The following is a 115,343-nucleotide window of genomic DNA, read 5'->3' as shown; positions in this document are numbered from 1 at the left end:
AGCATTTTGATCCGTAATTTCATGGCTCGAAGCCGAAATATTGCGATCGTCAAGCATCGGGTACAAAGGCATTTGGAAGATTAGACTCGGTCCACCTTTATCACGGACCATTTGTGCAAGCGCTGCAGTCAGTCCTCCCCCTCCACTTGCTCCAGCAATTGCGACCCTGGTGAGATCAATGCCGAGTGACTCAGTTTCGTCCGTCATCCATACAAGACCTGCATAGCAGTCATCAAGACCAGCGGGATAAGGATGCTCAGGGGCCAGGCGGTAATCAACCGATACGACTACGCAATGTGCCGCTTGTACAAAGCGCTCACATAACGCATCATCCATATCCGGATGTCCCAGCACATATCCTCCTCCATGAATCCACAACATCGCTGGCAACTTATCTCCAGTACGCTCAGCCGGTTCATATATTTTGACCTGCATGTCTCCTGCTGCCCCTGCAATAATTCTCTTTGTGGTGCGTACGTCTTCCGACTTCTCAATCGGTGAATTCATGAGCATCGCCCGGCTAACCTTCAGTCCCCCCTTCAAATTAAAGCCCGGAAATTGGGCTAATGTATCTCTTAATTCAGGTACCACCCGATCTACAAAACTCATATACAATTCCTCCTTCAGTGTATGTTCTCTATGCATTTTGTTCATGCTCAGCTTCCCACTTAGCCAACTCTGCCCGTACTCGAGGTGCCACCTCTGTTCCGAGCAACTCGATGGCTCTCATCACCTGATCATGTGGCATGGTTGCGATGGGAACGTACATCATGAAACGTGTAATGCCCACATTCTTTCGTAGATAAACAATCTTCCGGGCAACCGTCTCCGGATCACCTACATACAGAGCACCATCGTGACTACGTGCAGCATCAAAGCTGGCACGACTGTAATGTCCCCATCCCCGTTCCTTGCCGATTTTGTTCATGCCCGCCTGAGTAGAAGGAAAGAACAGATCAGCCGCCAGCTCTGTATCTTCAGCCACGAATCCGAGCGAATGCGACCCTACAGTAAGCTTTGAAGCGTCATGTCCGGCATGTGCCGCTGCCTGCTTGTACAACTGTACAAGGGGGCCAAAATTACGTTCCGGGCTGCCGCCAATAATAGCCAACGTCAACGGAAGTCCCAGCAATCCTGCACGAACCACCGATTCCTGATTACCCCCGCTGCCAATCCATATGGGCAAAGGGCTCTGCACAGGCCGTGGATATACGCCCAGATTATGTATTGCAGGTCTGTGCCCGCCTCGCCAGTTAACTATCTCGGACTTTTGCAGGTTGAGCAGCAGTTCCAGATGTTCGTCGAACAGCTCATCATACTCACCTAGCTCATATCCAAACAAAGGGAATGATTCGGTAAAGGAGCCCCGCCCTGCCATAATCTCCGCACGTCCATTCGAAATGCCATCCAGCGTGGCAAAATCCTGAAACACACGTACAGGATCAGCAGACGAAAGTACTGTTACTGCACTAGTGAGCCGAATACGCTTAGTCAGGGATGCAGCTGCGGACAACACCATCGCAGGGGAAGAAGCAGCATAATCTTTACGATGATGTTCTCCTACACCAAATACATCCAGCCCCACCTGATCGGCTAATACGATTTCTTCCACCACTTCACGCAATCGCTGCGCGTGACTTATGACCTCACCTGTCTGAAGATCGGGTGTCGTCTCCACAAACGATGTAATTCCTATTTCCATAACTCATTTCTCCTTTATTCAAAATTGGACTATTACTGACAAAATAAATTACCGATCGGTATGTTATTTAGGTAGTTAATATATCTTACTGTTTCGCTTAATGTCAATCATTTTATTTGCATCAAATCTATATCATATTTCTTAAATACATCATCAAAAAGACGTTCGTTTGACAAATAATTGAGATTTATATAGTATATATCATACTGATGAGTAAGAAATATAATTAGTAAAACAAGATCTACATGATCTAATACAAAATATCTATACTTTAGAAAATATAAGTAACAAGGAGCATTTATTATGGCGAGAACTCGCGAATTTGACGAAGAGAAAGTACTGGATGCAGCGATGCAGCTCTTTTGGGAAAAAGGATATGAGGCCACTTCACTAAGCGATCTGACTTCGAGGATGGGCATTCAAAGGCCCAGTATATACTCCACTTTTGGAGATAAAAGAGAACTGTTTGAGACGTCGCTACGGAAATACACGATGGCACGTGCCGCAGAGATGCGAACCAGACTGGCAGGTATTGCATCGGTAAAAGAGGCCTTTCGTACTTTTTTTGCAGAAATCGTGGATGAAGAATACAACGCAGAGCGACTCAGTCGTGGATGCTTTTGCATCAATACGATGGTTGAGCTTGCACCCCATGATGAGAAATTTGAAATTCTCACCCGGGAACATCAGATGTACCTGTCGGTCATCTTTCAGGAAAATATTGAGCGGGGAATGCGATCAGGTGAACTTAACCCTTCCCTGGACGCCAAGGCTGTCGCCCAAGCACTTATCGTATCGCTAATTGGACTGACCGTTTTCATGAAATCCCGTCCCAATCGTTCATTTATAGATAACTCGATTCGAGTCACACTTTCCTTGCTGGATTAAATCCAAGCGATGATCAGAAAAAAACAACACTGCTGGCTAAAACGCCGACAGTGCTTTTTGAGATGACGAGCGAAATAACGATGCATTATGAGGTGAGAATTTGCAGTATCTGTTTACAATACTATTCATCCTAGGCTTTATGGCTTTCTTCGTATTTATTGTTTTGATGGTCTTATCCATGAGGAAACAAAACCGGATACCGATAAGGTATGTTTTGCTAACGGCTGCATGTTTTGCAATTGCTTCGATCGGAATGCATGGCATGTTGGCTTTACCTTCAAATCCTCCGCAATCATCTGGGGCAGATCAGACGGAGAAACACGAATCTGGCGCTGCTGCAACAGAGGAATTCAAAAACAAGTTTAATGGCGCAGTGGGCAAATACCGACTGAATGGTTTGAGTATTACCCGCTTGAATATGAAAGACTCTTCAGAGCAGGAAACTGGCGCTTTCGAGTATGTATTTAATGATAAATTAAGATTGGTTGGTAAATTAAATTCAGATCAAAAAGTACAAGAAGTCAGGTTGTACGGGACTGGTGATATCAGCGAACCAACGGGTGGAATCTTTTTGACTGCTATCGCTACACTTATTCTGACAACCAATAATGAGTACACATATAATGATGCGCAAAACGTGATTCAGGATATCGGTATATTGGATCGCAATGTAAGCCAGAATGAATTTGATGGAGCGACTGTTCGAAATGGATTTGAATATCGCTTCAGCATTCAAGACGATGTTTCTATTTTTGGAATAACAACTGTTGAGTAAGTTGCAAATGTGCAAACCAGTCGTTCGGATAGGAACGACCCAACATCCCTTCTCCCTTCTGCAAACTTCGTTAGCCTTTCCTTCATATCCACTCCTGCATCTGAATAAAGAAAGGCTCCCAAGTGGGAGCCTTTAAACTATTGATGGACAAAAGTTGTTAACATGTCCGTTAACAACAAAGCTATGTATGGCAGGTTCATTGATTACTACCTCGTGTATCGATCGATGTCATCGATCGCAGACTGGTGCTCTCTTCTATGATGATCTTCATGCTGACGAACGTCGTTTTTTAACTTGGCTAAGAATCCCCACCCCATAAATACAAGTAAAAGTACGGTAATCAGTGCATAAGCGAAGCTATATAGATTCATATAGAAGTTGATGAAAATTACAGCGAGCATCAAGCCCAGAATCCATAATGTCCACTTTGTACTCTTTCTCAAATGATTTCCTCCCTCATTTAAAACATAAATTCAAAGCACCCTATCTAATTAATGAAAAAAGGCTCCCTTTCGGGAGCCTTTCATCTATCGGCATTAAAAGGTTTTTAAACCTTTTATTACATCATGCCGCCCATTCCACCCATACCGCCCATGTCAGGAACGCCAGCAGCGCCTGCAGGTTCTGGTTTGTCAGCGATAACCGCTTCAGTAGTCAGGAACATTGCCGCTACGGAAGCAGCGTTTTGCAATGCATAACGTGTTACTTTCGCAGGGTCAACGATACCCGCTTCGATCATGTTAACCCACTCGCCAGTCGCAGCGTTGAAGCCTACGCCAGTTTGTTCTTTTTTCAGACGTTCCACGATTACGGAACCTTCTTCGCCAGCGTTAGCTGCGATTGTACGAATTGGAGCTTCCAGAGCGCGCAGGACGATGTTTACGCCCGTTTGCTCGTCACCGGACAGGGCTACGCCTGCAACCGCATTGTATACGTTCATGAGCGCTGTACCACCACCGGATACGATACCTTCTTCAACCGCAGCGCGAGTTGCGTTCAGGGCATCTTCGATGCGCAGTTTGCGTTCTTTCAATTCTGTTTCAGTAGCCGCACCGACTTTGATTACTGCTACGCCGCCGGACAATTTAGCCAGACGCTCTTGCAGTTTCTCTTTGTCGAACTCGGAAGTTGTTTCTTCCAGTTGTGTACGGATTTGGCTTACACGTGCATCGATATCGGATTTGTTACCAGCACCGTCAACGATGATTGTGTTTTCTTTAGTTACTCGGATTTGACGAGCTGTACCCAGTTGTTCCACAACAGCGGATTTCAGGTCCAGACCCAGTTCTTCCGTGATCAATTGGCCACCAGTGAGGGCAGCGATATCTTGCAGCATTGCTTTACGACGGTCACCAAAGCCAGGAGCTTTAACAGCTACAGCGTTGAAAGTACCACGCAATTTGTTCACAACCAACATCGCCAGTGCTTCGCCTTCGATATCTTCAGCGATCAATACAAGCGGTTTGCCTTGTTGAACGATTTTTTCAAGCAATGGCAGGATTTCTTGCGTGTTGGAGATTTTTTTGTCTGTGATCAGGATGTACGGGTTGTCCAAAACAGCTTCCATTTTGTCCGTATCCGTGATCATGTATGGAGAGATGTAACCGCGGTCGAATTGCATACCTTCAACCACTTCCAACTCTGTAGCGAATCCACGGGATTCTTCAACCGTGATAACGCCGTCTTTACCCACTTTTTCCATAGCTTCAGCGATCAGTTCGCCTACTTCTTCGTCAGCTGCAGAGATCGCTGCAACTTGTGCGATGGATTGTTTGGTTTCAACTGGTTTGGAGATGGATTGCAGTTCAGCTACAGCAGCTTTAACCGCTTTGTCGATCCCTTTACGGATACCGATTGGGCTAGCACCTGCAGTTACGTTTTTCAAACCTTCTGTGATCAGCGCTTGAGCCAATACAGTTGCAGTTGTTGTACCGTCACCGGCAACATCATTTGTTTTGGTTGCTACTTCTTTAACCAGTTGTGCACCCATGTTCTCGAATGCATCTTCCAGTTCGATTTCTTTAGCAATCGTTACACCGTCATTCGTGATGAGCGGGCTTCCGAATTTTTTCTCCAGAACCACGTTACGGCCTTTAGGACCGAGTGTTACTTTAACTGCATTAGCCAATGCGTCCACACCACGAAGCATGGAACGACGAGCGTCTTCACTGAATTTAATGTCTTTAGCCATGGTAAGAAAACCTCCCTAGTATATTGTGTAAAATGGTGTTGCTATATGGTTCGGTTAACCGATTAAATTTGAATTAGTCGAGAATCGCGTGAATATCGCTTTCTTTCATAATCAAATATTCTTTACCTTCGAACTTGATTTCTGTACCGGCATATTTGGAGAAAATAACGCGATCTCCTTCTTTCACTTCCAGAGCTACACGTACTCCGTCTTTCAATACTCCAGCGCCAACAGCAATAATTTTACCCTCTTGCGGTTTTTCTTTAGCGGAGTCCGGCAGTACGATCCCGAAAGAAGTTGTTTGCTCTTGCTCCAGTGGTTCTACCAATACGCGTTCACCTAAAGGTCTGATCATGAAAAATAGCCTCCTTTTGAAATTATATAACGTTACATTGTAGGTTGTAGCCATATGTATTAGCACTCGACAGTGTTCAGTGCTAACAACCAACTTTATGATACTTCAACTTGAAGCATGATTTCAAGTCCTTTTCATGAATTCCTGCGAGATTTTACGTTGTATTTACATCAACCCAGCCAAAAAACTCCCGATTGGCCTGCGTAAATGCCATAATACCTTATTAACTTATTCCACAGAATCCATAAGTCCTCCTGCATCGTTCTCAGGCAGCCCTTTTCCATTGTATCCATTGTTGAACATAATATGCCTGCTTGTCCCGTCCATCAGAATATATAACCGTAAAAGTTCGTCGCCCTTCATATCCCGGGTAAGAACTGACCCCCTTACCCCGGGACGGGCACCATACAAGATTATCACAGGTACAAAAATCCTATGGAATCTCTCTTGTTATACTGCGCTCTGCTTATCCTCGGCACGGATGTAACGGGATTCAGCCTCTGCATCAGCTGCAAGCTGTTTGCGATACACAAAGCCAGACAGAAACACACTGATCTCATATAACAGTAACAAGGGAATCATCACAAGAAAATCGGAAATGAAATCAGGTGGTGTGACCACAACCGCAATGAAAATCAGGACAAAATAAGCGACTTTGCGCATTTTGCGAAGCCGGATCGGATTCAATATCCGCAGTCCTGTCAGGAACATAATGATTAACGGAAGTTCGAACAACAGGGATACCGGCAGTACAATGCCAAACAAAAAACTGAAATACTGCTTCATTCCGTAGGTCTCGACAAGCCCCATTTTTTCCGTAATCGATGAAGTAAAAGAAAGTGCCATCGGGAAAACAACGTAGTACGAGAAAGCTAACCCGATTAGAAATAACAGAAATACATAAGGTACATACTTCAACGTGGCTTTTCGCTCACGCGGGCGCAGACCTGGACTGACAAACTTCCAGAGCTGAAACACCGTAAACGGTAGCGTAATGACCAGCGAGAACAGTCCGGCAATCTTCATGTAAATGCCAATCCCGTCCCAGAACGAGAATGCATGCAGCACAAACCCCTGAGCAGTCTCTGCCTTCGTCAGATATTGATACACCGGGTCCGCCACCAGAAAGCCTGCAACCAGCCCCAAAATAAAAATGCTCAACACATAAATCAACCGCTTGCGCAGCTCACTCAAATGTTCTGTAAGCGTCATATCTTCCTTCTGCTGCGTCATGCCTGCCCCCCATTGTTGCCAGCTTAAAATACAAAACCCTTCCGGCAGGAAGGGATTTCTCTTTCATTGCCGTCAAAGTTATTCCGGCAGGCGTTTATCCTCAGGCTTGTCTGCAGATGCAGTCTCAGATGCCAGCGGCTTCGCCTTTTCCTGTTCCTTGCGACTGGATGAATCATCATCCGAAATAATCTCACGTGCGCCTTCTTTGAATTCACGGAAAGTGCGTCCGACTGCCCGCCCTAATTCCGGAAGCTTGTTAGGTCCAAACAAAAGCAACGCGATAACGGCCAGCAAAATAAAACCTGTTGGTCCAATGGAACTTAACATTGATATTATTCCTCCTCGTTTCAAGCTTCAAAGATGCACACGCTTGGCCATAGGCTCATAGATGTCTTTGCTTCATTTTGAATTATGTCAATCATACCATAGATGTAACCACTTACATAACCCACATTATTCACAATAGAGACCCCGACATCCAATCATTTTTCCCTGCTTGATTTCACACCCGCTACTATATGTTTCACTCTTATTGCTTGAACTGACCCGTAACCATCAGCAGCGCTTCCGGAAGTTGATCCATAATCGCCGCCAAATGCTCATGCACACCCTTCGGTGTACCTGGCAGGTTGACAATCAATGTACGTCCGCGAATGCCGCATACGCCCCGGAACAGCATGGCAGAACGATTCTTGCCCATGACACTATATCGCATGGCTTCAGCCATGCCTGGAACTTCCCGTTCAATAACCCGCCTTGTCGCTTCTGGAGTAATATCACGAATCGCAAGCTCCGTTCCCCCAGTGGTCAATACCAAATCAGCGTGAAAATAATCTGTCATTTCAATCAAAGCCGCAATAATCTCATCGGGTTCATCCGGAACGATGCGGTACTCCACGATTTCCCCACCCAGTTCTTCTTCCACAAGTTCCCGGATCACTTGGGCACTCGTATCCTCACGTTCCCCGCGGGCCCCTTTGTCGCTGGCTGTCAGGATTGCTGTTCTCCACACCATAAAGATCACCCTTCTCCTCTATGAAAATAAATGTCCCTTATCGGCTGAAATCGCCGTTTTTGCCACCACTCTTGGAATTAAGCATGGTTGGACCGATAATCATATCTTTTTGCAAGGCTTTACACATGTCATAGATCGTCAGTGCCGCAGCCGACGCCGCCGTGAGCGCCTCCATCTCGACACCTGTCTTTCCTTCGGTTTTGACCGTAACTTCAATCTGCAATTCATCGACACCGTTATCATGAAAACGAATATCCACACCCGTCAATGCCAATGGATGGCACATCGGAATCCAGTCCGACGTCTTCTTCGCGCCCTGAATACCCGCAATTTGGGCCACAGCCAGAACGTCACCTTTACCGATGCGGCCCTCCCAAATCGCCTCAAGCGTAGCCGGATTCATCGTCACTTTGGATACCGCAACAGCTGTACGCACGGTACTTTCCTTACCCGAAATATCAACCATCCGAGCTCGTCCCTGTTCATTAAAATGAGTCAGTTTACTGCCGGAAGCCTGGTCGTTATTCGTTTCTGAATTCAATCACATCACAACCCTTTATACGATATGTAATATACCTTCGGTTGTTATCAACAGATCAAGTCGCAGATCCAGCGGGTCCATCGGAATTTCATCTTGAAGCTGGCCTGGCAATACCAATGCAGCCATCCGTGGTCTTTTGTCCGTCATCCCACATTTCGCTGCAAGTGTCTCGGCAAAACGATCATAATAACCGCCGCCATAACCAATGCGCCCTCCTTGAAGGTCATATCCCAGCCCCGGTACGATGACAAGATCGATATCCGGCCAGCGATGAGGTTGCAGCACTTCACAGGAATCCTTGGGTTCAGGTATCCCCCATATTCCCGGCTGAATATCCTGTTCACCCATGACACGCCGCAACTCCATGCGAGCCGGATTGGCCAGCACTTTCGGTGCGATCATCCGATCTCCATGCTTCCAGCCTTCTTCAAATAAAAAGGCCGTAGATGCTTCGCTTCCATAAGACAAATAGCTGAAAATCATAAGCCGCTTGTTCCCCAGCTTCCTTTTGTCCCGTCTAAGGCGCGCCAGCTCCCGCTTCGTCACATCATTAATCTCAGTCATCGCCTGCTGACGCATGCTTTCATCCATCAGATCCCGGCTCTGTCTCAGCTTGGAACGAAGGCGGATTTTCTGTTCCGTATGATCCTGCATGTCCTTGAATAACCTCCTGTTGATCGGGAAGGTAAACTAGCTCTCCATTAAAACCATTTATATGTTATGCACCAGTTGTCATCGTGTTGGAATCGTTAAAATGATTCATTTTCTGCAAAATCCTCATGTATTAACATGCCTTCTTTCAGTTTATCATTGATTGACCAAAAAGACTACACGCCTCAGGCACTCCTAATCGGTGCATTTGCTCTGTATTTCATGTAAACTGGGATATAGTTGTCATATCAAGAACTGGACCTATGGAGGAACTTAATTTTATGCTGCTGCAAGTATCCGGAATTATCAAACGTTTTGGTGTCGATCCAATCCTGGACGGCGTGAACTTACAAATATTGGAACGCGAGCGCATTGGCCTCGTTGGTGTTAACGGCGCAGGAAAATCCACTTTGCTCAAAATCGTAGCTGGGGAAATGTCCTATGATGGCGGACAGATTTTCAAATCCAAGGAAACAACGCTTGGTTACCTCGCCCAGAACAGCGGACTGCAATCCGATCGCTCCATATGGGAAGAAATGATGAACGTATTCGCTCATCTGACCCAGGCTGAAGCGGATTTGCGCCAGATGGAACAGGATATTGCCGACCCCGCGCAGATGGAAGATGAAAAAAAGTATGCCGATCTGCTTGAACGTTATGCCAAACGCTCGGATTGGTTCAAGGATCATGGCGGTTATGAGATGGAAACCCGTATTCGCAGTGTACTTCACGGGATGGGCTTCGGTGAATTTTCACCAGATACCCAGATTGCCACACTGAGTGGCGGGCAAAAGACACGTCTTGCGCTTGCTCGCATTTTGCTTCAGGCCCCTGACTTGCTCATGCTGGACGAGCCTACCAACTATCTCGACATCGCGACCCTCACGTGGCTGGAAGATTACCTCAGAGGTTATTCCGGCGCCCTTCTGGTTGTATCCCATGACCGGTATTTCCTTGACCGGCTTGTAACAACCATCGTGGAGATCGAACGACACCGCTCCAAAAAATATACGGGCAATTACAGTCGGTACATGGAACTGAAAGCTGCCGAGTACGAAAGCCAGATGAAGCAATACGAGAAACAACAGGATGAAATCTCCAAAATGGAGGACTTTGTTCAGAAGAATATCGTGCGTGCTTCAACGACCAAACGGGCACAGAGCCGCCGCAAAGCACTTGATAAGATGGAACGGCTCGACAAACCGATGGGAGATCTGAAGAAAGCTCATTTCTCTTTTGAAACGGCTGTCATGTCCGGTAAAGAAGTGCTCCGTGTGGATCAGCTTTCCGTTGCCTACGATGAGGCTTCGCCGTTGTTCCGCAATGTATCTTTTGATCTAAGACGCGGGGAAACGGTTGCTTTGATCGGTCCAAACGGTATAGGTAAATCCACCTTGCTGAAATGCCTCACCGGAAGTTTGCGTCCTGTAAGCGGTGAGATCCAATGGGGTACCAAGGTGCAGATTGGCTATTACGATCAGGAGCAGACGGGGCTTAATCCTTCCAATACGGTACTGGAAGAGCTGTGGAGTGCCTATCCAGGCATGGAGGAAGCACGGATTCGTACGGTGCTAGGCAACTTCCTGTTCAGTGGAGATGATGTACTCAAAAAAATCTCATCGCTCAGCGGTGGTGAAAAAGCACGTGTCTCCCTCTCCAAGCTCATGCTCAAGGAAGCCAATATGCTCATTCTGGATGAGCCTACGAACCATCTCGACCTGTTCGCCAAAGAAGTACTTGAAGCAGCACTGATGGACTATGAAGGCACGTTGCTGTTCATCTCGCATGACCGGTATTTCCTCAATAAAATGGCTGAGCGCATTGTTGAACTGCATCCAGGTGGAACAGAACATTACCTGGGCAATTATGATGACTATGTGGAGAAGAAACAGGAGCTTGAAGATATCGCTCGCGAAGCGGCTGAAGCACGCCTTGCCTCTTCCAAAAACTCGGCTAAATCTGATCCAGCCTTATCCGCAATCGAAAAATCCGGAGCCGCCTCATTCGAAGCGGACAAGCAGGCCAAACGCGAAGAACGTAACCGCCAGCGCAAGCAGGAAGCTCTGGAACAACAGATTGCGAAGCTGGAAACGGAGATTACGGAGCTTGAGGCTCAGATGGCCCTGCCTGAAATTTATCAGGACTACATGAAGCTGCAAGAACTCCAGGGGAAAGCAGAGGATCAGAAGCTTCAACTGGCCAAGGCTTATGAAGAGTGGGAAGAATTAGCTTTGGAATAAAACTGGACCATTCCAGTCCATTTCCTGCTGTCCTGCGGCGTGAAACATTTAACAATACTTAAAAGCTGATTCCTTGACGGAATCAGCTTTTTTTGTTAATGATAAACCGTAGAGTTTTGACAAGGGTGTTTGCATAATTGTCAAATTCACTCGAATCATGGAAATTATTTTTCTGTTGATTACCCTCCACTTTATCCACAAGAAAGCAATATAGCAAGCAACTTAATCAACTTAATTATACGGCGGTAGAATAGCTTTTTTTGCACAAAAACCATATTTATCCACCAAGTTATCCACTTTATCCACAACTTTGTGGATATAAGAGGGAACTTCTATCCCCTAAAGACATTTATTTTCGAAAACATTACTGGTTTGGGTTTGCTAGAGTTACCCACAAATTATCCTGAATATGTGGATAACTATAATCACATCTTGACAAACCTATCCTAGTCCTCATATTTTATCTCCTATAAAAGGACAAAAGCAGACCTCTGTATTTAAGGTCTGCCTCTGGTTTGCTTTTGAATACAAATCACAAAGTTATGTGGTGTGATATGCGGAAGTAATATTACGCGTGCACTGATTCATCACTTTCAGTAGACTCCGCCTTCAGTCCGGCCGCATTGCATGCTGCTACATAAGCCAGTCCGGCTGCCATGACAATATCATTGTGCGTGGCAGTTCCTCTGAATTCACGTCCTGCACGTTCCACGGTAACCGCAGCTTCTGCACTCGCAGCCTCTCCTCCGCTCAGTGCGTGCATCTCCATATCGACAAACGTAATGTCGTCCGAGATACTTTGACCAATCGCTCGAATCGTTGCATCTACCGGACCACCGCCAACCGCAGAATAGGATTGCTCCCCTGCGCTCGTGCGAATGCGAACTGCTGCCATTCGATCCGTCATGCTGCCTGCCGTAACCTGCAATTCAACCAGTTCATAATCCTGCGCAGGAATATTCATGGTCTGACTCACCATCTGCAATAACTGGTCATCACTGACCACTTTCTGTTGATCGGCAGTTTCTTTAAATATCTCATACAGTTGTTCCATTTGCTGCTCATCCGGTTCAAAGCCATATTTGCGAACCCGATCTTTCAAAGCGTGACGCCCGGAATGTTTGCCCAGAATAATCATACTGCGTGGAATACCCAGCGCTTCCGGGTCCATAATCTCATACGTACTCCGATTCTTGAGCAGACCATCCTGGTGAATACCGGACTCATGCTGGAAGGCATTGCGCCCTACTACAGGTTTGTTATAGGCAATTGGGAAATGCATCGCACGACTAATCTGACGGGATGTCTCATACATCTGGTTCAGTTTGATATTTGTCGTTGCGCCAATAACATCTCCCCGCGTCTCCAGAGCCATAATCAGCTCCTCCAATGCACAGTTACCCGTCCGTTCTCCCACACCATTGATGGTTACTTCGATCTGGGAAGCACCGTTGGCAATCGCAGCCAGACTGTTGGCAACCGCAAGGCCCAAATCATTATGACAGTGTGCGCTGTATCGAACCTTATCTCCGCCTCTTGCGCCCTCACGTACCTGACGGAACATCTCTCCATATTCATGTGGCAGTGCGTACCCAACCGTATCTGGCAAATTGATAATACTTGCTCCCGCTTCAATGGCTACTTCAACCATTTCGATCAGATCGTCCATCTTCGTACGAGCCGCATCCATGGCGGTGAATTCCACAATATCCGTGAACTGACGAGCATAGGAGACCATCTCCCGGGCGGTAGCTACGACTTCACTGCGCGGACGGCGCAGTTGATGCTCAATATGAATGTCCGAAGAGGAAATAAACAAGTGAATACGGCGGCGCGCTGCGTCAGCCGTTGCTCGAACGGCTGCATCAATATCCCCTTTGACCGCACGCGCGAATCCGCAAATCTCCACGTTTTGCAGTTGTCTGGAAATCGCCTGAACCGCCGCGAACTCACCTGGACTTGAGATCGGGAATCCAGGCTCGATGACGTCAATGCCCAGAGAAGCCAACTGATGTGCCAGTTCAATTTTTTGTTCAGGCTGCAGACTCGCTCCAGGTGCTTGTTCTCCATCGCGCAGTGTTGTATCAAAAATCTCAATCATGCGTTTGTTATTGTTCGTTGTCATATTCATCAACCTCCATCAAATTTGAATGTATATTGGTTATTTTGGGGATGTGAACGAGTTGTTCATTTCCCGTTTTCTATGTTTATTCTTTTTGCATTCCATGCCGATGTGCACGTCGACTTGCACGCCGGACTTATCTCTTAATCCAAACCATGATTATGGATCTCCATCGCCCACCCTGCTGCCGGCAGCAAAACACAAATAACCCGCCATCTCATCTAAGAGACGGCGGGTTATTATCCCTCCGCGGTACCACTCTTGCTTGATGGTCCAGGCTTGCGCCGGGCACCATCCACCTCGTCGTCTCCGGCCTAGATTCATTGCAGTTGCACACACGCAACAATAACAACCGATCCAGCCGGAGAAACACCCTATAACGGAGGTTAGCCGTTGCTGTGTACCACAATGCCCTGTTGGTTATAGGACAAGGGATGAGACATAGTCTCATCTGTTTCCACAGCTCCGTTCCCGGGCGAGATTCGAACGATTCCAGCCACTGCGTCGCACCACCCCGCAGCTCTCTGTGCGCTTTATCGTTTTACTGCTCCCGTTCATTACATTTATGATATGTGACCATGAATTTCATCACCCTTTTGAAAATCAAAAAAGCCTGCCATCTCCTGCAATAATGCAAGAGACGACAGGCTGTTCACCTTCGCGGTACCACTCTTGTTGACTTTCATTTCCTTCGAGCTGATCCTGTATGCGTCCATACCGTTATCATTGCCCAAAGTGACGAAAGCCCCCTCAGTTATTGTTGATCTTCTACCGATATGTCATCCGGATTCCATCAACAACGGCCCATTCACGGAGGCAACCCGTAACCATGTACTTTGGGCCATCATCGGCCTTCGGCTTCTCCCAGGGAGTTACCGTGTTCCATCGTTCCGCTTCCAGGTGAGTTTCAGGTTTCCTTCGACTGCGTTGCACCACCCCGCAGCTCTCTATGACCGGGAAATACCCTACTGTTCCTGTTCATTGCGTTTCAGTTCAGGAATCTGGATTCCTGTTTTAATTTGTAATTAATATACAGTCTTCACTTGAGACTGTCAAGTCTTCATATACATGAATCATTCTAGAGCGATTGAACAGACCATCCCTCAAGTGAAAGTCCAGGATCAGCTTTGGCATCGAATTCCGAGATTTCTCCCCGCTGCCACTTCAAATACGCCGCAGCTCCAATCATCGCTGCATTGTCGGTGCAATACTCCATCGGCGGGATCAGCAATTCGAGCCCTTCTTTCGCACAACGCTCCTGCAAAGCTGAACGCAATCCCCGGTTTGCCGCAACGCCACCGCATAACAGCAATTGACGTGATCCGTACTCACGGACAGCCCTTACTGCTTTTTCTACCAGCACTTCGACGACAGCTTCCTGGAATCCCCGTGCCACAGCAGATGGTTCAAGCGTTTCTCCGCGCATTTTGGCTTGATTCAAAACATTCAGTACAGCAGACTTCAGACCGCTAAGGCTGAAATCATAGGAATCGGCTTCCAGCCAGACACGTGGCAAAGGTACTGCCTGCTCTGCTTCAGCAGCCATCCGGTCCACATGCGGTCCTCCCGGATAGGGACAACCCAGTGCACGCGCCACTTTGTCATAAGCCTCGCCTACAGCATCGTCACGCGTACGTCCGATCAGTTTGAACTTTCCTTCGGATTCCATATGCACAAGCTCGGTATGACCACCTGAAACCACCAGTGCCATTGCTGGATATTGCAGCTCATGGGTAAGTCTGTTGGCATAGATATGTCCCGCGATATGATGTGTGCCAATGAGCGGTTTGCCAAGTGCCATGGCCATGGTTTTCGCTGCCACGATACCGACCAGTAATGCACCAACCAGTCCAGGCCCTTGTGTCACGGCGATCGCACTCAGATCACGCGGACGGATACCGGATTGCTCAATAGCCTGCTCCAACATCAGTGTTATGACTTCCACGTGTTTACGCGAAGCTACTTCAGGCACAACCCCGCCAAATGCCTTATGTGTCTCAATCTGACTGGAGATCAGGTTGGACAACACTTCCCGTCCATCCTTGACTACCGCTACAGATGTTTCATCACAGCTTGTCTCCACGGCCAATATATAAGATGGTGCTGAATTTACCTTTTCATTGAAATCCTTCATGAATCCGTTACGCTTCCTTCCTCTTCGCCGCTCCGGCTCGCAGGCGGCAAATTCGCCCACATAATCATCGCATCTTCCCCATTGTCGGAGTAATACCCTTTACGAAGACCAGCCGATTCAAACCCTTTTTTCTGATACAAGCTCTGGGCAATTCGATTCGAAACCCTGACTTCCAGCGTCATTCGTTCCATCCCGAGATAAGCCGCCGTTTTCATCAATTCGTCCAAAAGCTTCTCACCGAGCTTGCGCCCACGATAGGCTTCCCGGACTGCAATATTGGTAATGTGGGCTTCATCCATAATTGTCCACATACCGGCATAGCCGATCGCTGTACCTTCCAATTCCATGACCATATATTTAGCAAAATGATTGTGTGTCAATTCATTTTGAAATGCTTCTTCCGTCCAGGGCAGGGTGAAGGCTTCATGTTCAATAATCATTACATCGGGAATATCACCCAAAGTCATGAACCTGAACTGAAGCGCTGCTTCCTGCTCGTCATTCTCCACGTTGTCCATCTGCTTCCCCTCCCTTTTAGCCTTTGCGCAGCAGATTGGCTTCCGCTTCAGCCAGCTGGGTGTAGTTGGGCACGAGCGCATGCACGTCATCTCGCTGACCTGCAAGCAGCGCCTCGGCGCCTAAGCGCCCAACCCAGCGGCCCTCCAGCTCATAGGGTACGAGCTGGAGCGCCGTTCCTGCGGGGCAGCGAAGCTCAGCCGCTGCTGCCGCATGCGGGCCCGTCTCGCCGACAATCCAGACGGCAGCGGGCCGCTCTTCCGGCGCCGCTTCCGCCATGCGGGCGGCGAGGGCTTCCAGCCATCCGTCCACCATACGGATGGCATCTGGCGCCAGCCGCCGGGGCGCAGCGCTCCCGGCGGAGGCAAACAGCGCGGTATAGGCTTGGCCGCGCCGTGCATCCACAAGCGGAACGATCCAGTGGACTGGGGCGGCACCGGTGCCGCCCTGGTCCGCGGATAGCGTTCCGCCAGCCCCTACTGCGGCATCCTCTGCCGCAGCTTCGGCCTTGGCGGCGAGGCCGCTGTGCCAGCCGCCCCAGGCCAGAGCCTGAAGGCTGGACACCCCGACAACGGGGATGTCCCACGCCCAGGCTAGCGTCTTCGCCGCGGTCACCGCAATGCGGATGCCCGTGTACGAGCCCGGCCCAATGCCGACGGCAATGCCGTCCAGCTGTCCCGGTTGCGTGCTGCTGGCTTCCAGCAGTTGCTCCATTACAGGCACGACGTGTACCGAATGGTTGCGTTCTGCCCGTTCATTGCGTTCTTCCAGAAGGGCGTGGCCTTCCATCACTGAGGCTGCCATCACCGCAGTCGAGGTATCCAACGCCAAAAACCGCTGGCGCGGCTGTTTTTGTAAATCTTCCATCATCATTTGACTCCATTCTGTCTGAACTGTCGGCACATGGCAGCATAAGTCTCGCCATACCCATCCAGCGTAATCGTTCGATCCTCCGGGCCCGTCGTCTCGATCTGCACATGCAGGTGTTCCTGTGGCAGTAATTCGGGAATGATGCTGGACCATTCCACCAGACTAACTCCGGTTCCATAGAAATACTCATCCAGTCCAAGCTCGTCCGCTTCTTCCAGTGATATGCGATACACATCCATGTGATACAAGGGCAGACGCCCTTCGTATTCCTTAATCAGTGTAAACGTGGGGCTGTTAACCACATCACGTACACCCAAATGCCAGGCAAACTTTTGTGAAAATGCCGTTTTGCCCGCGCCCAGATCACCGTCTAGTGCAATCACCATGCCGGCGGTTGCCTGTTCAGCGAGTGCGGACGCGAGTACTTCTGTATCTGCAATGCCATGGGAGTGATACACCCACTGCTCATGCGTCTGATTCAATATACGCCCCACCTTTGGCGGTCAAGCCGCCTGAGTTCACTTTGAACTTTATTATATCGGTCCCATTCTCACCCCGCAACATCGAAGGATCAGAAGCAGAACGGAAGATAGGCCACCATTCACACGAATGACAAATAAACCGGCACCTGACGGCACCGGCCTTCCCTAGACTTCCTTTACCAGACGTTCTCTTTTACTCTTCCAAACGGTCTACACGTACCGTCTGGGTATTCCCGGGTCTGCTGCCTACCTGCACCGTCGCCATGCCATTGGCTTCATCCACATTTTCGATCCAGACCGGATCTCCTTCCAATGTAACTGCAATCGTATCTTTGGAATCATAAATGGCTTTTGCGCGTTTCACATCCATCATTGTTATTCATACTCCCCTTCCGGATCATCATGCGATTCCCGCACCATGCTATCTGTTGTACTCTCACCGATATAACCGTTATCTTCCGTGACTTGTCCACCGCCCAGACCCTCATTCACCATCCGGTCAATGTCCAGCATGAACGACTCCCGGTCAAGCGGCAGCTCTTCTGAGGTAATAGCCTCCCAGTTAACCGCTGTTGCAGGTGTATGAAAACCTTCAGACCCTTCCGACTCGGCACGAGGATACGGAGAGAACGTATGGGCGTGAGCTTCAGCTTCGTCTCGTTTGTTCTTCATAGGGGTACCTCCTGACGTAATAGTTAATAACTAACATCATCCTCTTTCAAAACTACGCTATAAGCGAAGATCTTCAAGGATGTTTCTGTTATCATCCCCCACTCTTTCTGAAGCATACCGATCCGGGAAAATAGGGTTATCCCGCCCGTGAAATGCCCATACTATACCTAAAATGTTCTCGGAAAGGAGCCGTTCATGCATACGGTCTGGAAAGGTGCCATTAGCTTTGGTCTCGTTCATGTTCCTGTCAAAATGTTCTCGGCTACCGAAGACAAAGACATCTCCATGCGTTACATTCACAAAGTCTGCGGCAGTCCACTTGCTTATGTACGTAAATGTCCTTCCTGTGAAGTTGAGGTTCAATGGGAAGAGATCACCAAAGGATATGAATATGAGAAAGGCAAATTCGTCTTGTTCGAAAAGGACGAGCTTGAAGCGTTAAATGATTCCAGCAGCAAAACCATTACCATTCTGGATTTCGTGGATTTAACGGAGATCGATCCGATTTATTTTCAAAAAACGTATTACCTCTCTCCCGATCAAGCGGGAGGAAACGCCTACCAGCTTTTAATGACTGCCATGCGGGATACAGGAAAGATTGGCATAGCCAAGATATCCATTCGCTCCAAAAGTAGTTTGGCCGCGATCCGTGTGCTGGACGATTGCCTCTCCATGGAAACTATTTTCTATCCAGACGAGATCCGTCCCGTCTCTCAGGTTCCCAACCTGCCCGAGGTTCTCAACGTAAACGAGAAGGAATTGACGATGGCCAAACTGCTGATCGATCAGTTATCTACTCCTTTTGAACCTGGTAAATATACGGACGACTACCGCGCCAAACTTCTGGATCTGATCAATCACAAAGTAGCCGGTGAAGAAATCAAAATTGCCCCTGCCAAACCGGAAGCGAATGTCATGGATCTCATGGCAGCACTGCAAGCAAGTATTGAAGCTGTGAAGCCCATTCCAACCGATCCCGGAACCACCACAGCCAAACCTAAGAAACGTGCTCCAAAGAAAACTTCAGTCCAAGCAGCAGCTGGAGGAGAAACAGAGACTCCTGCTCCTGCCAAAAGAAAGAAGGCTGCGCCTAAGTCCAAGGCGTAAACAGCAAACAGCACAGGATTCGCTTGTCACTAAAATCAACATTAGAGATCCGGCCATGAAGCCGGATTTTTGTTTTGTATTCCATAATTGAAGTAATACTCAACCAAGAATGAATATACCAAAAACCGAAAATACAATTGACGAAAGTTGATTTATATTTTATATTAACTTATGAAAAGTAACTTATTTATAAATGTACAGTTAAGCTTCATAACTACATGACCTATGACATTACAATAACCCTATTCCATTGCCAATGAGTGAACCGCAACAATTCAACTAATTCAACTAAATTTTATACAGGAGGAATTCCTTATGACTTCTACTTATCAAATCCCTGCTACCACCCATCTGGGTGAAGTAAGTCTGCGAATCAGCAATTTGGATCGATCCATTCAATTTTATACCGAAGTGGTCGGACTGAAACTTCTTGAACGTAGCGACAAAGTCGCTACCCTGACAGCCGATGGAAAGCAGTCTCTTCTGCGCCTTGAACAGTTGACCGATGCAGTAACGATGCCTGTTCGCTCCACTTCAGGTCTGTATCACTTCGCCATCCTGCTGCCTGACCGCAAATCGCTGGGCCTTGCTCTTCGTAATCTGGCTGAATCCGGCATCGAAATTGGTCAAGGTGATCATCTGGTTAGTGAAGCATTCTACATTTCCGATCCTGATCAGAATGGTATCGAAATCTATGCAGACCGTGCCCGCGACACCTGGAAGCGAGATGCAGATAATAACTACATTATGTCAAGTGATCCTGTTGATGTAGAGAGCCTGTTCGCTCTGGCCACGAACGAACCTTGGCAGGGTTTGCCTGCCGGAACGGTCATTGGTCATGTTCACTTCCATGTACGCAGTCTGGAAGAGTCGCGCCGTTTCTACACAGGAGTACTTGGTTTCGATATCGTTGGTAACTTCGCCAACATGTCCGCCCTGTTTGTATCCGCTGGCGGTTATCACCATCACATCGGACTGAACATTTGGGCTGGTACAGGCGCACCTGTGAATCCAGCCAACGCGACAGGCATTGACTACTTCACCATCATTTATGACGGAAAAGAACAATTGGAACAAGCTGTAGAACAACTGCGTCAATCGAACACATCTATCGAACAGCAAGGTAAGGATTGGTTTACTATAGACCCACAGAATATTCGTATTCGCTTAACTTCAACGAATTAAGACAGGGAATCTGTGACGTAAACGTTGTGCCTTAAGTTAATTACAATCTAATTAGCCCGGACATCAATTTCCTCGCTCTAACATTGGGGAAATCCGTTGTCCGGGCTTTTTTGCCTTCCTTTTTTCATATTGATATGCCTTTACCCATTTCCTAATAAAAATGGTGCAATTGGCGCAACCTAACCAATATCTAGATTGATATGCGAAGGAGAACCCACATGATTGAAAAGGGGCGTTTAACTGTAAGGCAACTGGGCTCACTGATGTTCTTATGCACGATTGGTGAACAGATTATCGTCTTCCCCTCAATGGTCACCTCATATGCACATCAAGATGCATGGTTGTCTGCATTATTGGGCGTTGCTGGTGGAGCAGGCGTACTGGCCATTATGCTCATTGTATACAAACTGCAGCCCCGGATGAATCTGATTCAACATGCACTTCATACCCTTGGACCTTGGATCGGGGCCTTCATCAGCTGTTTTTATCTATTCTATTTTCTAATGGGTACGTCTGCATTCATAAGAGAAATTGGGGATTTCATGACGACCCAGATCCTGCCTGAATCTCCCCTCTTCATTGTGAGTTTGCTCTTTGTTTGTACTCTTGCCTGGGGACTCTTCTCCGGTCTGGAACCCATAGGCAGAAGTGCCGAGGTACTTCTGCCCCTGATCGTGCTGTTTCTGCTCATTCTGACCGTCTGTCTATTCCCGCATTCACATCTGGACAACATCAAGCCCGTTCTTGCAGAAGGCTTTCTGAATCCCTTTAAAGGCTTTGTCGCTGTGCTTACCTATCCTTATTGTGAATTGTGCATCTTTCTTATGCTCTTTCCTTATGCCAAAAAGGAAGCACATTGGGAAAAGGATATCCTTCTAGCAGCCATCATAGGGGGATTGATGCTTACCCTCACGCTAACCATCTGTCTGCTGGTCATGGGTCCATTTATGACGCAACACCATTGGTTCGCAGCATTTAATCTGTCGCTGAAGATCAATATAGGCAACTTTTTGCAGCGGATTGAGGCCTTTATGGCTTCCGTCTGGATTATTGCCGTCTTTTTCAAGAGCATTCTGTTCTTCTATAGCTTTGTACTCGGAATCACTCATCTCTTCAAATTGTCCAGCTATCGTCCACTCATTTTGCCTAGCGCCATGTTGATTCTGTCCATGTCCATTGTGCTAGCACCCAACGAAAATTTCTATCTCAAAGTCGTTATTCCGTATTGGATTGATTGGGATTTGACTTGTGGTATCGCGATTCCTTTACTGCTTATTATGGTACATAAACTGAAAGCACGGCTGCGGAAGAGATAAACCTACCCTACTCAACTTAGAGGTTCAATCTCCAGGCAGATTTGAAAGAGGAAAGGAGTTTTTGGCACATGTTCAATCCCCTGGTTCCTTTTGAACCTATATCCCGAGATGTGATCCCTACCGGGCAAAATTGGATTGCCCAAATCAAATGGGATGGGGTCCGCATGCTTGCTTACGAGGACGGACAGGGAATTCAGTTAATTAATCGCAGATTGCACAACCGAACTGCACAATATCCTGAGCTGGTTCAGCCACGCAATCTGTGCTCCGTCCCTTCTTATATTTTGGATGGAGAGATTATTGCCCTTGACCCGGATACCGGAAAACCGTCCTTCTATCACGTGCTGCGGCGTGATCGCATGAGCAGACCGGATGGCATTGCCCAAGCTATAAACCAGATTCCGGTGACTTATATGGTATTTGATATTCTTTACTGCGATGGGGTATGGGTCACGGATCAACCCCTGGCAGATCGTCAGCGTCTGCTGCATCAAGTTCTGAATTCTGCTCCCCATGTTCAAGAGGTGACCAACACGTCCGATCCCGACGCCCTGCTCTCTGTGATGAGACAGCACCAGATGGAGGGAATTGTATGTAAAGATCTTTCCAGTACCTATGGGATCAACGGCAAGGATCAACGTTGGCAGAAGGTTAAGATTTTCCACGACCTATATGCAATGATTGGAGGGGTCACCTACCGCAGCGGCATCGTCAATGCAATTGCAGTCGGTGTATATGATGGGCCTAACTTTGTCTATATTGGTCATGTCGGCACAGGTAAGCTGAACTCGGACTCCTGGCGTAAACTAACCGAAGAAGTACAACCTCTTATTCGTAAGGATAGACCTTTTCATAACATACCCGAGAGAAGCGCGGAGACGACATGGATAGAACCACAGATCGGCGTCAAAGTGCAATTCATGGAACTCACCCACCATCTTACCCTACGTCACCCAAGCATCCAGGCTTTTGCTTCGGTAAAGCGAGATGAGTGTGAGATCAGCCAGATTAGTCATCTTATCCCTGAACGATAAACTACTTTCCATCTGCCTGAAACATTCAAAAGGATTTCCATTTAAAATTATACTTGTTGACCACAGGAGGTGTTGCTCATGGCCCATACAATAAAGGGCACCATAACGATTAATGGAATGGAGCTTACCGTGACCAATCCGGACAAGTTGTTATGGCCCGAAGCAGGTGTAACCAAGGCTATCTATTTGCAAAAGTTGGCGGCACTGGCTCCCTATCTACTTACGTACACCCGAAATCGGCTGCTCACCACGATACGTTATCCACATGGTGCAGGCGGCGAGTTTTTCTATCAAAAAAATGCCCCGGAGCCCGTTCCGGAGTTTGTACGAACTGAGATTCATGATGGGATACGATATGTAGTGATGAATGACCTTCCTGATCTGTTATGGCTTGGCAATCTGGCCGCTCTTGAGTTTCACCCTTCCTTACATGCTGTAGGCAGCCATCTGCCTTGCGAGTGGATGATTGATCTCGATCCTTCGCAGGAAGAAGAACCTCGCATTATGCAGGCGGCCTTAATCGTGGGGGAAACGCTAACTTCGCTTGGCCTTAGATCGGTACCGAAAACCTCCGGTGCCACAGGTGTACAGATTATTGTTCCGATCCGTCAAGGTGTAACCTTCGATGAATTAAGAGACATCGGTTATTTTGTAGGCAAATACGTCACTCAAAAACATCCGGATCTATTTACACTGGAACGACTTAAAAAAGACCGGGGGGATCGCATTTATTTTGATTACCTCCAGCATTACGGTGGCAAAACGCTCGCAGCTCCCTACACTCCCCGCGCCAAACCAGGCGGTACAGTGTCTACTCCTCTCACATGGGATGAAGTTCGGAACAACGTTTCGGTTAAGGATTACCACTTGATGAACATCGTGGAACGCCTGACGAAGACCGGGGATCTGATCGCAGCTGTCGATCCCCAGCCTGTTGAACTGATCATCCAGCATTTAAAACAAAAATAGCCGGTCACCCTCAAACCAAGGGTACCGGCTATTTTTTCGTTTACTCGCGATGAGATTCGCTAATGTATACCTTTTTTCTTGAAACGTCCGCCCTTCACATCGTGAATGTTACCTATTGCCACAAAGGCATGTGGGTCCCAATCTTCAACAATGGACTTCAGCTTAGCTTCTTCCAAACGGGTAATAACCACAAAGATAATTTTCTTCTCGTCTCCGCTGAAGCCGCCCTCTCCATCCAGAAAAGTGACGCCACGACCCAGACGGTCGGTTAAGGCTGAACCAATATCACGGTACTTCTCACTGATAATCCATACCGATTTGGATTGATCCAATCCTTCATTCACAATATCAATCATCTTCATTGCAATATAATAAGCAATCATGGAATACAGGGCGTTTGGCCAGCCAAACACAAAACCTGCACCTGCAAAAATAAATACGTTAATGAACAATACGATCTGACCTACAGACAATGGTGACTTCTCACTCAACAGTATGGCTACAATCTCCGTACCATCCAGTGAACCGCCAGAACGAATGACTAGACCAACTCCAACCCCCAAGATCAATCCACCAAATACAGCTCCAAGCAGTGGTTCACCTGGCGTCAGTGCAGGAACGTGGTGTAACAATGACGTTCCAATGGACATTACAACGATCCCAAGCAGTGTGGACAACGCAAACGTTTTACCAATTTGTTTATACCCCAGAATCAGGAAAGGCAAGTTAAGCAAGGTCAGGAAAATTCCGAGTGGCAGATGTGTAAGCTCTGACACCATAATCGAGATCCCTGTTATTCCCCCATCAATAACGCCATTCGGCACGAGAAATACTTCGAGTGACACAGCCATCAGTGCAGCACCGACCAGAATCATCACAATACGTTGCAGCAGCTTCAGTGTAAACACAGAGCTCTTTACGTTGCGGTCCGGCTTGGATGTCAGTTCTTTAACCGTTACATTGGACATGGTATCCCCCCCCATTTTGATCAGTATGTGAATCCATTTCATAAATCATTTAAGTACCGAGAGGAACTTCAGCATATAGAAGAACAACAGCGTTCCGATTCTATACGCCCCCTGCATTAAAAGCACCTAAAGGCTCTATGAAATGTATTCAAGTATGTCTTAATTCCGGTTGACACTTCCAAAAGAGAGCAAAAGGGAGCCTGTTTTCCCGCAGACTCCCCTCCTTCGCCAAGACATAATTTATATAAACATTATATCATAAAAGATCAAATTTGAGCAAAATAGTTAGCAAAAAGAAGATAAATTCACAAAAAGTGAACTTATCTTGAGAAATCCGCCTTATAACGGCTAAAGCAGCGGAGAAAGCATGCGAGAAAGCATTTCTGCCCCTTTTTCCCACCGTGAGCGCTGCTGAAACACCTTCACGTCAATCTGGCTGCATTCATTCAGATCACGTTCAAAATCCTCAGTCAGCCGGTCCATGGATGATGTCTCGAACAACACTGCGGTTAACTCAAAATTGCAGAAAAAGCTGCGCATATCCATATTGGCTGTACCTACCGTCGCAAGCAAATCATCCACAATTAAGACCTTGGCATGCACAAAACCTTTGCGATATTGATAGAACTTCACTCCCGCACGCAACAATTCTTCGACATAGGACATAGAAGCCAAATGCACCAGCCGCGAATCCGATTGATACGGAATGATGATTTTCACATCCACCCCACTGACGGCAGCCGTCTTGATTGCTTCGTACAAAGCGGGATCCGGAATGAAATAGGGTGTTGTGATGTATATGCGTTCACATGCCACGGAAATCGCCCCAAAGCACATTTCCTGAATGGCATCCCAGTCCTGATCCGGCCCGCTGGACAGAATCTGAATCCGCTCTTCCCCACTGCAAATATGTGGCGGGAACAGCTCTGTCAGCTGAGGCTCTGTAATCTGCTCGCCGGAAGCGAGCTTCCAATCGTTCAAGAACGTATTTTGCAGGAAATATACGGCATCTCCCTCAATCTGTACATGGGTATCGCGCCAGAAGCCAACCTCCGGATATTGCCCGAGATAATCATCACCTATATTAATTCCACCCACAAATCCAATCCTCCCATCCACCACAACAATTTTACGGTGATTCCGGTAATTCACCCTTCGGTCAATCGTTGCAATGAGCGGTGGCAGAAAATAATGAAACTCCACGCCTGCGTCCTGAAACTTGCGAATAAAGCTCCAGCTCATCTTGTGACTGCCAAGTCCATCGCAGATCAAACGCACTTTGACGCCTTCTTTCGCCTTGCGAATCATCACATCTTGAAACTTTGTACTGATGACATCATCTCGAAATATATAAAATTCAACATGCAGATGGTGCTCTGCCTGTTCCATTGCCCTCAAAATGGCTTCAAATGTCTCTTCACCATTCGTCAGTACTTGACTCCGATTGCAGCCTGTAATCGGGCTCTCAGACAGGTGTGTCAGCAGATTGAACAAACGATGCTGATGATTGTATCGGCTGCCCGACATCTGATCCGCATGCTCGACAATATGAGCCTGCTCCCAGATCGTCTCCCGTATTTCACGAAAGATTCGCGAACCGCCTTTACGGACCTTCTTGCGTTTGCTGTAGTCCTGGGCGACAAAATAATACACAACAAAGCCGATCAAGGGTACACAGAATAAAATAAAAAGCCATGCCACAGCTTTCGCCGGATTACGGAATTCCAGCAACAGAATGGTGGCTGCCTGAAAAGTAAATACGAGCAATATAATGACCAGCCAAAACATTCGGCTTCCTCCTCATGGCAAGGTGTATCCTTGCCGTTCTCTCTCACTGTACAAGCTTTGACGATAAAGCCTTTAGCTAATCATTAGATACCCAATGTATGCACTGTTCGTAACGTTTGCTTAGATAAAATGTTACATACACAGCGCATCAGCAGCAGCACTCAGCCAGTTCATTCCATACTTCGACGTTGTATATTCTGACTGTGTTCCCCTCTACATATGATTCATACCAGTCTGCGGATCAGCATTCCATCGCCATTTCGATCATATGGCCTTCCAGACTCTTCCTCTTTTCTTGATCGGAAGGTGGTCTTCTTACGTAAAATTAGATATAATATTCGTTAAAAACTTATTACCTAAAGGAGAAGACTAGTTAATGGACAGTGAGAGGTATGCGTTAAATTTAGTATTGGTTGCTTTTTTGATAGGACTTTCGGCATTTTTTGTAGCGGTGGAATTTGCGCTCGTAAGGATTCGCCCGAGCCGGATTGACCAAATGATTGCAGAAGGAAACAAGCGTGCCTTGGCTGTTAAACAAGCCGTTGCCAACCTGGATGGATATTTGTCCGCCTGTCAGTTGGGTATCACGATTACATCTCTGGGACTGGGCTGGCTGGGAGAACCCACGGTTGAAAAAATTCTTCATCCTGTGTTCGAAAGCATGAGCATGCCGGAGGCAGTTTCTTCATTCTTATCGTTTGTTATTGCGTTTGTCGCCATCACGTATTTGCATGTGGTAGTTGGTGAACTTGCACCTAAAACGATTGCAATCCGTAAAGCCGAAGCCGTTGCTCTACTGACGTCTACACCTATCATCTGGTTTAACCGAATTATGTATCCTTTTATCTGGCTGTTAAACAGCTCAGCGAATCAACTGGTCAAATTGTTCGGAATCAAACCTGCATCGGAGCATGAAGATGCACACTCCGAAGAAGAATTACAGATTATCATCAATGAAAGCTTTGAGAGCGGCAAAATCAACCAAGCCGAGTTCGGATATGTAAGCCGGATTTTTGCTTTTGATGAAATGCTTGCCAAAGAAATCATGGTACCCCGGACTGATATGGTCTGCCTTTATGTCAATAGATCGAACGAGGAAAACCTGGATATTATCCGGCAGGAACAATACACCCGTTTTCCAGTGGTAAATGAGAGCAAAGACGATATTATCGGTATCATTAATACCAAACAATTTTTCCTGGAGTTGTACGGAAACGACGAACCTGTCGATCTTTCTTCCCTCATTCAGCCGGTATCCGCTGTTCACGAAACGACACCAGTCAAGGATCTGCTTAAAAAAATGCAGAAGGATGGCGTGCATATTGCCGTGCTGGTCGATGAGTATGGAGGTACTTCCGGGATTGTAACGATTGAGGATGTGCTTGAACAGATTGTCGGTGAAATCCGGGATGAGTTCGACGCAGACGAAGTCGAGGATATTCAGGTCATCAATGAAAACTATGTCATTATGGATGGCAAGGTGTCCTTGTCCAAGGTTAACGACATGTTCACGTCAAACCTGGATGCTGACGAATGGGATACCATTGGGGGATGGCTTTATAGCCATCGTCCAGAGATGAATGAACAGGAAGAATATGAGTTCGAGAATCTGACCTTCGTTTTGCTGGAAAAAGACAAAAATCGCTTCTACAAAGTCGCCGTTGTTCCTAAAGAACCACTGACCATGTCCGACTACACTGATGAAGACGAGAAGAGAGCCTAATTGGGCTAAATAAAGCAACAACTTCATATATAATAAGAAGAGCACTTGCCTACTTTGGTAAGTGCTCTTCTTATTATTTCTGGCTGAATGTGTTACTTCCCCATGTTATCACTCAACCAAGAATGGAACTTACCGTCCCGTTTTTTAATTTGATTTTAATACCCACTTTGCAATATCATCGATAATGGCTTTGGAGACATTAGATGGCTCAGCGTACTCTTGACCAATCGAAAGTCCATCATAGCTGGATAAAAGATGATTTACCTTTGGATAGCTATTGTACGTTACATTGGAATGATCTTGAAGAGCCGATTTCCAGTTTTGGAATTGATTCATAGACACTTGCACATCATTTTCACCTTGGATAATAAGCATAGGGGTATTTTGTGTTTTAGCCAGTTCTGCAGGTACATAATCTCTCTGCTCAAACCACCAATAAGCAGGTTGAAGTGGAAACGCCTCAGGAAGATGATCTACAGAATATTTTGGATCTTTAACGGTCTTAGCCACATTTTTATAAAAATCAGCTTGTCCTTGAATGATCTCTGTGTCTAAACCAAGCTGCTTCATCCGATCTACCAATTCGTCCTGCTGCTCGGTAAGCACATCCACAAAGCTACTACTTGGTGCAGCAAGCAGAATACTTCCTGCAATATCATGTTGATTATCCTGAGCAATGATTAACGGTAATGCAAACCCGCCTTGACTATGTCCAGCCACAAAAATCGCTGTAGAATCAATATGTGTATTCTTTTTAAGGATTTCCACTGCATCGGTTACCTGATCTACGCTCTCTTGTTTTAATGTGAATTTAGGCTGTGAAGCCACTTTATAGGTATGCTCATACGTGACCTTATCGTATCTTAATACAGCAACTCCTTGTGAAGCTAAACCTACCGCAATATCGCGAAACGGCTTTGCACCACCAATGGCAGCATCTTGATTGATAGGCCCAGATCCGTGTACCAGAATTACAACCGGGAAAGGTCCCTCTCCCTTTGGTAAAGTTAATGTCCCTGGCAAAGCTAAATCACCCTGACCAACCGTAATGTCTTGTTCTGTGTAGGCAGATGGGTTGTCGTAGCTTGGTTTTTGATGCACATTTGGAGTAGCGGCCGCAATGTACAAGTCATCCACAAGTCCGTTATGATTCATTCTGACCGTAATATTTAAACTTGTTAGCTCTGTTTTGAACGTATACGTAACATTGCGATGCACTGTATTATTTTCTACATGCTTAGCTATGGCTTCACTTGTAATTTTGCCATTTTGTCCTTCTAATGCTGCCCATAGCTGACTCAACAACGTGGGTGACAACACTCCGCTAACAGAGGTATGAACATACTTCGCAGCTTCCTTGCCATTGCCCTCACTAATAAGTGAAATGAATATATCCTCAGGTGCTGCATTCAGTGTCTCGGTAAGAAATCCACCATCCATAAAGGTAACTCCTTTCGTTAACTGAACAGGATTGTCTAAGGATACGACTTGCCCATTCACCATCGCCTGTTTCTCTCCTACCTTGACTACAATAGCAAGCTCATTTTTTCGTATAGTGATTTGTCCTGTCTTTTGTTGCCAAGATACCTCTGCCCCATTCTTTTCTGCAATCTCACGAATAGGAACTAAAGCTTTGCCATCAGCGGTTTCTTCAGTAGCTGCTGAGATAGATGTTACTGGCAGGATGAGACATGCAGAAATAAGAGAAAGTAATAGCTTTTTCCAATTGTTCATCGTAATAACTCCCCCTAATCAATTTTTATTATATGCATAGACATATGAGCATTTATTGGCTCAGGACTATACTTATAACAACAATAGCAATGATGAATAACAACAGGACCCAAGATAATGGACGAGCGAAGTTAATCGTCCAGCCTATTCCATAACGTTTTTCTACGGTAAAAGAAGGATCATTGCTATTGAAGTAAATAAAACCAAGCTTCCAATTATCATCGTCATTCACAGGCTGCTCCTTGGATCTTTCACGATCCTCTTGATGATTCCGAATTTCCCCACCGCCTTGTCTGCCTGTGAGAGACAGCAATACAGCGCCTAACACGATCACCACAGGGGTGATGAAGCTAACAGCTGTCAACAAGACCAGATTAGGGACGAACATATTGATCTGAATGAAGGCAAATAAAATGGTAAGAAGTAACCCCGTTATTATCGTAAATAGGGACCATTTACGGCGGAATTGAATATTTTTAGCAGCAAATTGGGCAGGATCAGACGGGGTAAGCTGTTGTTTACTTGTTTTAATACTCCAGTTCACCAACATCATAAGTGCAATGATTCCTAGCTGTACAAGATTAATAGCCAGTACCGAAAGGTAGGTTTTAGGCACACTGGAAGTGACATTGCCCTGAAGATCATATTTTATTGGAAGGATGTTAGGTAGTGCCTTATAATTCACGATCGAAATGATCGCAATGGCTACAATAATAGCAAAGTGAATGAGAAACCAATAGTTGGAATAGGTGAGCTTGTTTTGGCGGAAGGTGGTATCAATTTTAACCCGTTGAGGTGCTTCTACAGTTGTAAGTGTTCCCTTTAGCTTTTTCATCTTGAAATGAAATAACATATTTAGTGCTGCCCAGTACACAATGAATATCATTGTGCAAACACCGGTGATCATTGCGGTAGACTCTTCATTAGCAGATCGTAGTAAATACAGACAGACAAGTATAACAATCCCGTTCCCGATCAGGCTTACTGTAGCAAACATACTCCGGAGCTTACGTAAGATGGGTGTGTAGTAATTATATTCACTTACCGTAACCCCAAAGCTGATTGTTTCCCTTGTCAAATATGGTGCAAAGGATAGAAGTAAGGCTAATGGAGCAAAGATTAAGATGATAGGTAATATACTAAACAGTTGCATATATAACACACTCCCTTGATTCTTTTATTCTTTGTTGTGACCCATCTTTATATCATCGTAAATTTGGTCTAATACCGCAGATAGTTCCTCTTTGGTCATGCCGCGACATATCGCTTCAGCAATAATCGGTCTTAATTCTCTCTGCTGCTTTTTCAAAAAATCATCCGTTAAATCAGGCATTCCATCAGGGTTCACTACGACTCCCTTTTGTCTATGAATTAGAATGTATCCATCTTGCTTGAGTAGTGTATAAGCCTTGTTGACCGTATGAAGGTTAACGCCAATATCTGCGGCCAAATTCCGAACCGAAGGTAACGCCTCACCTAGCTGTAACTCACCACTAGCAATACCTTCGATAATTTGATAAACCAGTTGCGAATAGATGGGAAGTTCGGATTGCATATCCAGTTGAATAATCAAGGGTCCACCTTCTTTTTCGTTATCTGTTATATATCAAGTATAACAGATATAACATGGTTGAGCAATAAGAATGAAAAAAAGCCGCATATCAATCACGAGGGCAAGTTACTTGACCCTTCACCATTGATATGCGGCTTATCCATGTGTTTCAAGAGCAAACATTAGTGGTGACACATGACAGAGTTGTATTTCAAATTACATTCAAAGTTCAGTCTTATCTTCGACAATCCGATAATGGATTTTGCGAACTATAATTTTCAGAATCATATACAGCGGAATAACGATAATCATCCCAAGAATATTCCCCAGATCTGCACCTACAAGCAGTAAGATGACGGTAGTCAACGGATGAATGTCCAACTGTTTGCCATAGACATAAGGAGAGATCAGATTGTCCTGAATTTGCTGGGCGATGACAATGATGACAAGCGACCAGATCGCCATTGAAGGTGATTCTATGAACCCCACAATAACGACAGGAATGGCTGCCAGTAAGGCCCCTACATAAGGAATGAAATTCAGAATAATGGATACGGCCGTCAGGAGTAACGCATATGGCAAACCGAGAAAGAGAAAACCAATATACATCAGGATGCCCAAGGCTACATTGACAATGACACGACCTACAATGTAGCTGCTTAAGGCTTCGTCAATTTCATGGACCGTCTCTTCTCCATCTTTACGGTAACGTCTCGGGAGCAACAGTGTAAGATTGGTTCCAAATTTGCTGCCCTCCTTGAGCATGTAATACAGCATAATCGGGAACGTCGCCAGAATGATAACCAGGTTGGATACGACCGAGAACAATCCGGATACGTAATCCGTTACCTGGGCAATTCCTTGACTTAGAAAATCAGAGAAACGTGAGAACAGATCGGAATCCTCAGGTATATATTTTGAAAGGAATCCGCTCTTTTCGAATTCAGCCAACTGATCACTGAGCGAAGTAACCAGTACCGGGGCATTCTCCACAAAATTCAACAGTTGTTCACGCAGTGAAGGCCATACAAGCACACTGAATCCTGCCATAATCAGCGCAATCACCACGTAAATAATAAGAACTGACAGTGCACGCTTCATTTTGTGCCGTTCCATATAGTCGACAAGCGGACGCAGCAGATAATAGAAGAAACCAGCAATCAGCAGCGGAATGATGATGATGTGAATCATCGAGGTCAGGGGGCTGAAAATAAAGTTGACTTTATCCCCCAAATACACGATGAGCAGCAGCAAAATAATTGCTGTGCATATACGGTAAAACTTGTTGTTTATCAAGAAACGTGATCCCTCCATACGCTGCTCTGCCAAATACGACTGCGGCGATAATATGTATGTATTGCAACTTAATACAGCTTGATCAGCGTGTTCCATTCCAAGCCGTACTCTCATGTATTATTATATGTACCCTTAAATGCTAGTCATGCCACAGCGGATGCTGATTATACTCTCTTTTCCATCCTGAAGGAGAAAATGGGCAAAAAAAAGAAGCAGGCGATTAGCCTGCCACATCTCTTTTATTGAATACAACCCATGAGATCAACATGAAAATGACATAATATACAGCTAGCACAGCAATAGAAAAGCCAAGTGTCATGCCTCCATTGGCTTCTGTAATTAGTCCCGATCCTGTTGCAGAGTCCATGTATTTTCCAAGATCCATATTAGTAAACAGGACATACTTCGTCCATTCATAACGGTTCGGATTGAAAATCAAAGACAACGGATTCCTTGTAATTATAATAAATAGAGATATCCCGATGGACAATCCTCCTGATCGAAACACAATGGCGAGCATAAAGGCAATTGCAATAGTAATAAAAAGATCAACGTAGGAAAATCCCCATGATGCAATAACGTGCCCAGCAGTATTAACACTATCACCCTGGTCGTACGGCACTGATTGTGAAAACAGGATGTACGACATTCCCGTCGCCAGAATGATAATGAGCAGTGTGCTTAAGAGACTGAAACCAATCACTGCCACATATTTGGAGGCCAGAATTTTGCTTCGTGACCACGGCCGGATGAGCAGCAGCTTAATCGTTCCCCAAGTGAACTCTCCTGCTACCACTTCAGTTGTAATGACAACACAGAAAATACTATTAAGAAATACAAAAACAATACCCACTGTTGTTGAGGCTGACTCCCAGATTGAAATCCCAGTCGATCCCATACCCTGTCTAAACAAAACTGGTAATAATAACGAGAAAATCGCAAGAATGGAGAGAAATGTCCAAGTGAGCGATCTACGGTAAATTTTCATATTCTCATTCAGAACCAAGTTCCAAAAGCTACTCAATGCTTCCGCCCCCAGTCACCTGCAAAAATTGATCTTCCAGCGTATGGGTTACGTTACGGATACCATATACCTGGAACCCTTCACTGACCAGCCTCGCATTCAAGTCCGGAATCTGCTCACGAGATAAACGAACCACAATGGCATTGCCCTGAACTGTAGCTTCGCTAATTCGTTCGGCTGCACGTGATGCATCATTTACTTCAAAAGCAACTTCAGTAAGTACGTCCACTCCTGCCTCAGCTTTTAGATTTCTTACATCAATCAATTTGCCATTTTGGATAATCGCAACGGTATCACACATCAATTCCATCTCGGACAGCAAGTGGCTGGATACAAAGACTGTGATCCCTTCCTCCTGACAGAGCTGGCGCAAATAATCCCTAAGTTCCCGTATTCCCTGCGGATCAAGTCCGTTGGTGGGTTCATCCAATACCAATAACTTTGGTTTATGTAATATGGCTTGGGCCACGCCCAAACGCTGGCGCATACCCAGAGAATAGGTCTTTACCTTGTCATGAATTCGGGCTGTAAGCCCAACACGTTCAATCGTCTCGGCAATGCGTTCTTTCGTAATACCAGGTGACATCCGGGCAAAGTGAACGAGATTCTGATATCCAGTCAGAAACTTGTACATTTCTGGATTTTCAACAATGGCCCCAACCTGGGCTATGGCTTGCTCGAATTCATTTTTCACACTGTGTCCCGAAATGATAATATCTCCTTGACTGATGGACATCAGTCCTACCATCATTCGAATCGTTGTTGTTTTCCCCGCCCCATTGGGTCCTAAAAAACCAAAAACCTGCCCCGGAGAAATATCCAGAGTCAGGTCACTGACCAATGATCGGGAGGAGATGATTTTACTGACGCCCTGAAGACGGACGACCGGCTCCTGCTGCATTCCATTTCCTCCTTCATCAACGGACACTCACATCATGCCCGCTTCTCATATGAAGATAGTGTATCATAATCTTTAGTATATTGTCCCGCAAACTGGGATTTCCCCTGACGTTTCGTATGAACTACACACGCTTCACAGCATCCAAGCGGCATCTCACTCCGATAAAATCCGGTGCGAAATACGTGATTGCCTCCACAGTCCTCTTCCTTTAGTTCGACAGAGCCCCTAGCGACCGACACAATCATCCCACAACTGACACAGTAAAAGCGGTCCGTTTCGATCAATGATATTCCTTCCCCTCACAAGGAGCATTGAAGTCCCTGTTATTTGTCGTTAGACGCTGAAATTTGATACAATTTGTATCTAACTCGTAATTTACTTGACACCGGGACTAATGTCAACCCCTTACAGGATTAAAAAGAAATGAAATACAAAAAAAGCTCTATAAATGCGACTAAAGTCTCGCATTCATAGAGCCTTTTCAAGTACAAATGATACAATTCGGTACATAGTATGGGTTAATACTATCATTCGCTTTTGTCATGATCAGTCTCGGTATCTCCATTCTTCGGATAATACCAAAGCAATGTCCAATCGTCCCCATCCTTTACGATATAACAATTCTGCACAATTTTAAATTGACCAAAGGTTCCCGTAAACTTCTGGGTAACACCAATGCGATACGCCTCTGCAAATGGCTTAACGCCATCAATTACCGCAACGTCAAACTCCCGCTCCGGTTTTCCCATCTCCAGATCAAAGGTTTCGACTCCAAAATGCTGCATGAAAATATGCGCTCTGGACTGTAAATAGGCGCTTTTGGGAAAGCGCTCTTTCATCAATGGATGAAACAACTCCCATGAACTGCCGAAATCACCCGTCTGCTCATATTTGTAAAACTCTTGGGCAATCGCAGCAGCTTCATCTGGTGCATCTGCACGAAACAGATATGGGATGGTTCTGACTATGAGCCACAACAGCAGCACCACAAGTGCTATGAATCCGATCTTTTTAAGTAACGCATTCCGGTTCCTTCTTCGCAGCATGCCCCGTCCTCCTTGTCCTACTTCCATACTTATGATGGATGGCAAGCAAGTAGAAGCGGGAACTAGCGAGCAGCATTTCCTGGGAAATCACTTTCTTTTGACTGACGATCGCCTTGGAGACCTAAATCTTCTGAAAACGGCATTAACCCCTATATATAAGGCAATTCCGCCACATCCGCCAAGCAGATCCACGCCGACATCACGGATTGAACTTGTCCGGTTAGGGCTGAACTGTTGAATATATTCATCAATGGAGGCGATAACCGCTACTACGGCCAGGGCAGCAGCGATACAAGTGAACATCCGCATATTCCTATATCTCAGCCCGCCATAGATAAGCACCGCCAGCACAGCATATACAAATAAATGTGCACTCTTCCGAAATATGAACTCAACAAAATCATACGGTCGTTGTCTTAAGGAATAATCAAGCTCACCGTATGTGAATTGCACATCGGGTAGTGTAAATCCGATCTTTACCTTTTCAGACCATTTATGCAGCCAAGGCTGAATGGTCTGCTGCTGATATGATTGGGTCGAAAAGTGCCAAATCACCAGAACCCAGGCCACAATCAGCAGCAGGGACAATATATAAACATAAGGTCGTTGTTTACGTCTATGCTTATGTCTTCTTTTCCCGTAATCCTCCTCCATAAGCAAGGTTCTCACCACTTTCATAAGCCTTTCATTATTTCTGTTTATTTCTCCAAATGTTCTTCAATTATTCCGTGAATGCGATCCCTTTCCTGCTGATCCACGATGTAATAATAAATCCCATTGATTTTCTCGCCTTTACCCTTAATCTCCACCGTATCTACATTCTCCAGATCATTACGATAATCGAGGAGGAGTTCCTTCATTTCATCAAAAGTAACATCTGTTCTGACATGAGTACCTAGTTCATCCAGCATATTTTGGATATGAAGTACACTGGAGAATTGCATCGTATTCTTAAGCATCTGCTTCAGAACTTCACGCTGTCGATCATTACGCCCCAAATCCCCTTTCGGGTCATCATAGCGCATTCTTGAAAAACCGAGCGCAGCAACACCATCTAAATGAATATTCCCTTGATCGTAACGCTGGCCCTCATAATCAAATGCAAAAGGATTGTTTACGTCCACGCCACCGACCAGGTCAATGATTTTGGCAAAGCCCTCCATATCCACTTTCATATAATAATGAATGGGGACTCCCAAAAATTGCTCGACGGTACTTACCGACATGTCCACGCCTCCGAAGGCATAAGCATGATTGATCTTATCTACAGTATTGTGTCCCACAATGTCTGTCCGTGTATCCCTCGGAATATTAAACATGAGCACTTGTTTTTTCCCGGGGTTCACACTCAATACGATTATCGTATCCGAGCGCCCTCGATCATTCGGGCGTTCATCCACGCCCAAAATCAGTGCGTTAAAAGGCTCTTTGCTGTTGATGTCCACCGGTAGCCCACCTCTGCTATCTGTGACCGAGACGGGCTTTACAGGAATTCGAGGCTGATAAATTTGGTCAGCAGTTGATTTAACGGATTGGTAGAGATATATGGCATAACCAAACACAACAACTACAAAAAAGGAAACAATCCAGATGGTAACTTTCATCCACTTTTTCATGGGTTCTTCCTCACTCACATTCAAGATGATGAATAGCGGTTAAATGATTGCTGCCGTTTTCCCTTCTAGCTTCGTCAAACCCGGACGACCAACAGAATAATATTGAAGATTAGATGCCTGAACCTGTTCAGCACTATACAAATTACGACCATCAATCATAATTGGATCCTTCATGATTTCGGCCAGTTCTTTCAAATCGATATGAGCGAATTCCTTCCATTCAGTCAACACGCACAAGGCGTCGGCTCCTTCAGCAGCATGAAGTGGATTCTCTTCCCACGTGATGGAGGCGACATCTACCTCTTTACGGAAATTTGCAGTTGCGATGGGATCATAAGCCTTGATTACTGCTCCAGCATCACTTAGATGCTGAATGATATCGATTGCTGGGGCATCCCGCACGTCATCTGTCTCCGGTTTAAACGCTAATCCCCAGACAGCAATTGTTTTTCCTTTTAAAGATCCCAACGCCTCTTCCAGTTTGTGAATGATATGAAAACGCTGATCCTGGTTTACTTGGACAACGGATTTTAACAGTCTGAAATCATAATCGACCATGCCTGCGATCTGAATTAACGCCTGTGTATCTTTCGGAAAGCATGAACCTCCATAACCAATACCTGCCTTCAAAAAGGAAGCCCCAATACGCTTATCGTAACCCATGCCTTCGGCTACTCGTGTAACGTCGGCTCCTACTTTTTCGCATATATTCGAGATTTCATTAATGAATGAGATTTTGGTTGCGAGAAATGCATTGGAAGCATATTTAATCATTTCGGCTGATCGAATATCTGTAATGATCAAGTTCTCGGTCAATGGCCGATGAAGCTTTTTTAGTGATTTAATCGCGCGATCACTGTTTGTTCCAATGACAATCCGGTCAGGATTCAGCGTATCATTAACCGCAGATCCTTCGCGGAGGAACTCGGGAACAGAAGCCACATCGAAAGGCTGAGATGAAATACTGCTAATCAGCTCGCGAATACGATCATTGGTGCCAACAGGAACGGTGCTTTTGGTCACGATAATTTTGTAGCTTTCAATGTGACTTCCAATCTCTATAGCTACCTGCTCCACATAGCTCAGGTTGGCTTCGCCGCTCGGAAGAGAAGGCGTGCCTACAGCGATAAAGATAATATCCGACTGGCTAATCGCTTCAGCAATATTGGAGGTGAACGATAGTTTGCCTGCTTTCATGTTGGAAGCCATCAACTCTTTGAGGCCTGGCTCATAGATAGGAACGTTGCCCTCGTTGAGCATCTCCACTTTGGCCTCATTGTTGTCCACACAGATGACTTGGTTGCCGATCTCCGAAAAGCATACTCCTGATACAAGACCTACATACCCTGTTCCAATCACCGCGATATTCATCTTGTTTTCCCCCAATTCACGCAATTTTGGATAATATCTGCCCATTCCATCTCTATTCGCACGATATCCTCTTCCACCAGCTCACTGCCCATCTGAACTTCAATGATTTCAAGTTCGGTAACGGCTTTTACACTGTGTTTACTACCTGCCAGAATCGAAATAACATCCCCTTGATTAAGCAATCTCAGTTCACCATCTAGAATCAATTCGCCTTGACCCGAAACAACTGTCCATACTTCATTTCGTTTGAGATGGTATTGATAAGAAAAATTCTTATCTGCCCCAACGATAATCCGTTTGGTTAATACCTCTTCTCCTCTGGCATTACGCGTGTAATCAAGCACTTTATAACAACCCCAGCGGCGTTCCTCATACATAGGGCGTTGGGTATCATCCTTAAGAATCTCTTTAATCTGTGGACTTGCCTCTTTCTCACTGACCAGAATTCCATCTGGACTGGTCGCAACGATAAGATTGGAAACCCCCAACACACACACCGGAATATTCAACTCATTGATCAGATGTGTGTTCACCGAGCTGTTCGTCATTACACCTTTGCCCACAATATGGGTACTCATCTCGTCCGTCAGCGTATTCCATGTGCCGAGATCTTTCCAATATCCATCATAAGGTGTAACCACAATATGACTGGCTTTCTCTACGACCTGGTAATCAAAGCTGATTTTCTGTAATCTTCCGTATTGTTTGAGCATCTCTTCATACTGAATTGGCAGTTCAAGTGAGATCAGCAGATTAATCAGATAGTTCAGCTTGAATGCAAAAACCCCGCAATTCCAAAGGGCAGATTGTTCTATCATCTCTGCCGCTTCAGTCTCACAGGGTTTTTCTTGAAAACGTGATACTTTGGCGTAATGGTTATGTTTTTCGGTTTCATGGGGATCAGGAATAATATAACCGTATTTCTCTGAAGGATACGTGGGTTTTACCCCGATTAATGCGAGCTCTGCACCAGACTCAGCTAACACTCCTTCAAGCTCCGTAACTTTATAGAAAAAGGATTCCTCCACATATGGATCAACGGGAAGTACAGCAACCGTTTCGTTCAGACTGACACCCTGTACCGAGTACAGATACACAGCTGCCAAGGCAATTGCGGGAAAGGTATCTCTGCGTTCCGGCTCTACGACAAGATCAACCTCATCGCCCAGTTGACTCCGTAAAATCTCCACCTGTGGCTTACTCGTTGCAATCGTGGCTTGTTCGCTTAATCCCGTGTGCTGCAGTTGCCTCCATACCCGTTGAACCATGGATTCAGTCTGCCCTTCAGGGCCCTCCAGTACTTTCAGGAACTGCTTCGATCTCGTATCGTTGGATAAGGGCCATAATCTCTTGCCTGATCCACCGGAGAGAAGTACGATTCTCATGGTTATCACTCCACTCTCTATATTTTACACACATTGAGCCCGGTTTTTTTATACTGTTGCGGTTGTTTCCATATACTTAGGTGTAGGTGGAGAGATCGTTTTTGAGGAGGTATCCATGTTTGCCGTGTTAACTTCATGAGTCCATATCCGATAATATCCAGAGTTTTTCCCATAGGAATTATCAATTAGCACATTGGGTTTTGCCATAAGGCAGGACAAGATGTGTCCGTGTAATCTGGAAGAATGAATCATGCGATAGTCCGCGAAACAACGAATAGCTTTGTTCACCAGGTAATCACTATATTTCATCCACAAGAACTGTGAAATGGCACGTGAAGTCCGCTTTTTCAGTCCTTTACTGATGTAGTAAATAAGTTTCTTTTCATATCTGTTATATAATGTTGGCCAATCTAAGTAGTCACCTTGCTGCTCTGTTGAAATCGAAGATTGTTGAGATATTTGTTCAATATCTGTTCTTAAGAAATTCAACTTTTCCTTACGCGGGGAATGTTTCACTTCAATTGGCCATAATTGATGTGCCATATCAGGAATTAAGGCTACCTCACAGTTGGTGAAATTATGGGAAGCAACTTGAAACGAAGTCTCATCCCGCACATATATATGGAGATCTGGATGTTGATTAAAAATAGCAGCGGTTCTTTGAAGAGCAGATTGATCCTTATAAAATATCGTCTGAGGAAGAATCACAATCTTATGATTCGGATATTGCTGAACAATATTTTCTCTCAGTTTTTGATGTGCTTCGTATAAATCGCCAAAATTCCCGCCACCATGGAGTACAATGATTTGATCTCGTGGTATTTCAACCTGATAATCAAAATCATAAACACTATATCTATGGGTGACGTGAATACGGTGGTCTTTAAAAAAAGTCTCTGTTCCTTTCATAATAAGAAGATCACCACAATTGCTATGGACAGGGTAATCAATATAATAAATTTTGGAATTAGAAGGTATGACCTCCAGTATGGATTCAAGCTGCTTTTTCAACTCATCCATGGGATGAATCCTTTGCACGTTTGACATCTTTTCCGGCTCCTTTGAGTATATTTTTCTCTCTCAATCTTTCCTTTAGAAAAGTAATATCTTCCTTGTTGTACAGCATCTTATGCATAGGCATTTTAAAAATAATGGATACTGATGCCAATGACATTAACATGCGAACAAAGGAACCGAGCAATAGTGCTAACCCTATTCCGTATAAGCCCAGTAGTGGAGTGAGCACAAAGAATAAAGTAATGGTCACTGCCAATGCTACAATCTGCCGGAGTACGATTACACCAGGTCTTCCCAACGCATTGAATGCCGAAGCCAGAATCCAGGATCCTCCGCCAACAATGCATTCCAGAGATAACAAATAAAACACACCGCTAGCTTCAAGAAATTCTGGTCCGAATAGTATTCCAATAAAAAAACGACCAATCAGCATACTAGGTATGATGATGATCGTCATAAGAACCATACTAATACGGAAGGCTCTGCCTACAAGAGTCAGTACCTTCTGCTGCTCCATGCCTGCGACCTTCGGAAAGATCACATTCGTTATCGCAGTCTGAACTACGTTAAACATTCGGGAGAGGGCAAAAACAACCGAATATAACCCAAAATCTTTGGGTGTAAGTAAAGCCAAAATAATTATTTTATCAAACTGGTTATACAAAGTACCAAGCAGCTCCACACCGTATACTCGAATACCATAACTGAATAGGTGAATACAGGTTCTAAATTGACCCGCCAGCTTGCTTACTGAACTGAATATTTGCTGCCTCATGGCATACATGTAACAGATTAATACAAGTATATTAGCTGCAAAACTAACAATAATTGCTCTTTCCACCGTCAATATGCCTGTTATCCACAGCAACACCAGACCAACAAGATTAAATAAGGGGGCAAACAGCCTCGATAGATTATAAATATGGAATTTATCCGTTCCTTGGGCGGCGGCTGCAAGCACTCCCATAAACAGCATTACAGGAACCATGGATACGGTATACCAGCGCGCAATGGAAACGACCGATTCCGAATATCCGGAGAGCCAGAAAGAGATGCCAAACCAACTTACAATCCCAGCTATCAAGCTGATAGGAATTTGAATCGCAAAACTCATGCTGATGTATGTTGGCAATTGATTTATGTTCTTTTTCACATTGTAGATTAACGAGGTTGGTAGACCAAATGCAGCTAGACCAGATATAAAGGCGGGCCAGAACAGTACAGCAGCAAGTTCACCTTTACCGGTTGCCCCAAACATTCGGGCTGTAATAATAGAAGTGAGAGTTGTCACAGCCATAATAAGAATATTGGCAACACTGGTCATAAAAATGGTCTGCACCATGCTAAGCTGTCTTGGCTTTTTGGCAATTGCCATATTCATCAGGTGTTCAGTCCTCTGCTGTTCCGGAAAGACCCTACGATCGTTCCGTTACGATAAGATATCTTTGCCATTTCACTCATTACCTTTTGGACATTATTAAATGAGATTAATATTAATAACGCCGCTTGAACAATCCTTACAGTATGCTTGAATATTCCCCACCCACTCTTCTTATAACGTGTTGCATCACTAATGCCTTGCCAATAAACTCTTCGCAGTAACCAACGTTTAGTTAGCCTACTTTTTGCTATTTTGTGCTCTACAATAGCGTATGGACTGTAAAAAACTTTATACTCTAGACGAACTCGGCCAATTAGCTCGCTTTCTTCACTTGACATTAAATTGCTACCTACACGTCCCAAATCTTCTCTAAATGGTTTAATCTGCTGAAAAATACTCATCCTGAAAGCTACATTAGCTCCAAAAGGAATTGAGGGCGCCTGCATTTCCACAATTTCGTTAGAAAAATCCATCAGAGTGTACAGACTAACGATATCTTGTGGTATCCAATCAGGCTTTCCTCCCTCCCAGATAGGTACTATTTTCCCACCAACACAACCAATTTGGGAATCCATATCAAAAATTCTAACGACTTCTTTAATCCAGGTAGAACACGCTAGTGCGTCATCATCCAGGAATAAAATAAACTCCCCTTTCGCTTCCTGTATCGCTCTATTTCTTGCATAGGATAATCCTAATTGAGGCTCGAAAATATAGCGAACATGCGCTGGCATGTTAAGAGAGTCGAATAATTCTTTTGTGTTATCAGTTGAATTATTATCAATAACCAGAATCTCGTAATCAGCGTTACCCGTGTCCCCATTCAAAACACTTTCAACAGCCTGCATCGTGTCTATTGCTCTGTTGTGTGTGCAAATGGATACTGAAGCCCTCATTATCTCACCCCAAATATACAGTTTTATTTGTTCAGGCTAATTGCTTCAACAGCTGTCCGCGATGCGACCATAAGCAATGATTAACAACCCAGTCATAACCGTTATTTCCCATCGTTCTGGCCAGTCCTTCATCTGTAATCAATTCTTCTATACGATTGGCGATTTCCTTTTCATCCAGAGGATTTACAAGATAACCAGTTATCTCGTCCTTTACTGCGTCAGGAATTCCACCGCTGTTGCCCGCAATCACAGGTAATCTGTAGTAATTGGCTTCAAGGAATACGATTCCGAAACCTTCTACATCACCTTTTTCCTTAATATCACGGCTAGGCATGACAAAAAGATCAGAACATTCATATATCTGATGCAGCTCATGGTCAGTGATGCCGCCTGTGAAAACGACTACAGATTCTAACCCGTACTGCCTCACCAGACGTTCCAATTCCCCTCTGTGTGGACCCTCTCCACATATTAGATATTTCAGATTAGGAATCCGCTCGATCACATGACTAATAGCTTTAAGAGTGACATCATGTCCTTTGCGCTCAACCAAACGAGAGACGGTTATCATCACTTTTTTGCCTTGTAGATCATATTTATCCCTGATATCTTCATTGAATTCAGAACCACCAATTAGTTTACTTACGTTTAATCCCGGTGGAATAATGACTATCTGCATCTCCGGAATGCCGAGCTCCACCAACTTTGACTTGGTGTACTGACTATTGGCAATCACCTTTTCAGACCGCCTCAATATGAACAACAAGAGTGGAAACAACTTGCTATTCACCATCCCCATTACATCCAAGCCATGAACATAAGGGAAATATTTAATCCCGAAAAAAAATTTCATAAACGGGCCTGTGATGCCTACTGGAAATATGTTAACAAAGTGTATTTCGTCCGTCTTTTTGCGCCATTTCAAAATAATAAGTTGGAAGACTAGGATAAGCTGGGATAGTATGAGCAGAAGCTTATTGGAATTCCAAAAGATTCGCTTCCTGATAATCTCGAAATCGTTCTTCTGGTCAAATTGTTCTGACGCTGCAACATCCTTTATTTTATTCGTTAGAACCGTGGTCTCTTCTGCCGGAATCTGTGATATAAGTCCATAAGCATAATCATGAATTCCTCCTTTTTCGGGCGGGAAATCAATAGCAACAAATACCTTATTCATACATTTTATCTCCCTTGAGAGGTCTTATGGAAAGAGTATCTACATCGTGTTCATAATGATGTTCACCGTGTCTTTAGCACATTTGTTCCAGGAAAACAGACCCGAGTGATCTTTTCCTTTATAAGACATTTGCTTGCTCAATTCCGGATTCGATGTAATTTCAATCAATTGTGAAGCTGCTTCTTTCGGATTATCCGGATTAAAATACAAAACAGCATCCCCACATACTTCTGGAATGGATGCACGAGAAGATACAATAACCGGGCAACCTGACGCCATTGCTTCCAAAGGCGGCAAGCCGAAGCCTTCATACAAGGAAGGGAATATAAACCCAGCTGCATCCTCGTAAAGCGCCTTTAATTCCTCATCTGTAACATAGCCCACCCAATTAACAGCATCGGATTTGGCCCATGTCTGTTCACCAAAAACTTTACTGTTTTTAGACCCAACAATAACAACGTTCAGATTGTGAGCTTCGATCTCAGGTAAAACTTTAAAAATTAAGTTGAAGTTTTTATAGGGATTCATCGTACTCACGGCCAAGACATAAGGTGATTGAATACCATATTTTTCGATCGTTCCTGCAGCCGCCTTTTCTCGATGAATGTGATCAATACCCAGATGAGTGACCACGAGCTTGTGCTCCGCTATTTTACAGTGCTGCATCAGTTCCCCTTTGGAGAAGTGAGATACAGTAATAATCTTCTTGGACGTTTTCCCCAGTCGTACCATCAAAAATTTGTACCAAGCACGGAAAGCAAAAGAAAAAGCCTTCGGGTAATTGAAGACAGCAGCATCATGGATGGTCACAATCTGATTTTTGTTGAAAGCCGGACCCGTGTTACACAGGTTGATTAACAATCCTCCATTGGCATAAAAGGGAAGTTCAAGTTGCTCCCAAAGATGTCCTTTCAACTTACCAACTGTTTTGTGGCGTATATGCTTGAATTCTGGTTTGTTAATTATATTGGAGGGAGATAATAAGCAAAATTCATAACGGTTTCCGTCGATTTCACCCCGATCAATCAATTGATCAATTTCTTTCACAAGCTCCAGTGCATATCGCTGAACTCCGGTTATGGTCTGGGTCAAAAAACGAGCATTAATATATATTTTAATCATGTGCATCTCCAGCTCTCTTCGAAAATTCTAAGCGACTCGTCACGGGTATTTCCTGAACAGAAGCTCCTGTAAATGCCTCATAATAGAGCCCCACAATCTCTTCGTTCATCCGAGAAGCGTTAAATTTATCCTTATAGATGGCATAACCTGCCTCACCCATTGTTACCAATTCAGCCTTGTCAAGGTTCTTCAGGATGTTCAACAGTTCATGAGAATGTTCGATATCAAAAATATATCCACTTTCCCCATGCTGAATGAGTTCTGGTAAAGCTCCGCGACTACTTCCGATAACGGGTTTCCGGTTCTTCATAGCCTCGATAGCAACAAGTCCGAAACCTTCCCATCTGGATGGCATGATGACCGCATCACATTGCTGATAATATCGATCAATTTCCGCATTGTTCACCCAGCCAAGACGAATAATGTTTTCGGGAAATTCCCATACCTTGTCTTCAAGTACGGTGTCTCCGATAACATACAAGCGAATGTGTTGCTGCAATTCCGGATATTCTTTAAACATATTCAGTACAATATCAAGCCCTTTTTGTCGGTCATACCTACCCACAAATAACAACTGAATGATATCTGTCTCCTCTGAAGATTTGCTTACGGAAATAAATTTAGCTTCGCATTCACGTATACCGTTATAGACAAGTTTGGACTTAGAAGCGGATAAACCCAAACGTAAAGATTGTTCCAGTTCATACTTGGAAATATTAACAATGACATCCGTTTTATATTCCATAAGCTTTTCTATTAAGAAATAACCTTTTCTGTACAACGGTTTGGTATCCATTAGAAAAGCCCAGCCATGGGAGCAATAAAAAATGCTGGCTTTTTGTGGAAAAATAAAAAATAAGCCCCTTGCGAGCATACCCGCAAATGAGCTATGAATATGAATAATATCTGGTTTAATAGACTTAATGGCTTGGTGAATTTGTCTCATGGCCGCTAAAAAGTATTTGGGGTGACGTGTGTACTCATAACGCAGAATGTGATCCGGCTCCAAATCAAAATCAGAAGCCGAATTATAGTCACTCATCAGTAGATAAACATCGAAAAATTCACGTTGGTATCCAACAACTTCATTAAGATAGGTCGCCATTCCACCAACGACGTATTCGCCGATGTGTAAAATCCTCAATCTTCTCACCCCGCTTTCTGTAGTATTTCCCTTGAATTATGAGACTGAACAATAGCCATGCCAATGAGCATCCAGAAGAAAACGTTGGCAGGAAACAACTCAAGTACATTCGTTGTAAGACTTGCAGCTGCCACTCCCGCGCCAAGTGCAAGTGCCATCTGTGGCAATCGCAGGGGGCTCGAATCAGTTGAAGCATTCATTTTCTTTACAAGCGAGACAACAATCCACATAAATAAAACGATAAAATAAATGATTCCGATCCAACCTGTCTGTTCGTATAAGGAAAAATACTGATTGTCTACCGCAAAATTACTAGAGTTCACACCGATCATATACGTTCTCCGACTTGCAGCCCCTACCGAACCAACCCCATTGCCAATCGCTCCATTCATCGTAAACGGAGAAGTAAGACTGTTCCCCCATGTCTGTAATCGATCCAATAAGGAAGAACTGGAAAGCAAATTTTTAGATTCCAGCATTCTGCTCCCGAAGAACACAGCTGCTGGGAGCAAAATGAAAGTAACGGCAAGTAGCAGTGTGTTTTTTTTGCTATATTTTCGAATCTGGAGAAAAAACATAATGATTTGATATACAAGCCACAGTAACAGTGCTGATCGAATGGTTGACAATAGCAAGAAGCTGATTGTCAGCAATTGAATAATTACTCGAAAAAAACGATGCTTCAATGCCATTTTAGTTCGTTCTGCAATCAAGCCTGTTATAAGCAAAGCATACGCATAGCCGTCAGGTGAATAGGTTATAGATGACAGGCGAGGTACACCTTCTAAATAGTTTTTAATGTTCACTCCATAGATAAAACCAAGCGAGATCAACTTTTCAATCCCAAGTGAGTACTGAACCAGCCAACCAACGATTAATAAAATAAATATAATCAGGTTTGTTCTGGCAAACGCATAGAAGCCTTGACATTGTGAGATAAGCATCCCGGTAAACAGCATAATTAGCGGTAAAAATGTGATTTTAATCCCATATATAAGTGTTACAACACTTGCACCCAACAACAGATTTAACGCACCTAGTGCAATAACTGACCCTAATATGAATAGAAAAGGCCTTATGAATAAAGTCTGGCTTCGGTATACTTTCCTTAAAGCAAAGATCGCGACCAACACCATGCCTACATCCTTTAGTGAACGAATGATGATGTTATCGACATAAATAGAGACCAAACCATAGATGGACAAATAGATCAGCAATATATGGACGGTTGTGTTGAATAATGAATACTGTGATTCTGGCTTCACATAAACATACGAATGGGGTCTGGCACTCAAGGAAGTAATTTGCATTTTACCCTCCACGCCTGATTAACTTATCGTATATATTGATATGTTCTTTAAGAAGATAGGCTTCATTAAAAGTCTGGCTATGCGCATAACATTGTTGTTTCAATTGAACCTTATCCTGTTCGGGTAAATGATAATATTGAAGAATTCCTTGAGCAATAGCCTCTGAATTGTAGGCAGGAAATAAAAATTCCCCCGGTTCAACCAGAATCTCTGGCATGCCTCCCACACGAGAAGCATACACAGGCGTGCCAACCTGATAAGATTCGATCACTACTCTTCCAAAAGGTTCAGCCCACGTAGAGGGAACAACGGTAAGATCCATCTCTTTCATCTGTGGGGCAATCTGAGATTTATCCAGTTTCCCTCTGAAAATAATGCGTGGCTCTGAACCTCCTAACTGTTTCAAATGATGCAGCAGTGGACCATCCCCAAAAATATGCAGGTTGCCCACAATATCCTGTCCAAGACTTTTTACCGCATCAATTAGATATTGAACACCCTTTACTTCCGTTAATTGCCCAAAATAACCGATATTCAATGGCTGATGATGGTGTATCTCCTTCTGTGCATACAACTGCTGGACATTGTTATTCTCCTCTACAATGTTATGAATGACATGTTTGGAGGATCGTTCGAAGAATCCAAGCGTTGTATGACTCCCAAGGATATGATTGGATATACCAATTACCGAAGATATCATTCGGCTGTATCTTCTTGATATTTGTCTATATAACCTGGAGTAGGCAGATATTTTGATTGGGTCAATTAATGAAAAGTCACGTAGCGTATGCACGACTGGAATATTCAATTCATGTGCAGCTTTCCAGATCGCCAGGCTCAAACCAGGGATATTCTGGGTATGAATAATAGCAGGTTGTACTCTGGCTAAATACGCCTTGATGTATCTATATTGCTTAACATTAAAGATATCCTGAACTCTCCACATAATCTTATTGGCAGCGGACGTTTCTTGTACGGAGTTCCCGATCCAGTACCGATTGTTATAGGGCAGCCGCGAGATTTCAATCCCGTTAATCATCTCTGTACGTACTTCCCTTTTTTCGTGTCCACCTACAGTAATGACTTTGACATCATAATGACGATTCATCGTCTGCGCCAGAATTTGTGTTGATATCTCTGCGCCCCCAATGATATGGGGTGGATACAAACTGTGAGCAATTAATACTTTTTCCATTCTTCTCAACTCACTTTAATCAGCTTCATGGAGTTTCCTGCAGCATCGCCCGGTAATGGCCGATCGTAAGTTTTAAACCTTCTTCTAAGCCAATCTCAGGTTCCCAATTTAAAATTTCTCGAGCCTTGTCAATTACTGGACGTCTTACTTTAGGGTCATCTTCTGGCAAAGGTAAAAAAACGAGGTTGCTGTCTGATTGCGTAAGCTCTTTAACCAAACGAGCAACTTCAAGTACGCTATATTCCGTGGGATTACCAATGTTGATAATTTCCCCATTTGCTCTATCTACAGCCATCAGTTGTTGTAGTCCTCGAATGTTATCATCCACATAACAGAACGAGCGTGTTTGTGATCCGTCGCCGTACACCGTAATATCCTGCCCTGTCAGTGCCTGTGTTACAAAGTTGGAAATGACACGACCGTCATCGTTTCTTAGTCCTGAGGAATACGTATTAAAAATACGTGCTACCTTCACGGGAACACTGTGTTTCGTGTAGTATTCATAACAAAAAACTTCGCCCAAACGCTTGGCTTCATCATAACAAGCTCTTGGTCCCCAAGTGTTCACGTTACCGCGATAACTCTCAGGCTGTGGATGAACTTCAGGATCTCCATAAGCTTCACTCGTACTCGAATATAGGAACTTTGCTCCTTTGATACGGGCGAGCTCCAACAAATGATAAGTTCCTCGAGTGTTCACCCAGATCGTTCCAATCGAATCAGCCTGATAGAATTTGGGTGAAGCGGGTGAGGCCAGATGATAGACTTCGTCTACTGGCTGATCCATCAGAAAATCCAGTGAGTCGGGCAATGTAACATCAGCTTCACGGAAAAAAAAGAGGGGGCTGTTAGCCACCTCATGCAGATTTTTAGAAACGCCTGTTGAAAGGTTATCTATTCCAGTAACCTGATGTCCTTGATCAATTAATGATTTGACTAGATGTGAGCCTAGGAAACCGGCCGCTCCCGTCACTACAACATGTTTCAATGCGATCACGCTCCATATTATCTAAAGAGTTGGTTAAAATGTATTACTTTTGATCATAACGCCAACGGTTTTAAAAATGATAATGATATCCATCTTCATAGAGACGTTGGAGATATAGTGAAAATCATATTGCAGATTATGGTGAATCGGTTCCTTACGAACATCACTTACTTGCCATAATCCAGTAATCCCTGGTTTCACCAGAAAACGTCTGCGCTCCAGATCCGTGTAGCTTTCTTCTACGATTCGCTTCATTTCAGGTCTGGGACCTATGAAGCTCATGTCACCCTTGATAATATTAAGCAATTGTGGCAGCTCATCCAGGCTAGTTTTACGAAGTAATCTACCCAGCCGTGTAATTCTCGGATCATTGCTTGTCGTTGGAGATACGCCATATTTCGGCGCATCCGTACGCATCGTTCTGAATTTATAAATACTAAATTTAACTCCGTTTTTCCCGTAACGTTCTTGTCTGAATATTACAGGTCCTTTGGAATCAAGCTTAATCATAATTGCTGCAACAAGCATGACCGGTGATGTAATCAGCAACAGCACAGCCGCAATAATAAAATCGATAAACGGTTTTATTATGTCAGCATATCCGCCAACACGCTGGGAGTAAGGCTGTTCCAATACTGCCGAAGTGCCATCCTTGGCCAGGGCTTCTCCACTCCCAAAGTATTCCGGTCTTGAAAGTTTCACAGACTATCCCCTCCTGCTACAAGCATTTGATTCAATTGTTCCTTCATTAAAATCTCTTCTATCGCCATTAGGACCGGCGCACGCAATTCTTTATTTTTGAGAGCAAAATCAAGTGTGGTCAGGATATAGCCCAGTTTCTCACCGACGTCAAATCGGGACCCTTCAAAATCATAAGCACTAATTCCTTCATCCCGATTCAGCATTTGCAGCGCATCCGTGAGCTGGATCTCACCACCTGCACCCACATTTTGTTCTTCCAGATACTCAAATACTTTAGGTGTCAAAATGTAACGGCCCATAATAGCCAAGTTGGAAGGTGCTGTACCCAATGGAGGTTTTTCAACCATGCTGTTTACAGAGGACAAGCGTCCCTCTGTATGCAGGGGATCAATAATTCCATAGCGGTAGGTTTCACTTGGACTTACTGTTTTCACTCCGAGTACAGACTGGTTGACCTTCTCATATTGCTGAATGAGTTGCTTTGTGCACGGCACATCCGAAACCACAATATCGTCACCAAGCAATACAGCAAACGGCTCATTGCCAATAAAATTTCGAGCACACCACACTGCATGCCCAAGTCCTAGTGCTTCCTTCTGCCTTATGTAATGAATATCAACGTTGGAGGACTTCCGGACTTCTTCCAGTAAGCTGAGCTTTCCTTTTTCGAGCAGATTTTGCTCCAGTTCAAACGCGCTGTCAAAATGATCTTCAATCGCACGTTTTCCCTTGCCCGTTACAATAATAATGTCCTCAATCCCGGAAGCTACAGCTTCTTCAACGATGTATTGAATGGTCGGTTTATCCACAATAGGGAGCATTTCTTTAGGCATTGCCTTTGTAGCGGGTAAAAATCGGGTTCCCAATCCGGCTGCGGGAATGATTGCTTTCCTCACTCTAGTCATCAAATACCACCCTATCCATTAATATTTTTTTATGTTTAAAAGCATGAGTTGGACCACTTATTAAAATCCATGAAATCATGAAATAAATTGATGCAATTCTTACTTTTAATTTCATAAAAGGGCATTAAACCCAGCCTCACATCACACCCTTGACGATATACGTCTAAGGTACACTACCCACAGTGTGACCGAGTGCCTACCTTGATAAAGGTATAGTAGACATCACCTTGACGATATTATTTGTGGATCAAATGTATGCATTCGTTAAGCATTTTCCCCATAGTAGGCATTCCGACTCTTTGGCACCTGTACATTGTTCAAGACAGCTCCGAGGATACGTGCGTTCACATGCTCAAGATGGGCTTTTGCCTTTTTAACCAGATCCTTCTTCACCTTGCCCGCACTCACGACCAGAATGACGCCATCACACAATGAACTAATAATTAAAGCATCCGTAACTGCCAGAACAGGAGGGGTATCAAATAAAATCACATCGTATTCTTCCTTCAAATCTTCAAGCAAAGCTGTCATTTTACGTGATCCAATCATCTCTGAAGGGTTAGGAGGTATAGGACCAGAAGACAGAACATGCAGCCCTTCCACTCCGGTTTCCCGAAGTACTTCCGTAACTTTATATTGGCTGGACAATACACTAGTCAGACCCACATGGTTAGGAACATTAAACATCCGATGCACCGCAGGTTTTCGCAGGTCCGTATCCATTAGCAAAACCTTTTTCCCTTCTTGGGCATAGGTAACTGCCAGATTGCCGATCGTTGTCGTTTTCCCTTCGCCGGATAATGCCGAAGCAATCATTATCGTTTGAATCTGACTATCGATCGATGAGAACTGGATATTGGTTCTTAACTTCCGATATGCTTCAGATGATGTAGACTTGGGATTAGCCATAGTAACGAGGCTCCCTTTATCACTGGTTAACCGTGGCATATTGGCCATCACCTACCTGTTTTTGAGATGTTGTTGATTGCTTGGAAAAACGAGCGTCTTCTTTTCGGATTCTGGAGATAACAGCTAGTGCAGGAATACCCAGTTCTTTTTCCAATTCATCCTCTGTTTTTAAGGTATCGTCCAGATATTCCAACAGGAATATAAATCCTATAGATAATAGAAGTCCAACAAAGAAACTGATCAAGATATTCATAACGGGATTTACATTGATGGGTCCAGAGGAATCCGTAGGTTTGGCTTCACTCAGAATGGTTACATTATCCACTTTCATAATTAAGGGAATTTGGGATTTAAACACTTTGGCAACGGCATTTACTGTTTTTGCCGCTTTTTCAGAAGATAAACCGGTGGCGGTCAAACTCATAACCTGGGATTCATTCGCGGTGGTTACCCGTAGGCTCTGTCCCAATTCATTACCGTTCATGCCAAGATCGGGGTATGTAGCTGCTACTTTATCGAGGATTGCTGAAGATTTAATAATCTCCATATATGAATTAATCACTTTAATGTTGGTTTGGATTGAACCAATATCCAAGCTTGGGACGCCTTCTGCGTTATATGCCTGGTTCACAATTAATTTGGCATTAGCCTCGTAAATAGGTACAGTCAAAAAATAATTTTTAACACCTGCCCCAATGCAAGCAACTGCAACAAAGGCAATGATTATCCAAAAACGTTTACGTAAAATTTGCATATACTCTTTTAACTCCATCTTGTATTCCTCCCATTTAAGTCAGCAATTATGATGAAGAACGGTGTCTTATATATTTTTTAGCTGGTTACCAGAACAACAATCTACGCTTCATGATCACGGGTTCTTCAGGCTCTATGATTTGATTGTTCCATACCGAGCACGCATTATTTTGCAAATTTTGAACTAGGCGATCTCCAAATCGGCGTTCAAGCAGGTGATATGCGGCCTTCATTGAAAATGTTCTTTCTTCCATATTATGGGCATCCGATGAAATGAAATGAAATCCGTTTTCTTTGCAAAAATGGAAACACCATTTCTGAACTTTTCGCCCGAAAAGTCCCATGACCGATTGAGCCGTAATTTGGCATAGGGCACCTTGCCCAACATATTCAACCAATAAATCGGGATTGCTCTGAATTGGACGATTTCGTTCGGGATGAGCAATAATAGGAATGATACCCGCCAACTTAAGTTCTTGGAGTATCCCGGGGAAATTCGAGGGGATATGACCAAAGGGCAATTCCAGCAACATGTAACGACTCCCGGCGAGTGTGCAGCACTTTCCTGCATATAAGTCTGCAATCAGGTTGTCATGTACCCTGATCTCCTGTCCGGGACGGATCTCCAAGCAAATGTTGCGTTTGCGAAGTTCTGCATGTAGCAGGTCCACTGCCTGATTGACCACGTTGGGTTGATTGTTGTACTGCCCGTTCAGGTGATGCGGAGTAGCAATGATCGAGGTAATTCCTGAGGCTGCCGCTTTCTCAGCCATCGCAATGGACTGTTCCATATGAACAGGGCCATCATCCAGACCGGATAAAATGTGGCAGTGCATTTCAACCATATCCAAACTTCCTCAATGTATGATCCCCCTCGCCCCTTTATTCATTGCGCAAATGCTTTTGGTGTTAAAGAACTAATGCATAACGCTATGAAATATAGTAAAATGGCGTTAAGTACATGCTTGTTCAGAATATGTTTAGAATGTGTTCAACTCATATGGTAAAATCAATGTAATGATAGGTTTCCTGCAAGTTAGGTTGTTCCGATGCCTTCTCATATTGAAACCGGGAAACGGTCGGAAACTGAACTTCTCGAATCATTGTATTTAACTGTCCCGTTATATATAGTGTCTGCTCTTGCTGAATATGCAAGCTTGAATGATACAATGTGAGCTCACCGAAGGGCTGTTTCCATTGCAACCTTGCGTGGAGTCGTACACATACACGGCTATCTTCTACATCCAAACCAATCAACATCTCTGATGATATTGGCAAGTCCAGGTCGCTCAGGAAGGTGATCGCTCGTGTGTCCATACCAAGCAACAGAACGGGGCGTCTTTTGCGGTCTACCAATTTGCCATGAAACTCCTGAATGTACATATGGACATTTAATTTGAGATCCGCCCATTCCTGAATCATTGAATTCATGGCTTCATTCCTTTAGAATGGATTAGCTTGCAAGAGTTGCCTATACTCCTTCTCACAGGTATATTGGCTAGGCAACGTGGTCACACTTAAAATATCCCAAATGATACATTTTGTAACTCCATACGTCCAATTTACGATACAATTTGTATCATGTCAAGCAGTATTTGGACATGGTTCTTTTGATTTACGACAATATGAGATGTCCTTAGACAGACCTATATACAACTAGGACTACTAAGGCGTTACGATGATGCAGGAAAGCTGCCCTGATCAAACACTTGGCTCAGGATTGTTCTAATATATATTTGATGGCGTTCAGGGGGAAATAGCATATGAGCTACGGAAATCGCATTGCTGAATTAAGGGAACAGCGGGGACTTACTCAAGAAGAACTTGCGAGCTCCATTCATATTACAAGAGCTGCTCTCTCCCACTACGAGAAAAACCGACGCAAACCGGATTTCGAAGTGTTAACGAGACTTGCTGACATTTTTGGCGTATCCATTGATTATCTCATTGGACGGACGAAACAAAGTGATGTCGTAATGGATGAGGATGTAAGGGAGTTCGTGGACGCCCTTGAATTATCGGATAAGGAAGTGCTGGAACGCTTCGGCCTGATGATTGATGGCAAACCCTTAACAGAAGAAGAGGCACGTCGTTTTATTGCTTTTGTCCGCATGGAACGCAGTATGGATTAAACCACAAGAAGACCCAGTACCGAGAAATACCATTCTCCGGTTGCTGGGCTTTTTTATGTCTTGATTTCCCTCCATCTATTCTATGCTTGTCGATGTGTGGTCAAGCGCGCTTGTTGTTGTCGGAGGATACGAAATGGTTCCAACGCTCCGGGTCGATTCCGCATTGCAGTAAAACTTTCATGATGTCCATCTGGGTTGCTTCGACTGGTTTACCTTTCGGCTTACGATCGCCCCTGTTTGGTTGCTTCATATTCATTCCGCTAACCTCTCTTATCTTTATACTTTCCCTACACTCCAAAACTAGCCTTATTATACTTGAGAAAGTTCCTCAATGTTGTCGTCTCATGGCGATAGCGTATTTTGTGCGGGTTCTAATTTTGTCGAAAACCAAATAGGAGCTCTACGGCGCCGCATTGGCCCCATAAAGCTCCTATTATTCTTAATACAACCAGTTGATGCATTCGAACTGGAATGGATTAACCTCCAGCACGTGCAAGTTCACGCATGTTCGCTTCAAAAGCAGCCAGCAAAGCAGCCTCTCCGGTCAGGCCCGTTGCCTGAATCCGTTCGATTTGCTCGGTCATTCGTTTGAAGTCCTTCGGAATAACCCGAACAAATTGCTCTACAGATTGCTGCCAGTTATCCAGAATGCGCTGACCTGTCGCACTTCCTGTGTTCGCAACATGACGTTGAATCATGCCTCGCAGATCTGCACTCTCAGATACATCTTCGATACGCTCCAAAAGTACCATTTCCAGATTACAACGTTTCAGGAATGTGCCTTTCGGATCATATACATAAGCAATGCCTCCGGACATCCCTGCTGCAAAGTTACGACCTGTATCTCCCAGAACGACGACACGTCCACCCGTCATGTACTCACAACCATGGTCGCCTACACCTTCAACAACCACTTTGGCACCCGAGTTCCGTACAGCAAACCGTTCCCCGGCAATACCACGAATATAAGCTTCACCACTGGTTGCCCCGTATAGAGCCGTGTTACCAATGATGATGTTATCTTCGGCATCAAATGTGGCTTTCGGTGAAGGCATGACGATCAGTTTACCTCCGGACAATCCTTTACCCACATAGTCATTGGAGTCCCCTTCAACGGTCAATGTCATCCCTTTAGGTACAAAGGCCCCAAAGCTTTGTCCAGCGGAGCCGACAAATTTGAATTGAACCGTATCTTCCGGCAATCCTGCAATTCCATATTTGCGCGTAATTTCACTACCCAAAATGGTACCTACTGCACGGTTTACGTTGGTAATTGGAAGGACCGCTTCAACCGGTTGACCGGATTCAAGCGCAGGTTGCGCCAATGGCAGCAACTGCTCCATATCTAGCGTCTCTTCCAATTGGTGGTTTTGATACTGTGTACGGTAACGTGCAGAGCCTTCTGGCATTTCAGGCACATGCAACAATACGGACAGATCTACACCTTTTTTCTTCCAGTGGTCTACAGCCTCTACCGTTTCGAGGCAATCGGTACGACCTACCATTTCCTGAATCGTACGGAATCCAAGATCAGCCATGATTTCGCGAACGTCTTCAGCGACAAAACGCATGAAGTTAACGACATGAGCAGGATCTCCCGTGTAATTTTTACGCAATTCAGGGTTTTGTGTTGCTACACCTACCGGACAAGTATCCATCTGGCAGACACGCATCATGATACAGCCGAGTGCAACCAGTGGTGCTGTAGAGAATCCATACTCCTCAGCTCCGAGCAAAGCTGCGATAGCCAAGTCACGACCATTCAGCATTTTTCCGTCTGTTTCCAGTACGACACGGTCACGCAGATTGTTCAACATCAACGTTTGATGTGTCTCTGCAAGACCCAGCTCCCAAGGCATTCCCGCGTGGCGAATCGAGCCTTGCGGCGATGCCCCTGTACCGCCGTCATAACCGCTTACGAGGATAATATCGGCACGACCTTTAGCTACACCAGCGGCAATCGTTCCAACACCGACTTCAGATACCAATTTAACGTTGATCTCTGCACGTGGGTTGGCATTTTTCAAGTCATAGATCAACTCAGCCAGATCCTCAATCGAGTAGATATCATGATGCGGTGGCGGAGAGATCAGACCTACACCCGGTGTTGATCCACGAACCTCAGCAACCCAAGGATATACCTTACGTCCAGGCAACTGTCCACCTTCACCCGGTTTTGCTCCCTGTGCCATCTTGATCTGAATCTCGTCGGCATTAACCAGATAGTTGGATGTTACACCAAAACGTCCGGATGCCACCTGTTTGATCGCACTGCGACGAGAATCACCGTTACTATCTTTAATGAAGCGAGCCGGATCTTCGCCGCCTTCACCTGTATTGGATTTACCACCAACACGGTTCATCGCAATAGCGAGATCTTCGTGTGCCTCTTTGCTGATTGAACCGAAGGACATTGCCCCTGTTTTGAAACGGCGCATAATGTCTTCCACGGATTCCACTTCTTCCAAAGGAATCGCAGGACCAACCGGTTTCAGTCTCAGCATGGAACGAATGGTCAGCAATTGATCATTTTCGCCTTGCACGAGTTTGGAATACTTTTTATACAGTTTGTAATCGCCAGTACGTACTGCATGCTGCAGCGTATGGATCGTTTGCGGATTGAACAGATGCTCTTCTCCGTCGTTACGCCATTGGTATTCCCCGCCGGAATCCAGTACTTTGTCATTGCCATCTTTGTCCGTAAAGGCACGGTTGTGATGAGTCAATGCTTCGGCAGCCACTTCTTCCAGGCCAATCCCGCCAATTCGGGATGGCGTCCACGTAAAGTAACGATCAACGAAGTCCGATTTCAGACCCACGGCTTCAAAGATTTGAGCTCCTCGATAAGACTGAATCGTCGAGATTCCCATTTTGGACAATATTTTAATAACGCCCTTGGTAGCGGCTTTAATGTAGTTCTTCACGGCTTTCTCATGTGAGATGCCACGCAGCAACCCTTGCTGAATCATGTCATCCAGCGTTTCAAACGCCAGATACGGATTCACGGCACTTACGCCGTAACCAAGCAACAAGGCATAGTGATGAATGTCACGCGGCTCTGCCGATTCAAGCAAAATGCTGACTTTGGTTCTGGTTCCTTTACGAATCAGATGGTGATGCAAACCTGCTACAGCCAGCAATGCTGGAATAGCCGCATTCTCTGCGTCCACACCACGGTCAGACAGGATCAAAATGTTGTGCCCTTTGTCAATGACACGGTCTGAAGCTTCGAAGAGTAGTTCCATCGCTTTGCGAAGTCCTTCTGCGCCCTCTTTTGCTGTAAAGAAGATCGGAATCGTCATGGAACGGAAGCCCGGACGACGAACGTGGCGAATCTTCGCAAAATCCTCATTAGAGAGTACCGGTGTATCCAAACGAATCTGGCGACAACTCTCAGGTTCAGGATTCAGCAGATTACGCTCAGGTCCGATCGTTGTTGCCGTAGACGTTACAATCTCTTCACGAATCGCATCGATCGGTGGATTGGTAACTTGTGCAAACATCTGCTTAAAATAGTTATACAGACGCTGCGGACGATCAGACAGAACTGCCAGTGGTGCATCATAACCCATGGAGCCTGTAGCTTCCATACCTGTTGAAGCCATTGGCTCCAACACTTTGCGCAATTCTTCAAATGTATATCCATAGGCCAGCTGAAGCTGGGTCACGTTATCATGTTTTGGATCAGGCAGTTCCGGTGCATCCGGCAGCTCATTCAGATCCATCAGATGCTCATCGAGCCAATCCTGATAAGGATTCTCGGCCGCAATGAGAGCTTTCACTTCCTCATCCGCGATGATACGGCCTTGCTCTGTATCGACAAGCAGCATCCGTCCAGGACGCAGACGATCTTTGTAGAGAATTTCTTCAGGAGCGATATCAAGTACCCCTACCTCGGAGGACAATATAATGCGGTCATCTTTCGTTACATAGTAACGTGCAGGACGCAGACCATTACGGTCAAGAGTTGCACCAATCTGCAAACCGTCGGTAAAGGCCATTGCTGCTGGTCCGTCCCACGGCTCCATCATCGTGCTGTGATATTCATAGAATGCCTTTTTGGCAGGGTCCATTCCCTCATCTGTACTCCAAGGCTCAGGAACCATCATCATGGCCACGTGTGGCAATGAACGGCCGCTCAAATACAGGAACTCCAGTGTGTTATCAAACATGGCTGTATCCGAACCATCCGGATTGATAACCGGTTTTACTTTCGAGATGTCGTTACCGAACAATTCGCTCTCAAACAGCGACTGCCGGGCATGCATCCAGTTCACGTTACCACGCATCGTATTGATCTCACCGTTGTGGATCATGAAGCGATACGGATGGGCACGTTCCCAGCTTGGGAATGTATTCGTACTAAAACGGGAGTGAACAAGCGCAATCGCTGATTCCACGAGATCTTCCTGAAGATCCAGATAGAACTGTCCCACCTGTTCCGTTGTAAGCATGCCTTTGTAGACAATTTTGCGACAGGACAAGCTTGGCAGGTAGAATGAACCACCTTCTGCTTCATCCGCCGAATAACGAATAGCCAGCTCCGCACGTCTACGAATGACGTACAATTTCCGTTCAAATCCCAATTCATCCTTAACATCTGTCGATCTTCCAATGAACACCTGACGCACATAAGGCTTCGCTGCAAGCGCAGAACGTCCCAGCATCTCATCAAACGTAGGCACATCCCGGAAACCGAGGAACGTCTGGCCTTCTTCTTCGATGATCTTCTTAAGGCTCTCTTCATGCGCGCTCCGAATGACAGGGTCCTGTGAAAGGAATAGCATCCCTACGCCGTAGAAGCCCTGTTCAGGTAATGCAAAACCAAGACGGTCCGCTTCCTGTGCAAAATAGCGATGTGGAATCTGGATCAAGATACCGGCTCCGTCACCGGAATTCGGCTCACTGCCCTGTCCTCCGCGGTGTTCCATGTTACTGAGCATGGTCAGTGCCTGACTAACGATGTCGTGTGAAGGTACTCCTTTGATGTTGGCAACAAAACCCATTCCGCATGCGTCTTTTTCGAACTGTGGGTCGTACAGACCCTGTTTAGGAGGTAATCCGATGTGTCTCATGGAACGCAACCTTTCTATAGTGAAGTATTTCGGAAAGATCAAGAACATAGGCAACAAGCAACAATGAAACGGGAGGGGCAGGCATTTTCAACATGAAAAATCACCTGCTGGATGAACGAGGGCGACAGCAATAAGGGCTGTCAATCTTATAAGTGCTGCTATTGCGGCAGAGGCCATCCATGAGATGAGCTGGTCCGGATCACCCGGTAAACAGCTTGGTATAACAACATGCAACCGCTGGCACGGCCGCTGATATGGAGCGACGTTTTTTGATATAGTTCTATTATTTTAACACCGACCTAACATCAGCGCAATTTAAACTTTTTAATACCTCTGATAAGAAATGTTTTGCAGTACAGCTTTAGTGTGCTGATGCTAAAATTCATCTCTTTTTCGGATAATTATACACATTTTATGTCAGAGTACAACTAATTTTAATTGCTGACAAAAGAAAATCATTCCATATGTGGCCTGCGTTTAACCATAGTTGGGCCAATTTCTCTTGCCATGATCCAGCGAATATCTTCATCCTTATGCATTTGTATACAAAAAGAGTCTGCAGCCCATTTTCGGGTCGCAGACTCTTTGCACTATTTGACTACTATATTGCATAATTTTGATACTTGAGTTCAAAGTTTATTTTCACTATTCTGTCCTATTCCGGTTTAATTCGGCTTATGCCGTCACCACTTGACCGGATTCAGTCACTTCGGCTTCTTTTTTGCGACGTCTGCCGCTCCAAAGGAAGAAAGCCAAGGTCAGCAACACAGATATACCTGCATAGATTGCCAGAATACCGACCTGATGCCACATCACATCGAAATTGCCACTGGATACAACTGCTTTGAAGCCCATGATGCTGTGCGTCATTGGCAGCCAAGGGCTAAATGCCTGAAGCCACGACGGAATCAGCTCTACCGGGAAGGTTCCCGCACTTGCTGCAAGCTGGAAGACCAATAACAGAATGACAACATAACGTCCTGGCAAGTCAAGCCAAGTTACGAGGGCCTGAACAATAAACATAAAGGTCAGTCCCGTAAAGATCGTGAACAGATAGAACAGCGGTACACTGTGCGTTTCCAGTCCAAGACCGTAGAGCATGAAGCTTGCCACGATTACGGATTGGATAATACTCACAAAGCCGAATACGAGTGTACGGCTGACAAAACGGTTCCAACCTGTTGCACCCGGTACGGATGTTTCCCGCATCTTCAAAACAATCGTTGAAATCAGCGATCCAACAAACAAACCGATGGACAGGAAGAACGGCGTCAACCCTGTACCGTAATTGCTCACGTTCTCTGTTGTGTTCTCGGACGTATTCACAGGTTCAGCGAACATATTCACCACATCGTCCGTTTTCTTGACTTCTGACGTTTTCTGAGCCGCATCGTTCAGCTTGGTAGCCAGTTCGCTTGAGCCGTCTTTCAGCTCAGTTAAACCGTCTGCCAGCTTGCCTGCTCCGTCACCGAGTTGTTTGGAGCCGTCCGTTAGCGAACTCACACCACCGCTCAGTTTACCCACACCCGTTTGCAGGGCTGTAGTTCCGGAGCCCAGTTGCTTGGCTCCATCTGCCAGCAATGTGCCGCCACTTGCAGCCTCGCCCAGCTTGCCGCTAAATTGCTTCAGACCATCGGAGAGTTTCGCTCCGCCTTGGCTAAGCTGTCCAGCGCCCGCCAGCAATTGCTGCTGACCATCCACCAACTGATTCGCACCTGTCAGAAGCTGCTCTTGGCCTCCATGCAGCTCGGACGCACCTGCTGCCAGTTGCTGATTGCCCTGATGTAATTGATTTGCACCCTGCGCAAGCTTTTGTTCGCTCTCATGCAGTTGCTTACTGCCTTCAGCGACTGCTGCACTGGCTGCCAGCAGCTTCTGTACGTCTTCACTGGCTGCCAGTTCAGGGTTGGATGCAGCTAGCTGCTTCAACCCGTCAGCAACGCCTTGAGCACCGTCAGCAACCTTGCTGCTGCCATCTACTGCCGATTGCAGGCCAGTGGCCAAGGTGCCACTGCCTTGGACTGCACTTTGCAGACCCTCAGACAGCTTCGCACTGCCTTGCTCTGACGATTGCAGACCCGCTTGCAGCTTGCCTGCTCCGTCCACGGAAGACTTCAGTCCAGTTTCCAGCTTGGCACTGCCATCCTTCAGCTGGTCTGCACCGCTCTGAAGCTGGCTTGTCGCCGCAGCTTGAAGCTGCTGCAAACCGGATACCAGATTCGATGTTCCACTTTCAAGTTTGGTTGCACCCGTGTGTAGTGCATTGACGCCATCACTTAGTGGAGACAAGCCATCCTGAAGTTCCAAAGTACCAGATGCCAGCTTCTCCAGATTATCCTTGAGCTTCACAGCTCCATCATCCAGCTTGCCTGCGCCCGTATTCAATTCTCCTGCGCCTTCGCCAGCTTCTGCCAATCCGTCCGACACTTCGGAAAACTTGTCGAACAGGGTCTCCGCGTAGGATTCCGTTACTTTGGCCGAAACCTTAGCTTTCAGATCCTTGATGGCCGTTTTGCCAATCTGCGCACCCACGAAGCTGTAATTTCCATTCGGTTCATAGATCAGATCAGCCGGTTCTGGCTTGTCATCAAGCAATGTGGTTGCCTGGGATGAAAAGTTTTCCGGGATCGTAATTTGCATATAATACTTGTCGTTTTCCATGCCTTCTTTGGCTTGGCTGGCACTGACAAAGTCCCATTTAAAATCTGCATTCTTCTTCAGTTCATCCACGAGGTCACTACCGACATGCAATGATTTGCCTTCCAGCTCTGCACCTTTATCAAGGTTAACAACCGCAACCGGCATTTCATCGACATGACCATATGGGTCCCAGTAGGCCGCCAAATAGATACCACTATATAGAATCGGTATAAACAAAATTGCAATAACGGGGATCAACACCTTCGGGTTTCTCACGGCCGATCCCACATCCTTGAAAAACACGGATAAAGATTTCATGTCATTTTCTCCCCTTGTTCTCTCTGCTTCCTAAGCAGAATAACCATAATGAAATTAATTTGAGGCGTTTCGTAAATTTACCGAAACACGAAGTGACTACTTTCCTCAAACGGTCACTTTAGAGCAAAAAAACAAACCTGTCTCTCGACAAGCCTCACTGCCTTCAATCGTATGACTAACCCATATTATAGTAAGAATAAATTCGGGTTACGTTGCTGCAGCAATTCCTTCCATTAAGAAAAGGCGAAAGTAATTCTTGATTTCCTCTTTGCTCAGCGGCTCGTGTAGCTTGCTCCAGTCTGAGGTGAGGGCAATGTACAAACGAATCATCATAAAGGCTACTACTTGTGGATCACAATCACGAATTTCTCCGTTGTCTCTTGCCTTCTCAAGCTCCCGTGCCAGAAAATCGGAGATGACTTTCTCCACTTTCTCCAAACCTTCCTTGGCCTGAAGAGTTCCAAAATCCTTAAGCTCCTGGGACAATTTAACCAGCAAATCGTGATCACGGCGAAACTCCAGCAATGAATCAAGCACACGAAACAGATTATCAAAAAAAGCACTTTCCTGATGAACTTCACGATGAGCAATGTTTTTCATTTCCTGGATTACTTCCACCAAAATCTGATCAAACAATTGTTCCTTATTCGTAAAGAACGTGTAGATCGTTCCCTTGCCAACATTCGCAATCTTCGCTACCTGATCCATCGTGGTTGCCTTGTATCCAAACATGGCAAAAGACTGCGCGGCTGCATGAATGACCTGCTGTCTCCTGTCAATCGGAGCCATCATATCCCTCCTCGTTTTCGTTGATCGTCCTCTTTAAATGACCAAAAATACAATTCAGTCATTCGGTCAAAACCAAGATTACCACTCTCATCATCAGATTGCAACCCTAACATTAAAAAATTGTGTTAATTTTTTTTAACCGAAATGCAGTGGAAACTGCTTCTATCGTCGTCTATAGTGTATGATGACTCCAATAACACGGATAAAAACGAAGTTTTGATGTATCAGAACATTAACTATAGTGTAAATATGTAACGAATGAACATGATTTTCCGCTTCGCTGTATATTCATGTAGTAATGCAACGTGCGGTATGACTGTGAATGTTAAATTTAAATTGATGAATAAAGGTGAACTCATGCGAAAACCAAGAGTGCTCTTGTTATCCGAAGGTTTCGGCACCGGTCACACCCAGGCCGCCCATGCGCTCGCAAGCGGCATTAAGAAAGTCAGTCCACATGTGCATAGTCGGGTTATTGAGCTCGGCAAATTTTTAAATCCAACCATGGCTCCGCTTATTCTGTCTGCATACCGCAAGACACTAACCGTTCAGCCCAAGCTGGTCAGTCTTCTGTATCGGACACAATATAACAAATCACTAAACGGATTTACCAAACTGGCCTTGCATCGGATTTTCTATACACAGACGGCTCAGGTCGTATCCCAATTGAAACCCGATGCCGTGATCTGTACTCATCCATTTCCGAATGCGGTCATCTCACGACTGAAACGTCAGGGACTTAATATTCCACTATATACACTGGTCACAGACTACGACGTACATGCAACGTGGATTAATCCCGAGGTCAACAAATATTTGGTATCCACGCCACAAGTAAAGGCTCTGCTTGAGATCAGGGGTGTTGAACCCTCTCGCATCCAAATTACCGGTATTCCTGTTCATCCTGACTTCTGGGAAGCAGGAGACAAGGTAAGCCTCCGACAGGAAATGGGGCTTCAGAACATGCCCACTGCTCTGCTAATGGGGGGCGGATGGGGACTTTCCTTTGATGAAGAGCATATGAAGACCCTCACGTCATGGGCGGATCGTGTACAGCTGCTGTTCTGTCTGGGAAGCAATGAGAAAATGATTGCCAAGCTGAAGGAAATGTCCTGCTTCCAACATCCGAATATACGCATTCTTGGGTATACCCGTGAGGTCAGCAAACTGATGGACGTATCCGATGTGCTCATTACGAAACCAGGTGGCATGACTTGTACAGAAGCATTGGCTAAAGGCTTGCCGATGTTATTCGTACCTCCATTGCCGGGACAGGAAGAAGAGAACTGTGAATATTTTGTACAAGCCGGATACGGCCAGATCATTCACTCTGCTGACGTTATTACCAATCGCTTCAGGCATTTGTGTGAGCAGATCTATGCACCACGTGAAGCTGAAAGCCAGCTGAAATCAGTCCACAAACCAGGGAACAGAAACACCTACGATCCAACGTGTTGTGCCCAGGCTGTCCATGATTTATTGTTCCCGGCTACAGCGGAAGTCACAACGGCGCCCAAGGAGCGCTTCACAGCCGGAATTGGGGCAACTTCGCTGTCAGGTACCAGAATTCCATTCTAGTAGCTCTATGACCCCTTCTAATCGTTCTACGAAGGCGTTTCATCTCTTAAAGACATGTACAAAGAAGGTTCCCCTCCATTAATCCGGAAGGGAACCTTCTTTTATTTCATTCATATCTCCGTATGATTTGCTGCAAAAAAGGGTAATTTAAATAAGAAACTATCATCACCAATGAAATTAAAAACGACGAAATAAAACTGCATTACAGGGCTTTTCAAGGTCTATGTAGCGAATACATAGTTAACTACCCTGCCTGTTTGCAGAATTTACAGGTCAATTACTTGTAAAAAGTATGATGCCCGATCGTTTTTACTTTTTTCTGGGAGCGAGCCACTGTCAGATCGTCCGCAAGCGTCAATGACAAGAAATAATACGTATCATCGGCGACTTCCTTTTTCCCATTCAACGCTGCATTAACTGCTTTGATACTGTCCTCATTAGGAGTAACACGTTTCAAGCGCCCGTTCGCTACAGGACTGAATTGAGATTTCTGGTAGATTACTTTGTAAATGGTATCGGGAAAATTGGCTGACCGCAGCCGGTTTAAGACAACATTGGCAACTGCCACTTTGCCTTCGTACGGTTCACCTTCCGCCTCTGCCATGACGATTTTTTGCAGCAGAAGCAGCTCTTTATCGGACACACTGTAAGACCAGGTTGCAAGTTTCGAGTCTTCCTGGTTCAGGAGTTTGGTCCGTGTAAAGTAAAGTTTTTGGGGGGGAGTCGTAATTGCAGCTACCTCTTTGGCACGCTTTACTTTAGCCAATTTCAGTGCAGCCTCTTTCTTCGCTTTGGCCGCTGCTGCAGCTCGGGCCGCATGTTTAGCCTTGGCTTCTTTCTGTTCCTGCTCTTCCTGGGCAGCCGTCAGCCAGTTCTTGGCCGGAAGCGAATTGGTCCAGTTATCAGTCTGTGTAGACGCATCAGAAGATAGACTTGTCCCGTCTTCCATCATACGCCTGTCTCCGCTAAAAGAATTTTCGCTATTTTCTGCAGATGCCGCAAGTTCGGTCATCTGTTTGCTATCACTTGCCTCATTCCATTTTCCAGTCGCCTGAACGACGTTAGCCCCCACTATACATACAAGCAGCACAGATAACATCGGTGCTACCCAACGATTCTTGCTTATAATATCCATTCGAAGATTCCTCCTGTCGAAACAATTCCCTAATCTAAGTAACCACAAAAAAAGAATTTGAATAACGATGGCTAATATTACATAGGGAATAACGTTATGTCAATGTGATTTTATGTCATATCAATGAGTTTCAGGAAAAAGAAAACGTATCCACAACCTCATACATCGGCGCCTGACCTGGCTGTGTCACATAAAGCACAAAATCTTGGACCATCCAAGAATTAACACCTGAAAATTGTCCTGGAAGCACTCCAAATATTCCTTTATCTTCATTTCCTGGGTTCTGGCCCAGAAATTTACGCGCAATCGTAATATGAGGAGAATAAGGTCTTAATTCGGCCTCAAATCCAAGGGAAGAAGTTGCGCCCACGATCTGTTTTTGCAGAAGATGAAGTTGATCCATTTCTCCTTCAACACCTTTCCACAGCACCTTTGGTGCCTCTTCCAAACCGAACGTTCCCCATCCGGATAATTGCAGTTCAAAAGGCTGGAACCCAACCGTTACCGAACGCAGCGCTTTCCGCAGATGTCCAATGTCACTAACAAGGGTATCTCCCAGAAATTGCAATGTAATATGATAATCCCGGTAGTCCGTCCATTTGCGAAAATCAAGCTTTCCTTGCACCTGTTCCGCAGACATCCGAAGTAAATTCTGAATATGTGCAGGCACCCGGAGTGCAATAAATAATCGTTCCCGTCGGGATGGAAGATCCGTATGTGAATGTGAATAGTTATTCATGGTATACACCTCTTCTAAAGTTCGTTTTATTATTTCACAGTCGTCTCTATGGTTTCAAGCTGGTTAAGTATAGAGTGACACAATTTTTGGGATTTGCACATGAGGCTGTATTCCTGCCTTTTACGCACATCACCTTCTTTTCTGCTAAACTAATACCACAACTTATTTCAATTCAGGAGGCCACTAAACTATGGGTAAAATTGTATGTTTTCCATCATTGTCGACAAAGCAGCAGCAACGCATTCTGGATGCAGCACCAGGTTATACACTTACGGTTGGCAAAGCCAAAGAGATTGACACATCGGAGTTAAAAGAAGCCGAAATTATCTTAGGCTGGTCTCCTCTGGTAACCGAACATGCACTGAAAGAAAACAGCCCTTTGAAATGGGTTCAGGTCTGGTCCGCAGGTGTGGACAACCTTCCTTTCTCAGATTTGGAACAAAAAAGCATATTGCTAACCAGTGCTAATGGCGTACATGCCATTCCCATAACCGAAATTATTCTGGGCATGATGTTGTCCCACAGTCGCTGGCTCAGACAGGCAATGCTGCACCAGCAACAGGCGGAGTGGAAATCACCAAGCAAACCACTTCCGGAATTGCATGGCAAAACAGCGGTCATCGTCGGTGTGGGAGAGATTGGATCAGAAACCGCACGTATTCTCAAAGCGCTAGGCATGAACGTCATCGGGGTTCGGCGCTCCGGAAAAGACGTTCCAAATGTAGACCAAATGTACAATATGTCCGGCCTACACGAAGCTCTGGGGCAAGGCGATTACGTCATCAATATTTTGCCACTCACAGATGAAACGTATCATATCTATAATCAGTCTGCATTTAAGCATTTCAAATCCGGTTCCTGTTTCGTCAACGTGGGACGTGGCCCAAGCGTGAATACGGAAGCTCTGCTGGGTGCACTGGACAGTGGACAGGTTGCCTTTGCTGCACTTGATGTATTCGAGGAGGAACCGCTCCCCGCAGATCATCCACTATGGGGTAAGGATAACGTCTTGATTACTCCGCATATTGCAGGCAGTACAGAGCAATACACCGAGCGGGCACTTGATATTTTTGTTCAAAATTTGGAAGCATATATCGCCGGAAAAACCCTTCCGCTCAATCTGGTGAATTATAGTCATAAATACTAAAAATTCCAGATGTTCCTATGTGAAATTGTACAAATTCATGTAAGGTAGTTTCCCAACGATAATCAAAAACCTCCATACCGGAAAATGGATTTTTTCCGGTATGGAGGTTTTTTCTGTTATTTTCAGCGCAGTCGTTCTAAGTGCATAGCCAAATGTGACGTATAAACGTACCTTTGTTCACCGTTCGATAATGATCGATGTTCCATCCGGCATCCAGAATGTGCCCCTCCACCCTTTCGGTGGAAACAATCACTGCCCGTCCTGCAAGTCTCTTCAAACTCGTCAACATAGCAAGTTGTTCCTCATCCGGAAGAATAGAACAGAGATTATATGGCATGTCCAGAATGGCTGCATCGTAGAAACCTTCCAGATCATTCATATCCCCGAGGGTAATTCTGGTTGGATCATACCCATAATGAGGAAGATTAATGCGCGCACCCTGTACCGCCAAAGGGTTCAAATCATTTCCTTTGGCCTCAATTCCCATCGACAATGCCTCAATTACAACAGTTCCCATTCCGCAGCATGGATCGAGCAATTGATGTCCCTCCACTTGCGGAATAGCAATATTGACTAACGCTCTGGCTAACGTAACACCAAGGCCTGTGGAGTAATTCTGCGGCTTCTGATGATGGGTTTGCCACGAGCGATCAGCTTCAGTCCATTGACCGAAGAGCCATTTTCCATTCACATGCATTAGTCCAAAAGTCACGTCAGGCTGTTTCATCATAGCTTTGCCTTGAATGCACATACCCAGCTCTTTTTCCAACAGACGGGAATGCGCATAATCCGGCATGTCATCGCCATCTTTCAAGCAGACAACCTTGAACGTTTCACCAGATGACAGGTTGATTTGTGAAGCGGCAGATTTCAGACCTGCCACTGTATCCGCTTCGGCCATCACATCCAGTCTGCCCCGGACAAACGGACTTCTACCTGGTGGAATGCAAATATTGGAGCGAACATAAGCGTGATCTCCTGAACCAATATCTGTCCCAGGTACGAGCATCATTCCCAATTCCAATTCACATAGGGCACGTTCATTCTCATGGCAAGCGAAGGTATATACATAACTTCCGACAACTGAATCTTTGCTGTTTGTAGAGCTCAATATGGTAGCCGTCCTTCATGTTTCTTCTATTATAAGAAGAGGTTTTATATTTTTAATTTTTCAATGGAAGAAAGCAGATCTTCAGACAGGTCTTTCAAGGTTTGAATATTGCCGCTAATTGTTTCCATCGAACTCACCTGTTCCTCGGCCGATGCAGACACTTCCTCTACACTTGCTGCGGATTCCTCGGATACTGCCGAAATTTGTTGACTGAAATCATTCATGCGTCCGCTCGCTTCCTGCATGCCTTCCAGTCCATCCGTCATTGTACCAATGACCTGGACCATACCCTCTACCGACTCACTAATGGTACGGAACAGATTGCCGGAATTACGTACTTGCTGCTGCCCTCGTTCTGTTTCCAGTACACCTGTTCGCAATTCCTCAACAACACCCTGAGAATCCTTCTGAATATCCTCCGTGATGACGGTAATCTCTTCTACAGAAGTCCGAACGGCCTCAGACAACTTCCGCACTTCTGCTGCAACAACTGCAAATCCGCGTCCACTCTCTCCTGCACGGGCAGCTTCGATGGAAGCATTCAATGCGAGCAGGTTGGTCTGGCGCGCAATGTCATGAATGACTTGAACCAACTGCGATATATCTTCATTTTTGCGGTCCAGCTGTTCCATCTTGTTCATGGAAGACGAAACTGCACCTGCAATCTGTAGCATTTGGTTCACGGATTGCTCCATGGACTCGCGACCGGTCTGTCCTTGTTTCAGAATCAGGTCTGACATTAGCCGAAGCTGGTGCCCCTGCTCCGAATGTTGCTGAATGTTTGCATTCAGTCCCTCGACGGTACGGGCGGATTCCACAGCCGTTTCCGCCTGACTCTCTGCCGCTTTTGCCGACTCTTCCATCGTTATGGCAATTTGGCGACTGCCGATCTTAACCTCTTCAGAGGAAATGGCCAATTCACTGCTTTGGCGGTTGACGGCTTCAGCGATTCGTCTGACATTCAGTACCATGGAGGTCAGATTACCTTTCATGTCATTCACGGCTTTGGCAAGAACACCAACTTCGTCTTCATGTTTGGTATGTATGTCCTGGACATTCAATTGACCTTCCGCAATCAGTTTAACGGCACTGATCACCCGAAGCAGTGGTTTAACGACTTGTGAACGGATAATAGGGATCGCAATTGCTGTAATGATAATCATCACAAGAACACCAATGACGATAATGATTCGTCCATCTTGGACGGATCTGATCGTCTGAGCCGCAGAGAGATCGGACTGCTCCTGATTGTAATTCACTAGATAGTCCAGATGAACTTGCATGGCATCGAAGGAGGCTGCCCCTTTTTCGGATACTTCCTTAGCCAGTTGTTCCTGACCTTCATCACTCAGCTTGATGGATTGCGTGTTAATTTTGAGATACGCTTCCCACTTTGTCTTTAAAGCTTCCCAATGTTCTTTTTCTTCATCGGTCTTCTCCTGTTGATCATATATTTTAATAGCCTGAGCCGTTTCGCGAATGTATTTGGTGCGCTCTTCAGCAAGGTCCGCTTTGGCCCCTGCCTGTGCATCAAAGTGACGATAGCTCAATGACAAAATGTGTTCTGTTGTATAATTCAATCGGTTAATATGCTGGATGGAGGGCATCCAATTATTGGTGATCATATTCGTGTTTTTTTCCATCGAGTTCATTTGTGTAACAATCGTGACACTAAGAAGAATTAAACAGAGGATTAATAGATAGAACGCGATGCTGATACGCAGACCGATACTCTTGATCTTGAATCTGCTGAACATATGATTTCCCCCTTGTGCCCATCTTCGGCCACTTCCGTATTTTAGGTGCTTTTGTCGTTGTTTTACCCTTCTTTTGGCATCTTGCAAATTACTCTTTTCTTTATTATATCTATAGGAAAAGAGACGTAAAGTATTATAACATTCTTTTGTTTTAGTCATGCTTTAATTTGTAAAATCTTGTGATTATTTCACATCACCTGTTGAACAGAATCGAATGATGTAAAATTCAGACTAAAATGAAGCAAAAAAGAGCTGCAGCATACGGCTAATATCCGATCTGCAGCTCTTACGATTTGAATCCATGCAGATGGCGGTATGGAACCCGCCATTCTTTGTATCATAACGGCTAGCAGCCGCCCTCTTATGCGTTCAACAGCAACTTGTATGAAGCCAACCTTCTCTCGTAATCTGGTCCAGTTGTCACTACAAGCAGCCGATCCGTATTCAGCCTTTGGCACACCTGCTGCAACTGTTTCGAGACTTGTTCAGGTGTACCGGCATAATGCCGTTGTACCTCATTCTCATTGGCATCGGTCATGTCGTTGGTGCCGGTACTTGTGCTGACATGGTCAGACTGCGCTGAAACTTCTTTTCCGACGGTTCTGCGTCTCTCCGCCATTTCGCTACTCCAGGACAACGCCTCTTCCTGCGTCTCCGCGCACAGCACACTTAGAGCAACCATAACCTCCGGTTCTTTCCTATTGGCGCTGGGGGTAAAGCCCTCCCGATAACGCCGCACAGCTTCCGTACCATCCGCATCACTCATGAATTGTCCGAATACATACCCCATACCGAAGCGAGCGGCAAACTCAGCACTCTTCACGTTGGTACCCAACATCCATAAGGATAATGGAAGCTCCGGAATCGGGCGGGCCGTCACCGGATGTTCCTCATAAGTGTATCGATCTTCCAGTAGTTCGGTCAGTGCCGCGAGCGATTCAGGCAACTTGGACACATGCTGCAAGTAATTGCCACTCAAGGCCATCGTTGCATGGGGACCGCCCCCAGGAGCACGTCCCAAGCCTAACTCAATGCGCCCCGGGTAGAGCGCCGCCAACAGTCGGAACGACTCCGCTACCTTAAGCGGGCTATAGTGGGGTAATAGCACAGCACCGGATCCAAGCTGGATTGTATTCGTCCGCGCGCCAATATGGGCAAGCAACACTTCCGGTGATGCTGATGCAAGTTCGTCCATGTCATGGTGCTCAGACGTCCAGTACCTTGAATATCCCCATGCTTCAGCATGCTGCGCAAGTGTAACGGATTGTTGCAGCGCCTGCTCTGCTGTGGCGCCGTTCAACCTTGGAACAAGGTCAAGTACGCCCAGATTGTATTTTCCACTGATGTTCGCACCCAAGCGTCTCATCTCCCTTCGTCTCGCTTATCTCTAATCCAGATCGTAAATGGAACCGACCTTGAGGCCGTATAGTTCATTGTATATTTTCTCGGCAAAAGCATCCGTCATCCCGGCAATATAATCAATCACCATATGCTCCCAAGTCCAGATCGGATTCGCCTTCGCCTGATCCTTCTCATAACGTTGCAGCCAATCGGACGGAATTATAGATTTGGATGTTTCCGGGTCAAGAAAAGCATCCCACAGACGCTTGATCATCCATTCACTGCGCTTTTGCAACCTCTGCACACGCAGGTCACGAATCATGGTCACCCAGGCAAAGCTCTTAAGCACACTTACCGTACGCAGCATATCGAGATCCTCGGCGCCTTCACGGACAAACGTCACCTTTTTCCAGTCTCCGTTATCAATAACCCCCAGGCTAGCGACAAAAAGGCTGACCCAGTAAGCCTTGACCTCACGGCGGGTACGTGAGTAATCATGCTCGCAGAACGGCATCTTTTCATTCCAGATGCGCAGGAACGAAGCGAGGACTTCTTCAACTTTTTTGCCAATCGCTTCCCTTGTCCATCCGTTCCAGAACAGATCCTCCAGTGTCGTAATCTTATCCACAATCAATCGATTGATATGCGGATCTTGCAGGAAATGCTCGTGTACTTCGATTTTGCCTGCCTTGATGCCATCTTCCAGATCATGTGCGGAATACGCAATATCGTCGCAGAGGTCCATAAGCTGCGCTTCAAGCGTCTTTTTGCCAGCAGGAATGTTCCAACGATCGCGAATCTCGCGGATATACTGCCATTCATGATGATACATGCCTTTCTTGCTCTCCGTGCCAGGATACGGGTACTTATTGATGCCAAGCAGCACCGCATCCGACAGGTTCAGCCCATCGATATCTTCCCGTTTTTCCAAATACATAATGAGACGGAAGTTATGCGCGTTGCCTTCAAAGTGCTCATACTTCCGCTTGAGCTCTGCACGAATCTCCGGTTCCGGTTGAGGCGATTTGGCCCCGCGATTTTTCTTCATGATTTTCTTGACCTCTGTGTTGATGAGATCATCGAGGATGCCATCCAGCACTTCTTCCCCTTTATGCCCAAAAGGCGGGTGGCCGAAGTCATGCGCAATCGCGGCACACTCCACCACTTCCGAATCAATAATCAGTCCGGGGCTGTCCGCCTGGTTCAACTCCACCTCCGGGTAGCGACGCAGCAAACTTCTTGCCGCTTCTCGTGCAATCTGCGCCACTTCCAAGGAGTGGGTCAATCGTGTGCGATAATAATCGCCCGTTCCTGCACCAAACACCTGCGATTTGCCTTGCAGCCGACGAAAAGTCGGTGAATGTATCAGTCTGGAATAGTCACGCTCATAGGCTGCACGAGCTCCATCCAGTTTCGTTAGTTCAGGGTATTGTCTATGTTCTCTCAGATCGTTCCATTGCATGTTGATCACTCCTAGCCGACTGTCTCTATTTTGAGTGATTATACACATATTCTGCAGTTTCGAAAAGCAAAACCTGTCTGCGATTGTCATCTCTTCTCACATCAACTTGTGATGCACAGTCGTCTTCTCTTATTATACCCTGCCAGACTATCATCCGTGCACCTAAATGATAATGATCAAGAATGAAAATATAATTTACTCAAATTTTCTCAGCTCTAAAAATGGCTAAAATCGAAAGGCCAAACGATTTGGAAATACCCGCCTGAGAGCTTTCCCGATGTGAAGCGTAGCAAAAAGTTTAGAAAAACGAGATTGTTTGAACAAGGAGTGTTGTTGTTCATAGGGTTATACACCATTCTTTTTCATGGTTGCTCAAGACTTCCATGAACTAAAGTCAATAGGAGTAACTAAATTGAATTCTTACTTACGCCTTAAGGGTTTAAGTTAACATTCTAGGTACGAAAGTTGAGTTAAAGCACAACGTATTCCATTGATTAAATTCTCCTAAAAAAAATGTTCGGTAAAGTATCCCTCAAAGAATGAGAAATCTACTTTACCGAACATTTAATTCTAAGTCCCGACATACTCACATTACTTTTGATGATTGAAATTTTGCGAGTTTCAAGTTATGAAGAATTGTTGATTTTTTTTCTCTCGCTAGCTGATTGTAACTTATCCCTAAAAATAACCATGTAGTCAAGTAGGAAAATTCCGGGACGGATAACATTAAGGATACATAAATTATGAGCAAAGAAATTTTAAGACCATCATTAAAATAGTTTCTCTTTAATTTAAACATTGGATATAAGAAAAATATACTAAAGAAAATAAATCCAAAAATACCGCTATTAACCAATAATGTAGAGAAAAAATCCGTTGACCGAACATATCCAAATCCAACCCCGAACAACTTATTGAAAAATGGCATATGTGAAAAATATTCTAGATGTTTGAACATAGAAGAGGATCTTTGAATTCCAGAGTGAGAATCAATCTTATTAAATAGTAAGAATTCAAGAACAGATGCAACTCTTTTATAATTTAGGATAACTAAAATTGTGGAGAAATATATGAGTATTTGACAATATCTATCTCTTAAATGATAACGCAAAACTCTATACATGAAATAAATTAATATTCCTAAAAATGCGGTCGAAGAGGTAGATAAAATTAATGCTATTAGCATGGGAATGTGGAATAAAGGTTTCCGTAAATGTATTGCGAATATCCAGAGAGGTAATACAGTTAGCGCGAAAGCGCTTGGCTCTCCTGTTAGACTCTTCATTCTGAGTGTATCTATTCCAAAAGCATCAGTTCTCTGACTCATGCTCCCCAATCTAGGATTACCGTTAATATCTAAAGCAAATACTCTGTTACTTAAAAAGTCTCCAGTTGTTCCAAATAGTAAATAATAAATCCATTCGTAAAACCCATAAATAAGAAATATAGAAGTACCTATGAATATGTACTTATTCCACTCTTTCTTGTAAAAATACTTAGTGTAAAAGCAAATTATTGAAGCAGCAATAAGATAAATGGATTGAGTAAATAGGCTAGATCTTAAAAAAACATGGCCATTTTCGTTAACTAATATAACATTGTGCACGAAATTGTAGTCATATCCTCCATTCATTTTGAATAAGACAGTTAATTGTGCTAAACCGTTAAATAGCGTTAATACATAAACGAAAATAATTAAGTCTCTATAAAAATAATTGGTTACCTGTTTAACTTCCATATTGTTTTTGAATTTTAGACTAATAGCAAATAAAAGCACAAAAGCAACTGATAACAAGGAGAAAAGTAGCCCAGGCGTTGTTCCTGGATTTGAAGGCATTAAAACCCAAGAATTTATAGGTAAAACAATGGCCCATATTTTAAAATAATTATCAAAAGGTTTAGGTGGGGATAATGCTTTAATATACTTTCACCTCTCAAGATCGCTTTTGATACAAATTGTATCACGGAGAATAGTATGTATCAATACCAAAGGAATTTTTCGTGTATAAATAGTTTCATTCATTTTTTTTGATAATCACATCTGGAGGAACCATTATCTATAACAAATGACTTACCTACATAGACTCACTTTTTTATTATCAAGAATTGTAAAATTAGGTGCGACAGTTCCTCCATGAAAGTTCATATTCAGACAATTCAAATACATGAAATATTATTGCTTAATGTGCATTGGCGGCCGTTCCAGTTACAGATCGCCCTTTCGATCACAGTTGTCTCCAGAATCAATTCCATCCCCTTCACTACTTCCGCTGTTTCTTATTAACAAATCCTGATGCCTAAAATAAAAAAACCGACAGGGCGGAAATACCCTGTCGGAGTGGAGATGGTGGATGTAAGGATTAGGAGGTTGCAGATTTCAGAAAGAAATGAACCGTACCTTGAACCCTTACGTTGCGTAAAATGTTTTAACCCTGCTTCATTGTTACACCGTTATATCACTGCAGTATTGCGGATTTTAGACCATAACCTTGCAGATATCGTTGGTAAACTCTACCGGGTCTTGAATTGGCAGTCCTTCGATCAGCAATGCTTGATGATACAGCAAGCTTGTATAAAGGCTTAGTTTTTCTTTATCTTGTGCGAATGCGTCTTTCAGAGATTTGAAGACATCGTGATTTACGTTGATCTCCAGCACTTTATCTGCCTGTACATTTTCGCTGTTCGGCATAGCTTTCAGGATTTTCTCCATCTCAATCGTCAGTTCACCTTCAGTGGACAAACATACTGGGTGGCTTCTCAGGCGTTTGGAAGCTTTAACAGCTTTTACTTTGCCACCGAGCTGCGCTTGCATCGCTTCGAACAACTCTTTGTTGTCGTTGTCCTGTGCGTCTGTTTCTTCTTTGTCTGCACTGTCCTCGATACCCAGGTCACCGCTGGAGATGGATTTGAACTCTTTCTCTTTGTAGTTCGTGATCATCTTAATTGCAAACTCATCGATGTCGTCGGTGAAGTACAAGACTTCATAACCTTTGTCGAGTACACCCTCGATCTGTGGCAGCTTCTCAATCCGTTCAATGGATTCACCCGATGCGTAGTAGATGTACTTCTGATCTTCAGGCATTCTGGAAACGTACTCGTCCAGGCTAACCAGCTTTTTCTCCTTGGAAGAAGAGAACAAAAGCAGATCCTGCAGAGTGTCCTTGTTCACGCCATAGTCGCTGTATACACCATACTTCAGCTGACGGCCAAACGCTTGATAGAATTTCTCGTAATTCTCACGCTCGTCCTTGAGCAGGCTTTGCAGTTGGCTCTTGATCTTATTCTTGATGTTCTTCGCGATCAGACTGAGCTGACGGTCGTGTTGCAGCATTTCACGGGAAATATTCAGGGACAGATCTTCCGAATCCACCATCCCTTTTACAAATCCGAAGTAATCTGGCAGCAAATCACCGCATTTGTCCATGATCAATACACCGTTAGAGTACAGTTCCAAGCCTTTTTCATACTCTTTGGTATAATAATCAAATGGTGTGTTCTCCGGGATAAACAGGATTGCATTGTATACCACTGCGCCATCCGCGCTGATGTGCAAATGTTTGAGCGGTTTGTCAAAACCGTAGCGTTTTTCCATATAGAAGTTGTTGTAGTCTTCTTCGGTCAGTTCGCTTTTATTTTTACGCCAGATCGGCACCATGCTGTTCACGGTTTGCTCTTCTTTGTACTCTTCGAATTCGTTCTCTGTACCCTCTTTTGCACGCTGACCTGTCACATCCATCTTGATCGGGTAGCGAATGAAGTCAGAGTATTTCTTGATGATGGATCTCAGGCGATACTCTTCCAAAAATTCGTCATACGAATCTTCTTCGGTATTTTGTTTGATCGTCAGGACGATTTCCGTACCCACGGAATCTTTCTCAGCTGGAGAGATCGTGTACCCATCCGCGCCTTCGGATTCCCATTTCCATGCTTCATCGCTGCCCAGCGTTTTACTCGTTACCGTCAGCTTGTCCGCCACCATAAATGCGGAGTAGAAACCAACCCCGAATTGTCCGATGATGTTGTGGCCGTCTTTGGCTTCATTCTCTTTCTTGAACGCCAGTGAGCCGCTCTTCGCGATAACCCCCAGATTGTTCTCCAGCTCTTCCTGGGTCATCCCGATTCCTGTATCAGTGAGCGTAAGCGTACGGTTCTCTTTGTCGATGGTGAGCTTGATGTAGTAGTCCTCTTTGTTGAAGACGAGCGTGTCGTCCGTCAGTGCTTTGTAATATATTTTGTCAATGGCGTCACTGGAGTTGGAGATCAGTTCTCTCAGAAAGATTTCTCTTTGGGTGTAAATGGAGTTGATCATCATATCTAGCAAGCGTTTGGATTCAGCCTGGAATTCTTTTTTAGCCATGAATGGGTGTCTCCTTCCAAATTTGGATATAGAATGATTTGGTTGAATATAGAAAGTAAACCCTTTGAATACCCATGAAGATACTAGAAAAGACTTCAATCGCTTTGATCCCGAGATTATTTTGATTCACTCTATCGTTCATTTAAAATAAGTGCATGACGTTCTGCAATGTAGCCGTTCCGGTTACGAATCGTTTTTCGGATCGCTGTTATCTCCTAATTTTCTTGATCCCCCTTAGAAAGGGTAAAATTAGGCGATAAAGGCGAACGCTTCGCTTCCTCCAAATCGATTTCGTCCCCTCCACTACTTTTGCGTCTAATCAGGAACTGATTTTAAACATTGAGATTTTTATCAATTGAAAATCTAGTGATCATTCTTTCGCGTGCGAGGCCTTTTCTAGCTCATTCCACTCTCATGTCCTATTCAAGGTTAACTTAATCCATATTCAAAAACACAATCATTCCATATGTAGTCGTGTAGTAAATATCATTTATTAGCACTCTGATGATCGGAGTGCTAAACCCTTTCCTTTTATATAACATATGGGAAAATTGGGTGTCAATACGAAAGGGGTTATTTCAACAAAATCATCGAATAACACTTCTAGTTTTGCACATCTCTACCCATTTTAGCTCAATACATCATGCAACACAAAAGCCGCCCCGAACCAAAGTTCGAACCGGCTTGGAGACAGATTGTAATAAGTATGGTGGAAGAGTAGCTAGTATCACATCATTCCCATTTAATGTATTTCGAAGGGTGATCAACCTTGCTGTGTAGCAACAGGCGCACTGGTTGACTAGCTTGGGTAGGTGGTGGGTGATAATGGAAAATCCACGCTAAGGAATCTTACAGACGTTAATTAGTCCCTTTATGCAAACCTCTACTTTTTGGCCATCTTTGGATCAAGGGTGTCGCGCAGGCCGTCGCCCAACAAGTTGAAACCAAGCACGGTGAACATGATGGAAAGTCCGGGGAAAATAAGCGTCCACGGCGCTTTTTGCAGAAACTGGCGGGAATCGGACAGCATTTTGCCCCATTCCGGGTCAGGTGGTTGGGCCCCCATGCCGAGAAATCCAAGTGCAGCTGCTTCAATAATTGCTGTTCCAATCCCCAGTGTGCCTTGTACGATGAGCGGGGTGAGACTATTGGGCAAGATGTGCCGGAATAGAATTCGCATATTGCCAGCCCCCAGCGTACGCGCTGACGTAATGAATTCCTCCTGTCTCAAGCTAAGTACCCTTGAACGCACCAGTCGTCCGTAGGTCGGGATGTTCACGATTGCAATTGCGAGTAGTGCATTTTGCAAAGACGGACCGAGAATCGCCACAATGGCGATTGCCAGCAGGATAGCGGGAAAAGCAAGCAAGATGTCAAACAAACGTGAGATGAGCATGTCTGCCCACTTCCCATAATATCCAGCAATCAGACCAAGCAACGCGCCTGCAATAATAGAGCCGATAACAGAAAAGAAACCAACCCACAATGAAATTCGCGCTCCGTGCAGCACTCTGGAGAATACGTCACGCCCGAGATCGTCGGTACCAAACCAATGCTCTGCCGAAGGGGCTTGCAGACGATCTGCGAGTACCTGCTCTTTGTAATCATACGGTGCAATATACGGGGCAGCAAAGGCCAGCAGGATGAAAAAAACGATAATAATCAAGCCTGCCAGCGCAAGCCGATTTTTCCGAAACGTTCTCCAGGCTTCACGCCATGGACCTGATGTAGGTGCCGACGCGGCGTCAACGGATGCTCCAGTATTGGTCGATAATTTGGCCATGCGGCGTCTCCCTTCTTGGATATGAATGAAATACAAGATCAACGAGTTCTATTACACTCAAGCACTACGATTGCAGTATCATCTTCCGATCGCTGTTATCCCCAGATTTTATTGATCCACCTATTTAAAGGTGAAAATCCGGTGATAAATGCGAACGCTTCGCTTCTACAGATTGCTTCTGCACTCTTCGTGTCGTGTAATTTTTTAAAGATCTTATATTAAGTTCCATTCATCAACCCAAATGATGAATTTCCTATTTATAACTAATACGCGGATCGAATACGGCGTACAGCAAGTCCACAATCAGGTTGATCACTACGAAGAAAAATGCCACGATCAGAATGCCGCTCTGGATCACCGGATAGTCCCGCGAACTAATTGCTTCATATATATAGCGACCTACACCGGGCCACGCAAAGATCGTTTCGGTCAGTACGGCTCCACCCAGCAAAGATCCGGTCTGTATGCCGATGACGGTGAGCACGGGAATAAACGCATTTTTCAACGCATGCCCATATATGACAAAAAACGGGCCGAGTCCCTTCGCCTTTGCCGTTCTGATATAATCCGAACTCATCACTTCGAGCATGCTGGAACGCGTCATCCGGGCAATAACGGCCATTGGAATTGTTCCGAGAGCGATACTTGGCAGCAGCAAATGTTTCGTAACCGTCCACAACTGATCCCAACGTCCGGCAATCATCGTATCCAGCACATACAAGCCCGTAATGGCTTCAATGGGATCACGCGCATTCATCCTGCCGATGGATGGCAGCCAGTGCAGTTTATTCGCAAACAGCCACTGCTCCATGAGACCAAGCCAGAAGATCGGCATCGATACGCCCACCAATGCAATGACCATACAGCAGTAATCGAACCACGAGTTATGTTTCCACGCACTGACAATCCCAGCATTCACGCCAATGATGATCGCAAACAGCATACTCGCCATTGTTAATTCGAGGGTCGCTGTCAAATAGGGCACAATTTCCTGGGCAATGGGAACCTTGGTGCGGATGGATGTGCCCAGATCTCCCTTAAACAGGTCACCCAGATAAGCGAAATATTGTTGAAACCATGGTTTGTCCAGTCCGAGCTGGTCACGCAAAGCTTGCTTGGATTGTTCGGTTGCCTTTTGCCCGAGTATGGTCTCGGCCGGATCACCCGGAATGGCGTGGATAATGGAAAAGACGATCAGGGTCATGCCCAGCAGCACGGGCAGTAACACGAGTACACGTTTGACGATGTAACTGTTCACTCCTCATTCACCTGCCTTTAACGTATAAAAAGCGCTGGCAGACATGCATGCTTTAGATCGTTACATCCTGATGTGGGTTCTGCCAAGCATTACGTGTACGCCAGCGCTTTGAACTAATGGATCCTGATAATACTAAATTCAGCTCGTGTATAAGTTATTCAAAGTAGGCATTGGCATAGGATTCCGTACCCAATGGGGACGGCACGAAATCTTTCAGGTTCGCTTTACCAGCCAAAATAGGAGTGGTGTGCACAAGTGGAATCCATGGAGCATCTTCCTTAATAATCACCTGCGCTTGCTTGTACAGTTCCGCACGTTTGTCCTGATCCGTTTCTTTCTGCGCACTCGTCAGCAACGTATGCAATTCTTCGTTTACGTAGAAGCTGCGGTTGTTGCCCGGGATTGCATCCTTATCGAGCAGCGTGTACAGGAAGTTATCCGGGTCACCGTTATCACCGGTCCAGCCAAGCATGTAAATATCGTCTTTCTCCCCGGCTTTGGCATCATCCAGATACGTTGCCCACTCTGGTGATTCAATGTTGACGGTCACTCCGATTTTCTCAAAATCGGCCTGGATCGCTTCGGCAACCTTCTTGCCGTCAGGCATATACGGCCTGGATACCGGCATTGCATAGAATGTTACCGGGTCAGGCAATCCATCAGGATAGCCGGCTTCGGCAAGTAATGCTTTTGCTTTTTCCAGATCGTAAGCATAGTCCTCAATACTATCGTTATACCCCCAAAGCGTTGGCGGCATCGGGTTTACCGCTGGCTGCGCTTGTCCGGCAAAGAAAGCATCAATAATGCCCTGTTTGTTCACCGCGTGGTTGAGCGCTTGTCTTACTTTCACGTTATCAAACGGTTTTTTCTTAAAGTTGAAGCCAATGTATGAAACGTTAAATGGTGGACGCTCGATTTTTTGCAACTCGCTATTTCCTTCAAGGATGGACAGATCATCCGGATTTAGATCCTCCATAATATCAATCTCGCCGTTTTGCAGCGCATTGAAGCGAGCCGTGTTATCTGGAATGGAGCGCACAATCACTTTGTTCAGCTTCGGAAGTCCCTCTTTCCAATAATTTGGATTTTTCTCCAAGGTGATGGAGTCGTTCCGCTTCCACTCTTTGAATACAAACGGGCCTGTGCCTACTGGCTCGCTCTTGAAATTCTCCTTTTTCTCCTGAATTGCAGTTGGACTTGCAATGCCAAATGGCGTCATCGCAATGTTTTGCAGGAAAGGCGCTTGAGGCTGGTTTAGGGTGAACTCGACCGTTGTCTCGTCAATCGCCTTTACTTCCTTGATCACACGTCCGTCTTCCGGACCAAACATAGAGTCATAATAGTCGAAGGAATCTCCCTCGAATTTATATTCACTGGCCGGATCGCTCCATCGGTTGAAGTTGAACACTACAGCCTCTGCGTTGAAGTCAGTACCATCGTGGAATTTCACGCCGGACTTCAGCTTGAAGTCATACTTGAGTCCATCCGCCGAAATCTCCCAGCTCTCAGCCAGTCCCGGAACAACCTCGGTTCCACCTTCTTTGTAGTCCAGCAATGAGTCGAATACCTGATGTCCAATCTTCAGCGACTCCCCATCTGTAACGATTGCCGGGTCCAGCGCCACGGAATCTCCGCCGCGTCCCATAATCATCGTATCCTGTGCTGCCACTTCTGCCGGAGGCTCGCTACCTTCTGCCGGAGCGGGGGAATTGCCTGTACCCTCGTTACTAGCGCTGGAGCAACCTGACAGAATCAACACTGTGCTCATGGCCATTGCCATGACTCCGGATAACCACTTTTTTCTCATTCGCATACGTACAACACCCTTCCCTGTCTCATAATGTGTGTGATACTGGCGTGAAAAAACTCCAATGATTACAATCGATCGGTTTGGTGCCTTATATCATATGAAAGGCTTTAGAAGCCTTTGATACCTGTGATGGAGGTTTAGATAATTTTGAGGAGTATATATGAAATGTAAAACGGATGTAACCGTACACATTTTGTTAGTTTTTTCGGATGATATGACGAGTTGAAAATGCCTATGGTCGTTGCGTAATAATTGAACTTAGGTCAATAAGCAACAGCAGAATGGTACCAACTTGGTGGCGGCTTAAAAGGCTGATTTAGAGAGAACGGTGGTATTGTTTGGTATGGAGTTTGGCTTAAGGTTTGACTTGGAGTTAACGTCATGACTAAAGTGTAATTGGCAACGTCTAATGATGGTAATTAGCTGGAACAGAAAGTTGGTAAACAGTACATTTTAGTGGTTCTCAAGCAGGTTGGATTGGATTGTTTGTGAAATTGATCTAGAGATGTTGGATTTTACAACAGGGAGACATTACAATAACTTTTCATGTTAAAGTCTTGTCATGATGAGGAGGATTGTGTAAATAAACAGTGGTGAAAATCGATTTCGTGTAACTTACTTTACATCACATTCATCAATTAGACAAGAGATTTACGGACATAAGTCTTCAACTTTATTATATATGTTAATATCATTTACATAAAACACAAAAAAGGAACACTATTCGACAAAAAGCGTCGTGTGTCCCTTGTTGTGTTCCCTCTTTTAAAACCGGGTCCAACGTATATTATAAGTTAGATCAGCTTATTTTTTGAATAAACCTCTGCGGTACATGACCGTGATAAAACGGTAAAAATCATAACTCGCCCCACTATCGATGCTGAACAATGGATTTTGGGTGTCATATGCCAGTGCTGCGTCAACGGCAGCTTTTGCCCAGACTGGAACTTCCATCTGCTGGCGCGCCTGCAGTTTATCGACCTGGGATTTGAGCGCATCAAACGCTGCTTTCTCTTCGGCTGTCATAGGTTCGCCCCCTTTCGGTGGTTCGGTTGGATTCGTAGGATTGGTCGGTTCGGATGGCTCTGGCGGTTTTGGTGTTGCTGTTGCATATCTTGCTTTCAATTCCGCTGCCGATCCTTGGAACTCGTTCATATCCACGTTGCCGCTGATCCCGTTCACCTTGCCCGAGTCCGTATACTGCCAGAATATCCAACGTTTCCAGGCAGGCTGGTCATCCGGTACACGCGTGTTGCTGTAACGCGCAATCCATAGATCATATGAGCTCATCGAAGGTTCAAAATTGCCAGCAAATGAATTGCCCGTGTATATGATCGGTTTCACACCCGTGAGACGTTGCAATTCCGTTAAAAAAGCCTTGGCTACCGTGTTGATCTGAGCTTTGCTCAGGTTACCCGGATTGTTCTCGTAGTCCATGACAGGAGGTAATTGCAGCGCCTTGGCGCCTCCAACTTTGTTAAGTGTACTGGCGTATTGTGCCGCTTCTGCCTTGGCACCCTCGGTAGTCGTTGCGCGGAAAAAGTGGTACGTCCCTACCAGCATGCCAGCCGCCAATGCGCCGCTTACATTTTTCTGAAAATTCGGATCGGTATACGTCTGCCCTTCAGTGGCCTTGATGAACACAAAAGTCATACCGCTTGCCTTCACTTTGGCCCAATCGATCGTGCCCTGATACCGGGAGACGTCAATGCCCTGCGTGTTGCCCGAGCTTCTCGTTTGCATGTTTCTCACACCCTTTATGCGGCAAATTGCCGTTTGTATATAGTTAATGCTTGGGGGTCAGGGGTTGCTTGTGTGCGTGTCCTGATCTTTGGTTAAAGCTACATTCGGATCGCTATGGGTTATGTGGGTTTTGCTATTTTGGTAAGATTGGGTGTTACTTGGTCAATCTGCTTCGTATTCTATGTCGGTGCTATTTAACTTCTATTGATAGTCTATTGGGTTTCCATCAACTCACTAAGGAAAAATACCGAGTCGGTACGTGACCGTTCCAGATACGGATCGTTCTTCCGATCGCTGTTGTCTCCAAATTTCCTTGATTCATTTTCTTAAAGGTTAGAAATTCGGAGACAAAGGCGACCGCTACCGCTTCTTCAGAATCGATTCCGTCTCCTTCACTACTTGTAGCTAATGGATCGGACAATCGATTCGATATTGCTCTCTCTCTTGCTACTGGGCACATTTGAATGAATGCTAAGTCTTACTTCGTTTCATCTCTGGTCTGTTGATCAGCGTCCTCATGATCTGACTGTACAAAAGATTCTCTGGAATCAGGAGTATAGTTACCCGGAATACCCCCGTCTCCTCCCTTACCCTTGAGTACTTCAATAGCCTGCCGGATCGCAGGCGGAATTGGTGCGCCCAGCTTGCCCCCATTTTCAATAATGGATAACAACTCATTCGCGATATAAAAAAAGGCGACCGCATCCCTGAACAAATGTCCGTCTCCCAGAACACCGTCCACCAGATGAGCCACCGATACCATTGCAAAAATAAATACCTTTCGGGCGATGCCGAACATGCCAACATTACTCTCCAGTTTGCCGCCCATCCCCGCGGCTGCGATGCCAGTTAGATAGTCGAGGATGACGAATACGAGAAGTACACCGAGCACTCCTGACCAGCCTCCGAAGAAGTATGTTGCTGAGCTGGTTAGGAGGGCAAGTAGCCATTTCCATAGGGTGTCCCATCGTTCCATGGTTTCACCTCCTTTGGTTTTTAAATACCAGCTGCTCCAGAGGGCATAAAAATAGCGCACCACTTGGGTACGCTGGTTACTCAGTAATCAAAAATTCAAGTCCGCTATCTGTAAGGATCTCTTTAACGTCTGGTTTCAGTGTAGTGGGTACCGCTTTGTACTCGGTTTTACCCAAGGTTACACGCTGCGCGAAGAACATAGCCATCATGTCTGTGTCACCTCCTTTCAGGAATAACCATGTGATTAAACGCCGGATCATGTGTATACCTTGGTTGCCATTTCAGCGATTACATCCTCTACAAAATCCGCGCGTTCAGACAAGGCACTGCTTTGAGCTTTAAGGAGTGTGCTTTCTTGCTTCAGTGTTTCAAACTCTTCTTTAGGTATATTCACATACACAACAGGCGGAGATGGTTTAGTATCTGAAAATATCAAGAAGTTCCCATCAAGTAAAACCTGATCTTCAATCAGAAATTTATCTTTATACTTATCTAGAATACGCTGGCGTTCTTCTTGATCTACATACTGGTGTTTAAACATGTCCTAACCTCCTATAGTGCTTGACCACTGAATGCAATTGCTGATCTGACATAGATATCTTTCATGGTCATTGCCATACTTCCGAAATTGTTTTGACCCATGAAATCAATCACCTGACCAGCCACCACATCCAAGTCAGCGGTATATATAATAGCCGACTGGTCCGAACTAGTTACTCTTTCGGTCGAAATCGGAACACCACCAGAATAGAGATTGCTTCTGTACCTAACGGACGATACCCCACCAGCAGTTTGAAGTGTATAGGATATCCGGTATTTACCAGCATGGGCAAAGGTCAATCTGTAAAATGTTGTCCATACATCGGTTGCTGGCCACTTAATCATATTCGTACCTGTGAAGCTGAATAGTGGTGTGTCTCCCGGTGCAATTCCTGGGGCGACTGTACCGACCTTCCCGAAAATCGTTACACCTTGCTTTATGTTTTCTGGCACCAGGTTTGTGTCACCCAGGACGGTGATGGCGCTGCTGTAATACCCGGCAGCCTTCGTTTGGTTCGCTGTCCCAGGTGTAACGGACCCACCCGCACCCCGGTTCGCCATTGTTCCAGTCAATCCATTCGCTGAAGCGTTACTAAATGTTAATCCAGACAACACTTGCGCCGCCATGGCATTGCCTGTAGCGCGGATCACTCCGGCCATTTTGGGAATGAGTTGCGCCCATGTCTCTGATGTGGATGCCGTTACACCTATGGAGTTGAGAGCGGCAACCACATTATTCTTTTGCTCAACTCCAAGCAGCTTTGCCGATAGAGCTTCACTGATTGCAGCCTTTACTGCCTTGGGAGTAGCAGCCATATTTTCCGCACTGCTATCTAGTGCACTCGACAACTGCACCTTCCCTTTCTGCGTCAATGAAGCATCAGGAATATCCATCTTGCTTACCGCTTCACGAAGCGTATCCAAATCCGCCTGCGTCGCAACACCTGCATCAATCTTTTCAAAAATTCCATTAATACTCTCCCGGGATACATTCTCATTCCCCAAGGGCAGAGGTAATTTCAGTCGATTCGTTTCTTTTGGCATTATGCCCACACCTCCAGTTCATTCCACGTCAGGGACGCGGCGTCCAGTTCATCCCAGGTCATCTGTTTACTGTCCAAGTCGTCCCACACCAGATAGCGATACTCATATTCCACGGCCATATGGGCCGGTTTTAATTCATCAATTGCTCGTTTGAGATCATCGATATTGGGCGGAATGCCCATCGTATCCACAAAGCTCACCGTAAAGCTCCATTCCTCCGGCTGAAACGTGACATCCACCTTCCCTCCGGCATACGCCTCAGCCACATTTGCAACCAGCCTGCCTGAAAATTTCCCGGCACCGCGCAGCTTCGACTCGACCACGGCACGTCGCTGGTCCACGGGTTTGAGACGGTCCGTCTCAATGCCGAGCTCCTGCTCCCAGAACTCCAGTCCCCACGTTGCCGTACGGACAAAAAACTGATCCAATGTCTCATCCAGCGCCTGATACAGCAGATCCATCTCGGTCCCTTTGGTCTGCATATCTGACTGCATGACATGCGAAGTTTCATAGTAATTTGGCAGATACGAGAACAGCTCTTTCCCCTTCGGGCTTGTGATTTTAGAAGTCATAAACCCCGGCAGACTACTCATGCACATCCACCGTCCCCAGCACCGCCACCTGACTCGCTTTCATCTCGATATTCTGGTCGCTCACACCGTTCACGGTCAGCTCCGAATAGTCGATAATCGGCGGAATGTCCAGTAGGATTGCGGCAATACGGGTGTAGCGCACAAGCGGATCGGCAAAAGCCAACTGTTTCAGATACGCAGTCACCCCGCGTTCGATCAATGCCTGCACATCGACGAGTGTCGCATCACTTGCCAGCGTCAGCTTCACCTGAATGTTCATCGGCACTTCCTCTGCCGGCATGACCGACACCACCGGGCCTGCCGGTGCAACGCCTTCACCCTGTCCATCCTGCGTTGGGTCCACGTATTTCTGCACAGCTGCCACCAGATCGCTACCCGCCGCACGTTTGTCCGTATCCAGCAAATACAATCCCACCGTGCCCGGACCTTGCCATAACGGAATAACCCGCGCTGCACCAACACCGGGTACCTCACTGGCCCACTGCACATACTGTGCTTTGTTACCGCTTGTCCCTTGGTTGCGGACCTTGGCATAAAATCGTTCCAGCAGCGCCGTATCTGCCTCGATATCCGCACCGCCTTTGATCACCTCAACGTTGGTAACGGAAGTAACGCCACTCACAGGTGTAGACAGCACGGTCACGGTGCCCGCAGGCACATTACTTTCTTTTCCAGCAACGAGCGCCCGCACACCAACACTACCCAGACCATCTTCTCCCAACTCCACACGACCAACCGTTTCATACTCGAGCGAAGCTTCACCGGAGATTTCATCCGCCAAAGTAGCCACAACTGTACCCGCAGGAATCACCTTGCCCGGCGTACCCACGAATCTAACCGTACCTTGTGCCGCCACCGCAGCCCGTCGCGTAAGCCCATGCTCCCCCGCCCGCAGATCCAGCTCTTCCGAACGGAAATTCGAATCGCTGCTCGCCACAGTACTCGCAAACCCGCGCCGCAGTAATTCCTTCGCCCACAAAGCCGCCTCAGACAGCATAAACGCAACCGGAGCCTCCGCATCCCACAGAAAAGATCCTTCCGACTTATCCAGATCCGCGGGCAGACGATCCAGCATGCGCTGCATAATCTGTTCCTCCGTCTGGTCCTCCAAATAACGCGGAATCTCAGCCATCCCGTCAGATCACCTCACTTTCCAAAATAAACATCTCTTCCTGCACACTCGCCACCCTGCACGAGAACATGCACTGCTCCCGATTCCAATCGAACGTAAATTGGTCCACCGAATCCGTGCGTGGATCAGCCAGCAGCGTCTCCGTAACCATCCGGGCGATCTCACTTTCCATCACACCCCGGCTGTCCCCCTGACCAACCAACTCATCCAGCTCCGAGCCATAGTTTCGAGAATAGATCACATGTCTGTAACGTGGCGTTTTCACGGACTTAATGCACCACTGCACCCAGGCTTCATGTGCATCCGCCTCAGTTACTTTGCCACTTGGGGTCAGCACAAAATCCCCTGCATCGTAATCGAATCGCCAGCTCCGCCCAAAGCGCACCTCTTCCGAAGCTGCCCCCGACAGATCCTCCTCATCTCCCCAGACCACACCCGTTTCCGGGAACAAACTAGGCATGCGCACTCACCACCTTACACAGCACCACAATGTCGTTACCGCCATTCACCCGCATCGCCAGTACGCGATCTCCCGCTTTTAATCCCTTACCAAGAGACCACACTGCTTCTTCCACTTCCTCTTTTTGCAAAAGAAACCGTCCCGTGCCCGTCGTTCCGCCGTTTGCCACGTCAGGTATACCGGAAATCGAACCAGCAGCCTCGCGCTCCGGCAACCCAAGCGTGCCCGGTAACTCGGCCACGAGATAGTCCTGCACTTCGTGCTTGAAATCATCCAGCTTCACGCCAGATGAAGTCATCGTACCCAACACCGCGCCAAGGCCACTCACAGCCTGACGGGTTTGTGTGCTCATCGCACCCCGCATGACCTCCGCAAAATGCCCGTACGGATCTTCTTTATTCAAGATAAACCCTCCTTTTCACCATCTCGACCGTACCGAGCTCCAATGTCATCGTTCCAGGTCCAGCGGACAGATCACGACTAACCGACATGACGATCAGTTTCAGCCCTTTGAGCAGCACCGCGTCTCCGGCACGAATCGTATTCACATCTGGTGCAGATACGGTAAAGGTCTCCTGAATACCCGTCAGACGGTTTTTCGCCAGTTTCTTGGCGGCCGTTGCTGTTTTCACCTGATCGTCCTCGATCAGCTTTTGCAGCGTGCCTAGTTCGGCTACACCCTCCTGCTCAATTGCCAGCACCTTGGAAGGAACCTCTTTGCCGCTGCTGGACTCCGAGGCCGCCATTACTTTAACTTTGGTGACCGCGCCTTCGAGCGTACGCATCTGGGTCAGATCGATCAGCCGGTCCAATTCGTGCACCTTCGCATTACTGCCTACCTTGACCAGCTGCAATCCGCCCGGCGTCATCCGCGGATGATACATATCCCCACCGGATTTCACCGTTTCCTTCAGATCGGCAAACATCATCGAAAAAATCGTCTGCGACCGATACACCGCTTTGCTCAGCTTCGTTTTGGTATCCGGCAGCGCGGCGTATGGAATTTTCCATTCCTTGGCGTACGTTTTGAGTCGCTGCGTGGCAGTCTGGTCTTTCGGCAGCAGGAACTCGTCCTCTGATTTTTCCAGATAAATCATCCGGTCGTAGACGGTCAGGGACAGTCGCTTGGTGCCGCTGTTTGAGCTTTCCACTTCCCAGATGACCGCAGGGTGCAGCAAGTGAACCATTGATTTTTCGCCAAAAGGAATCCCGCTGATCCGCACCACCATACCCGGTAATATCGCAGGCAGACCTGAAGACGCAGACACCGCCAGCCGGATGTTAGCCTGATAGGCAATCTGGTCGAGCGAGTCCTTCAACGTAATCGTCTCCACCAGCTTGGTGATGTCATATTTGTCGTCGACAATGACCTTGTAGGTCATGGCATCACCAGCTTTTGTCCCGGCTTGATCCGGTTGGGATCACTGCCGATGGTCTTCACATTGAGCTTGTAAATCTCGTTCCATTTGGAACTGCTGCCCAGCTCAAGCTTTGCTATTTTGGACAGGGAATCGCCAGATTTGACGGTGTAGGTCTTGCTGCTCGTTTTCAGATCAGTACGGGAACCAGACTTGCTTGCAGATGTTGCACCGCCAACCTTCTCCACTTTGGAATCCCGCCACGTTCGCAGCGTAATGTCAAAATAAATATCCCCGCTTTCACCGCCTCGGAAGGTCGTATTGTGCGAGATCAAATACACGGGCACGTTCACCCCCGTGTTGGTAATGATGAAGCGCAGCGGCTTTTTCGATACCAGAAACGTATTCAGCATATTCATCGCTACACGTGGATCAGGCAAAGGCTCGTACATGCAATAGGACACATCATATTCTTTTGGAAAAAAAGAAGAGAAGGTGATCTCCTTCACCTTCTCCCCCTGCGCAAAATCAAATTCGCCATACTCCAGCATATTAATCGTTTCGTATCCCTTGGATCGGGAGATCGTCAGTTCTTCCGGTTTCACCGGAAATTGAAACTTCGTTTTCCCATCGATCAGGGTGAATTCCATTTTGATACCTTCCACGTTATCTTCAAATACAGTCATGACAGGCCTCCTTTCTGCTTAGGCCATAATGGTTTTGCGATTCTCCATCGCACGGCGCACTTCGCCTGCAAATCTCATTCCAACTTGATGCGAGATCGCATCGTAGTCGATGGCGTTCTCACGGACAGTCACCTGCACAGCTCCTTGTGGTACGTTTACGGAGATCTGATTGGTCGTCTCGGTTTTAAAATCCTTCAGGTAACCGGACAGACTGCTCATCTGGTCTTCGGATATTTGTACCGTCATCGTGGACGATTTGCCATTGGCATTCGTTTGGGATCCGTTACCGAGCGCCATCGCTTGGGACTGCATCACGCTTGTTCCCAGGAGAGCGGCTGTCGTAGATTGACCGCCATTGCTGTTCGCATAAGCCCTAGGCCCAGTTGTTGTGAGCACAAATGGAATATAGGCAGGTGGCATTGACGGACCAGTGGGTACTGGTGTTGGATTAGCAACCGCCGTTGTTGCCGAGACGGTTTTTTCTTCTTTTTTGGAACCAAAGCCGAAGAAATTGGATATGCCACTTGCAATGTTCTTCGTTTTTTCAGAAACAAAATCGGCTGCAGTCGACAACGCTTTGCCTGCACCTTCCGTGGCATTGGACATGAAGTTTCCAATATCTTTCGCTTTGTCCCCGATCCAGCCTCCCGCCGAACTGCCAGCCCATCCACCTAAAGCTCCACCAATATACGTGCCGATTCCAGGTAAAATAAAACTGCCAATGGCACTACCAATCGCGGTACCAGCAGTACCACCGATCATGGATCCAACAGCTCTCCCACGCTGCTCGGGAGGAGCAGTGGCAACATTCGCTACATCAGCGAGCATACTAATCGGTCCAAGCAGTTTACCCGCTCCCTTCGCAAGTCCCCCGCTCAGTTTGCCGAACATACCATTACCCGAAAACATATTGGACATTGGCGAACCAGGCAAATTTGCGCTAAAGCCATGTCGATTCGGATTCAATTTTTGATCAAAGTCCATTTTCAGCTTTTTCTCTTCTGCATGAGGCATGTTGGTAATGATTTTTTTCGTAGGATCGGAAGCAGGCGTTTTCACAGTTGCAGTCGCACGTTCTTGGTAGGACTTGGAACCACTCTTGTAAGGACCTTTTTTTCCTCCCTCTGTTGTGGCTACAGTTTTAGCACTGCCACCTGCACTTTTGGTTTTACCACCTTTAGCTCCGCCTTTTGAAAGCCTTCCTACCAAACTTCCGCCGGAGCAGCAGCAACATTGGGAGGCAGAGCCCTTATCTCCCTTGGATCCTCCGAACTTATTTTTAAGCTTTCCAATCAAATCAGTTGCATTATTTGCTGCATCTAGATAATCATTTACGTTCTGTACTACTTCTTGCATTTTCCCCCAGAATCCCTTAGCATCTTCTTCCTTCGCCACATTCTTTACCGTATTATTATTGTTCCCAATGTTCAGAGACAGCGAAGGCCCGCTCGATGCCGGATTCATTTTCCCCATCGCCACTTCAACCTTTTGCTTCACCTCAACTGATACCGTTCCTGATGCCTTTACCATCTGATTTCGGAAACTGTTCAGTTTTGCCAAAGCGCGATCCAAAGCTGGGCTTAACCGGTCATCCAATCCAATCTTGGGCGTGATCCGCAACCTGCTCAAGCGAACAGCCGTACTATATATACTTTCCAGCCTACGCCCGGTTGTCCTCAGCTCATTGTTCACTTTAATCAGACTCTGATAGCGAACTCTGCCCAGACGTTCCGTTGAGCGCTGGATCTGATCCAGATATCGGATGGTCGTTCGCATCTCCGTATTGGATTTGGACAAACCCACAATCATTTCTGCCATTTCTCTCACCCCCTGTCCGATCTAATTATCGATTCATTTGCGAGGTGATCGCTGCCATTTCCTCTTCCGAAAAAGCAATCAACAGCGAGCGTTCACCGCGCGGCAAAGACCAAAATTCTCCGGGCCGTAGATGATGACGGACCCACATGTGATATAAGAACGTAGTCATCCCGCCGGAGTGAATCAGTTTTTTAGGTCTTCAATCTCCACACCGAAGCCGGAAAGCTCAAGTACCTTGTCGCCAACGGCATCCAGCTCACCCGCGAGTAACATGCGGCGAACCGCTTGTTCCCCACCGGACAGCTTCATGCGTCCAGTAATACGGTTGTCTCCCCAGCCGGACAGTTCGAGTCCGCGTACATTCATTTTCACCGTTGCTTCAGAGATCAGCAGCGCGTTAAACGTTTCTGTATCCACCTTTTCCTCGGTGCGTCCTTTGACCGTTTTGCGAATGGTACAGCGTTCGCGAATCTGATCCACTTTGGAGGATGTCAATCCACGCAAGGTTAACAACAGATCCAAACGTTGAATGCGTACATTCTCTTCCGGCAAACGTTCTGCTGCTTCAAACAACTGATCCAAAATTTGTTCTTCAGACATATTCTCGTTCATACTCATGGGGTGCGATCTCCTTCTCATTTCACAATTGGGTTAATATATCTCAACAAAAGGGGACAACAAATAGACCGAGTTTCTCCCAGCCTGCATGTTTGTCCCTTTCTTGTTAAGTCTCGTTGCCTGTACGCCTTACTAGACAAGCTTCGTTACGAGGTCTTTCCGAAGTTCGAAGTCATTCCCATCCTTAGTTCGCTACAATTGGATTCAACAATTCAAATCCTTCAAATGTAAAACTCGTTTCCTCTGGAACTTCCTCACCCGCTGTCCAGTTAGCGAGCTGGATTTTGTCCACCATGCAACCTTTCAACAAGACACTCTCATGTCCATAGGATTCAGGATCGTTCAGCTTCGAGATGATCTGAAACTTGGTGAAGCCGCGCTGGATCATGTCCGAAGTGACTTTGTAACCCGTCATCGTACCTGTTCCTTTTTTCGCACCATTCTTGTGTACTTTCCAATCGTTGCCGACCAGATTCAGCTCACGCTTCTCAATTTCAACGCTGGCCTCCAGCTTATTAATATTCGTCTGCCACACACCATCGATATGCAGTTGACCATGGGTACCGAGAATTACTCTTGACGCATCCAACATAACAATTCCTCCTTGGAATGGTTGGCTGATCATTGTTACACGGTATAACTCCGCGGGCAGAACAATCTTCCGATCGCTGTTATCCTCAGATTTTATTGATCCTCTTTTCAAAAGGGAAAATCCGGGGATAAGCATATGCTTCCGATGCAGCTTTCCTGTAGAAAGCTTTAAGCGAGCACTTTGTTTCTCCAGATTTTTTCTGCCCTCTCCGTTATCGTGTAAAACACCAGCTCAAATAATTTTAATCAATCTAATAACCGATCTTCTCTCCTACACAAACCTTATTGCACGTAAAACGTTCCAAACAGCTGCTCCATCACATCCGTCAGCTTCACATTCCATTGCAGGAATACCTGATCTGCCTCTGGCTTGAGAATGGGTGCAGCACCATAATACGCCGGATCGAGAACGACATCGTATCCCTCAGCTTCAATGACATTGCTCTGTGCGAGCAGTGCCAGATAGGCTTTCATCGCACCGATTAGCGCCTGACGACCCTCTTCCGTATTGTTCACTTTACCGATATACGTATCTTCAGCAGAGCGCTGCAAATCCGTATTAATCGCATCCATAACACGAATGGAACGGATTTTTTTCCAGGCATTATTCTGTCCTGCGGCAGGGGTTACGAGTGTATTCACTCCGCGAAGCGCCTTCACCTGACGTCCATCATGGAAGAAAATAAATACGCCATTCTGTACCGCCTGCTCCTGTTCTGCACGAGTCCAGCGACGAGTCACGTCATCGAACGGAGAAGGAGCGTATGTTGTGGATTCATTCAGACGTTGTCCAGCAATCAGACCCGCGACATAAGCAGACGTTTCCGCCGAGCTGTAGAACGCATCTCCCAGACGCACACCCGTACCAACATTGATTACACCCTCATGATTCAACGTGAGTGAACGTGCCGCCGCCTTCTGTGCTGCGGTAGCAGAGGTGTCGTCTGCCGTAGAACCGCCGAATACAGCCATCACAGGTTTACCCTCACTGCGGACACGTTTTACCCATGCTGCAAAGCTCGCCAGCAAAGGTGCATCCGCCGCATGATCCAGTGCCAAAACATCAAATTGCTCACCTTCCAGCGCGCCCTGCACGGCAATATACTCCGCATTGGTCAATCCATCGTTGCCACTTGCACCACCTTTGAACGCCGCTCCCGCAACGGTTGCAACGACACCTGTACCATCGCCAATCGCCTGCGCGTTAATCCAAATGTTGCTTTCATCCGCGTTGATCTCTTTCGCCAGCGACGCTGCCGAAATATCTGCAGTCAGCAGTGCATACAGCATCCGGTTGCCTTCAAACAAGCGCACTTCATGCTTTGTATTATCAATTACACCCGGTTGAATGGTGACGTAGAACCCGTTACCTCGGTCACCCGGATACTTGGCGTCCAGTTGCAGAACGGCTGCATCACTGCTGTCTTTCAGCGTAAGTGTGGCTGCTTTCGCCGTTTCTCCGGCTACCCGATAAGCGAGCAGCTTTTTCGGTCCTCCTAGCAGGGCGAGCTTCAAGGATGTATAAGCTGTTCCATTATCCAGGGCATGCGCCGAGAAAATACGCTCAATTGCAGCTTCACTGCCGACTTCAACAAAAGTACCTACCGGACCCCAGTTTGCCTTGATTGGCACAACAACCGTTCCGCGATTACCAGCCTGAATGGCCGAAGACGCTGCCGCCTGAAAATTCATATATAAGCCCGGAAGTACCGGACGATTCGTTTGCTCCCAAGTTCCGCCTGCCATTATCCCTTCACCTTCGCTTTCATAAATTGGTTGATGCGTTCCTTCGCTTCCTCAATGGAAAACGTTTCTTGCGCTGCTTCGTACAGCGCACCATACAGCACCTCTGCCTTAACGGCAAAGAGGGCTTCGGCATGGTTCATCATCTCGGCCCGCGTATATTGCGGGGCAGTCTGTTTGCTTTTTTTTACTGCGCTTGCCATGGCCATCTCACCTCTTTGACTACTGAATTCGTTGAACCTGATCTTTGCACTATAATTTTGACCTATGAATTTTTGTCCTTATGAACCTACGACCCTATGAACCTATAAATTTGAAGCTAAAACTATGATATTGAATCTCTCATCTGGAACCCCATCTAGAGTTCCTCTCGACTAGCGCTTACTCTATCCCTTTGCTATGGTGAATCTCACGGATCAATGGCACATCCGTACCCGGACGGCGAATACGCTGCTGCAACGTCAGACGAATCTGCCCGTTCAAATAAGCGTCTGCCTGCAAGTCGGCAGAAACTTCATCCACCGTCACATATCGCGTACCGTCTGTATCCGTCAAAGCAATACGGGTCTGCACAGCCAGTTGTTCAACCAGATGTGTGACCGTTTGACGGACATCTCCCACATTCGCAGCCAGTACATGCCCAATCCATTGCTTACGAATCTCCAGGGCAGAAGTCCCTGCGGTGGTTGTGCTGCATCCCGTCAATCGCCACAGTATGGACTTGGCCTTATAACCTCCAGGCCACACATCCCCATATACGGACCATTCCTGTCCGAGCTGAGTTCGTGTCCAGCGCTGAAGTACAGCCATCCACGAATCTGTGGTTTCAGCCTGAGTGTATTCCAGCATTACTGGAACATACACCCCAAACCGCAGGCTGCGCGTAACCAGTCCAGAACTGGCATCCACACGATCACAATCCGAAGAACCCAGATAAATACAGGTAAATGCCCCGCCTTCTTCATCCTCCAGCCTGACCTGATGCAGTCCTTCCATCAGCGCTGCTGACCATACTTCTACTTGTTCAGCACCTCCATCTTCGGAGCGTGCATAAGGAGAGATTTTGATGATCCTCCTATACCCCGCCCAAGCAGATTTCGGTACTTCTTCTGCAAAAGCAATCACGGCACAGGGTCCAGCTAACACTTCTCCCGGTGCAGGAATATCCTGTACTCGGCCATTCCATGCCGGGACAAGAGCCTCCAGCTTCTGCTTCAGCGTTCGCCTGATGACGTTGCTCACTTGCCCTGTGCTGGCGGTGTTGTTTAACCCACTACTCATAGACACATTCATTTCGCCCCCTTCAGCTGCAAGTTTGAGATCTGCCCGCATTGTGCAGCAACAATGTTGCAGCAGCGAATTCCCCCTTTAACTCAGCCTCTGCGTATCTACCGGCACCAAAGCTGGACACCATTCACCGCAACAAAAAGACCGGCCCCTTGTGGCCGATCTGTACATTAGCGTATGTGCTTTCGGTGTGTGTCCTTTGCTATTGATCCGATAATACAATCTTACACCCTTTCATCCCTAGTGCGGATGGTGATTCGTACGACTTAGGTGCAATTAAGTGTGCATCTGGGGTGGAAAAAAGACGGCTCAGCGTGGCTCATGCCATTAACACCCTATTTCAGCGTAACCTTCGGATTCAACGTGATCTCAAACGCACGTCCCCAGATGAAATCGGGGTTCGCATATTCCAGCAGTGCACTGCAATACTCCGCATAAGCTGCTTCGCCATTACAAATTTGCTTTATCGCTACGTTGCCTTGAGCAAAGGCTGTTTTGTTCGCCAGTGCCGTGGTGTGGGTCTGCATCAGATCCCTGAGTAATGTCTGCAAATGAGCATAATCTTCTTCTGAGTTAAACAACACCATATTCTGATCCGCAAGGGTTGCCACATTGGTATACAGCGCATGCGCTCTGGAATACGTGCGGATATCTGCAATCGCTACTGCTTTATAGTAGTAATCTTTCAGGAAACGTTTGAACAACAATGCCCCCTGTGCATTCATCGCATCTCGCAACGCGTGGGCATGTGTTTCTGTTGTAATCAGAGCATAACGGGATTGTCCCATACCCACAGCCATACCGATTTTGTTCCCCGGCGTATTCCATGCACTGTAACCCAGGACCCGGCCCGTATACGGACTGTTCAAGAGTGCTTCGGCTACATCGACGTTGGCCGGACCTTTTCCTACAAAATCAACCAACACCGAAGGCAGACCCTCTTCACTATTGCTCGTCAATTGCGCCACAGCCGCCTGCACCTGATCCAAGGCAGTAATGGCAATAATCTCAATGTCCACCGGTTTTTTACCCGGTTTGCCTGGATGCCGGTTCGTCATGCGATCCAGCTCAGACGCCATATCAAACGAAGAAGCTTCATCGACAGATGTAGCATTCATCAATTGATTTCCATTTTCCTCATCGGAATTTGTATCCGTTACCACATCGGGCCCTGGATAAGCGGAATCCGCTACAACCACACCACCAACAATATCCACATGACGCACCACATTCTCGTGCAAATTCATATATTCGTAGGCATTGATAATCGTGGAACCATGAGGGCCAAAATATTTCACTGCATAACGCGTCTTCTTCCCACCACGAAGCAGTTGGTTAGCCATACGTGCCACCAGAGCGTGACCCAGGCCATCCGCATCTGGAAGGATAATCGCCCGATCGGGATTTTGTCCATCCGTCCCAGCGAGCCATTCATTGATTCGTGCTTCCACATAATTGATCTCATTAATCTGAACACCTTGCGTATTCGCATCGTCGACGCCTACGGCGAGGAAGTCAATATATCCTTTTCGAGCAAGCTTATCCAGAATGTACAGATTGGTTTTAAATTTATGTTGTCTGGTGTTGTAGTACTGTTCTTTATTAAAATACGTCGTGTCCCCATATTCCGTAGACTCTGGAGATAGGTTGTACCCGTTCACAATATCCTCGAATGCCGTAAAGGACTGGCGTGGCTGCTGCATCAGTGCACGTGACTCGTTGTAGGCATCCAATGCGAGACCATCTGCAAATGAGGTGGTGGCGAGTCGCATAATGGTATCCATTACAAACACCGGTTTGCGTGGATATTTCCCTTTAATGGCTTTAATCACATCGAGCAAACGGGTGGTGTCCTGATCGTAATCAGGATATGTGCCACCTCCATCTTCACGAAGCTGACGACTGCCAATCAAACCACCATAAGCCAGCATATCCGAAGAGATGATGAATCCATCCACTTTGGCGGCATTTTTCAAAATGAAATCATGAATGTTGGACGGTTTACCGTACGTAGGCGTAGACGTTCCAAGCAATGTGGTGCCTTCTACCGTTTTCTCAGAATCCAGACGATTTTGAATGTCACCCAGGTGCGGTGTAATGATATGGATACCGGCTGCTTTTCCTTGTACAACGACGTCATCCAGATTCGCTGGACGATCATCCAGTGGAACATACAATACTGTTTTCATATCCGAAAACCTCCTGTTAGATAAGTTGAACTAGAGATGTTACACCTTGTCACTGCGATTGCAGTACCATCTTCCGATCGCTCTTATCCCCAGATTTTCTTGATCCCTTAGTTCAAGGGTAAAATCCGGTGCTAAAGGCGAGAGTATGCTTACGAAGTAGCTTTCTTGCAGAAAGCTTTTAACTTCGCTTCTTCAGATTGGTTCTGCACTCTCCGTTTTGGTGTAAAAATTAAATTCAACTTATAATGATATATTCAGTCTCCCTTTAGTACCCGATCAGAGCAAGTGTGCAATCACCGCATAAAAAAACCAGCCCCTGGCCGGTCTGTACATTAGCGTATGTGCTTATCGGGATATGTCTCTTGCTACTGATCCGATAATACAATCTTACATGTTTAAATCGGTCGCGCTGATGGTTATCCGTATGGATTACGTCTATTTGTTGTTGCCATCTTGGCGATTAAATGTCGGTTTCTTGCAGAGACTTCTGCCGGACAACCCAACAAATCCATTCCTGATACTGTTTATATGATATAAGTGGCCTTTCTAACCCTATTTACAATAAAGGATGGATACGATCATGAAAAAAAAGCTCTGGTTCTATCTGTGGATCGCTATTACCAGTTATATGGCAGGCCCCATTATGTACGCTTTGACAATGTACACCTTTTATCAGGAAACAGATGTTCTAACTACTTCACTCATTGGATGGACCGCTGCAACATTCTCTTCCGTTGGTATCCTGTTTATCTTGGTCACAGTCATTCTGCTTCGAGTGCTCCACATCTATTATTTCTGGCTGCAAACCCTGCTATTTGAGTTACTTTTCCTTGTGCTCGTCTATATGACCACTGTTCTTCTTGGGGCTGGCAACACAGGTCTGCCATCGCTGTCCTTTCCATTTACGCCCGAAGGCATTCCCTTGTGGGTGTTCTGGGGAAGTATTGCACTTATGAGTTCCTGGGGAATATGGACAGCGCGTCAGCCCATGCGAAAATCACCATACATGCTGGTATCCAGAGTCATTCTGATCCTGTTTATTCTTGAAATTTGGTCCCGTTAAAAAGATAAAAAAAGAGCACGGCCTTCTCAGGCTGTGCTCTCTTAAAAGTATTTTGCTCACGCGATAATATAGCGGAAGTTTTCCCAGCTTTCCGGAACCGAATTTCCGTTTCTGGCATGATGGTAGAAGCTGAATGGAAATTTGAACACATGACCTCCATGCCAATCGCGGGAACGTCTGTCGGTGAGCCAGTATTCCAGTTCATGTGGAAGTGCAACAGAGCGTTCTGCACGGATCAATGGCAGACGGTCAACTGGAGATTGCAGCGTTGGCATCTCCTGTTCAACATCCACATCCCGGCTCAGTCGCAGCGCCTTGACCATCCTGAGAAAAGGCGGAATGCCTTTATGGAACAAAGCAGGATAATCGAGTTCAAATAATATATTAAGCGCGTGCCCGTAGGTTAGCATGTGGCCGATCAGATCATGATGTGCTTCTGCCTGATAGATGGTACGAAATGCGCCAAGCTCATCCAGAATCAGCCGGGACAATTGTTCCGGTCGTTCTATATCAGGGAATCCGTCTGCCTCACTTAACTTCAAGCTGCGAATTTCTTTCACAGTTGTGTTTACCCAAGATCTACCTGGAATGGTTCGTTCAAAAGAATCAATAAGTTCAACCATCTGATTCATGTCATGCTTCGTGCCCCAACCATCCAGTTCTCGAATGGCTTTCAGACTAAGGGCACCATAGATGGCCTGATGACCAACCCAGTGCAGCTCACCGATGGTTCGATCCAGCGCTTCTGTAATATGCGCTTCGGCCTCTTCCCTTGGCAAAATCTCTCCATCCCTGGAGTTCAAGCCATCGTTCAATCCGTGCTGGCGAAGCATGGCTTTCGCTTCTGCCGTAACACTGCCCGCTGCAAGGGCAGTGAGACGATTTTCACGCACCCAAAAATAAGCCGCAATAGCTCCCGCCCCATAGTGGGCGTGCCACAAATCTCCTGTACGCTCCCGACTGGACACAATAACAGCCAGCCCTTCTTCCAACAAACGTCGATCCAACATGCCACCACCCTTCATCGATGCGAACCCTGATACACACACGACCAGCAACAGTTTTTTAGCAAAACACTCTTTATAAAGCGTTTACTTCTATAAGATGATTCAAATGGTGCACATATGACCGTTTTGCCTGCTGTTCCGCGTATTTTAGCCGATTCGAAGTCTCCCGACTTCACGAATGGACACTTCCAGCGGATATATGTTTGCTTTTTGCTCGGAAAAGAACCAGGTTCGCTCCTTCTTCACCACAATAAACAGACCGTTCACATCCCCAACAGGGGCAAAGGTATCACTAATCACTCTCCATCGTTTCAATCCCATCTGCTCAAGTTCATCTACCGCAGAAAGCACATCTTCCGTGACAAGTCCCACCTCACACACCTGCAGCAGATCCTTCTCCGAAAAGGGGCGATCACTCTCGTTATGAACGGTATGATGAGCAATCAGCTCCAGAATGTTACCCACAGGATCTTCGAAATAGAGCGAATTCGAGTTCCAATTGGTTGAATAAGTCTCATCCTCACCTTCATGCCTGCTTAGACGGACACGTGCCGCTGCCCACGCTTTGGCCTCCTGAAAACGATTTGTTGGAATCATCCAGGCAAAGTGGTAAAACGGATTCTGATCAGCTTCACTACGCATGAATATCATTTTCGTTAAACCAATCTGTAGCGTGAAGGAATGCTCGGACTCTTCAGCCATGTTCAACCCCAGAGTGTTGATATAAAAGTGCTTGATGTCTTCCAATCGTGCTGTATATAATTTGACCTCATCAAAAATCATGCTGTGTCCTCCTTCACCCGACCGTGCATCTTCTCCCACTCACTCCATGGCACCATGCCAAGTTCTGGCTTCGCTTCATCCGGGAGCATCGATATGAACTCCAGAGAATGACCATCCGGATCAGTAAAATACACGGACACAGCCGGCATCCATCCAAATACATATAACTCACCAATATCATCATCCAAAAAGTTATGCGTCTTGATCCCTTTCTCCTCAAGATAAGTGACAGCCTGCTTCATATCCTCCAACGATACCTGAAAAGCAAAATGCTGTCGCTGCACCTCCGAAGGGTCCTTTTGCCATAGTCCGAGCATCGCGTTGCCTTCATCGCCAATCCAGTAAAAGGAGTTCCCACGTTCCTTCTGCCCATAAGCGTGCTGCAATCCAATGATCTGTTCATAAAAATGATGGGATCTCTCCAGATCCGTTACGTTCAGATGAGTCTCAAATATGCCTTTAATCATGATGAAAACCTCTTTCTCTTAACTCTCGGACGGCCTCCGTACTGCAGTTAACGTCTCGGAAAGGTGCAAAAATGAACCAATCACACGTTTGATCCGATCCTCAATGTCCTGACTGCCTTCAAATTCTTCGTATCCGTCAAACGTTGCTTCAAATCTTCTGCGCTGTGCACCACCAATGGAAATCCACTCCTGCGCGTTAATACCGTGCAAATTGCGAATAATAGCCTGCAGCTGCAAAAGCGAACTTACGCCGACCGCACCTCCTGCTGAGCTGATGGACAATACCGGTTTACCACTGAAATGAGCCTGGCTCAGATGATCCAATGCATTTTTGAGTACACCGCTGATGCTGCCGTGATACTCTGGCGTAGACAGGATAATGGCATCTGCGGCGAGCATACGTGTGTTCAGATCAGACAGATTCTGATCTTCATTCTGTTTTTCATCCGGTGCATAGAATGGGAGCGGTGTCTGATATAAATCGAACAAGCTGGCTTCATGCCCCTGACCGCTGATCACCTCCACGGCATATTCCCCTAAACGTGTACTGGTTGCATTTTTCCGATTACTGCCTGCCAAAATGATAATATTCATCTATGTCACTCTCCTTCGATTTTATAAAAACATTCCATCTCTTCGATTCAACTTTCTCTACTCTCATCTTACCTTGCTTCTACCACGGAATCGTCAGCAGATAGACTTAACTTGCAGCACAAAAAAACTCAACCTTTGGGTTGAGTTTCTACGACTTTAGTCTGAGAATATTGGAAGCTGGATCAGACGACCCAACCATTTCTTACGGCATGAAGCGCAGCTTGCGTGCGGTCTGCCAGTCCCAATTTGTCCAACAGATGACTGACATGGGTTTTCACCGTTTTCTCGGTAATGATTAGTTTGATGGCGATCTCTTTATTACTCAATCCTTGTGCGATCAGCCCCAGAACCTCTCGTTCCCGACGGGTAAGCATGTCCGGGCCATGAGAAGTTCCTTTTCCCAGCCCAACCCGCTCCTGCTCCGGAAGCCGAGTAGACGTATGCGGATTTGCATGCCCATGCGCTTCATTCATCGACAGTTCAGACGAAGCCATCACATGCATTAATTGTCCTGCTGCTGCAGGATGAAGCTCAACTTGACCTGCATGCACATTACGGATGGCAACGGCAAGATCCTCTGGCTCAATATCTTTCAGTAGATATCCCTTCACTCCTGCGCGTACGGCCGGTACGACATGATCCTGATCCGAGAAGGACGTAAGCACGATGATACGGATTCCAGGCAAGATCGCACGAAGCCTTCTCGCCGTCTCAATCCCATCAAGCACGGGCATATGCAGATCCATTAATACCACATCCGGGTGCAGCTGTTCTGCTTGTTCCAGTGCTTCCTGTCCGTTCGAGGATTCTCCGACGACTTCCATATCTGGCTGTGTGGACAAAAAAACGTGCAACCCGCGCCTCACCATTGCATGATCGTCCGCGAGTAAAATCGTAATCGGCATGTCTTCTTCCCCCTGATTTTATACAGATTCGGACGGAAGTGGAATGACGACCGTTACCGATGTTCCCTTACGGGATGAACTCACAAGTTCAAGTCTGCCGCCCAATGACTGGGCCCGCTCCCTCATGATGGACAGACCAAGTGAACTGGCAGGCAAGGCCTCACGCCTTTTGGCTCCCCCTTTTCCACGATCTGTAACGATTAAGACCGCTTCCTGATCGCTTAGCTGGAGGGATATCTCAGCGGAAGGAACTCCCGCATGTTTACGTACATTATTCAGCGCTTCCTGTCCGATACGCCATAAGCCTTCCTCAATACTTTGAGGTAAGGAGCGCATACCCGTCCGATGTACAACGACCTGCAATCCCTGTCCTGTACCATATTCCTGCAAGGCACTGAGCAGTCCAGATTCCAACCCCGCCGGACGAAGCTGCATAATCAAGGCGCGCATTTCCTTCAATGCTTCCTGTGACAAGGAACGTATATCCTTCATCGCTTCCGCAGCCGGATGCAGCTGTTGTGATCCGGCTAACATGCTCTCTGCACCTTTGGCTGTCAGGGACAGGGAGAACAAAATTTGGTTCACCGAATCATGCAAATCTCGAGCCAGTCGGTTTCGTTCCTCCAGTCGGGTTAATTCCCGCCGTTTGTATACCAGTCTCAGACTCTCCCACGAGGCTGTAATATGTTCAGAGAGTGCATCGAAAACCTCACGATCTGCCTGAAGGAAATCATTGGCCGAGCTCAATCCAACCACCAGTACTGCCGTTTCGCCAGGAGAGCTTAATGGGATGGGTGCAGCCAACCCCGAAGCCAAAACGGACATAGGGAACTGATTATTGCAAATGGCAGAAACATCTTGGATTTCCGTTGCCGACAATACCACAGCCCGATGAGAGTCAATCACACGATGCATGCGATTCTCCACCTCTGGAGAGAGTCCAGATGGTGTCATCATTTCGGACTTGCCATGAGCATAAGCGGCCTGTACCATAAAGCTTCCACTCTTCTGGGATAACAGTGTGGCAAATGGCCAGTCATAATGATGTCCAAGCAGCTTTACAACCGTCTTGGCCATATCGTCTCCACTGTTGCAATCGTTGACCGTCACGCCCAGCGATCGGCTGAACTCCCCCAGCCTGACATACAGATCCGCTCGCCTTTGCTCTGCGCTATATAATCGCATCCGCTCCATTGCACTACCTAGCTGATAAGCTACAGCCTGCAAAAGCGCCAGCTCACTATCACTAAAATGCTCTTTTCCTGGTGCAGCAACATTCAGCAGTCCCAGCATCTTCTCCCCCGAGCGGAGCGGAACCGTTGCATGATGGGTGATGTCACGGGTATCTCCCCATTGATGATCGACGGCTTCCTCCAGGCGTTTGCAATTAATAATATTGACGGCATTATCCAATCTCCCGTCCCGGAAGCGATTCACGCACCAGCAAGACCCACAGCGCATCGGCTCCTTATCATGATGCAGCAGAGCAGGAGGCAGACTGTAATCAGCAACACAGGAGTACTCTCCCTGAGCATCGATCAGGAACACCCAGCCCGTAGTCAATCCCGTCAGTTCCAACAATTTACCGAGTACCGTATCCAGCATCAGATTCAGGTCGTTGGATGTGTTGAGCGTCTCCGCGATCGTCTTCAGTGTGTACATCTCCTGCATTCCGGCTTGTTCCGTCATGCGGATTCCTCTCCTTTGACTGATCCTTAGTGTTGTTTTCAATTATTGTATACAATCAGCGAAGGATATAAAAGGATGAACTTGTTGCTTTACCTCTATCCCAGCTTCTTTCGTTCTTTGCGAGATGCAGATAAAGGCTCCATATTAATCAGACCCCGATCCGACAGAGCCAGCGCCATTTTATAGAAAGCACGTGTTCGAATCTTCGTATACGTATCCTTGCTGACAGGCGGGTCAAACACATGGTTATACACTTTATAGTCAAATACATCGTCATCCTTCAGATAACGTTCTCTGACAAGTACACGTTCCTTCTCGCTCAGTCGAGATACCACAAAATCAATTGTATCGCAGTACGCCTGACGTGCGCGCTGTACATCCACATTATAGATTGCCGTTCTGGCAGTGGAATCCCCGGTCACATTCGTTGCACCATGGAAACGCTCTGCGTAACTCGCCGTCACCATTACCTCTCGTTCTTCAAAAGCAATCGTTTTATAAATCCGGTATTTTTCCAGCGCGGCTTCAACAGCAGTCTGTGTTTTGCGTCGGTCCAATTCGGGCAGCATCAGTTCCATATTCATTCTCCTCCTTAAAGGGTCAGTTAAACTCGCATTCATCTCATCTTTGGTATTTTGTATTATTCGGTTCCAGTCGCTTACGGGTACAATAGATAGACGAATAGAAGCTTTTCGATCTACCTATTGCTGATTTGAATCGCTCTCTGGATGAATACAAAATACTCCTTTTATTAGAGTTATCCAGTTCTCTGAAATAGTAACGGCATTTTTCAAGTTTTTTCTGTTGCCTTTTGGAATCAATTAAAGTCAGCTATGAAGCAGGAATAATTCATTTTCCCCATCATCCAACTTGTCTCAACTTTACATTTTGTTCGTATTTTGTTCGTATTTCTATTTGAGGATACCACTTTCTGGGGATCGGCGTAAACCTTCATTTTGGGTCGTTTTAACTATAAAATAAAACCCGCACTCTCATTTCCTTTACCTTTTGGCATAATTGTTTCATATCCCTTTACCTAATGGTATATATACGATATAGTACAGATAATTAAAGATCCTCGTATAAGTCATTTGATTTTTATATCTTAAGATTGAATGCTAGATTTGCACGTCTACGGAGAGGGTAGAAAAAACCTGGAGAAGCGTAGCGTTCACCTTTATCACCGGATTTCTCCCTTTTGAGAAGGGAATCAAAGAAATCTGGGGATAACAGTGATCGGAAGGTTGTTCTGCCATCGGAGTGACTCGTGTGAGACAAGTTCTCTTAATATATAATTCAAGCACTTGTACGAATCAAAGGAGTGGCATGAATTGTGGAGCACGCTTTTGGTCCTTATCTGAAACAACTGCGCGAGCAACAGGGATACAGCATCAATCAGCTCGCCGAAGCAGCAGGAATCAGCAACTCGCAAATTTCACGCATTGAGAATGGGGTTCGCGGAGTTCCCAAGCCTGCTACCATCCGCAAAATCTCCGATGCACTCTCAGTTCCCTACGCGGATATGATGAAACAGGCCGGATATCTGGAAACCGGAAATACAGCAAGTCAGCTCCATGACGCTCCAGAATGGGCAACTTACAAAGACCGTCGAGACTTCAAAAAGATGCTCGAGGACGAGGATGATCTGATGTTTGACGGCATCCCGCTGGATAATGAGGATAAGAAACGAATCAAGGATGTCCTGACAGGTCTGTTCTGGGAAGCCAAACAGATGAATAAACGCAAAAAAACGAATGATCCGGACGAGCGCCCATGAAGCATTTCAAGCTGAATAAACTAAAGCAGCAGGTGAGATGATATGGATGACATTGTAACAAAGCTGATTCGAAAACACCGGACCAACTGCCCTTTCAGCATTGCCAGAGCCATTGGAATACAGATCCGGTTCACCAATCTGGGCAAGTCTACCAAAGGACTGTATTTCCGAAAGCTCCGCCGCAGATTTATCGTCATTCACAATGATTTACCGCCGGAATGGCAGCGTTTCGTGTGTGCCCATGAACTTGGACATGACCGATTGCACAAAGGCATAAACCGGTTCTTTCTGGAGGAACACTCCTATTTTGCCCCAGGCAAGCTGGAGAGACAGGCCAATCGTTTTGCCATACAGCTTCTAACTTCAGGGGTGATGCCAGAGCCGGATGAATCACTGGAGAAATTTTGTTTGCGTACTGGACTGCCACGTGAAGTGCAGCATTTTTTTTAGCCTTTTTAAGAACATACGTTCCTTTGGAATGAAATTCTCTCTTAATCTTCCACTATGAAAATCAGATGTCACTTTCAGGTTACCTATTTTTACGTGAATCACGAGATTTCCTAATAATAGTCTGGTAAAATACAACATGAGTTGTGTAAACGCTCACGTAGATTATTATTTTGGGGAGGTTACTGATTCATATGAAAATCTGGAAGACTTATGTTTCGCTTGTGCTAACGCTCTGTTTACTGTTTGGCAGTGTAGGCATTGCCGCTGCTGCAACGGATACCACTCCGGGCACAGGTAAGCACATTACTATTCTACATACGAATGACACGCACGCACGCGCAGTTGAGTCCTCACCTGCGATGGGTTTCGCCAAAGTTGCTGGAATTGCGGACAAATACCGTAGCGAAAACCCAAATACCCTTCTGCTGGATGCCGGAGATGCAGTGCATGGTACAACCTTTGCTACACTCGTTAACGGTGAGAGCATTGTCAAAGTAATGAACGAAATCGGTTATCAGGCGATTGTACCGGGTAACCACGAATTCAACTACGGTTCCGAGCGCCTCATCGAACTTGCGGATATGATGAACTTCCCCATGCTCAGTGCCAATGTGAAAAAGAAAGACGGAACTCGTCTCTTCGATCCTTACCTCATTAAAGAAGTAGACGGCGTGAAGATCGGTATCATTGCGCTGACTACACCGGAAACGATGTATAAAACGAATCCGAAAAATGTGGAAGGTCTTGATATTACAGACCCAACTGCGGAAGCCAAAGTTCTCGTGAACGAAATTCGCAGCAAAGTAGATGTTGTTGTTGTATTGGGACACCTTGGACAAGACGCTTCCAGCACCGATACTAGCTTCAAAGTTGTAAAAGAAGTGCCTGGCATTGATGTATTCATCGACGGTCATAGCCATACGGTTCTGCAAGATGGACTTGTATCCGATAACGGAACATTGATCGCCAGCGCTGGAGAATATACAAACTTTGTAGGCGTGATCGACCTGTGGGTTGACGGCGGCAAAGTAACGAAAAAACAAGCTACACTGATTGATGAAACGGAAGCAAAAGACATCAAACCGAATGAGAAAGTTGCCGCATTGGTAAACTCCATTCAGAAAGAACAAGAACCCATTCTGAAAGAAGAAGTAGCCAATACGGCGATTCTGCTGGACGGCAAGCGTGAACAAGTACGTGCAGGTGAAACGAACCTGGGTGACCTGCTGGCAGATGCCATCCGTGACGTCAGCAAAGCCGATATCGCACTCACAAACGGTGGCGGTATTCGTTCTTCCATTGAAAAAGGTATCGTAACTAAAGGTGATATCATTACCGTCCTTCCTTTTGGTAATCAGGTTGTAACGCTTGAAGTAAAAGGCTCCGATGTACTCGCAGCCCTTGAAAACGGTGTGGGATCTTATCCAGAGCCAAGTGGCGGATTCCCACAAGTATCCGGCATGACATTCAGTATTGATTCTTCCGCTGCAAAAGGCAGCCGTGTACACTCCGTCATGATCGGAGATAAAGCCCTTGATCCAAAAGCAACGTACACAATGGCTACGAATGATTTCACTGCTGTTGGCGGTGACGAGTACTCGATGTTTGCAAAATACACAACGTCCGGCATGTACGGTGCTATGGATGAAGCGTTGATCGATTACATGCAAAAACTGGGCGCTGTAGATATCAAAACAGACGGGCGAATCAAGGAAGCAAAGGCTCCTGTGGTTGAACCGGAAGCTCCAGTAACGGAAACACCAGCTCCAGCTCCAACTACACCGAAACCAGAGACTCCGAAACCAGAAGCACCGTCGAAACCGACGCCAAGCAAACCAGCTCCAGCCAAAGTGCATGTTGTAAAATCCGGAGATTCCTTATATTCCATCTCCAAACAATACGGTACCACTTGGCAAGCTCTGCAAAAGCTGAATAAGATCAAAAATCCACACTGGATTTATCCAGGGCAACAATTGAAACTGCCTACAGCCTCTTAAGTTCTGAGAAGCGCAGATAATTGTATCAATAAGATTCAAAGAAAGGGTGTCCCTCAAGCCATAATCGGCTGATGGACACCCTTTTTTTATTTTACATATTACATCACTCAGTAGTTACCTGCTGAGATGTACACTCTACTTTTACATGAATATAGCTTTGCTGCAAAAATAAATCCCCAAAGCCACTTTAGGAAATCCCTTCATCCCACGCCCTCTACCATGGACTATAGAAGATATCTCCAAAATTGCCACTCTCATGCAGTTATTTCACAATCAAAACGCTATATTTCTCGTTCTGTGATTTGCGTATTTGCACATGCATAGATTCCTGACATGGTACGCCTGAAGCTCTTATGGACAAACCGACTGTATACAGAATACAATTTTTCAAATTCTAGTTATTTGGTATGACAATACGCAAATAGTGTTGCATCCTTACATGACTATAGCCCTCTTTTTAATGCTTTAATCCGTTACATAACCACAAACATCTCTTACCGCATAATATCCGGACCTATTATACATCGTTCTATTATATAGAGGCACGTAGTACGGTTTCATATGGATATATGTTTTCAATTCCGGACTATAGCTGATCCTTCACCTGACTTACAGCCTCTTGTGCCGACAGACTGATTCGTTTGGATTCACCTTGTGCTGCAAGAACATGCGATCCAAATTCCACCTGTCCCTCTGCCGCACCTCGGCCAATAACAATCTGGACAGGCAAACCGATTAATTCCGAATCCTTGAACTTCACCCCTGGCCGTTCATCACGATCATCTACCAGTACGCTGTATCCGGCATCTAATAGTTGTTGTTCCAGTTCCAGCGTAAGTTCGCGTTGATGTTCATCCTTCCAGCTCATTGGAATCAGATGTACATGATAAGGTGCGATGGCTGATGGCCAACGGATACCATCTTCTCCGGCATATTGTTCAGCAATAGCGGCCATCAGACGAGACACACCGATACCGTAACAACCCATTACAGGTGCGCACTGCCGTCCATTGCGATCCAGGAAGGATGCTCCCATAGCGTCACTGTACTTGGTTCCCAGTTTGAAGATATGCCCGACTTCTATTCCTTTTGTGAATACAAGCGATTCTCCACAGGTTGGGCAGCCGTCACCTTCAGCAGCGAAACGGATTCGATCTACTTTGTCCAAAGCAAAATCTTTACCTGGAACTACATTCGAATAGTGTACATCAACTTCATTCGCTCCTGTAATGGCACGTTCCATTGCAGCTACATCCGCATCTACTACAATCGGCAGATCCAGTCCAATGGGCCCCAGGAAACCTACAGTTAATTTCGGATGACTTGCAAGGGCATTTTCATCAGCCAGAATCAGCTCCTCTACACCCAATACCTGCTTCAGCGCAATATCATTCACTTCATGATCCCCACGAACAAGTGCAGCGACCAGTTCACCATCGGCCTGATAAAGCAGTGTTTTGATCATATGCTGGGCATCCTCACCCACAAAGGCACTTAACTCATTGATCGTACGTACTCCTGGCGTTTGGATACGAACCAAGGTATCCCCTTCGGCTTTACCATCAGCTTGATCAACCGCTTTTACGTCAGCAGAAACTTCCGCTTGTCCTAGATTCTTAGCAGAAGATTTAGAAGTCTGATATCCTGCCTTCTCCAGATTTGCGGCATATCCACAATGTTTGCAGGTTACGATCGTATCTTCTCCCACATCAGCAAGTGCCATGAATTCGTGGGTCTCCCCCTGACCACCAATCGTGCCTGCATCGGCTTCCACTCGAATATACTCCAGTCCACAACGCTCCAGAATACGCGAATACGCCGTATTCATGGCCTGATAGGTGCGATCCAGCTCTTCCCAATCGGAAGCAAAAGAGTACGCATCCTTCATGATGAACTCCCGTCCCCGCAGCAATCCAAATCTTGGACGACGTTCATCTCTGAATTTGGTACCAATCTGATAAAGTGTAAACGGTAGCTTCCGATAGGAATTAACCTCGTCACGAGCCAGTGCAGTCACAACCTCTTCATGAGTTGGACCCAGGGCGAATTCTCGTGCATGGCGATCCTTCAGACGCATCAGCTCAGGGCCATACTGTGTATATCTTCCGGATTCTTCCCATAACTCAGCAGGCTGCATGATTGGCAACAATACTTCCTGACATCCTGCACGGTCCATTTCTTCTCGAACGATTCGTTCGACATTCAGCAAGATACGACGTCCCAAGGGTAGGTAACTGTATATCCCTGCTGCAATTTGGCGAATCATTCCCGAGCGCAATAACCAGCGATGCCCTGCTGCATCTGCCTCTGCTGGTGCTTCACGTAATGTTGGAACAAGCATTTCACTTTGACGCATCTTGTCACACCCCTTATTCTTCTATTCATTATTGTAAATCAGGTTATAAACAGCAAAAAAAACACATCCGTCAAGGGACGAATGTGTCGTGGTACCACCCTTATTTAACTGCACTTTGCCGGTCGACCCTGCCATCAAATCATCAAGGCATTGGCCATAAGCCGATTCTCCGTTTGCAACCTATGCAAAACGTGAACGCGCAGTCCTTCAGGGCATAACGGGCCCATCCGGCGAAGGTTACAGGCCGTTCGGGCCTTCTCCTCCGCAGCTCGCGAGGTAGGAATAACGAAACAGCAACAGAAACCTTGCACTAAGCGGTTTCCTCTCTGTAGAAGCTGGCTGACGTAATTATGTCCTCGTTGATCGCTGTTATCATTTTGATCACCATAGTGTATTTACAAGAAGTTGTCAACCACACTATTGCCAGCTTTACGTTAAAATGAATTGCTGGGCGATGGCTGACATGGCCGTGCGTTCCCTGTAATATAGAGAAATAGAAACCATGTATTAATTGATAAAGGAGTTTGTCCTATGCCATATATTATTTACGATCTTGAATTCACGGTAAGTCGCAATACACGTTACTCTTCTGAAATTATAGATATCGGTGCCGTCAAAGTAACGGAAGGTGAGAACGGCCTGTATGTATCGGACACGTTCCATACTTATGTTCGTCCTTCCAATAAATCGGTGCTGTCCGCCGATACGATTCAGTTTACGGGTATTACGCAGAAAGACATTGACGCAGCCCCTCTTTTTCCGGAGGCACTGAATCAATTTATTGTCTGGATGGGAAGTGAATCCTATTACATGTGCTCCTGGGGACCGGATGACCGCGCCAAATTGATCTCTCATTGTCGCACTCATCAACTCGATGTAGCCTGGATCATCAACCACAATGATATTCAGCAGCAATGGTCACGCACAGTACGCAAGGAAGGAAAATTCCGTCAGCTTGGACTCGCTCAGGCTCTTGAACTGTGTGGTATTGAATTCGATGGCACCCAGCATCGCGCTTTGGATGATGCGATTAATACAGCCAAAGTATTCATACATCAATTTGATCAGTTCAAACTGGAAACCAATTGCGCCGCAGATGATGAGGGCATCACATCCAAAGTGGTCTATTCCAGTAGTGTTGAAGA

106 protein-coding genes and 1 other annotated feature (2 of these 107 running past the window's edge) are annotated in these 115,343 nt (G+C 45.9%); of the genes, 17 read left to right on the top strand and 89 right to left on the bottom strand.

All coding sequences use genetic code 11. The annotated features are described in order from the left end of the window. Positions 1-609 carry the 5' portion of an alpha/beta hydrolase gene (locus G3352_RS10990; protein WP_163756415.1) on the bottom strand. 360 nt of this gene lie to the left of the window's left edge, so 609 of the gene's 969 nt are visible here — the first part of the coding sequence; its start codon is at positions 607-609; its stop codon lies beyond the left edge, outside the window. 28 nt (positions 610-637) lie between these two features. Then, on the bottom strand, positions 638-1,702 hold the full coding sequence (locus tag G3352_RS10985) for an LLM class flavin-dependent oxidoreductase (protein ID WP_163756412.1): 1,065 nt from the start codon (positions 1,700-1,702) through the stop codon (positions 638-640). Positions 1,703-2,005: 303 nt separating this feature from the next. Between G3352_RS10985 and G3352_RS10980 the strand changes: the two genes are divergently transcribed. Both G3352_RS10980 and G3352_RS10975 read left to right on the top strand, forming a co-directional pair. Continuing rightward, positions 2,006-2,590: a TetR/AcrR family transcriptional regulator gene (locus G3352_RS10980; protein ID WP_163756410.1), complete on the top strand. Its 585-nt coding sequence runs from the start codon at positions 2,006-2,008 to the stop codon at positions 2,588-2,590. 100 nt (positions 2,591-2,690) lie between these two features. Beyond that, on the top strand, positions 2,691-3,365 hold the full coding sequence (locus G3352_RS10975) for a hypothetical protein (protein WP_163756408.1): 675 nt from the start codon (positions 2,691-2,693) through the stop codon (positions 3,363-3,365). 206 nt (positions 3,366-3,571) lie between these two features. On the opposite strand, the gene G3352_RS10970 is transcribed toward G3352_RS10975, so the two are convergent. From G3352_RS10970 to G3352_RS10935, 8 genes are all read right to left on the bottom strand, one after another. Further along, a complete protein-coding gene (locus tag G3352_RS10970; RefSeq protein ID WP_163756406.1) occupies positions 3,572-3,808 on the bottom strand; it encodes a hypothetical protein in 237 nt (78 codons plus the stop codon). 116 nt (positions 3,809-3,924) lie between these two features. Continuing rightward, positions 3,925-5,556, bottom strand: coding sequence for a chaperonin GroEL (gene groL / locus G3352_RS10965; protein WP_063564477.1), 1,632 nt, complete (start codon positions 5,554-5,556; stop codon positions 3,925-3,927). A gap of 73 nt (positions 5,557-5,629) precedes the next feature. Beyond that, positions 5,630-5,911 (bottom strand): co-chaperone GroES, encoded by a 282-nt coding sequence (gene groES / locus G3352_RS10960; protein ID WP_024630746.1) that lies wholly within the window; start codon positions 5,909-5,911, stop codon positions 5,630-5,632. A 450-nt stretch (positions 5,912-6,361) separates the two neighbouring features. Further along, positions 6,362-7,144, bottom strand: coding sequence for a twin-arginine translocase subunit TatC (tatC, locus tag G3352_RS10955; RefSeq protein ID WP_163756404.1), 783 nt, complete (start codon positions 7,142-7,144; stop codon positions 6,362-6,364). Between the two features lie 78 nt (positions 7,145-7,222). Continuing rightward, a complete protein-coding gene (gene tatA, locus G3352_RS10950; protein ID WP_163756402.1) occupies positions 7,223-7,471 on the bottom strand; it encodes a twin-arginine translocase TatA/TatE family subunit in 249 nt (82 codons plus the stop codon). Between the two features lie 202 nt (positions 7,472-7,673). After that, the gene (locus G3352_RS10945) at positions 7,674-8,159 is read right to left on the bottom strand and encodes a MogA/MoaB family molybdenum cofactor biosynthesis protein (RefSeq protein ID WP_024630749.1); all 486 of its coding nucleotides are present in this window, start codon (positions 8,157-8,159) and stop codon (positions 7,674-7,676) included. A 37-nt stretch (positions 8,160-8,196) separates the two neighbouring features. Further along, positions 8,197-8,700 carry a cyclic pyranopterin monophosphate synthase MoaC gene (moaC, locus tag G3352_RS10940; protein WP_163756400.1) on the bottom strand — a complete coding sequence of 168 codons (504 nt, stop codon included), beginning with the start codon at positions 8,698-8,700 and terminating at the stop codon, positions 8,197-8,199. A gap of 15 nt (positions 8,701-8,715) precedes the next feature. Further along, entirely contained in the window at positions 8,716-9,354 is a 639-nt protein-coding gene (locus G3352_RS10935) for a 5-formyltetrahydrofolate cyclo-ligase (protein ID WP_163756398.1), read from the bottom strand. 278 nt (positions 9,355-9,632) lie between these two features. Here G3352_RS10935 and G3352_RS10930 point away from each other — a divergent pair, with 278 nt between their 5' ends. Continuing rightward, positions 9,633-11,591, top strand: coding sequence for an ABC-F family ATP-binding cassette domain-containing protein (locus G3352_RS10930; RefSeq protein ID WP_163756803.1), 1,959 nt, complete (start codon positions 9,633-9,635; stop codon positions 11,589-11,591). 568 nt (positions 11,592-12,159) lie between these two features. Here G3352_RS10930 and G3352_RS10925 read toward each other — a convergent pair. The 8 genes from G3352_RS10925 to G3352_RS10895 all read right to left on the bottom strand — a co-directional run bounded on the left by G3352_RS10925 (position 12,160) and on the right by G3352_RS10895 (position 18,387). Continuing rightward, positions 12,160-13,716 carry a 2-isopropylmalate synthase gene (locus G3352_RS10925; protein WP_076291526.1) on the bottom strand — a complete coding sequence of 519 codons (1,557 nt, stop codon included), beginning with the start codon at positions 13,714-13,716 and terminating at the stop codon, positions 12,160-12,162. A 218-nt stretch (positions 13,717-13,934) separates the two neighbouring features. Beyond that, positions 13,935-14,280 (bottom strand) — a binding site (T-box leader). Continuing rightward, a complete protein-coding gene (locus G3352_RS31690; RefSeq protein WP_449008411.1) occupies positions 14,277-14,447 on the bottom strand; it encodes a hypothetical protein in 171 nt (56 codons plus the stop codon). It overlaps the preceding feature by 4 nt. A gap of 344 nt (positions 14,448-14,791) precedes the next feature. Next, the gene (gene tsaD, locus G3352_RS10920) at positions 14,792-15,847 is read right to left on the bottom strand and encodes a tRNA (adenosine(37)-N6)-threonylcarbamoyltransferase complex transferase subunit TsaD (RefSeq protein WP_163756397.1); all 1,056 of its coding nucleotides are present in this window, start codon (positions 15,845-15,847) and stop codon (positions 14,792-14,794) included. Next, positions 15,844-16,365, bottom strand: coding sequence for a ribosomal protein S18-alanine N-acetyltransferase (gene rimI, locus G3352_RS10915; protein ID WP_163756394.1), 522 nt, complete (start codon positions 16,363-16,365; stop codon positions 15,844-15,846). Before rimI ends, tsaD begins: the two co-directional genes overlap by 4 nt. Before the next feature lie 16 nt (positions 16,366-16,381). Then, entirely contained in the window at positions 16,382-17,230 is an 849-nt protein-coding gene (tsaB, locus tag G3352_RS10910; RefSeq protein ID WP_163756392.1) for a tRNA (adenosine(37)-N6)-threonylcarbamoyltransferase complex dimerization subunit type 1 TsaB, read from the bottom strand. 2 nt (positions 17,231-17,232) lie between these two features. Next, complete coding sequence (tsaE, locus tag G3352_RS10905) at positions 17,233-17,715, bottom strand: tRNA (adenosine(37)-N6)-threonylcarbamoyltransferase complex ATPase subunit type 1 TsaE (protein ID WP_076291523.1); 483 nt, start codon at positions 17,713-17,715, stop codon at positions 17,233-17,235. A 193-nt stretch (positions 17,716-17,908) separates the two neighbouring features. Then, positions 17,909-18,085, bottom strand: coding sequence for an H-type small acid-soluble spore protein (locus tag G3352_RS10900; RefSeq protein WP_053783520.1), 177 nt, complete (start codon positions 18,083-18,085; stop codon positions 17,909-17,911). Positions 18,086-18,090: 5 nt separating this feature from the next. Further along, on the bottom strand, positions 18,091-18,387 hold the full coding sequence (locus G3352_RS10895; protein WP_063564487.1) for a hypothetical protein: 297 nt from the start codon (positions 18,385-18,387) through the stop codon (positions 18,091-18,093). A gap of 195 nt (positions 18,388-18,582) precedes the next feature. Here G3352_RS10895 and ku point away from each other — a divergent pair, with 195 nt between their 5' ends. The 5 genes from ku (at position 18,583) to ligD (ending at position 23,998) form a co-directional block, all read left to right on the top strand. Further along, complete coding sequence (gene ku / locus G3352_RS10890; protein ID WP_163756390.1) at positions 18,583-19,494, top strand: non-homologous end joining protein Ku; 912 nt, start codon at positions 18,583-18,585, stop codon at positions 19,492-19,494. Positions 19,495-19,809: 315 nt separating this feature from the next. Then, on the top strand, positions 19,810-20,679 hold the full coding sequence (locus tag G3352_RS10885) for a VOC family protein (RefSeq protein WP_163756388.1): 870 nt from the start codon (positions 19,810-19,812) through the stop codon (positions 20,677-20,679). A gap of 218 nt (positions 20,680-20,897) precedes the next feature. Beyond that, positions 20,898-21,995 (top strand): GerAB/ArcD/ProY family transporter, encoded by a 1,098-nt coding sequence (locus G3352_RS10880; RefSeq protein WP_163756387.1) that lies wholly within the window; start codon positions 20,898-20,900, stop codon positions 21,993-21,995. Between the two features lie 68 nt (positions 21,996-22,063). Further along, the gene (locus tag G3352_RS10875) at positions 22,064-23,029 is read left to right on the top strand and encodes an ATP-dependent DNA ligase (RefSeq protein ID WP_163756385.1); all 966 of its coding nucleotides are present in this window, start codon (positions 22,064-22,066) and stop codon (positions 23,027-23,029) included. A 78-nt stretch (positions 23,030-23,107) separates the two neighbouring features. Next, entirely contained in the window at positions 23,108-23,998 is an 891-nt protein-coding gene (ligD, locus tag G3352_RS10870; protein ID WP_163756383.1) for a non-homologous end-joining DNA ligase, read from the top strand. Positions 23,999-24,057: 59 nt separating this feature from the next. Here the strand turns inward: ligD and G3352_RS10865 are convergent, their stop codons facing one another. Further along, complete coding sequence (locus tag G3352_RS10865) at positions 24,058-24,966, bottom strand: YitT family protein (RefSeq protein ID WP_163756381.1); 909 nt, start codon at positions 24,964-24,966, stop codon at positions 24,058-24,060. A gap of 348 nt (positions 24,967-25,314) precedes the next feature. Beyond that, positions 25,315-26,754: a cardiolipin synthase gene (cls, locus tag G3352_RS10860; RefSeq protein ID WP_163756380.1), complete on the bottom strand. Its 1,440-nt coding sequence runs from the start codon at positions 26,752-26,754 to the stop codon at positions 25,315-25,317. 376 nt (positions 26,755-27,130) lie between these two features. On the opposite strand from cls, the gene G3352_RS10855 reads away from it, so the two are divergent. Next, a complete protein-coding gene (locus G3352_RS10855; RefSeq protein ID WP_163756378.1) occupies positions 27,131-28,477 on the top strand; it encodes a hemolysin family protein in 1,347 nt (448 codons plus the stop codon). A 144-nt stretch (positions 28,478-28,621) separates the two neighbouring features. Here G3352_RS10855 and G3352_RS10850 read toward each other — a convergent pair whose 3' ends face one another. From G3352_RS10850 to G3352_RS10720, 27 genes are all read right to left on the bottom strand, one after another. Then, on the bottom strand, positions 28,622-30,211 hold the full coding sequence (locus G3352_RS10850; RefSeq protein ID WP_163756376.1) for an alpha/beta hydrolase family protein: 1,590 nt from the start codon (positions 30,209-30,211) through the stop codon (positions 28,622-28,624). 52 nt (positions 30,212-30,263) lie between these two features. Further along, positions 30,264-31,364, bottom strand: a complete 1,101-nt coding sequence (locus tag G3352_RS10845) for a DUF1648 domain-containing protein (protein ID WP_163756374.1) — start codon at positions 31,362-31,364, stop codon at positions 30,264-30,266. Between the two features lie 24 nt (positions 31,365-31,388). Further along, positions 31,389-31,784 (bottom strand): GntR family transcriptional regulator, encoded by a 396-nt coding sequence (locus G3352_RS10840; protein WP_163756372.1) that lies wholly within the window; start codon positions 31,782-31,784, stop codon positions 31,389-31,391. Positions 31,785-31,985: 201 nt separating this feature from the next. Next, complete coding sequence (locus tag G3352_RS10835) at positions 31,986-33,059, bottom strand: AI-2E family transporter (RefSeq protein ID WP_240343023.1); 1,074 nt, start codon at positions 33,057-33,059, stop codon at positions 31,986-31,988. A gap of 220 nt (positions 33,060-33,279) precedes the next feature. Then, positions 33,280-34,083, bottom strand: coding sequence for an ABC transporter permease (locus G3352_RS10830; protein ID WP_163756369.1), 804 nt, complete (start codon positions 34,081-34,083; stop codon positions 33,280-33,282). Continuing rightward, on the bottom strand, positions 34,076-34,984 hold the full coding sequence (locus G3352_RS10825) for an ABC transporter ATP-binding protein (protein ID WP_076291510.1): 909 nt from the start codon (positions 34,982-34,984) through the stop codon (positions 34,076-34,078). Before G3352_RS10825 ends, G3352_RS10830 begins: the two co-directional genes overlap by 8 nt. A gap of 32 nt (positions 34,985-35,016) precedes the next feature. Then, entirely contained in the window at positions 35,017-35,268 is a 252-nt protein-coding gene (locus G3352_RS10820) for a hypothetical protein (protein WP_099855841.1), read from the bottom strand. A gap of 243 nt (positions 35,269-35,511) precedes the next feature. Next, a complete protein-coding gene (locus G3352_RS10815; RefSeq protein WP_163756367.1) occupies positions 35,512-36,030 on the bottom strand; it encodes a hypothetical protein in 519 nt (172 codons plus the stop codon). Between the two features lie 87 nt (positions 36,031-36,117). Then, the gene (locus tag G3352_RS10810; RefSeq protein WP_163756365.1) at positions 36,118-36,684 is read right to left on the bottom strand and encodes a VanZ family protein; all 567 of its coding nucleotides are present in this window, start codon (positions 36,682-36,684) and stop codon (positions 36,118-36,120) included. 44 nt (positions 36,685-36,728) lie between these two features. Beyond that, positions 36,729-37,646: an LCP family glycopolymer transferase gene (locus G3352_RS10805; RefSeq protein ID WP_163756363.1), complete on the bottom strand. Its 918-nt coding sequence runs from the start codon at positions 37,644-37,646 to the stop codon at positions 36,729-36,731. A 39-nt stretch (positions 37,647-37,685) separates the two neighbouring features. Further along, a complete protein-coding gene (locus G3352_RS10800; protein WP_163756361.1) occupies positions 37,686-39,017 on the bottom strand; it encodes a UDP-glucose dehydrogenase family protein in 1,332 nt (443 codons plus the stop codon). Then, on the bottom strand, positions 39,014-40,402 hold the full coding sequence (locus tag G3352_RS10795) for a sugar phosphate nucleotidyltransferase (RefSeq protein ID WP_163756359.1): 1,389 nt from the start codon (positions 40,400-40,402) through the stop codon (positions 39,014-39,016). The genes G3352_RS10800 and G3352_RS10795 overlap by 4 nt, the downstream gene beginning before the upstream one ends. 48 nt (positions 40,403-40,450) lie before the next feature. Next, positions 40,451-41,422, bottom strand: a complete 972-nt coding sequence (locus G3352_RS10790; protein ID WP_240343022.1) for a polysaccharide pyruvyl transferase family protein — start codon at positions 41,420-41,422, stop codon at positions 40,451-40,453. After that, positions 41,415-42,794, bottom strand: coding sequence for a lipopolysaccharide biosynthesis protein (locus tag G3352_RS10785; protein ID WP_345940747.1), 1,380 nt, complete (start codon positions 42,792-42,794; stop codon positions 41,415-41,417). The genes G3352_RS10790 and G3352_RS10785 overlap by 8 nt, the downstream gene beginning before the upstream one ends. Positions 42,795-42,799: 5 nt before the next feature. Beyond that, entirely contained in the window at positions 42,800-43,696 is an 897-nt protein-coding gene (locus tag G3352_RS10780) for a glycosyltransferase (protein WP_163756353.1), read from the bottom strand. A 31-nt stretch (positions 43,697-43,727) separates the two neighbouring features. Beyond that, positions 43,728-44,873: a glycosyltransferase family 4 protein gene (locus G3352_RS10775; protein ID WP_163756351.1), complete on the bottom strand. Its 1,146-nt coding sequence runs from the start codon at positions 44,871-44,873 to the stop codon at positions 43,728-43,730. Positions 44,874-44,912: 39 nt separating this feature from the next. Beyond that, positions 44,913-45,965: a glycosyltransferase family 4 protein gene (locus tag G3352_RS10770; protein ID WP_240343020.1), complete on the bottom strand. Its 1,053-nt coding sequence runs from the start codon at positions 45,963-45,965 to the stop codon at positions 44,913-44,915. Between the two features lie 22 nt (positions 45,966-45,987). After that, a complete protein-coding gene (locus tag G3352_RS10765; protein ID WP_240343019.1) occupies positions 45,988-47,139 on the bottom strand; it encodes a glycosyltransferase in 1,152 nt (383 codons plus the stop codon). A 5-nt stretch (positions 47,140-47,144) separates the two neighbouring features. Further along, a complete protein-coding gene (locus G3352_RS10760; protein WP_163756347.1) occupies positions 47,145-48,449 on the bottom strand; it encodes a hypothetical protein in 1,305 nt (434 codons plus the stop codon). A 1-nt stretch (position 48,450) separates the two neighbouring features. Next, the gene (locus G3352_RS10755; protein WP_163756345.1) at positions 48,451-49,644 is read right to left on the bottom strand and encodes a glycosyltransferase family 4 protein; all 1,194 of its coding nucleotides are present in this window, start codon (positions 49,642-49,644) and stop codon (positions 48,451-48,453) included. Positions 49,645-49,669: 25 nt separating this feature from the next. Beyond that, positions 49,670-50,632, bottom strand: coding sequence for an NAD-dependent epimerase/dehydratase family protein (locus G3352_RS10750; protein ID WP_163756343.1), 963 nt, complete (start codon positions 50,630-50,632; stop codon positions 49,670-49,672). Between the two features lie 33 nt (positions 50,633-50,665). Further along, entirely contained in the window at positions 50,666-51,334 is a 669-nt protein-coding gene (locus G3352_RS10745; protein WP_205524814.1) for a sugar transferase, read from the bottom strand. After that, positions 51,331-52,239, bottom strand: coding sequence for a UTP--glucose-1-phosphate uridylyltransferase GalU (gene galU, locus G3352_RS10740; RefSeq protein WP_163756341.1), 909 nt, complete (start codon positions 52,237-52,239; stop codon positions 51,331-51,333). Before galU ends, G3352_RS10745 begins: the two co-directional genes overlap by 4 nt. A gap of 264 nt (positions 52,240-52,503) precedes the next feature. Then, positions 52,504-53,187: a CpsD/CapB family tyrosine-protein kinase gene (locus G3352_RS10735; RefSeq protein WP_163756339.1), complete on the bottom strand. Its 684-nt coding sequence runs from the start codon at positions 53,185-53,187 to the stop codon at positions 52,504-52,506. After that, on the bottom strand, positions 53,168-53,920 hold the full coding sequence (locus tag G3352_RS10730; RefSeq protein WP_163756337.1) for a YveK family protein: 753 nt from the start codon (positions 53,918-53,920) through the stop codon (positions 53,168-53,170). The genes G3352_RS10735 and G3352_RS10730 overlap by 20 nt, the downstream gene beginning before the upstream one ends. 67 nt (positions 53,921-53,987) lie before the next feature. After that, on the bottom strand, positions 53,988-54,746 hold the full coding sequence (locus G3352_RS10725) for a tyrosine-protein phosphatase (protein ID WP_163756335.1): 759 nt from the start codon (positions 54,744-54,746) through the stop codon (positions 53,988-53,990). A gap of 151 nt (positions 54,747-54,897) precedes the next feature. Continuing rightward, complete coding sequence (locus G3352_RS10720) at positions 54,898-55,332, bottom strand: hypothetical protein (RefSeq protein WP_163756333.1); 435 nt, start codon at positions 55,330-55,332, stop codon at positions 54,898-54,900. 332 nt (positions 55,333-55,664) lie between these two features. Between G3352_RS10720 and G3352_RS10715 the strand changes: the two genes are divergently transcribed. Beyond that, the gene (locus tag G3352_RS10715; protein ID WP_024632898.1) at positions 55,665-56,033 is read left to right on the top strand and encodes a helix-turn-helix domain-containing protein; all 369 of its coding nucleotides are present in this window, start codon (positions 55,665-55,667) and stop codon (positions 56,031-56,033) included. A gap of 100 nt (positions 56,034-56,133) precedes the next feature. On the opposite strand, the gene G3352_RS10710 is transcribed toward G3352_RS10715, so the two are convergent. The 4 genes from G3352_RS10710 to G3352_RS10695 form a co-directional block, all read right to left on the bottom strand. Further along, positions 56,134-56,289: a hypothetical protein gene (locus G3352_RS10710; RefSeq protein WP_157258495.1), complete on the bottom strand. Its 156-nt coding sequence runs from the start codon at positions 56,287-56,289 to the stop codon at positions 56,134-56,136. Positions 56,290-56,509: 220 nt separating this feature from the next. Then, positions 56,510-61,108: a glutamate synthase large subunit gene (gene gltB, locus G3352_RS10705; RefSeq protein WP_163756331.1), complete on the bottom strand. Its 4,599-nt coding sequence runs from the start codon at positions 61,106-61,108 to the stop codon at positions 56,510-56,512. A 675-nt stretch (positions 61,109-61,783) separates the two neighbouring features. Next, on the bottom strand, positions 61,784-64,066 hold the full coding sequence (locus G3352_RS10700) for a YhgE/Pip family protein (RefSeq protein WP_163756329.1): 2,283 nt from the start codon (positions 64,064-64,066) through the stop codon (positions 61,784-61,786). A 207-nt stretch (positions 64,067-64,273) separates the two neighbouring features. After that, complete coding sequence (locus G3352_RS10695; protein WP_163756326.1) at positions 64,274-64,855, bottom strand: TetR/AcrR family transcriptional regulator; 582 nt, start codon at positions 64,853-64,855, stop codon at positions 64,274-64,276. A gap of 357 nt (positions 64,856-65,212) precedes the next feature. On the opposite strand from G3352_RS10695, the gene G3352_RS10690 reads away from it, so the two are divergent. Further along, entirely contained in the window at positions 65,213-66,433 is a 1,221-nt protein-coding gene (locus G3352_RS10690; protein WP_163756796.1) for an MGDG synthase family glycosyltransferase, read from the top strand. Between the two features lie 277 nt (positions 66,434-66,710). On the opposite strand, the gene G3352_RS10685 is transcribed toward G3352_RS10690, so the two are convergent. Beyond that, entirely contained in the window at positions 66,711-67,568 is an 858-nt protein-coding gene (locus G3352_RS10685; RefSeq protein ID WP_163756324.1) for a cell wall hydrolase, read from the bottom strand. 130 nt (positions 67,569-67,698) lie between these two features. Next, positions 67,699-68,307, bottom strand: a complete 609-nt coding sequence (gene thpR, locus G3352_RS10680) for an RNA 2',3'-cyclic phosphodiesterase (RefSeq protein WP_163756322.1) — start codon at positions 68,305-68,307, stop codon at positions 67,699-67,701. 190 nt (positions 68,308-68,497) lie between these two features. On the opposite strand from thpR, the gene G3352_RS10675 reads away from it, so the two are divergent. Beyond that, entirely contained in the window at positions 68,498-69,454 is a 957-nt protein-coding gene (locus tag G3352_RS10675) for a D-2-hydroxyacid dehydrogenase (protein ID WP_163756320.1), read from the top strand. A 136-nt stretch (positions 69,455-69,590) separates the two neighbouring features. On the opposite strand, the gene G3352_RS10670 is transcribed toward G3352_RS10675, so the two are convergent. The 28 genes from G3352_RS10670 to G3352_RS10540 form a co-directional block, all read right to left on the bottom strand. Further along, on the bottom strand, positions 69,591-70,565 hold the full coding sequence (locus tag G3352_RS10670; protein WP_240343018.1) for a TRM11 family SAM-dependent methyltransferase: 975 nt from the start codon (positions 70,563-70,565) through the stop codon (positions 69,591-69,593). Positions 70,566-70,609: 44 nt separating this feature from the next. Continuing rightward, positions 70,610-72,322, bottom strand: coding sequence for a methyl-accepting chemotaxis protein (locus tag G3352_RS10665; protein ID WP_163756318.1), 1,713 nt, complete (start codon positions 72,320-72,322; stop codon positions 70,610-70,612). A 361-nt stretch (positions 72,323-72,683) separates the two neighbouring features. Further along, entirely contained in the window at positions 72,684-73,679 is a 996-nt protein-coding gene (locus tag G3352_RS10660) for an MsnO8 family LLM class oxidoreductase (RefSeq protein ID WP_240343017.1), read from the bottom strand. A gap of 30 nt (positions 73,680-73,709) precedes the next feature. Then, positions 73,710-75,125 (bottom strand): deoxyguanosinetriphosphate triphosphohydrolase family protein, encoded by a 1,416-nt coding sequence (locus tag G3352_RS10655; protein ID WP_064640144.1) that lies wholly within the window; start codon positions 75,123-75,125, stop codon positions 73,710-73,712. Between the two features lie 586 nt (positions 75,126-75,711). Then, entirely contained in the window at positions 75,712-76,962 is a 1,251-nt protein-coding gene (locus tag G3352_RS10650; RefSeq protein ID WP_163756316.1) for a hypothetical protein, read from the bottom strand. Positions 76,963-77,601: 639 nt separating this feature from the next. Further along, a complete protein-coding gene (gene htpG / locus G3352_RS10645) occupies positions 77,602-79,482 on the bottom strand; it encodes a molecular chaperone HtpG (protein ID WP_063564526.1) in 1,881 nt (626 codons plus the stop codon). A gap of 883 nt (positions 79,483-80,365) precedes the next feature. Beyond that, positions 80,366-81,265, bottom strand: coding sequence for a nickel transporter permease (gene nikC, locus G3352_RS10640; protein ID WP_163756314.1), 900 nt, complete (start codon positions 81,263-81,265; stop codon positions 80,366-80,368). Positions 81,266-81,518: 253 nt separating this feature from the next. Beyond that, positions 81,519-82,523: an ABC transporter permease gene (locus tag G3352_RS10635; RefSeq protein ID WP_079695210.1), complete on the bottom strand. Its 1,005-nt coding sequence runs from the start codon at positions 82,521-82,523 to the stop codon at positions 81,519-81,521. A gap of 154 nt (positions 82,524-82,677) precedes the next feature. Then, entirely contained in the window at positions 82,678-84,330 is a 1,653-nt protein-coding gene (locus G3352_RS10630; protein ID WP_076291570.1) for an ABC transporter substrate-binding protein, read from the bottom strand. Between the two features lie 807 nt (positions 84,331-85,137). Continuing rightward, positions 85,138-86,076, bottom strand: coding sequence for a glycoside hydrolase family 25 protein (locus tag G3352_RS10625; protein WP_163756312.1), 939 nt, complete (start codon positions 86,074-86,076; stop codon positions 85,138-85,140). A 226-nt stretch (positions 86,077-86,302) separates the two neighbouring features. Continuing rightward, complete coding sequence (locus G3352_RS10620; RefSeq protein ID WP_205524812.1) at positions 86,303-86,536, bottom strand: hypothetical protein; 234 nt, start codon at positions 86,534-86,536, stop codon at positions 86,303-86,305. 18 nt (positions 86,537-86,554) lie between these two features. Further along, complete coding sequence (locus G3352_RS10615) at positions 86,555-87,052, bottom strand: phage holin family protein (protein ID WP_163756307.1); 498 nt, start codon at positions 87,050-87,052, stop codon at positions 86,555-86,557. A gap of 76 nt (positions 87,053-87,128) precedes the next feature. Beyond that, positions 87,129-87,260, bottom strand: a complete 132-nt coding sequence (locus G3352_RS31425; protein WP_275898420.1) for a hypothetical protein — start codon at positions 87,258-87,260, stop codon at positions 87,129-87,131. Positions 87,261-87,307: 47 nt separating this feature from the next. Beyond that, positions 87,308-87,592 carry a hypothetical protein gene (locus G3352_RS10610; protein ID WP_163756305.1) on the bottom strand — a complete coding sequence of 95 codons (285 nt, stop codon included), beginning with the start codon at positions 87,590-87,592 and terminating at the stop codon, positions 87,308-87,310. Positions 87,593-87,603: 11 nt separating this feature from the next. After that, a complete protein-coding gene (locus tag G3352_RS10605) occupies positions 87,604-88,635 on the bottom strand; it encodes a tail fiber protein (RefSeq protein WP_163756303.1) in 1,032 nt (343 codons plus the stop codon). Further along, on the bottom strand, positions 88,635-89,207 hold the full coding sequence (locus G3352_RS10600) for a YmfQ family protein (protein WP_205524811.1): 573 nt from the start codon (positions 89,205-89,207) through the stop codon (positions 88,635-88,637). Before G3352_RS10600 ends, G3352_RS10605 begins: the two co-directional genes overlap by 1 nt. A 13-nt stretch (positions 89,208-89,220) precedes the next feature. After that, positions 89,221-90,360: a baseplate J/gp47 family protein gene (locus tag G3352_RS10595; protein ID WP_163756299.1), complete on the bottom strand. Its 1,140-nt coding sequence runs from the start codon at positions 90,358-90,360 to the stop codon at positions 89,221-89,223. Between the two features lie 4 nt (positions 90,361-90,364). Beyond that, positions 90,365-90,820 carry a DUF2634 domain-containing protein gene (locus G3352_RS10590; protein ID WP_163756297.1) on the bottom strand — a complete coding sequence of 152 codons (456 nt, stop codon included), beginning with the start codon at positions 90,818-90,820 and terminating at the stop codon, positions 90,365-90,367. Beyond that, complete coding sequence (locus tag G3352_RS10585; protein WP_163756295.1) at positions 90,813-91,223, bottom strand: hypothetical protein; 411 nt, start codon at positions 91,221-91,223, stop codon at positions 90,813-90,815. The genes G3352_RS10590 and G3352_RS10585 overlap by 8 nt, the downstream gene beginning before the upstream one ends. Further along, positions 91,216-92,202, bottom strand: coding sequence for an XkdQ/YqbQ family protein (locus tag G3352_RS10580; protein WP_163756293.1), 987 nt, complete (start codon positions 92,200-92,202; stop codon positions 91,216-91,218). Before G3352_RS10580 ends, G3352_RS10585 begins: the two co-directional genes overlap by 8 nt. After that, positions 92,199-92,828: a LysM peptidoglycan-binding domain-containing protein gene (locus tag G3352_RS10575; protein WP_163756789.1), complete on the bottom strand. Its 630-nt coding sequence runs from the start codon at positions 92,826-92,828 to the stop codon at positions 92,199-92,201. Before G3352_RS10575 ends, G3352_RS10580 begins: the two co-directional genes overlap by 4 nt. Positions 92,829-92,882: 54 nt before the next feature. Then, positions 92,883-94,682: a hypothetical protein gene (locus G3352_RS10570; protein ID WP_163756291.1), complete on the bottom strand. Its 1,800-nt coding sequence runs from the start codon at positions 94,680-94,682 to the stop codon at positions 92,883-92,885. 183 nt (positions 94,683-94,865) lie between these two features. Beyond that, the gene (locus tag G3352_RS10565; RefSeq protein WP_053783415.1) at positions 94,866-95,300 is read right to left on the bottom strand and encodes a phage tail assembly chaperone; all 435 of its coding nucleotides are present in this window, start codon (positions 95,298-95,300) and stop codon (positions 94,866-94,868) included. Positions 95,301-95,484: 184 nt separating this feature from the next. After that, a complete protein-coding gene (locus tag G3352_RS10560; RefSeq protein WP_163756289.1) occupies positions 95,485-95,892 on the bottom strand; it encodes a phage tail tube protein in 408 nt (135 codons plus the stop codon). A 281-nt stretch (positions 95,893-96,173) separates the two neighbouring features. Continuing rightward, the gene (locus tag G3352_RS10555) at positions 96,174-97,637 is read right to left on the bottom strand and encodes a phage tail sheath family protein (RefSeq protein WP_163756287.1); all 1,464 of its coding nucleotides are present in this window, start codon (positions 97,635-97,637) and stop codon (positions 96,174-96,176) included. Continuing rightward, a complete protein-coding gene (locus G3352_RS10550; RefSeq protein WP_163756285.1) occupies positions 97,637-97,837 on the bottom strand; it encodes a YqzN/YkzM domain-containing protein in 201 nt (66 codons plus the stop codon). The genes G3352_RS10555 and G3352_RS10550 overlap by 1 nt, the downstream gene beginning before the upstream one ends. Before the next feature lie 178 nt (positions 97,838-98,015). Next, entirely contained in the window at positions 98,016-98,915 is a 900-nt protein-coding gene (locus G3352_RS10545) for a hypothetical protein (RefSeq protein ID WP_205524810.1), read from the bottom strand. 341 nt (positions 98,916-99,256) lie between these two features. Continuing rightward, a complete protein-coding gene (locus tag G3352_RS10540) occupies positions 99,257-101,110 on the bottom strand; it encodes a DUF4127 family protein (RefSeq protein ID WP_163756281.1) in 1,854 nt (617 codons plus the stop codon). Between the two features lie 580 nt (positions 101,111-101,690). Here G3352_RS10540 and G3352_RS10535 point away from each other — a divergent pair. Further along, positions 101,691-102,173, top strand: coding sequence for a hypothetical protein (locus G3352_RS10535; RefSeq protein ID WP_163756279.1), 483 nt, complete (start codon positions 101,691-101,693; stop codon positions 102,171-102,173). 56 nt (positions 102,174-102,229) lie between these two features. Here the strand turns inward: G3352_RS10535 and G3352_RS10530 are convergent, their stop codons facing one another. From G3352_RS10530 to G3352_RS10500, 7 genes are all read right to left on the bottom strand, one after another. Continuing rightward, complete coding sequence (locus tag G3352_RS10530) at positions 102,230-103,183, bottom strand: hypothetical protein (protein WP_163756277.1); 954 nt, start codon at positions 103,181-103,183, stop codon at positions 102,230-102,232. A 144-nt stretch (positions 103,184-103,327) separates the two neighbouring features. Next, a complete protein-coding gene (locus G3352_RS10525; protein ID WP_163756275.1) occupies positions 103,328-103,963 on the bottom strand; it encodes a VOC family protein in 636 nt (211 codons plus the stop codon). Then, positions 103,960-104,430 (bottom strand): VOC family protein, encoded by a 471-nt coding sequence (locus tag G3352_RS10520; RefSeq protein ID WP_163756274.1) that lies wholly within the window; start codon positions 104,428-104,430, stop codon positions 103,960-103,962. The genes G3352_RS10525 and G3352_RS10520 overlap by 4 nt, the downstream gene beginning before the upstream one ends. A gap of 18 nt (positions 104,431-104,448) precedes the next feature. Next, positions 104,449-105,024: an NADPH-dependent FMN reductase gene (locus G3352_RS10515; protein WP_163756272.1), complete on the bottom strand. Its 576-nt coding sequence runs from the start codon at positions 105,022-105,024 to the stop codon at positions 104,449-104,451. Positions 105,025-105,206: 182 nt separating this feature from the next. Continuing rightward, positions 105,207-105,929 carry a response regulator gene (locus G3352_RS10510; protein ID WP_163756270.1) on the bottom strand — a complete coding sequence of 241 codons (723 nt, stop codon included), beginning with the start codon at positions 105,927-105,929 and terminating at the stop codon, positions 105,207-105,209. Between the two features lie 18 nt (positions 105,930-105,947). Next, positions 105,948-107,618, bottom strand: coding sequence for a GAF domain-containing sensor histidine kinase (locus G3352_RS10505; protein WP_163756268.1), 1,671 nt, complete (start codon positions 107,616-107,618; stop codon positions 105,948-105,950). Between the two features lie 95 nt (positions 107,619-107,713). Further along, on the bottom strand, positions 107,714-108,196 hold the full coding sequence (locus G3352_RS10500) for an ArpU family phage packaging/lysis transcriptional regulator (RefSeq protein ID WP_113051765.1): 483 nt from the start codon (positions 108,194-108,196) through the stop codon (positions 107,714-107,716). 752 nt (positions 108,197-108,948) lie between these two features. Between G3352_RS10500 and G3352_RS10495 the strand changes: the two genes are divergently transcribed. From G3352_RS10495 to G3352_RS10485, 3 genes are all read left to right on the top strand, one after another. After that, entirely contained in the window at positions 108,949-109,395 is a 447-nt protein-coding gene (locus G3352_RS10495) for a helix-turn-helix domain-containing protein (protein ID WP_163756787.1), read from the top strand. A 42-nt stretch (positions 109,396-109,437) separates the two neighbouring features. Continuing rightward, positions 109,438-109,845 (top strand): ImmA/IrrE family metallo-endopeptidase, encoded by a 408-nt coding sequence (locus tag G3352_RS10490; protein WP_062323893.1) that lies wholly within the window; start codon positions 109,438-109,440, stop codon positions 109,843-109,845. A 191-nt stretch (positions 109,846-110,036) separates the two neighbouring features. Further along, positions 110,037-111,842, top strand: a complete 1,806-nt coding sequence (locus tag G3352_RS10485) for a 5'-nucleotidase C-terminal domain-containing protein (protein ID WP_163756250.1) — start codon at positions 110,037-110,039, stop codon at positions 111,840-111,842. 586 nt (positions 111,843-112,428) lie between these two features. On the opposite strand, the gene G3352_RS10480 is transcribed toward G3352_RS10485, so the two are convergent. After that, positions 112,429-114,198 (bottom strand): proline--tRNA ligase, encoded by a 1,770-nt coding sequence (locus G3352_RS10480; protein ID WP_163756248.1) that lies wholly within the window; start codon positions 114,196-114,198, stop codon positions 112,429-112,431. A 531-nt stretch (positions 114,199-114,729) separates the two neighbouring features. On the opposite strand from G3352_RS10480, the gene G3352_RS10475 reads away from it, so the two are divergent. Next, positions 114,730-115,343: the 5' portion of a 3'-5' exonuclease gene (locus G3352_RS10475; RefSeq protein ID WP_163756246.1), read on the top strand. Its footprint extends 58 nt past the window's final position; the window shows 614 of its 672 coding nt (coding positions 1-614); its start codon is at positions 114,730-114,732; its stop codon lies beyond the right edge, outside the window.

This window comes from Paenibacillus sp. ALJ109b, assembly GCF_010747435.1.
In the GTDB taxonomy this organism is placed as follows: domain Bacteria; phylum Bacillota; class Bacilli; order Paenibacillales; family Paenibacillaceae; genus Paenibacillus; species Paenibacillus taichungensis.
Note: the sequence above shows the minus strand (reverse complement) of the source record. Positions and strands in the feature narration are given on the sequence as shown.

Excerpts from the sequence above, each read along its gene's own strand:
- G3352_RS10985 (WP_163756412.1), bottom strand. The coding sequence starts at position 1,702 with ATGGAAATAGGAATTACATCGTTTGTGGAGACGACACCCGATCTTCAG.
- G3352_RS10980 (WP_163756410.1), top strand. The coding sequence starts at position 2,006 with ATGGCGAGAACTCGCGAATTTGACGAAGAGAAAGTACTGGATGCAGCG.
- groL (WP_063564477.1), bottom strand. The coding sequence starts at position 5,556 with ATGGCTAAAGACATTAAATTCAGTGAAGACGCTCGTCGTTCCATGCTT.
- groES (WP_024630746.1), bottom strand. The coding sequence starts at position 5,911 with ATGATCAGACCTTTAGGTGAACGCGTATTGGTAGAACCACTGGAGCAA.
- tatC (WP_163756404.1), bottom strand. The coding sequence starts at position 7,144 with ATGACGCAGCAGAAGGAAGATATGACGCTTACAGAACATTTGAGTGAG.
- tatA (WP_163756402.1), bottom strand. The coding sequence starts at position 7,471 with ATGTTAAGTTCCATTGGACCAACAGGTTTTATTTTGCTGGCCGTTATC.
- G3352_RS10945 (WP_024630749.1), bottom strand. The coding sequence starts at position 8,159 with ATGGTGTGGAGAACAGCAATCCTGACAGCCAGCGACAAAGGGGCCCGC.
- G3352_RS10935 (WP_163756398.1), bottom strand. The coding sequence starts at position 9,354 with ATGCAGGATCATACGGAACAGAAAATCCGCCTTCGTTCCAAGCTGAGA.
- G3352_RS10930 (WP_163756803.1), top strand. The coding sequence starts at position 9,633 with ATGCTGCTGCAAGTATCCGGAATTATCAAACGTTTTGGTGTCGATCCA.
- G3352_RS10925 (WP_076291526.1), bottom strand. The coding sequence starts at position 13,716 with ATGACAACGAACAATAACAAACGCATGATTGAGATTTTTGATACAACA.
- tsaD (WP_163756397.1), bottom strand. The coding sequence starts at position 15,847 with ATGAAGGATTTCAATGAAAAGGTAAATTCAGCACCATCTTATATATTG.
- rimI (WP_163756394.1), bottom strand. The coding sequence starts at position 16,365 with ATGGACAACGTGGAGAATGACGAGCAGGAAGCAGCGCTTCAGTTCAGG.
- tsaB (WP_163756392.1), bottom strand. The coding sequence starts at position 17,230 with ATGGAAGATTTACAAAAACAGCCGCGCCAGCGGTTTTTGGCGTTGGAT.
- G3352_RS10900 (WP_053783520.1), bottom strand. The coding sequence starts at position 18,085 with ATGGATGTGAAACGCGCAAAAGCCATTTATGATTCCAAAGATACGATT.
- G3352_RS10895 (WP_063564487.1), bottom strand. The coding sequence starts at position 18,387 with ATGAAGAACAAACGAGACGAAGCTGAAGCTCACGCCCATACGTTCTCT.
- ku (WP_163756390.1), top strand. The coding sequence starts at position 18,583 with ATGCATACGGTCTGGAAAGGTGCCATTAGCTTTGGTCTCGTTCATGTT.
- G3352_RS10885 (WP_163756388.1), top strand. The coding sequence starts at position 19,810 with ATGACTTCTACTTATCAAATCCCTGCTACCACCCATCTGGGTGAAGTA.
- G3352_RS10880 (WP_163756387.1), top strand. The coding sequence starts at position 20,898 with ATGATTGAAAAGGGGCGTTTAACTGTAAGGCAACTGGGCTCACTGATG.
- G3352_RS10875 (WP_163756385.1), top strand. The coding sequence starts at position 22,064 with ATGTTCAATCCCCTGGTTCCTTTTGAACCTATATCCCGAGATGTGATC.
- ligD (WP_163756383.1), top strand. The coding sequence starts at position 23,108 with ATGGCCCATACAATAAAGGGCACCATAACGATTAATGGAATGGAGCTT.
- G3352_RS10865 (WP_163756381.1), bottom strand. The coding sequence starts at position 24,966 with ATGTCCAATGTAACGGTTAAAGAACTGACATCCAAGCCGGACCGCAAC.
- cls (WP_163756380.1), bottom strand. The coding sequence starts at position 26,754 with ATGTTTTGGCTGGTCATTATATTGCTCGTATTTACTTTTCAGGCAGCC.
- G3352_RS10855 (WP_163756378.1), top strand. The coding sequence starts at position 27,131 with ATGGACAGTGAGAGGTATGCGTTAAATTTAGTATTGGTTGCTTTTTTG.
- G3352_RS10850 (WP_163756376.1), bottom strand. The coding sequence starts at position 30,211 with ATGAACAATTGGAAAAAGCTATTACTTTCTCTTATTTCTGCATGTCTC.
- G3352_RS10845 (WP_163756374.1), bottom strand. The coding sequence starts at position 31,364 with ATGCAACTGTTTAGTATATTACCTATCATCTTAATCTTTGCTCCATTA.
- G3352_RS10825 (WP_076291510.1), bottom strand. The coding sequence starts at position 34,984 with ATGCAGCAGGAGCCGGTCGTCCGTCTTCAGGGCGTCAGTAAAATCATC.
- G3352_RS10815 (WP_163756367.1), bottom strand. The coding sequence starts at position 36,030 with ATGCTGCGAAGAAGGAACCGGAATGCGTTACTTAAAAAGATCGGATTC.
- G3352_RS10810 (WP_163756365.1), bottom strand. The coding sequence starts at position 36,684 with ATGGAGGAGGATTACGGGAAAAGAAGACATAAGCATAGACGTAAACAA.
- G3352_RS10805 (WP_163756363.1), bottom strand. The coding sequence starts at position 37,646 with ATGAAAAAGTGGATGAAAGTTACCATCTGGATTGTTTCCTTTTTTGTA.
- G3352_RS10800 (WP_163756361.1), bottom strand. The coding sequence starts at position 39,017 with ATGAATATCGCGGTGATTGGAACAGGGTATGTAGGTCTTGTATCAGGA.
- G3352_RS10795 (WP_163756359.1), bottom strand. The coding sequence starts at position 40,402 with ATGAGAATCGTACTTCTCTCCGGTGGATCAGGCAAGAGATTATGGCCC.
- G3352_RS10790 (WP_240343022.1), bottom strand. The coding sequence starts at position 41,422 with ATGGATGAGTTGAAAAAGCAGCTTGAATCCATACTGGAGGTCATACCT.
- G3352_RS10785 (WP_345940747.1), bottom strand. The coding sequence starts at position 42,794 with ATGGCAATTGCCAAAAAGCCAAGACAGCTTAGCATGGTGCAGACCATT.
- G3352_RS10780 (WP_163756353.1), bottom strand. The coding sequence starts at position 43,696 with ATGAGGGCTTCAGTATCCATTTGCACACACAACAGAGCAATAGACACG.
- G3352_RS10775 (WP_163756351.1), bottom strand. The coding sequence starts at position 44,873 with ATGAATAAGGTATTTGTTGCTATTGATTTCCCGCCCGAAAAAGGAGGA.
- G3352_RS10760 (WP_163756347.1), bottom strand. The coding sequence starts at position 48,449 with ATGCAAATTACTTCCTTGAGTGCCAGACCCCATTCGTATGTTTATGTG.
- G3352_RS10755 (WP_163756345.1), bottom strand. The coding sequence starts at position 49,644 with ATGGAAAAAGTATTAATTGCTCACAGTTTGTATCCACCCCATATCATT.
- galU (WP_163756341.1), bottom strand. The coding sequence starts at position 52,239 with ATGACTAGAGTGAGGAAAGCAATCATTCCCGCAGCCGGATTGGGAACC.
- G3352_RS10735 (WP_163756339.1), bottom strand. The coding sequence starts at position 53,187 with ATGCCACGGTTAACCAGTGATAAAGGGAGCCTCGTTACTATGGCTAAT.
- G3352_RS10730 (WP_163756337.1), bottom strand. The coding sequence starts at position 53,920 with ATGGAGTTAAAAGAGTATATGCAAATTTTACGTAAACGTTTTTGGATA.
- G3352_RS10725 (WP_163756335.1), bottom strand. The coding sequence starts at position 54,746 with ATGGTTGAAATGCACTGCCACATTTTATCCGGTCTGGATGATGGCCCT.
- G3352_RS10720 (WP_163756333.1), bottom strand. The coding sequence starts at position 55,332 with ATGAATTCAATGATTCAGGAATGGGCGGATCTCAAATTAAATGTCCAT.
- G3352_RS10715 (WP_024632898.1), top strand. The coding sequence starts at position 55,665 with ATGAGCTACGGAAATCGCATTGCTGAATTAAGGGAACAGCGGGGACTT.
- G3352_RS10710 (WP_157258495.1), bottom strand. The coding sequence starts at position 56,289 with ATGAATATGAAGCAACCAAACAGGGGCGATCGTAAGCCGAAAGGTAAA.
- gltB (WP_163756331.1), bottom strand. The coding sequence starts at position 61,108 with ATGAGACACATCGGATTACCTCCTAAACAGGGTCTGTACGACCCACAG.
- G3352_RS10700 (WP_163756329.1), bottom strand. The coding sequence starts at position 64,066 with ATGAAATCTTTATCCGTGTTTTTCAAGGATGTGGGATCGGCCGTGAGA.
- G3352_RS10695 (WP_163756326.1), bottom strand. The coding sequence starts at position 64,855 with ATGGCTCCGATTGACAGGAGACAGCAGGTCATTCATGCAGCCGCGCAG.
- G3352_RS10690 (WP_163756796.1), top strand. The coding sequence starts at position 65,213 with ATGCGAAAACCAAGAGTGCTCTTGTTATCCGAAGGTTTCGGCACCGGT.
- G3352_RS10685 (WP_163756324.1), bottom strand. The coding sequence starts at position 67,568 with ATGGATATTATAAGCAAGAATCGTTGGGTAGCACCGATGTTATCTGTG.
- thpR (WP_163756322.1), bottom strand. The coding sequence starts at position 68,307 with ATGAATAACTATTCACATTCACATACGGATCTTCCATCCCGACGGGAA.
- G3352_RS10675 (WP_163756320.1), top strand. The coding sequence starts at position 68,498 with ATGGGTAAAATTGTATGTTTTCCATCATTGTCGACAAAGCAGCAGCAA.
- G3352_RS10665 (WP_163756318.1), bottom strand. The coding sequence starts at position 72,322 with ATGTTCAGCAGATTCAAGATCAAGAGTATCGGTCTGCGTATCAGCATC.
- G3352_RS10655 (WP_064640144.1), bottom strand. The coding sequence starts at position 75,125 with ATGCAATGGAACGATCTGAGAGAACATAGACAATACCCTGAACTAACG.
- G3352_RS10650 (WP_163756316.1), bottom strand. The coding sequence starts at position 76,962 with ATGCCTTCAAATCCAGGAACAACGCCTGGGCTACTTTTCTCCTTGTTA.
- htpG (WP_063564526.1), bottom strand. The coding sequence starts at position 79,482 with ATGGCTAAAAAAGAATTCCAGGCTGAATCCAAACGCTTGCTAGATATG.
- nikC (WP_163756314.1), bottom strand. The coding sequence starts at position 81,265 with ATGGCCAAATTATCGACCAATACTGGAGCATCCGTTGACGCCGCGTCG.
- G3352_RS10630 (WP_076291570.1), bottom strand. The coding sequence starts at position 84,330 with ATGAGAAAAAAGTGGTTATCCGGAGTCATGGCAATGGCCATGAGCACA.
- G3352_RS10625 (WP_163756312.1), bottom strand. The coding sequence starts at position 86,076 with ATGCAAACGAGAAGCTCGGGCAACACGCAGGGCATTGACGTCTCCCGG.
- G3352_RS10620 (WP_205524812.1), bottom strand. The coding sequence starts at position 86,536 with ATGTGCCCAGTAGCAAGAGAGAGAGCAATATCGAATCGATTGTCCGAT.
- G3352_RS10615 (WP_163756307.1), bottom strand. The coding sequence starts at position 87,052 with ATGGAACGATGGGACACCCTATGGAAATGGCTACTTGCCCTCCTAACC.
- G3352_RS31425 (WP_275898420.1), bottom strand. The coding sequence starts at position 87,260 with ATGATGGCTATGTTCTTCGCGCAGCGTGTAACCTTGGGTAAAACCGAG.
- G3352_RS10610 (WP_163756305.1), bottom strand. The coding sequence starts at position 87,592 with ATGTTTAAACACCAGTATGTAGATCAAGAAGAACGCCAGCGTATTCTA.
- G3352_RS10605 (WP_163756303.1), bottom strand. The coding sequence starts at position 88,635 with ATGCCAAAAGAAACGAATCGACTGAAATTACCTCTGCCCTTGGGGAAT.
- G3352_RS10600 (WP_205524811.1), bottom strand. The coding sequence starts at position 89,207 with ATGACTTCTAAAATCACAAGCCCGAAGGGGAAAGAGCTGTTCTCGTAT.
- G3352_RS10595 (WP_163756299.1), bottom strand. The coding sequence starts at position 90,360 with ATGGCTGAGATTCCGCGTTATTTGGAGGACCAGACGGAGGAACAGATT.
- G3352_RS10590 (WP_163756297.1), bottom strand. The coding sequence starts at position 90,820 with ATGCCTAGTTTGTTCCCGGAAACGGGTGTGGTCTGGGGAGATGAGGAG.
- G3352_RS10580 (WP_163756293.1), bottom strand. The coding sequence starts at position 92,202 with ATGACCTACAAGGTCATTGTCGACGACAAATATGACATCACCAAGCTG.
- G3352_RS10575 (WP_163756789.1), bottom strand. The coding sequence starts at position 92,828 with ATGGAATTCACCCTGATCGATGGGAAAACGAAGTTTCAATTTCCGGTG.
- G3352_RS10570 (WP_163756291.1), bottom strand. The coding sequence starts at position 94,682 with ATGGCAGAAATGATTGTGGGTTTGTCCAAATCCAATACGGAGATGCGA.
- G3352_RS10565 (WP_053783415.1), bottom strand. The coding sequence starts at position 95,300 with ATGAGTATGAACGAGAATATGTCTGAAGAACAAATTTTGGATCAGTTG.
- G3352_RS10560 (WP_163756289.1), bottom strand. The coding sequence starts at position 95,892 with ATGTTGGATGCGTCAAGAGTAATTCTCGGTACCCATGGTCAACTGCAT.
- G3352_RS10555 (WP_163756287.1), bottom strand. The coding sequence starts at position 97,637 with ATGGCAGGCGGAACTTGGGAGCAAACGAATCGTCCGGTACTTCCGGGC.
- G3352_RS10550 (WP_163756285.1), bottom strand. The coding sequence starts at position 97,837 with ATGGCAAGCGCAGTAAAAAAAAGCAAACAGACTGCCCCGCAATATACG.
- G3352_RS10545 (WP_205524810.1), bottom strand. The coding sequence starts at position 98,915 with ATGAGTAGTGGGTTAAACAACACCGCCAGCACAGGGCAAGTGAGCAAC.
- G3352_RS10540 (WP_163756281.1), bottom strand. The coding sequence starts at position 101,110 with ATGAAAACAGTATTGTATGTTCCACTGGATGATCGTCCAGCGAATCTG.
- G3352_RS10535 (WP_163756279.1), top strand. The coding sequence starts at position 101,691 with ATGAAAAAAAAGCTCTGGTTCTATCTGTGGATCGCTATTACCAGTTAT.
- G3352_RS10530 (WP_163756277.1), bottom strand. The coding sequence starts at position 103,183 with ATGTTGGATCGACGTTTGTTGGAAGAAGGGCTGGCTGTTATTGTGTCC.
- G3352_RS10525 (WP_163756275.1), bottom strand. The coding sequence starts at position 103,963 with ATGATTTTTGATGAGGTCAAATTATATACAGCACGATTGGAAGACATC.
- G3352_RS10520 (WP_163756274.1), bottom strand. The coding sequence starts at position 104,430 with ATGATTAAAGGCATATTTGAGACTCATCTGAACGTAACGGATCTGGAG.
- G3352_RS10515 (WP_163756272.1), bottom strand. The coding sequence starts at position 105,024 with ATGAATATTATCATTTTGGCAGGCAGTAATCGGAAAAATGCAACCAGT.
- G3352_RS10510 (WP_163756270.1), bottom strand. The coding sequence starts at position 105,929 with ATGCCGATTACGATTTTACTCGCGGACGATCATGCAATGGTGAGGCGC.
- G3352_RS10505 (WP_163756268.1), bottom strand. The coding sequence starts at position 107,618 with ATGACGGAACAAGCCGGAATGCAGGAGATGTACACACTGAAGACGATC.
- G3352_RS10500 (WP_113051765.1), bottom strand. The coding sequence starts at position 108,196 with ATGGAACTGATGCTGCCCGAATTGGACCGACGCAAAACACAGACTGCT.
- G3352_RS10490 (WP_062323893.1), top strand. The coding sequence starts at position 109,438 with ATGGATGACATTGTAACAAAGCTGATTCGAAAACACCGGACCAACTGC.
- G3352_RS10485 (WP_163756250.1), top strand. The coding sequence starts at position 110,037 with ATGAAAATCTGGAAGACTTATGTTTCGCTTGTGCTAACGCTCTGTTTA.
- G3352_RS10480 (WP_163756248.1), bottom strand. The coding sequence starts at position 114,198 with ATGCGTCAAAGTGAAATGCTTGTTCCAACATTACGTGAAGCACCAGCA.